The sequence below is a fragment of the Mucilaginibacter rubeus genome, from assembly GCF_014643835.1.
Lineage (GTDB): Bacteria > Bacteroidota > Bacteroidia > Sphingobacteriales > Sphingobacteriaceae > Mucilaginibacter > Mucilaginibacter rubeus.
The window spans coordinates 403700-519042 of record NZ_BMKD01000004.1 but is presented as its reverse complement, the minus strand read 5'-3'; the positions used below and the strand labels follow the sequence as shown (position 1 = coordinate 519042).

Genomic DNA, 115343 nt, shown 5'->3' with positions numbered 1-115343 from the left:
ATTTTTTATAGGTGAGATCAATTCTTGCGCCGTACTCTAAAGCCGGTAAAGTAGTACCTATCCATGTTTGATCGTTGGCATCAATTTTTCCATCGTGATTGATGTCTACATAGCGGATCCTGCCAGGACCGGCGCCGATTTGCGTTGGGGCAGCATCAACTTCGGCCTGTGATTGGAAAAGTCCATTGGTTTTGTAACCAAATATATCAAACTGTGAATGCCCTATGATGGTATTGTCTATATTGCCCGGGTAAGCTGGTCTAACGTTCTCCGGTAAATCGGTGATCTTATCCCTGAAATGAGAGAAGTTTAAAGTCACATTGTAATTAAAATCTCCTGACCGTTGGCCGTGGTACGTTACTAAAAACTCCCAGCCTCTATTGGTTTTTGATGCACCGTTAACGGTTTTAGATTGTCCTTCGCCCAGTGCGGATGCAACCGGAGGAGTAATCAGGATGCCGGTGGTTTTCCGGGTAAAATAATCGAATGAACCCGAGATTTTGCCGTTTAATATAGCAAAGTCCAACCCCGTGTTTAGTTCGTCGGTTGTTTCCCATTTAAGAGCAGGGTTTGCTGCCTGGGTCTGAACGAAGCCTGATGGCAGCGCTCCTGTATTGGCGCCGGATAATGAATATGCGGTACCAACGTTCATATATTGTTCCCAAAAGCCTGGCGTAAGTTGGTTTTGGGTGGTGCCGTATCGTGTGTTATAAAGCAAGTAACGTGACAGGTCGCCAATTTCCTGGTTACCTACCCGGCCTACGCCGGCCCTTAATTTAAGTTCAGAGAATATACTGCTGTTTTTCAGGAAGTTTTCCTGGTCTATTTTCCAGCCGATTGAGGCGGAAGGGAAAATACCATATTGGTTGTTGGTACCGAACCTTGATGAACCGTCGCGCCGAACGGTAGCCGACACTAAATATTTGCCTGCATAATTGTAATCAAAACGACCGAATTGCGAAAATAGGCTATTACCTATTGACCTGCCGGTAACAATGGTATTTCCTGTGCCGGCGTCCAACGTAAAATAATCTTCTGTTTGGATGGTATATCCCTGTTTTAAGGTTGTTTGAAAATCAGTAAAGGTTTTAATATACTCTGTACCAACTAATATTTTAAAATGATGCTTGCTATTCAAATCATAGCTGTACCTCAAGGTGTTAGAAAGCGTGGTGCTCAGGTAATGATTCTGATCAAAGAACAGGCTGTTGGTGGTGCGGTTTAATGCACCTTCCGAAAAAGTTGGCGTAATCACCTTGCTCAGGTAGTCTGCATTATCGGCGCCATAATTTGACCGGAAGTATAAATTCTTAATGGGTTGTACCTCTAAAAATACGTTACCAAAAGTGTTTAACCTGTTGGCGTTATTCCATTTTGCCAGGTCCTGCATGTGCAGTGGGTTGTTTCTGTCAGAGTAGCCAGCCCCTGATTCGCCGGCGTAGGTTACACCATCTTTTTGATACACCGGGATGGTTGGTGCCAACGTAACCGCCAGGAATGGAGTAGTAGCGCCACCCAGGTCCGTTGTGGTAAGGGTTTCGTTTGAGTTGGTGATTTTTATATTGACGCCGAAGGTAACTTTGCCATCAAAAGGCCGCGTTATGGCATTAATGCTACCGGTGGTACGTCCGTATTTGGTAAAGCGCACAAGGCCGGTGTTTTTGATGTTTCCAAAATTTATTTGGATAGAAGAGTTTTTATTACCTACCGAAGCCGTAAAATCATTATTGTAGACAAAAGCTGTTTTATATAATACGCTTTGCCAGTCGGTATCGCCGGCGGGAGTGTTGGGGTCGCCGCCTACAAACGGTTTAGGCGTAACGCTGTTTAAAACAGGGTTACTGAAATTATTATTCCAATCAAAGTTATAGATCTCTCCATAACCCGCGGCGGGGTCCTGCCCGTCGTTAACTGAAGCTTGCCACAAGGCCCTACCTCTGTCTACCGAGTTCAGCATTTTAAACCGTAACGATTTTTCGGACTGGATTGAAGTACTGTTATTGAACTGGAACTGTACCTTACCCTCGGTGTTGCCGCCGTTTTTTGTGGTAACGATGACAACGCCGTTAGACGCGCGTGAACCATAAATTGATTCGGATGAGGCATCTTTTAATACCTGAACTGATGCAATATTTGAAGGCGACAGGTTTTGAAATACCTCTGGCCTGGTGGTAGGGATCCCATCAATAATATACAGCGGGTTATTGTTGCCCAAAGTATTGGCCCCCCTAATCAGGATCCTGCTGGTTGCACCATTGGCAGAGCCATCTTTTTCAATATATAAACCCGCAACCCGGCCCTGTAATGCCTGCATGGTATTTCCCGAACTATTGTTTTTTACCGGCGCTAAATCAACAACCGCAACCGCGCCTGTTAAATCTTTCTTTCTTTCAGAAGTGTAACCGGTTACAACTACTTCATTCAGCTTGTTTTCCGCGTCTTTAAATACTACGTCAAGTGTTTTGGTATCCGCAGTGATAGTAACCAGTATTGGTTTGGCACCTACATAAGAAAACCGCACCGACTGACCGTTTTTTACGGCGATACTGAACTTTCCGTTTGCATCTGATAGTGTTGATTTTTGGGTTTCAACAACCACTATAGTAACTCCGTCTATAGGTTTCGAGGAGTTATCTAACACAGTCCCGGTAATGGTACGGGATTGCGCATATCCTTCACTTATGAGCAGTATAAGGAAAGAACAAATAAGTAATAATTTTCTCATTGATTTTTGTTTAAGAGTAATTGGTTTGATTAAAACATCTTGTTTATAAAGTCTTGGTATTCTTTGATTTTATAATCCGGACAACCTCCTTTCTTTGTTGCAATAAAACCGCCCATCGCTATTGCATTTTTTAATAAAATTTCTGGTGATTCGCCACGGTAATGGTTGGCTATGAATGCCGCTAAAAAGGAATCGCCGCTGCCTATGGTATCCCTTACTTTCACCTCACGCCCGGCAATGTGATAGGCTTTATCTTCTTTATAATAAGAAGCGCCGAATTCGCCTTTGGTAACTATGATCTCAGGGACGTTAAAATGATCCTGGATAAATTTGATCTGTTCCGATTCCTTCCAGAATGAACCTCTGAACAGGCCCTGCACCATCTCAAGCTCGGCCTGGTTAAATTTTACGATGTTGGCTTTGTGCAGCAGATCGGCCAGCAGGTCACGGCTTATAAAGGGCGGCCTCAAATTAATGTCGAATACTTTGATAGCATCGCTTTCCAGCAGCTCAAACAAGGTGTTGCGCGATACGTTGTTCCTTGACGCAAGGCTACCGAAAACGAAATAGGTTGAAGGCCTGATCTGTGTTTTGATGTGCTCGCTGTCATTAATAAAATCCCAGGCTACAGGAAAAATAATCTCGTAGGATACCTCGTTGCCATTATTCATTTTGGCTATCACCTGGCTGGTTGGGTGTTCGGTATCTGTTTGCAGCAGGTGTTTTTTTATGCCCCAGTTATCGAGCAGGTTTTCAAGTTTCTGGCCATCGGCATCATTACCTATTTTGCTTACCAGGCTGGCAGGCATGCCCAGTTTATTAAGATGGTATGATACATTGAGCAATGCTCCGCCGGGTTGAGGGCCATCCGGCAAAACATCCCAAAGTATTTCGCCATAGCAAACGGCCGGTGTCAAGGTATTTGTATGTAAGTTCATCATAGCTGATCCTGATTAATGCATTACCATGTTAGTTTCAATTTGCTCCAGCGATCTGCCTTTGGTTTCGGGCATCAACCTCCACACAAAAATTAACTGGCATATCATCATGGTGCCGAAAAAGGAAAATGTTATTGTGCCGCCAAGTTTTTCGGCGAAATACGGAAAGGAGAAAGCGATGAGTGCTGCCATGATCCAATGGGTTGAACTGCCTAATGTTTGGCCCTTTGCACGTACCTGGTTTGGAAAGATCTCCGAAATAAATACCCAGATAACGGCACCCTGCGAGAACGCAAAGAATGCAATGAATAGCATCATATAAGCGGGAACGGCAAAGCCACTCATGTGCCCCGAGTAAAAGGTATAGGCTACCAGGAACAGGGAAATGATAAGGCCAACCGAGCCAATAAGCATCAGGATCCGGCGGCCTACTTTATCAATAATATTAATAGCAGCAAGGGTGAACACAAAGTTGATTGCCCCAAGGCCCACTGTTGACAATAACGATGAATGGGCTCCAAGGCCTGCCATTTCAAATATGCGGGGTGCATAATAAATAATAGCATTGATACCCGAAACCTGGTTGAAAAAGGCGAACAGCACAGCTAATATTATAGGTGTTTTATATTGACCCGAGAAGAGGTTGCCGCCGGAAGCAGTATCATTTAAAGTTGAGTGTTTGATAGATGCCAGCTCCTGTTCACAGTTAAGCGGATTAATGATCCGTAAGATCCCGAGGGCCTTTTCCATTTCGCCCTTTTTAAGAATAAGCCAGCGCGGACTTTCAGGTATAAAGTAGATCAGAATTAAAAACAGAGCCGAAGGGAAAGCCTGTACGCCAAGCATCCATCGCCATGAAGTTTCGCCAACCTGGCTGATAAGGTAGTTGGACAGATATGATATCAGAATGCCCAGCACCACGTTAAACTGAAACAGGCCCACCAGCCTGCCCCGGCGGTCAGCAGGTGAAACTTCTGAAATATAGATAGGTGCTGTAACTGATGAGATACCAACACCAAGACCGCCCAGTAACCTGAAAACCAGAAATACATACCAGCTATCGGCCAGTGCAGTGCCCAATGATGATAGTAAATACGCCGCAGCTACAAAGTAAAGCGTGTTTTTACGGCCAAACAGATCTGAAGGCCGGGCTCCTAACAATGACCCGATGACTGTTCCTATTAGTGCGATAGAAATCGTGAACCCATGCTCCACTACGGATAGGTGCCAGAATTGCTGGATAGATTTTTCAGCGCCCGATATTACAGCGGTATCAAACCCGAAAAGGAAGCCACCAAGGGCCACGACCATGGACCAGGCCAGGACGGAGTGTTTTCTCATAATAATTATAAAAGGTGTTATACTGGATTTATTGAGGCCAAAGTAGGGTAATGGGCCATGTGAGGGTTATTGATTTTGTATCAATAAAGTATAAAAATCAATCTTGTTTTATCTTGTTGGTTCTCAGTTAGATAAAATAAAAAATGCGAAATTTGAAATTGAAATATTCGTTTATGTTACCTGTTACTTTCAATTTGGTTACATCACTCCGGTTGTGAGGTAGGTTGCCCGGCCCTATAAATTTGTTTTTCAGGAACGTTTATAGATATCTTTACTTTGTTTAATCCTAAAAGGGAAAAAATAAACCAATAATTAACCCTGTTTTATTACCTTTTTCTTCCAAATAATCTGAGCTTATGACCTTGCTTAATAAGTGGCATGCAAAAAACATACGGACCGGTATCCTACTGATCGGTTTTATGATGCTTATTGCTGCCGGTTGTAAGCGGGCTGATAAAACATCACAGTATACGATAGGGTTTTCGCAATGTATTGGTTCTGATCTCTGGCGTCGCACGATGCTTGATGAAATGAGGATGGAACTTTCATTACACCCCGACGCCCAGTTTATTTATGCCGATGCGGACGGTAACAGCAGCAAGCAGGTTGAACAGGTGAAAAAAATGCTGGATGATGGTGTCGATTTGCTGATCATATCACCCAATGAAGCGCAGCCCCTCACCGGGATAGTGGAACAAACGTACAATAAAGGTATCCCGGTAATTGTGATCGACCGTAAAACATCATCAGCTTTATATACAGCTTATGTTGGTGCGGATAATTACCAGATAGGTAAAATGGCGGGTGAATATGCAGGTGCTCTTTTAAAGGGAAGGGGGAATGTTGTAGAAGTTATGGGGCTGCCCGGCTCGTCTCCGGCTATTGAAAGGGACCGCGGTTTTTCTGACGGGTTAAGGAAATACACTGATATTAATATAACCGACAGGATATATGGCGATTGGTTAAAGGATAGCGCTAAAAAGCAATTGACCAGGATTGCACCTGTTATAAAAAATGCAGATGTAATATTTGCACATAACGACGTAATGGCCCTCGGAACGAGAGAGGTGCTTGACAAATTTAAAATTCATAGCATCAAAGTGTTAGGTGTTGACGCCTTGCCCGGGCATGGAGGTGGCCTGCAAATGGTTGCTTCAAAAACTATCAATGCCAGTATGCTATATCCTACCGGGGGTAAAGAAGCAATTATGACCGCTTTCAGGATCCTGAATAAAGAGTCGTTTGCCAGGGAAAACCTGCTACAGTCGGTTGTTATTGACTCTGCCAATGTACAGCTAATGAAAATGCAATGGAGCAAGATCAGCAGTCAGCAGAAAGATATTGAAAGACAACGATCATTATTGACCGAGCAGCGTGAGGTGTACAACAGCCAGCAATTGGTTTTAAACGTAATTGTAATGTCGCTGGTGTTAGCTATCGTTTTTGGCGGTCTTGCGTTTTACTGGCTCATGGAAAACCGGAAGATCAACAAAAGCCTGGAGGTTAAAAATAATGAAATTCTGCAGCAGCGTAACCAGTTGATCGAGATGTCGGCAAAGGCTGAAGTAGCTACGGAGGCTAAATTGCAATTTTTCACTAATATTTCTCACGAATTCCGTACGCCGCTCACGCTTATCCTCTCGCCAGTAGAAGATATGATGAGTAATGAAAAGTTAAACCTGGTTGCAGGGAAAAGTCTGAAACTGATCCATAAAAATGTATACCGTTTGCTGCGCCTGGTTAACCAATTAATCGAGTACCGTAAAATAGAATATGATAAACAACAGATCAATGTATCACCCAATAATATTGTTGAATTTGCCAGGGAGATCATCACCAGCTTTCAGGAAAATGCCCAGAAGCGTAACATCAGTCTGAGCCTGGTAAGCGATGAGCAACAGATAATTGTTTGGTATGATGTTAACCTGTTAGATAAGGTGTTTTTTAACATCATAGCTAACGCGCTGAAATTTACCAACGACAATGGCCGTATCCAGGTTAGTTTCAAAAATAGAGATGACAATTCTGTTGATATTGCCATCCAGGATAACGGGATCGGTATGGAGCCGCAGGACACTACCCATGTATTTGAGCAGTTTTACCAGGCGGAAAACAGCTCTTCAGGAGGATCTGGATTAGGGCTCGCGCTGTCAAAAGAAATTGTGTCCCTGCATCATGGCAGTATAGAAGTTAGGAGTAAAAAATGGGAAGGAACTACTTTTACCATTAACCTGCTGTTGGGAAATAGTCATTTTGACCAAACTGTACAGGAGCACGCTAATGCAAAACAAACAGGTATTGAAGAGCGGGCAAAAATTTATGTTACAGACCTGGCAGCACCTGTTACATTAACGGATGAAGGGCAAATATTCGGCACGCCCAGGGAGCAATCCATATTGATCATCGAAGACAATAAAGACCTGCTGAGCTACCTGAGTGAAAAACTGGGAGTTACTTATGAGATATTTACAGCGGATAATGGCACAAGCGGATTAAATGAAACCTTTGAGCGTGTCCCGGACCTGATCATATCTGATGTGGTATTACCGGGGATGTCTGGCAAAACTTTAACAGTAAAACTGAAAACTGATGTCCGTACTTCGCACATTCCTGTAATTCTTTTAACGGCACAAGGCAGTGTTGAACAACAGATAGATGGGATTACCTGCATGGCCGATGCCTACATTGTTAAGCCGTTTAACTTTGATTATTTACTCGCTACCGTGAAGAATTTGATCAAAAGCCGGGCAACACTCAAAGAACATTTTACCAGTGATGTAAGTAAATCAACTGTGCCTGTCTCAAAAGCCCTCGACAAAAAATTCCTGAATGATTTTGCCGGTATTGTAGAACAGAATTTAGCGAATGAAAACTTTAGCGTTGATGAAATATGTAAACTGATAGGAGTTTCAAGGATCCAGCTTTACCGAAAGGTTAAAGCGTTGCTTGGCTGCAGCATCTCCGATTACATATTAAACCGCCGGCTAAAAAAAGCGAAATATTTGTTAATGAATGAAGGGTATCCGATATCTGAAATAACCTATATGGTGGGTTTCTCTACACCAAATTATTTCTCCACGGTTTTTAAAGCAAAATATGGCTGTACGCCAAGCGAGTACAAACGCAAGCAACAGCATTCATAAGTTTTATTTTCTGATAATTAACGAAGGAATAAACGTTAGCTATTGTATAACAAAGTAACATCGCATGCACGGTGCTTAAAACTTTTTTTGCCAATCCCTGTTATTCCTGCATCGAAACAGCCTGTTGAGTTTTCAATGATTGGATAAGATGTATAAACCACACATCTAAATAAAACCGGATATTCACTGACAGGGCAAAAGAAGATAGCTTTTCATGAAAAACAACTTATTACCTGACCTCTTCACCTTAACTGCCATTTTTGAGGGAATGGAAGATGCGGTATTGAGCCACGATCTTGACTATATTATTTTAAATTGTAATCCGGCTGCTGAAAAAATGTTTGGCTGCCCGGCCCCGGTGTTGTTAGGGCAGAACATCCTTACCCTGATCCCCGAAAGCGTCCGTCAGGAACAACTGGCTATTCTTGAACGTGTATGGTCAGGTGAAAGAATAAATCACTTATATACTGTCCGCAGCAGTAAGCTACAGATTGATTTTCCGGTATCACTTACTATTTCGCCAATAAGGGATGAACAGGGGGAAGTAATTGGAGCATCTCACATTATGCGTGATGTGACCCACGAAAAAGAGACAGAAGAGAAGCGAGGCATGCTGGCTGCAATTGTTGAAAATTCTGATGATGCCATTATTAGCAAAACTCTTAACGGGATTATCACTACCTGGAACGGTGGTGCCGAAAAGATTTTTGGTTACCAGGAAAGAGAGACTATCGGTAAACATATATCTATTCTTATTCCTCGCGACAGGCTGTCCGAAGAAGATGTTATCATTGAAAACATCAGGAACGGTAACAAAGTTGATCATTTCCAAACCGTTAGGCTGCACAAAAATGGAAGCGCCATTGATATATCCCTTACTGTTTCACCGGTAAAGGACCGGCATGGAACCATTATTGGCGCATCAAAGATTGCCAGGGATATTACAGCCGCAAAGAAAGCCGAAACGGCCATCCGACACCAGGCGGCAAAACTGAAGATCCTGAATACTATAGGGAAAGCCATTTCAGAGAAACTTGATACCGAATCTATCCTGCAAAAAGTAACGGATGCCACTACACAGATTACCGGTGCCGCTTTTGGCGCATTTTTTTATAATACCATCAATCAGGACGGCGAAGCCTATATGTTGTACTCTTTGTCGGGCGCGCCAAAAGAGGCATTTGAAAATTTCGGAGTGCCTCGGAATACGGCAGTTTTCCATCGCACATTTAGCGGGGAAGGCGTACTAAGGGTAGATGATATAACGAAAGATCCCAGGTATGGACAAAATGCACCGCATTTTGGAATGCCCGAGGGGCATCTGCCGGTAGTAAGCTACCTGGCCGTGCCGGTTATAAGCAGTTCAGGCAATGTTATTGGTGGCTTATTCTTTGGCCACCCGGAAGCCGGTGTTTTCTTGCAAGAGCATGAAGACTTTGTGGTTAGCCTGGCTTCTCAGGCGGCAGTGGCACTCGATAATTCCAGGCTGTTTACGGAAGTAAAAGAGCTGAGCCAAAAAAAAGATGAATTTATTGCTTTGGCCTCCCATGAATTGAAAACGCCCCTCACTTCTATGAGCGGTTTTTTACAACTGCTGGAACGAAAAGTAATTGATGTAAACAGGCCATTTGTTGCGAAGGCTATAACCCAGTTAAAAAAACTGAATGCCCTGATCAATGATTTGTTTGATATCTCAAAAATACAATCCGGAAAATTGCAGTTTTATTTTGAAGAATTTGATTTTACAGCGCTTATCAAAGAAAACCTTGAAGCTATTCGGGAAGCCTATACATCACATGAAATTTATTTTGACGAAAACGCAGAAATGATTTTAGAAGGGGATAAAATGAGGCTGGAGCAGGTATTGACCAACCTGGTCACCAACGCGATCAAATATTCGCCGGAATCTGATAAAATCGAAGTATCAGTAAAAAAGTCAGAAACGGAAGTCCAGGTATCTGTTAAAGATTACGGTATGGGCATCAATGAGGAAAATATCAGCCACATATTCAGCCAGTTTTATCGTGCAAAAGATGTAAACAGGAGCATTACTGGCCTGGGCCTGGGGTTATACATTACCAAAGAGATCATTGAACGGCATGGGGGCCGCATCTGGGTAGAAAGTGAGCCCCGGATGGGATCGACTTTTTCCTTCGTGTTACCGCTAAAAAAACTAAGCAGTATTAATGCCCGCCTCCATAAAAACGGAGAAGAAAGATACTGAAGTTAAAGTTTTTCCGTTCCGGCATCAGACTTTGCGCACAATATACACCAGCCGGCTACACCAGCGATTTCTTAAGCCATTTGTATATGCCAGTAGATGCCCGAGCTTTATAAGCGTTCTATAATAGATAATTCGAATTTGTATTTTTTCACATCATTACGCTATAGTTAAATTACAGCCGGAGGGCTTGTCTGTTCGCGGAAATTCCGGGTGAGCCTGGTGAGTTGTCTTTTAAGCACGGTGGCCTGTTTCTTTAGTCCTTTGAGTGTCTCTTTGCTGTTCCGGGTATCCGCAGTGGTTGAAAGAAGCGCGATGGCCAGTTCGTTGTCATGCCAGTCGCCGATGGCTGCTTGTACCTGGTCAAGATAAGGTTCATTAAAAGGGAGGTCCAGTTCCGGGCGGGCCAGAGGGTAATTATAAAGCAGTACCTTCAGTTGTTTACGGCAGGTATGCAATTCCTCATTAAAACGGGGAGGGTTTATGGTTGTAGCAATGATTTCCAGTTGTTGCCTGTAATACAAGGAGAGATGATGTTTACTGATCGGCCTGATCCGCTTCAGCAGGCTGCGGCGTGTTTTTCGGAGCCAGGCGCTGTGCTGATCCTTATCGGCGTTAAATCTCCGGGTGGTGATTTTCATAATCTGCTGTTGCTCCCGGATAAAATCGGTGTTTTCACCAACTGCCTTGCCCAGTTCCTGGTTTATATAAGCATTCCTGATTTCGCCGGCCTGTTTAAATATCTTACGAACAGGTTTGAAGCGTTTCTCCAGCGTAACGTCCTCTGCCGCGCTGTCTCCCAAGATCAAAAGCGCCCGTAGTTTTTTTACCCCGGTGCGAAAACGATGCAAATCTTCCTGTTCGTCGTTTTTGACAAAAGAGCGGAGATGGCGTTTCATGGTTCGCCATGTTTTAATTATATACTTCTTTTCCGTTTTCTTTTTCATACCGGTTGGCATATTGTTGTCGAACCTTGCGATATCCTCAAAAAAGGGTGCCGCATATTCAAAAATACGGCTAAAGCGACAAATCTGGTCCAAAAAAAGGATCTAATTACCCCAATATTATTACATACAAATCGCCGGCTACACAACACCCATGGAGAGGCAATGAGAAAATAGCATATCCTTGCTCACCTGCTATGTTTTGCATTGCCCACGCCTGATGTCTGGATAGTTTTACCCGGAGCTTTATCATACTGAGCCAGGCAACTGTCCAGTGGTTTGCCCAGATTGTGTACACAGTCGCAAAAAACTTTACAAGCCTCCGGCTTGGCATTTCCAGCACACCCATTATTGCATTCCATTAATGAATTGCCCGGTCGGATATCATATACGAACTGGTTAATTACTATTACTGCGGCTATTGTTACAAAAACGCCTCCAAAAAACATGAACGGAAACTTGTTACTTCGTATTTCAGGTTGCGTTGTATGGCTGTTTTTTTGCTTGAATGGCAAGATGAATTTTAAACGGTCATAATCCCACCCCAGCAAATATAAGTTGGCAAGTACCATTAAGGTGGTGATGCGGGTGCCTTCAAACCTGACGGCGTAGGCCAGTATGCAGATGTTCAGTATAATCGGGAAATAGATTAGCGCCCCGAGGAGCCGAGTACGGGGAATCAATAACAGGATGGCGGCTGCCACCTGCAAAATACCAATAAAAGTGTAATAATAACCTGTATGGTGCAACGCTTCTAAATAATGGCCCATCGGTTGATTGGCCGACAAGCCGTTGGCGAACCGCTCGCCCATAATTTTAACGTTACCGGCTATAAAAAAACCGGCCGCCAGCACTATCCTGTTAAAAGTAGCAAAAAGCTGCATCCATTTATTTCCTTTTGCCTGGTAATGCAATTGGTCGAGTGTGGTAGAAATCGGCATGTTTACCTGTAATTTATGTTCATAAAAGCACTTTGAAATACAAAGTTATTGAAAATAGATTGATATTTGCAAGAAGCAAAAAATCCTCTTAGCGTTAACTTAGAGGATTTCTTTTTCTGTGGTACCAACAGGGAGTGAGCCAGCGCCACAAGGTTAAATAAAGAATTTTTATTTGACTCGCTTGTAGATTTCTATAGATTGGCCATTTGTGGCACTATTAATCACCTGGGTATATTCGTCATGGCCATTCATCGTAACTTTAACGGTAAATTTATTACCCTGAAGAAGCCGGTAGTTTGATATTTGCTCTTCTTCCCTAAGCGTATCATTACTAAAAGTAAATACCCCGGTGCCAAACCCATTTTTAAAGATGGTTTTTTCCTTATTTTGAGCAAGCCTGTGGACGAAAATAAAATGCCCTTCCCAGAATATTTTATACTGCGTTACGTCAGTTGAGATTGTGTCTTTGCCTTTTATTGTATAGGTTCTTTCCATTTTCCACAAGCCGTCAAGCACTGAGCTATCCGCTGACGGGAATTTTTTATATTCTTCCTTCAATGCATATTTTACACCTTTTACCGTGGCAAAGTCGGGGATGACTTGGGTATAACCATCCGGTTTTTTTGTAACCTCAAGATTATACGTTAGGGATGAGTCGAGCGCTCTGCTGGTGTAAATACTATGTTCCTTAAGTCGGTTAGCAGAGTCGAGTGTATAAGTGCCCACACCAAACCCAACAGATGAATCAGGAACGATACTGGCGTATAAATAGTTATGATCTGTGTAGATTTTAATTTGCGTTCGTTTAATAACAGAGTCTTTGCCTCCTCGATCAAGCACTTGTTTTTCAAGTTCATATACACCCGAAAGGCCTGCCTCGGACGACTTCTCTTTTTTCTTGCATCCAAAGATCAAGAAGCTAAATAAAGCTGCGAAAACTAAAATCTTATTCATAATGCTTAAGGTTTAATATGATATAAGGCTTTATTTCGTCTGGCAGTGGTTTTTATTTGGCGGGCGACAACTTCTTGGTAAAAGAGCCAGGTAAAGACAAAATAATGCCTAAAATTTTATCACCATAAATAATGCAATTGGTTACATAAACTTACAAATAATATATATCATAAACAATTTGTTAGTGAATTATTAAAAGCTTGTTAATGAATTTTTTAAAAAGAAGTATGGCCGTTTAATTAAATACGGAACAATGAGAATGTGAATCAATATTTAGCCGGAGAGAAAAAGATGCCTTTAAACAGAAAAAAGGCCATTTTCTTATCGAAAAATGACCTTCTTATTGCTGTAGTGCAGACTTTAATTATAACCCACTATTTCCTTTACGATTTACATAAATTAGCAAATTTAGACCTAAAATGAAAGCTGTTCAAATTTCTTGCGTCAAGATAGCACAAATGGAGAATATGGAGGCCTTGACCACCTAATTCCGAAACGTCAAACTGGCAATTCCGTTACCCTTGACCATGTTAAGCCAGTGAAAGCTAATTTTTATCTTTACAATTAAGAAAACCTCCATATGTAAGATAGGCGGTTTTCTAATAATATTTACCAATGCTGCCAATCAGAATTGAATTATTCGGTCACATTTAATGAATCGATAAGACCATCCTTAAGTCCTAAATGAAATTTCAGCACGATCGGGCTGCCAGGAAATGTTCCTGAAACCTCCGCGGTTAGTATTCCGTTTGAGCCGGATTCCTCATATCGGAGAGGTTTCATCACCGACTTATATTTCTCATTCGCTTCTTCGATCCATTGCCGGATTTCTGCTTTGCCGGTGTGGGTCTTGCCCTCGTCATGAACGATAGCATTCCCGGTGAAACATTCAGCGTAATCCCCGCTGTTGTAAGTATTCTGCGTCTCTATAAATTTGACTACTAATTGTGGTAATTCCATGATTTTTATTTGTTTGATTTTTAAATTGTTGGCACCGTTCCGCCGTCAATGACGAAATTTGTTCCTGTTAAGTATTTGGCTCTTGGCGAAACCAAAAAACCAACCAGTTCGGCTACTTCTTCCGGTTCAGCGGGCCTGCCATAAGGTATTCCACCCAATGCATCCATCACACCTTGCTGAGCTTCTTCCACAGTACTATTTGCATTTCTCGCGATCTCGCCCAGCCAGGCTATGGATGCCAATGTATTTATCCATCCCGGCGAAACAGTTAGCACACGGATACCTTTTGGCGTAACTTCATTAGATAAGCTTTTGCTATAGTTGATCAATCCTGCTTTTGAAGCTGCGTATGGCAATGTTGAATCATATAGCGGTAATATGCCTTGGATGGAAGCTATGTGAATAATAACACCACTTCTCCGATCTATCATTTGCGGTAAAAATCCCCTGTCGAGCCTCACAGGAGCAAGTAGATTAGCTTGCAGGGTTGATAGCCAATCCTCATCACTCAACGCTGAAAAGCCACCGGCAGGTGTCGATGAAGCACCAAGGTTATTTATTAGAATATCGAGCCTGCCATAAGTTGACAGCACTTCGCTGACCACTTTTTGCGCATCTTCTGCCTTGCTTAGATCGGAAGGGATAAAATGTAGGCTGCTGTTTTCCTTTTCAGGAGCATTCCTTGCAGTTATAATCACCGTTGCGCCAGCTTGTAACAGCCTTTCGGAGATCGCTCTTCCGGTGCCTTTTGTACCTCCTGTTACCAGGGCAATTTTGCCAGATAGTTCATTGCTGTAATTGATTTGTTGTATCATGATTTTTTAATGTTGTTTTTGATTGCACAAATCTCGACAGTACCAGAATACCATACAATTACGGGCTTACGAATCAGATAGGGACAAATTTATCCGTATTGCGCACATCGTGATGCGAACGTATATTTGTGTTGATGTATGTAAAAAAGATCACTCCCTCACTTAATTGCGGCCTTGACCTGGTTGGTGAAGTGCTGTATGGCAAATGGAAGATCCGCATTTTGTGGTTCATAAATGAAGGCCACCTAAGACCGAGTGAACTGCAGCGGAAGATTCCTGACGTGACGAGACGCGTACTGAATGTGCAGTTGAAGGAACTGGAGGATCATGAAATGGTGACTAAAACTATTTATCCGGTGATGCCACCAAAGGTGGAGTATGAATTGACGGAATTCGGAAAAACGCTGATCCCGCTTATTCGTTCTATTGGCCTTTGGGGTGACGAACATCAGGAACGGCTGCGCAGGGTAATTTTAAAGCACAACGAACCATCGTCAGCTAACACCGGAGAACATCGGCCTAACCTGAGGATCTCGGTTTAAAATAAAAGAGGATCGCAATCCTTGCAGCCTTCTTATAACATTTACCACATTAAAAGCCGTACATACCCGCTGCCGGTAGAGTTTCAGTATAAGAAAAAGGGAATGTGCGCTGCCCGAACGTCTCCGACTTCGGACTGTTATGCTTATTAGCGAGATTGGAAAATGCGCATTAAATAATCTACAGCCACTTTAAAGTAAAAAAAGCCTCTTAGAATTAACTAAGAAGCTTTAAGCTGTGGTACCAACTGGGATCGAACCAGTGACACAAGGATTTTCAGTCCTTTGCTCTACCATCTGAGCTATGGTACCAAACCGTTCCCGTGTTTGGGGAGTGCAAATGTAGCCTTTTTTTTATGTTTGAAAACTTTTTTTTGAAAAAAGTTTCTGTTCGCCTGCTGGTTTTAAATAATTGTGCAGGTAATCAGCTAATTAATTTTCAAATATTTTTTCGATCTCAAAACATTTCGCGCTTTAAACAATTCATTTAACTTTGAGAAAAATACTATGCACGCATAATGATTGCTCAGCTTATATTTATTATCATCCTGGCTGTTGCTGTTTACTTCTTCGGCAAGAACGTGTCTAAAATCAGGCGCAATATTTTGCTGGGTAAAGACACGGATCGTAACGACCAGCCGGCTTTGCGCTGGAAAGTGATGGCCAAAATTGCCCTTGGCCAAACCAAAATGGTTAAACGCCCCGTAGCGGCGGTAATGCACTTTTTTATTTATATTGGTTTTATTATCATCAATCTTGAAGTGCTGGAGATCATGATTGATGGGATCTTTGGCTCGCACCGTATCTTTGCGCACCCGCTTGGTGGCTTGTATGGTTTTTTAATAGGCGGTTTCGAGATGCTTGCAGTGTTGGTACTTACGGCATGTATCGTTTTCCTGTGCAGGCGCAATGTTGTGCATCTGAAACGCTTTACGGGTACAGAAATGACTCAATGGCCAAAATCCGATGCGAATTACATCCTCATTACTGAAATATTGCTCATGACCGCTTTCCTGACCATGAATGCGGCCGATTATAAATTACAATTACTGCATTTTGGTCATTACGTCACAGCCGGAAGCTTTCCGGTGAGTTCATTGCTGGCGCCGTTACTGCCTGGTAGCGCTTCGGCATTGGTAATTACCGAGCGTGTTTGCTGGTGGTTTCATATTGTTGGAATCTTGTGTTTCTTAAATTACCTGCCATATTCAAAGCATTTTCATATCCTGTTGGCTTTCCCCAATACGTACTATTCAAACTTGAACCCTAAAGGGAAATTTACCAATATGGCATCGGTTACTAATGAGGTCAAAGCCATGCTCGATCCATCATTCGTTCCCGAAAATAATGGCGATCCCGCCCGTTTTGGTGCAAAGGATGTAACCGACCTTACCTGGAAAAACCTGATGGAGGCATATACCTGCACCGAATGCGGCAGGTGCACCTCGGTTTGCCCGGCTAACATTACCGGCAAACTGCTGTCGCCGCGCAAGATCATGATGGATACCCGCGACCGGATTACGGAAGTCGGCAATAACATTGATAAGCACGGTAAAGACCATCAGGATGATAAATCATTGCTTGACAATTACATTACCCGCGAAGAGCTCTGGGCTTGTACCAGTTGCAATGCCTGTGTGGAAGCTTGCCCGGTGAACATCAATCCGCTGGAGATCATAACAGAAATGCGCCGTTATATTGTAATGGAAGAATCGCAGGCCCCGGCAAGTTTAAATAATATGTTCGGTAACGTAGAAAACAACGGCGCCCCATGGAAGTACAGCCAGGCCGACAGATTTAACTGGGCGGAGGAATAGTTTTACAGATCATAGTTAATGGTTTATAGATCATGGCTGTGAAGGGAAATAAAAATAATTAACAATGGTCCATGGACTATCGACCATAAATAAAACCATGAGCTATGAACAATGAACCATTGGCCATCCCAACCATGGCCGAAATGGCTGCACAGGGTAAGGAGCCTGAAATTTTGTTTTGGGTAGGATGTGCCGGTAGCTTTGATGAGCGTGCCCGGAAAATTACCCGCGATATCTGTAAGATATTGCAGCATGTGGGTATTAGCTATGCAGTGTTAGGTACAGAAGAAAATTGCACCGGCGACCCTGCCAAACGTGCGGGAAATGAATTCCTGTTTCAGATGCAGGCCATAATGAATATCCAGGTGCTTGACGGTTATAATATCAAAAAAATAGTCACCGGTTGCCCGCATTGTTTTAATACCATAAAAAATGAGTATCCCGGCCTGGGCGGCAATTATGAGGTGATCCATCACACGCAACTTATTCAACAGTTGATTGATGCCGGTAAGCTGAAAGCCGAAGGTGGCGAAAGTTTTAAGGGGAAAAGGATCACTTATCATGACCCCTGTTATTTGGGACGGGGAAATGATGTTTACGAGGCTCCGCGCGCGGCGTTAGAGATCCTGGATACCGAATTGGTGGAAATGAAACGCTGCAAATCAAACGGGCTGTGCTGTGGTGCGGGCGGCGCGCAAATGTTTAAGGAACCTGAACCAGGCAAAAAGGATATCAATATAGAGCGGATTGCCGATGTTATAGAAGTCAAAGCACAGGTGGTAGCCGCCGCCTGTCCGTTTTGTATGACCATGCTTACTGATGGCGTAAAAAATCAGGATAAGGAACAGGAGATAAAGGTGCTGGATATTGCCGAGATCACGGTTAGGGCTAATGGTTTATAAACCTTTTGTCCTGAAATAATGCAACGCGCTCTTCAGACTGTCAAATTTGGTGGAGCTCATGTTATGTACCGGTAAATCAAATGTAGTGGCCATTGAGTCGATATTGCCATTGGGATCCTCATAGGTTTGCACAATGATATCATCGGTTTGGGTATTGAATTTTACTGTGCCTGTAGTGTCGCTGCCCACGTAATCAACATTGGTTAAACGGTGCAAGTTGAAAGAAAAATATTCCTGCTTGCCCTGTTGATAAGTTTTCCTTAAACGTAAAAAATAGTCGTTGGTAAGGGCAATCTCCCACTTTTTAAGGTTGATATCAGGCGCGGGGTTAAACGAGGTGCTAAGGCACTTATTACTCCAGTTTAACCATTCCTGTTCGCTCATTCCGGCTTTAAAACCGTAATTTAGCGCACTAAGGGCTAAAATTGATGTAATGAGCGCGGTTTTTCCAATTGATGGCAGAATTGATATTTTCATGACAACAAAATGTAACCCGAAGTTAATAAATTGATATTTTTGGAAATGAAATTTTCTCCACAGTCAAGAGTTTGGATCTATCAGTCGGACAGGAAATTAACCGATCTAGAAGTGCAGCAGATACAGCCCGAGCTGAACAAGTTTACCACCAACTGGACAGCCCACAACAACCAGCTGAAAGCCAAAGGTGAGGTTAGGTACAACCGTTTTTTTATTTTGATAGTTGATGAAAGCCAGGCAGGCGCCAGCGGCTGTTCTATTGATAAATCGGTTCATTTTATGCAGCAGGCGCAGCAACATTTAGGCATCAATCTTTTCGACAGGTTCAATTTGGCTTATCGCGAAGGAGAGGAAGTGCTCTCACTGCCACGCCATGATTTTGAGGCTAAGCTGAAAGATGGTAGCATCAATAAGGAAACGGTTGTTTACAACAACCTGGTGCAAAATTTAACCGAGCTTGAAACTAAATGGGAGGTGCCGTTTAAAGATAGCTGGCATATTCAGCTGTTTCGTGACCTCGTAGCTAATTGATTGCCACGCAATTCAATTTTTTTAAATTTACTGTGCTTAAGCCGTGCAAATGTTTACCTTTGGCACAAAATTTAGATATAAATCATTTTACTGATACTTTATAAATAAGCTAAAAATGAAAGGCTTCATCTCAACAAAAACTTACGGATTTTTAAACTACGTTGTAGCCCTGTTAATGATTTCATCATTATGGACTTTTGATACACTTCATGTTGGCGGCGCTGCTTTGTTCCTGCCTTTGATCATTGGTTGGTTACAGTTGATCATGGCTATCTTTGCTAAAAACGAAATGGGCTTTATCAAGCAATTCCCGATGGTTATGCATAATGTTGGTGATGTAATTATGGGATCATTTTTATTTTGCTCACCATGGGTTTATGCTTTTTCTGATAAATTGGTAGCTCCGCAATTGATTTTTGGTGCTTACCTTTTAATTGTAGGTTGCTTTACCAAAGGTTCACCATTCATTAACCCACAGGTAGAAGAAGATCACGGTGTAAGCTATAATGCTTAATCCTTTTTCCTGAAAAGATATAATACAAAAGAGGTGCTCATTTGAGCACCTCTTTTGTATTATATGCCAAGCTCTTTTGATCGCTGTTCTTCCCGTTGATTACGCATGATTTTAGTGAAACCACGATGATTGTGCTGTTCATCAAACAGCGGGAAAACCAGCCCGCTGCCCCAAAAGCGTGTGCCGTCCTTGCGTACATGATAACGCTCATCGATAGCTCTGCCCCGGCTCAGCGCTTTTTTTAATTCGGCTTCGGGTTTACCTTCGGCAATATCTTCGGGAGTAAAAAAAATCCGGGCGCTTAGGCCTAATACTTCCTGTTCGGTGTAGCCAAGCACTTTTTGGGCACCGGTATTCCAGCTGTTAACGTCACCATTTTTATCTGTAGTGATCACCGCGTAATCTTCCAGGCTGTCCAACACCTGCCTGAAAAATTCCTCGCTCATCCTAAAATAAGTGTCGTCGAAAAGGTCCTGGCTGGTTATAGTGTCACCAAAGGTTTGATATTCGATGAAAATACTGGTATTGTCGACACCACAAACCAGTTGCATGGGCTCGCGGGTGATGCGGTAAAAAGTTTCAAAGCCTGTTGGTAATTTATTTAATTCCGGTTTTTCTTTTATTGGTACAAGTGTTATGTCGACAGCCTCATCTTGCTGTTGGTTCAGGTTGATCTTTACCAATACATATTCGTAGCCTTTTTCAATCAGGTCGCCGAGTAGTTGTGAGGTTAACGGAGTGCGCATTTATGGTAGATTGCTTGTTCAGGCAATTTCAGCACAAAAATGACACCAATTATAACGGTATAACCATCATCGTAGCCTGCTTATAGTTAAAATACCTCGTTAAGTCCCAAAAAGAACCCACTTGAACCATAAGTTCCCCTGGCATAATCAATACATAGATTAGAGCGCGTGTATTTATTAAACAACAGTCGCAAGCCCACTCCGCCACCGGGCTCCCAATACCTGAATAGTTTTATGCGTTGCTGGTTGTTAGCCGTTTCGGCATTGACAAAGGCAACACCGCTGAGCAACTTATTGCTTGTTAGCGGAAAGCGGTATTCGGCCTCATTGTATACAAACGACATGCCTTTAAACCTACCTATAATAAATGCTCTGCCAATGCGGCCATAAGCATCGCTGCCGGTGCCGGGCAGTTCAAGGTAGGGCAGTGCCCCGCTTAATAAATAGTTTGACCAGTGCCACAACGCAAAAACATGTTCGGGGTGAGTTGATGACAGGCTCCAGTACTTCCTGAACTCAAACTTTACCTGCATGGCATTGCGGTTGCTTCCCAGCCAGGTTTGGTTGCTCCGAAAAACTATATCGGCATAAATACCCCTGAACGGGCGGTTAGGCTGGTCGCGGTTATTGAACTGGAAATTGAACAACAAGCCATTAGCCTGGTACGAGTTAACAGGAAAGCCGTTACGGATACTATAGCGGTAGTTATGAGTTTTTGATATGGGGATATCCTTGCGGTCATCATCTATATGGCTGTAATAATTAAAGCTTAGCCCGGCACCTACATATATATGATGTGCCAGTTTACGGTAGATGCGCTCATTGGCTTTGATGTATACATAACGGATAGGGAAGGCATCCGGATTGTTTTCAAAGTGGGTATTGTTCATGAAAAAGCTGCCTTCACCAAAACTGCGCCTGCCGGTGCCGAGGCCGTTGTCCATGGCAACGGTTTTCCCTATTTGTACAGTGCCCTGCAGGTTCCACTTGTTTTGAGCCGAAAAAGCGTTTTGTTTAAACTCAAAAGTAGAGAGCCCGCTTGTTGACAGGTAAAAGCCGGCATTAATTACCGAAAGTGTTGTAGTTGAAGGATCACCAAAGTATTTTCCTCCTGATGAGATAACCCCAACGGCAAAACCCACGCTTGGGTTGTAAGCTGCCGATGGTAATACCGACCAATAGGTACGATTTCGTAGCTGTTCGGTAGCTGCGGCAGGTTTGCTGCTTTTGCCGCTGAATATGGAAGCTAAGATTCCATTGGCGTCTACCTGTGTTTGTAACGAATCAACCGGATCGGCCAGGGTTTGGGCAAACAACTTGCAGGTACTTAAAAGTACAATCAAGGTTAAGGTGAGCCGGTAAGCAGCGGGAGCCAATTATTCAGGAATTAATTAGTGTTCCTGCTAATATATTTATATCATCTGAATGTAAAAAACTTATTACAAAATAAAAATTCCATAAGTGCCGGCCGTCTGACCAATAACTAATTACAAGCAATTAAGAAGCTGCTTGCAACCAATTTGCTATTTTGTGCATCATGTTTGATATGAAGCTGCCTTTACTCTTATTACTAATAATGGTGTTGCCTGTTGTTGGCTTATCTGCAAAAAAACAGGATACTCTTGCTACAGAAAAACACTACTCAAAACATCAGTTAGCCGAAGATGTAAAATACCTGGTTGCCACGGTTGCCGACGTGCATCCTGATATGTATCACAGCATAAGTAAGGCTTCCTATTCGCGGCTCACTGATAGGGTGCTTGCCAGCCTGCACGATGGTATGACAGCGAAAGAGGCGTGGCCAATTATGGCAGGGCTGATAGGCGCATTGAATGAAGGGCATAGTGTGTTTAACTATCCCGAATCGTTAGTTGACGAATTGAAGGCTGGGGGAAATCTTTTATTTCCGGTACTGATAAGAGAGTTTAACGGTACAGGGTTTATTGTGAGACTTGATGCTTCCTTGGAAGATAAACTAAAGCCGGGCGATGCCATCATCAGCATCAATGGAATTACTATAGAGAAATTGATGGGTAAGCTGGGTGGTTATGCGGGCGGTCTGCCGCAATATAAAGCTCTTGATATCTGTCGTAACCTCATCGTGTATTTGCATCTGTATGGAGTAAACGGGCCATGGCATATCCGTTACCTGCGCAACAACCATGTAGATAGTGCAGTAGTAAACCCGGTTTCATGGGCAGATTTCAGAAGTAATATTGCTGCAAGAGCGAAAGACCTGCCTAAGATTAAACCAATTGCAGATCATCAATTTGATTTTTTGAATACGGATAAAGCTTATTTAGCATTGAATACACTTACAGCTGAACCGGCTGTATTTAAACGGTTTTTAGATTCGTGCTTTACTTCCATTAAAAACAAACAAGCCAAGGTGCTGATCATCGATTTGCGAAAAAATGGGGGAGGTAATTCGGCATTAGCCGAAATGTTATTAGGCTATATTACCGATAAGCCTTTCCGGATGGCAGGAGGTGTAAAGTGGAAAGTAAGCCAGGAGTACAAAGATCAGCTTAATGAAAAGTTAAAAGGAGAAGGGCCACAAAAGATGGCTTATTATTTTAATGCCATTAATGGTACTACTATATCAAATAGCGGTGATAGGCCTGACCGGCCAACATTTAATGATTTGTTATTCAAAGGGAACGTTTTGGTGCTGATTGGCCCGCATACTTTTTCAAGTGCCAACATGCTGGCCAATACCATTCAGGATTATAAGCTGGCTACATTGATCGGTGAACCATCAGGCGAGCCGGCCAATGATTATGGTGAGCTGATTTTTTTAAAACTGCCCAATACCGGATTTACGTTTACTACTTCAACCAAGCAATTTATCAGGGCCAGCGGCAATACTAATGATCAACACCCGGTAATGCCAGACTTTATGGTAAAGGATAACCCGCTAACACCTGCTGATGAGGTATTGGACTTTGCTTTAGCTAAATAATTGGAGAACTGATTTAGTAGATTTAAGAAGGTAAAGCATCATACTCATATAGCATTCCGGATGTGTTTTCTGTGTTAGGGATAGAAGTGGATACCGGCCATGCGCGTAATGCCTGCAGGCGTATGAACGTATAGCCCGGGCCGCAGGCAACACCATTATTTTGATTTGAGATTTCGGATGTTGGATGTCGGATTTTTTTATTGGGATTACACCGATTGATTTTTGATTACACAGATTTTTTCTGAACCGGGTTTATCGGATTCTGGTAGTTGTCTGAACTCGAATTAAACGAATTATTGAATTTTTTCGAATTCCTAAAATTTTGACTATTCCGAAAATTCAACAAGTTCGGGTTCAGACAAAATAAAATCCTGACAATCTTCGCCCCCCCCTTAAATTCCGGTTCAGACACTCCATCAGTCCAGTCGCAATCTTTTCCTTAAAATCTATTTGCTAATAAGATAATTAACCCTATCTTTGCAGTCCCGAAAATACGGGGTATAATAAACGTTTAAACAATTTAATTTAAAGCAAGTGAATACGTTAAGTTACAAAACTGTCTCAGCCAACAAAAAAACCGTTAACAAACAATGGGTTGTTGTTGACGCCGAAGGCGAGATTTTGGGGCGCTTGTCTACGAAGATCGCAATGATCATCCGTGGTAAAACCAAGCCTGATTTCACCCCAAACGTAGACTGTGGTGATAATGTGATCGTTATCAACGCAGACAAGGTAAAACTGACCGGCAACAAACTAAGCGACAAAGTTTATGTTCGTTACACTGGATATCCAGGTGGTCAGCGTTTTATTTCTCCTAAGGAGTTATTGGCGAAACATCCAACCCGCATCATCGAGAAAGCGGTACGTGGTATGTTACCTAAAAATCGTTTGGGTAAAGCATTATTCGGCAATTTGCATGTATATGCAGGTGCTGAGCATCCTCATGCAGCGCAAAACCCAACAGCCATTTAATTTTTAATTTTTAAGGAGAAAAAAAATGCCAACAACTAACACTTCAGGCAGAAGAAAAACAGCCGTTGCCCGCATCTACCTTACAGAAGGAAATGGTGCGATCATCGTTAACGGTAAAGATTACAAAGAGTATTTCCCTACTTTGCCATTGCAATATATCGTAACTCAGAGCACTGAGGTTTCTGGTAGCACCGGAAAATACGATGTTAAAGCAAACGTTGCAGGTGGTGGTGTAAAAGGACAGGCAGAAGCCGTTCGTTTAGCTATCGCTAAAGCTATTGTTGAACTTGATGCTGAAAAGAAACCGGCATTACGTGCTAAAGGCTTAATGACCCGCGATGACCGTATGGTTGAGCGTAAAAAACCAGGTCGCAGGAAAGCACGTAAGAGATTCCAATTCAGTAAACGTTAATCAAAGGAGGACAACAAAATGGCAAGAACAACTTATCAGGATTTACTGGACGCTGGTGTACACTTTGGTCACCTTACCCGCAAATGGGATCCGAAAATGTCACAGTACATTTTCATGGAGCGTAACGGTATCCACATTATCGATTTAAATAAAACCTTAACTAAGGTTGAAGAAGCTGCTGCAGCTATAAAACAAATTGTAAAATCAGGCCGTAAGGTATTATTCGTAGCTACAAAGAAACAAGCGAAAGATATCGTTGCTGATTATGCAAAAAGCGTAAACATGCCATACATCACCGAGCGTTGGTTAGGTGGTATGTTAACTAACTTTGCTACTGTACGTAAGTCAATCAAAAAGATGTCAAACATCGATAAATTGACTAAAGACGGTACTTACAGCAACCTTTCTAAAAAAGAGCGTCTGATGATTCAGCGTGAGCGTATCAAATTAGAAACCCTTTTAGGTGGTATCTCTGATCTGAACCGTTTACCGGCTGCTTTATTCCTGATCGACGTTAAGAAAGAGCATATCGCGGTTTCAGAAGCATTAAAGTTGAACATCCCTACATTTGCTATGGTTGATACCAACTCTGACCCTTCAAACATCGACTTCCCGATCCCTGCGAATGACGACGCTACAAAATCAATCTCTTTGATCACCAGCATCATCATCAAAGCTATCGAAGAAGGTTTAGATGAGCGCAAACGCGAGAAAGAAGACGAAGCTGAAAAAGAAGCAGTAGCTGCAAAAGCTAAAGCTGATGCTCCTGAAGTTAACGAAGGCGGTAAAAGAACCCGTAAAGTTGCTGAAGTAGCTGCTGAAGGCGAAGCTGAAGCTCCGGCTGCTGAAACAGAAGAATAAGCCCCCTAACCCCCTGAAGGGGGAACAAGGAACAAATATTTAAAGCCTCCCTGATTCCGTTAAAAGCATCAGGGAGGATTTTTAATATTAAAAATAGTTGCAGGTTACAGTAGCATAATACCATAGCGGTAACTTGTAACCCGATATAAAAAATCTTAAAACTCAAAAAAACATGTCTACAGTACAAATTTCTGCAGCCGACGTAAACAAACTGCGCCAGCAAACCGGTGCCGGTATGATGGATTGCAAAAAAGCATTAACCGAAACTAACGGTGATTTTGAAGCAGCTATCGATTTTTTAAGGAAAAAAGGTGCTAAAGTTGCAGCAAGCCGTCAGGACAGGGAATCAAACGAAGGTGTTGTTATTGCACGTACTTCTGAAGATTTTAAAACCGGTGTTATCATCGAGCTTAACTGCGAAACTGACTTCGTAGCTAAAAACGCTGAGTTCATCGCTTTTGCAAATGAAATTGCTAACAAAGCTGTTGAAGCAAAACCAGCTTCAATCGAAGAGCTTTACGCACTTGAAATTGACGTTGAAACTGCCCGCGTTAAAATCGGTGATGCGATCATCGAAAAAACAGGTAAAATCGGCGAGAAAATCGGCGTATCTAAATATGAAGTTGTTAACGGCGAAAAAGTTGTTGCTTACATCCACGGTAACTTCCGTTTAGGTGTATTGGTAGCTTTAAGCGCTGATGGTGCAGGTGCAGAAGATGCAGGTAAAGACGTAGCTATGCAAATTGCTGCTATGAACCCTATCGCTTTGGATAAAGATGGCGTTGACGCTTCAGTAATTGAGCGTGAGCTTGAAATTGCTAAAGAGCAGATCCGTGCAGAAGGTAAACCAGAAGCAATGGTTGAAAAAATTGCTGCAGGTAAGTTGAATAAATTCTACAAAGACTCAACCCTGTTAAACCAGGAGTTTGTGAAAGATTCGTCTAAGAGCATTTCACAATTCCTTGACTCGGTTGAAAAAGGCCTTACAGTAACCGCCTTCAAGCGGGTAGCTTTAGGAGCTTAATCATATTATCCCCCGATGAAAATCGGGGGATTTTTTTTGCCCTGTTGGGTCGTTATCCCTCCTATACTATGTCATTGCGAGGAGGGACGACGAAGCAATCGCAAGCTATGCAGGGCGACTATGCAAATTCGCGATTGCCACGCTACGCTCGCAATGACATAATGGTTGAATACGTAATTATTAAATCATGCCTGTTCTCGCCCTTTACAACCTCAAACTCATTTCAGCCGGCACCATCACCGAAGGTAAAGCCGTTTTAATTGAAAACGGTACTGTCATTGATGTTATAGACGAAAGCGCTATTCCGGCGGATGCTGAAAAGAAAAGCCTCAACGGTGCCTTCCTTGCTCCGGGATTTATCGATCTGCAAATCTACGGCAGCGGCGGTAAGCTTTTTGCCGGTACACCTACCGTTGAGGCGCTTGAACAATTGGAGAATGACCTGCTGAACCAGGGCACCATTGGCGTGTTTGCTACTATCGGCACCAATACCAATGAAATTGTGGAAACTGGTATTGAAGCGGCTAAGATCTATAGCCAAAAAAGCAGGGGGGCTTTCTGGGGATTGCACTTGGAAGGGCCTTATTTAAACCCTGCAAAAAAGGGCGCTCACCCCGAAAAGTTTATCAAAAAGGCTACTTTGACTGAGGTTAAAGGCTGGCTTGAAAAAGCTGATGGTGTTATCAAGATGATCACCATTGCGCCCGAACTGCAGGATCAGGAGGTGATAGATTATTTATATGAGCAGGGTGTTATCATATCATCCGGCCATAGTAATGCTACTTATGCCGAAGGCAAATCATTTTTAAAGAAACCGGTGCAGGCAGTAACGCATTTGTTTAACGCCATGCCATCTATGCACCATCGCGAACCTGGCTATATCCCTGCAATTTTTGAGGAAAAGCCATATACCAGTATTGTAGTCGATGGTATCCATGTTGATTTTGCAATGGTACGTTTAGCTAAACGCGAACTTGGTGACAAACTTTTCCTGATCACTGATGCCGTTACTTCAACCAAAGAAGGAGCTTATCAACATGAACTAAGGGGCGACAGGTATACCATGCCCGACGGTACTTTATCAGGTTCAAACCTTACCATGCTTAAAGCAGTTGAAAATTGCGTTAAATTGGCCGGTATTGACCTGGCTGAGGCCGTAAATATGGCTTCATTATATCCCGCCGAGTTAGCATCGCAAACAAAAAAGGGTAAAATAGAGAAAGGCTTTGATGCCGACCTTGTTATTTTTAACGCTGATTTTGAAGTGCTTGGGACTATACTAAAAGGTGATTTTTTAACAAAGACAACATAAAATTTTAACACTGAAATTTATTCGCTATTTTTGGCGAACTACTCCCGTATGAACAGAGCTTTATCAATTCTTGATATAAACAAAAGCAGGTTTCATCTTTTTCTATTATTAGCAAATCACACCAAATGAAATACAAAAGAATATTACTGAAACTTTCGGGCGAATCGCTGATGGGCGCAAGGCAATATGGTATTGATAACAACCAGGTTTTGCAGTATGCTCATGACATTAAAAACGTTTATGATGCCGGTATCGAGATTGCGGTAGTTGTTGGAGGCGGTAATATTTTCAGGGGATTAAGTGCTGAAAAATCGGGTATGGAACGTGCGCAGGCCGATTATATGGGTATGCTTGCAACAGTGATTAACTGTATGGCGCTGCAAAATGCTTTAGAAAGCATTGGTGTGGAAACCCGTCTGCAATCGGCCATTAAAATGGAACAGATCTGTGAGCCTTATATCCGTCGCCGCGCTATGCACCACCTGGAAATGGGCAAGATCGTGATCTTTGGTGCCGGTACTGGTAACCCTTACTTTACTACTGATACTGCCGCTTCATTACGCGCCATTGAAATTAAAGCTGATGTGGTATTAAAAGGTACCCGTGTTGACGGCATCTACACTGCCGACCCGGAGAAAGACCCAAGTGCAACCCGTTACGACGAGATTACCTTCCAGGAAGTATATGATAAAGGCCTGAATGTAATGGATATGACCGCCATAACCCTTTGCCAGGAAAACAAGCTACCTATCATTGTATTTGATATGAACAAGGAAGGTAACTTTATGAAAATTGCCAAAGGCGAAGATATTGGTACGCTGGTAAAGTAATTTAAGCTAAAAGCAGAAGGCTTAAAGCCGAACGCAAAAAGCTCAAAGCTAATAACGCTAACACTCAAAACGCTTTTGGCTTTATGCCTTAAGCTCAACCACATCGCTTTACGCTAAATACAAAAGGCCGCCTTTGATAAGAGCGGCCTTTTGTATTTAGGTGAATGAACAAAGCTATAAAGCTTTTAGCTTTAAGCCTTTGATTTTCTGCTTATTTGGCATCATTCACAGCCTTGATAGCATCGTCAGCAGCTTTTGCCGATGCATCGTCTTTCATAGTAGTACGTGAGGTTTTGATACCTTCCAGTTGGGTTACTATAAATGGTGCTGCTCCGTAAACCTTAAATTTAATGCCGGCATTTTTAAGCTCTTCAATACCTTGCTGAGCGTACTCTGGCTTATTTACTTTGGCAGTCATGTCAGCAAAGTTTTTAAGGGAATTGAATTTTTCCTGAATCCCTGCCTCGGTAAACGCATGGTAAACAAACGGCCATTCGGCATCATTACCATTAGTAGTATATAAAGTCATGATAGCGGTAGTTAATGCGCCTTTGTTGTCTTTTTCAAGGCCTTTGGCTAAGCTTAATGCTTTGGCCGGGTCAAGTTGTGCAATGGCGTTTAAGGCCGCGCCCTGTACAGCGTATGATTCGCTCGATATGGATTGGGTAAACAAAGTCATATTACCGCTTGCTTTCAATTTGCCTAATGCAGTAATAGCAGCTGCTTTTACAAGCGTGTTATTATCGGCTTGAGCTAATGCGATCAATATTGGCTGGGCTGCATTACGCACATCATCTTTAGTGAGGTTTAATGCCCTGATGGTTTTAATGCGGAGGCCATAATACTTATCCTTTAAAGCCGCGATCAGGATTTTTTGTGCTTGCGGACGGGTTTGATCTGATGCAGCAGCTTCTATAGCCTCGTAACGGTCGAGGTAATTAGGAGCGTTAAAATACTGGAATGAAAACTCTTCAATAGTTTTGTTATCAGTTTTTTTGGTAAGCAGGATCTTATCAGCATCAACATTCACCAGATCCGGTTTGCCGGCCAGTTGGTAACTAATAGAATCTACCTTGTCATTCATCCACTCTTTATGGCGCACTTTTTTACCGCCCTGGTAAATATCAATAGCCATTGGCAGTTTAAAGGTTTGGCCATCCTGTGTTTGTTTCAGGTAAACGGTTTCGGTTTTAGTTGCCTCGTCCCATTTGTAGCTGATGTTCAGTATCGGGTGACCGGCTCCATAATACCATTGGTTAAAATACCAGTTAAGGTCCTGGCCGCTGGCCTCCTCAAATGCTAAACGTAATTGCTGGGCTTCACCGTTTTTGAAGGCGTTAGTTTTCAGATAGATGTTAAGTCCTTTATAAAATGCAGCATCGCCTAAATAATTGCGGAGCATGTTCAGGATGCGGCCACCTTTTTGGTAGGTTACAGCGTCAAAAACGTCCTCTTTATCGGCATAATAAAAACGCACCAGGTTTTTAGTACTGGCTCCCTGCGAACGGAGATAGCTTTGCATATCTGCATAGTTATGCGCATCAGCTTCGTCCTTGCCATATTTATGTTCGGCCCAGATGGTTTCGCTGAAGTTGGCAAACGATTCGTTTACGGTAAGGTTGCTCCAACTTTCGGCAGTAACATAATCGCCAAACCATTGATGAAACAGCTCGTGCACAATAGTGCTGCGGCCATTGCTAAAGTTGGCGTCTATCAGTTCGCGGTGGGTAGCCTGTACGTAATCGCCGTGTAAGGTAGCCGAGGTATTTTCCATAGCGCCGCTTACGTAGTCGCGTACTACAATTTGTGAGTATTTAACCCATGGAAAATCAACACCTAAAGTTTTTGAATAAAAGTCGATAGCTTCGGGCGTGAAACCAAAGATCTCTTTGGCGTAAGGCGCATATTTAGGCTCCAGGTAGTAGCTTACCTCTTTATCTTTCCACTTATCTTTATAGATCTTGAAATCGCCTACAGCCATCATAAACAAATACGGCGAATGCGGTAATTCCTGCTTCCATGTATCGGTACGGGTGCCATCGGCATTTGTTTTTTGGGCGGTTAGTTTACCGTTTGATAAGGTTACGTACTTTGCCGGCACGGTCATCGTGATCTCTTCAGTAGTTTTCTGGCTTGGCTTATCAATGGTAGGGAACCAGGCCGATGAGCTCTCGGTTTCGCCTTGTGTCCAGATCTGGGTTGGTTTATCTTTTTCGGTACCGTCGGGGTTGATGAAGTATAAACCTTTTGCGTCATTGATAGCTGCACTGCCTTTAGCTTTCAGCTCATTGGGCTTGGCAGTATAATCAATGTAAATGGTATAACTTTCGTTATTGCGGTAAACCTTGTCCAGTTTAATGGCTACCGAAAGGCTGTCCTGGTACGTAAACTTAAGCGGCACATTTTTACCATTTTTTACTACCGAGATATTTTTAAGGTCCATGCCTTTAGCGTCGAGCCTTAAGCTATCAGTTGGATAAAAGTGAGGTTTCAAAGTAACCCATTCCTTACCGTACAGGTAGCGTTTTTTGTAATCGAAGCGCACATCAAGCTTGGTGTGGATAAGATCGTTGATTTTAGTTGGTGCAGCCCGGTAGATTTTTAATGCCGGGTTTTCTGGTGGAGGGGTTTGCTGCCCGTAAGCGGTTGCCATAGCTGTGGTAAGCACACACGACAGCATGAGTTTTGTAATTAGTTTGCGATCAGTCATATGTAGTACAAAAAGTTTGCTTTTTACAAGCTGTTAAGGATAGTTAATTTTCAAATATACACCCTGCCAGCCAAAATGTTTTGTGCGTAAATCACCTATGACGCACGGGATAGGATTATGTTACGGGAGAGTAGAGAAATTGTGAGTTTAAACCGGATGGCTTGGGAGTTGGTTAACAGGGTTAACACAATTCGTATTTTTATTGAATAAATAATTGAAAATAAGCTTTTTAATTAAAGAGGGGGGTAACACCAATGATTGGTTAAAGCTGTTCAGTTGTGGCTGGTGTTATCATGCCTGCTCAGGCTAAGGAATGACCTTGCTTAAAACCGGACACCAGATGTACGCTTTCGTACAGTAATAACGGGTGTTTTTGTGTAAGTATTTGATATGTAGATTTTTGTATAAATGGCACATGTTTTATTCGAAAATAACAGTTGTGCACTGCCTTTGATAAACTAACGCCCGTTTGAGAGATGAACTTGGATGACCACATTTGGAGCCTTGCTTCAAAGAAATTGGCTAATGAAGCTTCGGAAAAGGAGTTGCAGGAGCTAAACGCTTTGCTGGCCGAAAACCCGGAGCTGCATAGCCAGCTAAGGTTAATGTCGAAATGGTGGGATGATGGAGAGGAAAAGCCAAAGAGTGACGGTTCGGTTTTGTTTGGTAAGATCCAGGCAAAGATCAAAGATATGGAGGGTACAGGACAACCAGCGGTTGCAGTTGAAACGCCCTCTCCGGTTAAACCGGAGAAAACCATGCAGGCTAATTATAACAGTACGGAAAAATTAAAACAACATAGCCCCTTTTTAAATAGCACTGCCATGATCAAAAATTATTTAAAAGTCGCTTTAAGGCAATTACGCAAGCAAAAAATGTATGCCGCTATTAAAATTGGCGGCTTTGCGTTTAGTATTGCGGCCTGCCTGCTAATTGCTCTGTACATTCGCGATGAGTTGAGTTTTGATAGAAGCTACCCTAATGCAGCTAATGTTTACCGTTTGCTTGGGCATTACCACGATGGCTCGGTAGATGAAAAAGGTGTTGATTGGCCTTCGGTGATGGCCAAAGTGATTAAACAGGACTATCCGGAAGTAGAGAAATCAGGTCGTTTAATGCCAAATTCACTTTTTTGGGGTGCCGGCGCCAATGAGTTAAAGCGTGCAGACCAGGCTGATAATACCCACGAAGAAGGTTTTGCCTATGCAGATCAGGGCCTGATAGATATTTTGAACCTGCCCATGGTTTACGGCGATTCAAAACATGCCTTGAGCGAGCCATTGAGTATGGTGATTTCAAAAAGCAAGGCAGATAAATACTTCCCCGGTCAAAACCCGGTAGGTAAGGTAATGTACCTAAACAATAACAAAACTAAACCTTTTAAAATAGCCGCGGTAATGCAGGATATCCCCGGTAATTCGCATCTGCACGATTTTAAGTTCTTTATCACCCTTGCCGGTGTTGAGTTCTGGAATGGCGAACAGGCAACCTGGGATGCCAATAATTATCATATATACATGGCGCTGAAACCCGGCACCAACATAGCACAGTTTAATAAAAAGGTAAATGATGGCATCCTGAAAAATTATTACATCCCCAGCATGACACATAATGGCGATAAACGCGCCAGCAGGGTAATGAGCATTTTTAATTTAGTGGTTCAAAATGTACAGGATATCAATTTACGCTCGTACGATATTCATGATGGCATGTCGCACGGGGATATCCGTTTCGTGTGGTTGTTTGGCGCGGTGGCCGGTTTTATTTTGGTGATTGCCTGTATCAATTTTATTAACCTTTCTACAGCCAAATCGGCTAACAGGGCCAAAGAGGTTGGGTTACGTAAAGTAGTTGGCTCGCAGCGAAGTGGTTTGATAAGGCAGTTTTTGGCCGAATCATTATTGTATAGCTTTTTCTCGTTTGTATTAGGCCTGATCCTGGCCTGGGTACTACTGCCATATTTTAATACGCTGGCGTCCAAATCGCTTACTATGCCGTGGGCGGTTTGGTGGTTAGTACCGGTAGTGCTGGCGGCGGCATTCTTAATTGGCATTGTGGCGGGCATTTATCCTGCGTTTTACCTCTCGGGCTTTAAACCAGCCGAAGTGCTTAAAGGCAATTTAAGTACCGGAAGTAAAAGTTCGGTATTGCGTAATGTGCTGGTGGTTTTCCAGTTTGCTACATCTATTATCCTCATCATCAGCACGGTAGTTATTTATAACCAGATGCAATACCTGCTTAACAAAAAAGTAGGTTTTGAGAAAGATCAGGTGGTGATGATACAAGGTACCAATACGCTTGATAACCAGGTGAAACCATTTAAAAGCGAATTGCTGAAACTATCCACAGTTAAAAGTGCATCAATCAGCGATTTTTTACCGGTTTCGGGCACTAAGCGTAATGGCAACCAATTTTTTATTGAGGGAAGAGAAAAAATAGATCCTACTGTAGGTGGTCAGTTTTGGGATGTGGATCATGATTATCTCAAAACACTGGGCATTAAACTGGTGGCTGGCCACGACTTTATTCCCGATATGAAAGCCGACTCGCAGGCGGTGATCATTAACCAAATGATGGCCAACAAACTCGGACTTAAAAATCCGATAGGGAAAAAGATAGTTAACTATGGCCCGGGTAAAACAATTATCGGCGTGGTGCAGGATTTTAATTTTAACTCGATGCGCGACGGTATCGAGCCATTGGTGATGCATTTAAGCTCAAGCGAATCGATAGTATCGGTAAAAATAAAAGCCGGTGATGTAAAAAAAGCGCTCGACCAAATCACTGCAACCTGGAAACAGTTTGCACCAAACCAGCCCATTAGATACACTTTTATGGACGAGCGTTTTGCCAGCATGTATGCCGATGTACAGCGTATGGGGCGTATTTTCACAAGTTTTGCGGTACTGGCTATCATGATTGCTTGTCTCGGTCTGTTTGCCCTGGCTGCTTTCATGGCCGAGCAGCGCAGCAAGGAAATAGGGATCCGCAAGGTATTAGGCGCTACTATTGGCAATATCACTGCAATGTTATCCATGAATTTTGTAAAACTGGTATTTATTGCCATTGTGATAGCAACGCCTATAGCCTATTATGCAATGACCCAATGGCTGCAGGATTTTACCTATCGCGTACAGCTTAGCTGGTGGATGTTTGCGCTGGCGGGGGTGGCCGCAATTATGATAGCCCTTGCTACGGTAAGCTATCAAAGCATTAAAGCCGCGTTAATGAACCCGGTAAAGAGCTTGAAAGCGGAGTAGAGCGGTTAGAGGTTGGAGATTAGAGGTTAGGTTGATTTTGGAATATAAAATATGTCATTGCGAGGAGGGACGACGAAGCAATCGCACGTTATACAGAGCGGCGATGCTTCCGTGCGATTGCCACGCTACGCTCGCAATGACATGTTTGAAAGCACTATAATGAACCATTGAACAAATGAACTAATAAAATGATTAAAAGTTATTTAAAAACGGCATGGCGGTTTTTGTTGAAAAACAAAACCTTTAGTTTAATTAATATAGTGGGATTGGCTACAGGTACACTGTGTTGCCTTTATATTTTGCTTTATGTGCAGGATCAGTACAGTTATGATAAGCAACACAAAGATGTTAAAGACCTGTACCGTATTACCACAACGCTTGAGCTCACGGGTGATAAGCATGATGGCGCGGCAAGCTCGCCGCCAATAGCGCCGGCCATGAAAAATGATTTTGGCGAGGTTTTGCAGTTTACCCGGCTGGTAACAACCGAAGGTTTTGGAGCTAAACAGCATCTGTTACGCTACAAAGAAAAATCATTTTATCAACAGAATGCGGCTTATGTCGATTCTACTTTTTTTGATGTGTTTAACTTTCATTTTGTTAGTGGTAATGCCAATAAAGTACTGGCCGAGCCTTACAGCCTTGTATTAATGAAGCCGGTAGCCGATAAACTTTTCGGCAGCGAGGATCCTATAGGGAAAATGATCTCTATCGATAATTCATTCGGCAAACACGATTTTAAGGTTACGGGGGTGGTTGACGAAAGCGCCGGTCAGTCGCATATCAAAGTGAGTATGTTTATGGCTATGAACAGTGGCGGCTTAGGTCAGTACGTACGGCAAAATACCGCATGGGCCGGTAATAACTTTTTATATGCCTATGTAAAGCTGCGCCCTAATGCCAGCGCAGCAGCCCTTGAAAAAAAGCTTCCTGACTTTTTAAATAAATATGGTGCCGACCAATTGAAGGCCATCGGCATGAAAAAGGCGCTGCACCTGCAGCCTGTAACTACCATTCATACAACGCCAGGGCATGAGCATGAGCTAACCAAAACACTTGATCCTGCATTCCTGTACATTATGATACTGGTGGCTGTACTGATACAGGTAGTGGCTTGTATTAATTTCATGAACCTTTCAACAGCGCGTGCATCAAAACGTGCCAAAGAAGTAGGTGTACGCAAAGTAATAGGCGCGGGCCAGGGCGATTTGATGAAGCAGTTTTTGGGCGAATCGTTTATGCTGACGCTTATGGGCGTAGCCATCGCATTGCCATTACTCGTATTGCTGCTGCCATATTTAAACCAGGTAACCCATACCGATATTCATTTATCGTTTTTTAGCAATTACAGGCTTTTGCTAATGCTGACGGGCATAGTTGTGGTTACCGGTTTTGTAGCCGGAAGCTATCCTGCATTTTACTTGTCGGCGTTTAAGGCTATCAAGGTGATCAAAGGGAATTTTACCAGTCATATTTCGGCAGCAGGAATCCGTAAATCATTGGTAGTGTTTCAGTTTGTGCTGTCGATAGTACTTATAACAGGTATTATCGTGATCTACAGTCAGCTCAATTTCGTAAAAAATAAAGACCTCGGCTTTGACCAAAATCAAAAGCTCATCTTTAATTTTTATACCAATACCACGCAGGGCAAAATGAAGAATTTTGCAAATGATTTAAGGCAGCTGGCCGAAGTTAAAACCGTAAGCAATGCCGATAATTACCTGAGCCAGTTTGTACCGCATGATCACGGAGTTTACACTGCAGGAGGCAATATGACCACTGCAACTGATGCACAAAATATTAATACTGATGAGTTTTTTGCCAAAGCGAACGGCATTAAAATAATTGCCGGCCGGGACTTCCGGATAGGGGATACTACCCGGGTACTCATTAATGAAACCTTATGTAAGCGCCTGGGACTAAACCCGCAGACTGCTCCGGGTACACGATTGTATACCCAATATGATCCGGACCCGGTAACCTTTGTTGAAGTGGCCGGGGTAATGAAGGACTTTAATTACAACTCCCTGCATATGGAAGTAAAGCCGTTTATGCTGGTTTACCGTAATGATCCGCGACAGTTTAATGTGATGGTGGTATCAACAGATAGCAAAAACTATAAATCGCTGCTGGGCAAAATGGAAGCGCTGTGGCGTAAAGACATAGCCGACGCACCTTTTGAATATTCTTTCTTAGATACCGAGGTGCAAAAGCAGTATGAAACTGAAGTTACCTTGTCGCAAATTATTAATGCCTTTACGCTGATGGCGATAGTGATATCCTGCCTTGGCCTGTTTGGCTTGGCAGCTTTCAGTGCCGAACAGCGCAGTAAGGAAATAGGTGTACGTAAGGTGCTTGGCGCCAGCGTAACGGGTATTGTGCAGTTATTATTAAAAGATTTTGTAAAGCTTGTATTGATAGCCCTTGTAATATCCACGCCAATAGCATGGTGGGGCATGAGCAAATGGCTGCAGGCATTTGAATACCGAGTAACGATAAGCTGGTGGATGTTTGCCCTTGCCGGTATGCTGGCTATGATAATAGCCCTGTTAACCGTAAGCACGCAAGCCATAAAAGCTGCACGGATGAACCCGGTGAAGAGCCTGAAGGCGGAGTGACGAAAGTCATTAAGTCATTTGCTTCGCGTCATCAGGTCATTGAGTTAAAAATGACTTAATGACCTGATGACCCAATGATATAAAGTAAATGAACTAAGCATATGATAAAAAACTATTTAAAAGTAGCCTGGCGTAATTTGCTGCGTAATAAAACGCATGCCTTTATTAATGCTGCGGGGCTTTCGGTAGGTTTGGTGTGCAGCCTGCTGATCATGCTTTGGGTGCAGAATGAGCTGGATATGGATTCGTGGTTTAAAAATGGGTCACGGATCTATGCAGTTTATGAGTTACAAAAATACGACCATAAGCTGCATGGTAGTTACAATACTCCGGGCCGTACTACCGAAGAGATAAAAAAAGTATTCCCGGAAGTACAGTACGGTGCAAATATGGGTTTCGACCAATGGAATACCTTCCAGGTAGGCGATACAATATTAAAGATTGGCGGTACCTCCGCCGGCGAAGATTATTTTAACATCTTTAGTTATAAACTGCTTCAGGGTTCGGCCAAAACTGCATTAAATACCCCAAAGAGCTTGTCCATCTCGCGTAAAATGGCTAACCGTTTTTTTGGCAGCGCGGAGGCAGCCATTGGTAAAACAATCCGCTATGAAAACGCTAAAGATTTTACAGTTACTGCTGTATATGAGGACATGCCGAATAACAGCTCGCAAAAGTTTGATTTTGTGATGAACTGGTATAACTTTTTGGATGAAAACACCTGGGCGCGCGACTGGGGCAACCAGGGGCCAGCCGCTGTTATTATGCTTCGCCCGGATGCCGACCCGGTGAAGTTTGCCAAAAAGATCCCTCATTTTTTAGATTCTTATAATGGTACAAACCGTAAAACATCAACTTTTATCATCGACCTGGGGATGATGCGTTATAGCGATACTTACCTGCGGGGCAATTTTGAAGATGGAAAAATTGTAGGAGGGCGTATTGAATATGTACGTATTTTCAGCATAGTGGCGGTGTTTATTTTGTTGATAGCCTGTATCAACTTCATGAACTTAACTACAGCCCGCTCGGTTAAACGGGCTAAAGAGATTGGGGTACGCAAGGTAGTAGGTGCCGTGCGTTCGGCTTTAATAGGCCAGTTCATTGCCGAGTCGATGCTCATTACCGCACTTTCGGTTTTGGTTTCCCTGATATTGCTTGTACTGTTGTTGCCGTTTTTTAACGAGGTAACCCAAAAGCAAATTGAATTGCCCTTTTATGATGCTGCTTTTTGGTTCAAACTTGGGGTAATTACGCTGATAACCGGTTTAGTATCGGGGAGTTATCCGGCTTTATTCCTGTCGTCGTTCAATCCGGTTAAAGTGCTCAAAGGAGCGCTGAAGCTTGATACCGGTACCACTTTGTTCCGTAAAGGGCTGGTGGTGTTTCAGTTTGTACTATCAGTTGTGCTGATTACCGGTACTATAGTCATATCGGGACAGATGAATTTTATCCAATCGAAAAATTTGGGTTATGACCGCGAAAACCTGGTTTATATTCCGCTTGAAGGTGATTTGACAGCCAAATACAGCACTGTTAAGCAAGAGGCTTTGAGAATGCCCGGGGTTCAATCAATTACGCGGATCACCACTACACCTACCAATATCCAGAATGGAACGGGCGGTGTTGACTGGATAGGTAAGGACCCCAATGTTAATATCCAGTTCACCCAGGCATCGGTAGGATACGATTTTGTGAAAACTATGAAGATCAAAGTACTGCAGGGGCGCGATTTTTCGAAAGATTTCCCAACGGATTCTGTCGGCTATATCCTTAACGAAGCCGCGCTGAAAAGGATAGGGTATAAAAACCCAATAGGCCAGCCGCTGACTTTTTGGGGCAAACATGGCAAAATTGTAGGTGTAATCAAAGATTTTCATTTTAACTCCATGCATGAAGAAATTAAGCCATTGGTGTTAAGATGTGCCGAAAACGAAAACTATGGCAGTATCCTGTTACGTACGCAGCCCGGCAAAACCCGCGAAGCACTGGCCAGCATGGAAAAGCTGTGCAAACAGCTAAATCCGGCCTTCCCGTTCAATTATAATTTTTCGGATGAGGAATACCAGAAGTTGTACCAGAACGAGCAGGTAATTGGTAAGCTATCAGATGCATTTGCCTTTTTAGCCATCTTTATATCATGTCTTGGCTTGCTTGGTTTAGCCATGTTCACAGCCGAGCAGCGCGTAAAGGAGATAGGCATCCGCAAGGTACTGGGCGCGAGTGTAGGCTCGTTGTTCAGGCTTTTATCATCGGAGTTTATGTTACTGGTAGTAATCGCCTTACTTATTGCTTCACCAATAGCCTGGTATGCTGCTTCAAAATGGCTGCAGGGTTATGCTTACCGTACACAGGTACAATGGTGGATGTTTGGACTATCGGGTACGTTAATTATTTTGATAGCGCTGGCAACTGTAAGTTTCCAAAGTATTAAAGCAGCGCTGATCAACCCGATAAAAAGTTTGAGGTCGGAATAATTTGATTTCGGATGTTCGATTTCGGAGTTAAGAAATAATATTTTATCTCATTGTGAAGAGCGATGAAGCAACCGCATACTATACAGAGCCTATTTGCTTAGCATGCGGTTATCCTCCGGCAATGACTAAATGATAGGCACCAATGAACTAATGAACAAGTGAACCAATGAACTATAATCATGTTAAAGAATTACATCAAAATCGCGTTCCGTAATATTGTTAAAAACAAGGTGCATGCCTTTATTAACATTGCGGGTTTATCGGTGGGGATGGCAGTGGCCATGCTTATCGGTCTTTGGATCTGGGACGAGCTATCGTTTGATAAGTACCATAGCACCTACAACCGCATGGGGCAGATTATGGTTACACAAACGGCAAATGGCGAAACGCCTACTTTTCGATCGACCGTGGTACCGCTGAGTGCCGAATTGCGCACTAAGTATGCCAGCGATTTTAAACATACTTCGCTTTTTTGGGGTGGGGCACATATTCTTTCGGTAGGTGATAAAAAGATATCACAAATTGGGGCCTGGGCCGAGGGTGATTTGCCGGCCATGCTTGCATTGAAAATGGTAAAAGGCAGTTATACCGAATTCAGGGATCCTTCATCAATAGTTATATCTCAATCAATTGCCAAAGCGCTGTTTGGCAATGCCGATCCGGTCAATAAGACTATCAAAGCTGATAATAAAACAAACTTAAAAGTTATCGGCGTATATGAAGACCTGCCACGCAATACTTCATTTTATGAAACAAAGTTCCTGATGCCTTTTTTTAATAAAGACAATTGGTGGGGCACGCAAACAGGAGCATGGGACAATCATGGCTGCTCATTGTATGTTCAGCTGGCCGATAACGTGGATTTTGATAAAGTATCGGCCAAGATCAGAAACATTACCAAGCCGCATTTTAAGATGAATGATGAAAGTATACAGGTGCATCCCATGAGCAAATGGCACCTGTACAGCGATTTTAAAAACAGCAAACCGGTTGGCGGGCTTATTGAAATGGTTTGGCTGTTTGGTATCATCGGCGTATTTGTATTGTTACTGGCCTGTATCAATTTCATGAACCTGAGCACTGCCCGAAGCGAGAAACGCGCTAAGGAAGTGGGAATCAGAAAGTCGATCGGCTCCATGCGCTCACAACTCATCAACCAGTTTTTAAGCGAATCGGTAATATTTGCCTGTTTGGCGCTGGTGGTTACGGTGGGTATAGTTTTGATTGCGCTGCCATCATTTAATCACATTGCCGATAAGCAAATAAATATGCCATTTGGCAATGTTTGGTTTTGGCTCCTGGCTTTGGGTTTTACCTTATTTACAGGCGTCATAGCAGGCAGTTATCCGGCATTTTACCTCTCATCATTTGAGCCGGTGAAGGTTTTAAAGGGGACTTTCAAGGTAGGTCGTTTTGCGTCTCTGCCGCGTAAGGTTTTGGTTGTTGTGCAGTTTACGGTATCCATAGCGCTGATTATAGGTACTATAGTTGTGTTCAGGCAAATCCAGTATGCTAAAGACAGGCCGGTCGGTTATTCGCGTGCAGGCTTGCTTTCTATCGAAATGAGGACTCCTGAGATTTACGGACATTATGAAACTATGCGTAACGACCTGATCCAAACCGGTGCGGTTGAGGATATGGCCGAATCAAACAGTACTACTACAGAAATTTGGGCAAATAACGGAGGTTTCGATTGGGATGGCAAGCCTGCAGGCTTCGATCCAACTTTTGGTACCGTTGCTACAACTTATGATTTTGGGCATACCGTAGGCTGGAAAATTATCCAGGGCCGCGATTTTTCAAGAAACTTCCCTACGGATACCGGTGCCTTTATCCTGAACGAATCGGCAGTGAAAATGAGCGGTATTAAAAATCCGGTGGGCAAAGTGATCAGGTGGAACAAACAGGATCACATTGTTACGGGCGTTGTGAAGGATATGGTGATGGAATCGCCTTACAAAAAAACTGTAGCTACTGTATTTATGATGTTGCCCGGCTGGGTTAATTTCATAACGCTGAGGGTTAAACCAACTATGCCCATGCAGGAAGCTTTAAAAAAGATAGAACCTGTGTTCAAAAAATATAACCCCGGAAGCCCGTTTGATTTTAAGTTTAACGATGATGAATACGCGAGCAAGTTTTCGGACGAACAACGGATCGGCAACCTCGCTACCATATTTGCGGTGCTGGCTATATTTATATCGTGCCTTGGCTTATTCGGTCTGGCTTCATTTGTTGCCGAACAACGCATCAAGGAGATAGGGGTGCGCAAAGTATTGGGTGCTTCGGTGGCTAATCTTTGGCGGTTGCTTTCCACCGAGTTTGTGGTTTTAGTTACCATATCGCTCTTTATAGCTATTCCGGCAACATACTATTATATGAACAACTGGCTGCATAAGTATGAATACCGGTCGACCATAACCTGGTGGATCTTCGCGGCATCAGGAGTTGGCGCCGTGGTAATCACTTTATTAACGGTTAGCTACCACGCCATAAAAGCGGCGCTGGCCAACCCGGTAAAGAATTTGAGATCAGAATAAGTGGTTAGAGGTTGGAGATTAGAGGTTAGAAGAAGGGGAGACACCAACAAACTAATGAACAAGTGAACCAATGAACTTTAGTTATGTTTAAAAACTATTTAACCGTTGCGTGGCGAAACCTTGTTAAGAACAAGGCGCATACGTTTATCAATATTACAGGCCTGTCGGTAGGTATGGCGGTAGCTATGCTTATTGGCCTGTGGATCTGGGATGAGTTATCGTACAATAAGAGTTTTGACAATTATGACCGTATTGTGCAGGTGTGGCAAAATCAAACCTTTAATGGTGTTACAGATGCACAAACAGCCATGCCTATGCCGCTCGGGTATAAACTCCGGGATGATTTTAAGCATGACTTTAAATATGTAGTGCTTTCAACCTGGACAGATACGCATATTATGGCTTATGGTGATAAAAAGCTTACCAAACAAGGGAACTACATGCAGGCCGAAGCACCTGACCTGCTTAGCCTCAAAATGCTGAAAGGCACACATTCGGGCCTGGCAGATCCTTCATCTATTATGCTTTCTGCGTCACTGGCTAAAGCGCTTTTTGGCGATGCCGACCCGATGCTCAAGACCATTAAAATTGATAATGAGTGGAATGTTAAGGTAACGGGAGTGTATGAGGATATACCGCATAACAGCAATTTTCGGGATCTTGGTTTTGTTGCCCCATGGGATCTGTACATGACCACAATGCCCTGGTTAAAAAATGCCCGTACGCGCTGGGGCAATAATTCCTGGCAAATCTTCGCTCAGCTAAAACCGGGTGCCAATCTGGATAAGGTATCGGCAGAGATCAGGAATATAAAACTTGATGGTCTTAAAGCCCAGGGCGATAATGTGGGCGTGAGTTTTAAGGCTGCGGTTTTCTTACATCCCATGAGCAAATGGCACCTGTCCTCGGAGTTTAAAGGTGGGTTTAATACCGGCGGCGATATCAAATTTGTATGGATGTTTGGCATCATCGGTGTGTTTGTGCTGCTGCTGGCCTGCATCAATTTCATGAACCTGAGTACCGCCCGGAGTGAGAAACGGGCCAAGGAAGTAGGGATCCGCAAAACGGTAGGTTCGTTAAGGAGCCAGCTTATCAGCCAGTTTTTTATTGAATCGCTCATGATCGCCGTGTTTGCTTTTGGAGTTTCTATATTGCTGGTACAGCTTACATTGCCCTGGTTTAATACCGTTGCCGATAAAACAATGCATGTGCTTTGGGGCAATGTTGTATTTTGGTTGATGGGTTTAGGTTTCAGCATCTTTACAGGCTTAATAGCGGGAAGCTACCCTGCTTTTTACCTGTCGTCGTTTCAACCGGTTAAGGTGCTTAAAGGTACTTTTAAGGCCGGACGCTTTGCCGCTATACCACGTAAGGTTCTTGTTGTAGTGCAGTTTACCGTTTCGGTTACACTAATCATCGGTACCACCATTGTTTTCAGGCAGGTGCAGTTTACCAAGAACAGGCCTATTGGGTATGAGCGCACGGGCCTTGTGCAGATGGACATGCGCACGAACGAGATCCACAAGCATTTTGAAGCGGTAAGGACCGATCTGCTTAAATCCGGCGCAATTATTGAAATGGCTGAGTCTGGCAGTCCGCTTACAGGCGTTTATTCAAATAACAGCGGCCTTAACTGACGGGATAAGCCAGCGGGCTTACAGGATGATTTTGGTACAATAACTATTAGCCCCGAGTTTGGAAAAGTAGCCCAGTGGAAAATTGTTGACGGGCGTGATTTTGAAAAGAATAACCTTGCCGATTCGCTGGGTATTATCGTCAATGAGTCGGCCGCCAGGTTCATGAACTTTAAACACCCGGTTGGCGAAACGGTAGATTGGTTTAAAAAGTTTAAGATCATAGGTGTAATCAAAGATATGGTGATGTCGTCGCCATATGAGCCGGTTAAGCCATCGTTATTCTTGTTGGATAAAAATGATTTTAGCCTGCTTGATATCCGCCTGAACCCTAAAATGAGCGCGCACGACGCGTTGGCCGAAATTGAAGCCATGTTTAAAAGATATGCGCCAGGTACTCCTTTTGAATATAAGTTTACCGACGAAGAGTATGCCCGTAAATTCACCAACGAAGAGCGCATAGGCAAACTCGCCGGCTTCTTTACGCTGCTTGCCATTTTTATAAGCTGCATGGGCTTGTTTGGCATGGCATCATTCATGGCCGAACAACGCACTAAGGAGATTGGTGTACGCAAAGTGCTGGGTGCTTCAATATTTAGCCTATGGCAATTAATGTCGAAGGAATTTGTGCTCCTGGTATCGGTATCATTATTGATAGCCATACCAACAGCTTATTACTTTATGCAGGGCTGGCTGCAGGATTATAAATACCGGGCCGATTTATCATGGTGGATATTTGGCCTCACCGCAATAGGAGCCATCGCTATAACGCTGCTCACGGTAAGTTATCAAAGTATAAAAGCAGCTTCAATGAATCCGGTAAAAAGTTTGAAAACAGAATAGGGTGAGTGATTAAGACTAAAGGCCAGTTTTTACCCCGTTGCCGTGCCCTTACGACAACGGGGTGGGGCTTTCTGAACATGAATTAAACGAATTAAGGGGTTTATCGGATTTGCTAAGTATCCTGCTATAAAGTTTTAAGCTTTATGCTTTGTACATTCCGCTTTATAAATCTATAATTTGGTTCAGGCATCATTATGTAAATCCTCTAATTTTGCAAATTCAGATTCAGACAATAACAATAAAACACCGTAATGTCAATCTTGCATCCCCGCATAACGGTTTAAAGCATTATCCTTTCGGCATTCGGCACAAAATCTTACATTTGCCTGTCAATTTGGCTCTAACGGTTGCTATGGCGCAATTGTTGAGCCGGGTTGTATCATAATAAAATAATATGTTAAATTTTATCAGTAAGCTTTTCGGAAGCAAATCAGAACGGGATGTAAAAAGTATACAGCCTATAGTTGAGAAAATTAAGGCTGAATATGCTAAGCTTGGCTCCCTGAGTAATGATGAGCTTAGGGCTAAGACCATATATTTTAAAGAAACCATTGCCGAAGGCCTTTCTGGTATCGACAGTGAAATACAAGCCATTAAAGATCGTACAGAAAACGAGCTTGATATGGATGTAGCCGAAAAAGTTGAGCTTTATACTCAGCTTGATAAGCTTGAAAAAGACCGTAATAAAGAGCTTGAAGACATATTGATGAATATATTGCCCGAGGCATTTGCTGTAGTTAAAGAAACAGCAAGCCGCCTGGCTGCCAATAGTTCATTAGAAGTTACCGCTACCGAGTTTGACCGCACGCTGGCTGCCCGCAAACCAAACGTTACTATTAAAGGCGATAAAGCTTTTCATAGCAGCACATGGATAGCAGCGGGTAACGAGGTTACCTGGAACATGGTTCATTATGATGTGCAGCTTATCGGTGGTACCGTATTGCACCAGGGTAAAATATCGGAGATGGCAACGGGCGAAGGTAAAACGCTGGTAGCCACGCTGCCTGCATATCTTAACGCTTTAGCCGGACAAGGCGTTCACATCGTAACGGTGAACGATTACCTGGCCCGACGAGATAGTGAGTGGATGGGCCCGTTGTATGAATTCCACGGTTTATCTGTTGATTGCATCGACAAACATGAACCAAACTCTGAGCAGCGCCGTGCCGCTTATTTGGCCGATATTACTTTTGGTACCAACAACGAATTTGGTTTCGATTACCTGCGTGACAATATGACACGCAGCCCGGAAGAGCTGGTACAACGCAAATTGCATTATGCCATGGTGGATGAGGTTGACTCCGTTTTAATTGACGATGCCCGTACACCTTTAATTATATCAGGCCCTATCCCACGTGGCGATGAGCATGAATTTTACGAGTTGAAACCACGCATCGAGCGTTTGGTTAATGCGCAAAAAAACTACGTTAACGGCGTATTGAACGAAGCTAAAAAAGCTATTAACGACGGTAATACCGATGTTGATGGTGGTGGTTTAGCTTTGTTACGTGCTTTCCGCGGTTTGCCAAAAAGCAAAGCATTAATTAAATTTTTGAGTGAAGGCGGTAACCGTACCATCCTGCAAAAAGTAGAAAATCACTACATGCAGGATCAGGGCAAGGAAATGCCTAAGGTTGACTCTGAATTATTCTTCGTTATTGACGAGAAAAATAACCAGGTTGAACTTTCTGAAAAAGGTATCGAGCTGATCACCGCATCCGGCGAAGATCCTCACTTTTTTGTGATGCCTGATGTAGGTACCGAAATTGCCGAGATCGAAAAATCAACCTTAAGCGCTGAAGAAAAGATTGCCCGTAAAGACGAATTGATGCGTGACTTCTCCATCAAATCTGAACGTATCCATTCGGTTAACCAGTTACTGAAAGCTTATACCCTTTTTGAAAAAGATACCGAATATATTCTTGACGAAGGAAAGGTAAAGATAGTTGACGAGCAAACCGGTCGTGTATTGGACGGCCGCCGTTACTCTGATGGCTTACACCAGGCTATTGAGGCTAAAGAAAACGTAAAAGTTGAGGATGCTACCCAAACTTTTGCAACCATTACCCTGCAAAACTACTTCAGGATGTACCATAAGCTTTGCGGCATGACTGGTACCGCTGTTACCGAAGCAGGCGAGTTTTGGGAGATCTATAAACTGGATGTGGTTGAAATTCCAACTAACTCCGCCATCACCCGCGAAGACAAACAGGATTTAGTTTACCGCACTGTACGTGAAAAATACAACGCGGTAGCCGAAGAAATTGTTAGCCTTACCCAGGCTGGCCGCCCGGTACTGGTTGGCACAACATCGGTTGAAATTTCTGAATTATTAAGCCGTATGCTTAAGTTGCGCGGTATCAAACATAACGTACTGAATGCCAAAATGCACCAGAAAGAAGCCGATATTGTGGCTGAAGCTGGTAAAGCCGGCACTGTCACCATTGCTACCAACATGGCTGGTCGTGGTACGGATATTAAATTAGGCCCTGGCGTTAAAGAAGCCGGTGGTTTAGCCATTGTGGGTACCGAGCGTCACGAATCACGCCGTGTCGACAGGCAGTTGCGCGGTCGTTCTGGTCGTCAGGGTGACCCAGGTTCTTCACAGTTCTTCGTATCGTTAGAGGATAACCTGATGCGTTTATTCGGATCAGAGCGGATTTCAAGCCTGATGGTACGTATGGGCATTGAAGAAGGCGAGGTGATCCAGCACTCTATGATCTCCAAATCAATTGAGCGCGCACAGAAAAAAGTGGAAGAAAACAACTTCGGCATTCGTAAACGTTTGCTGGAATATGACGATGTGATGAACTCACAGCGTACGGTGATCTACACCAAACGTAAAAACGCCCTGTTTGGTGAGCGTTTGGATGTTGACCTGAGCAACACCATTTTTGATGTGGTTGAGGACATTGTTACCGAATATAAAGAAAGTGCCAACTACGAAGGCTTTACCTTAGAAGTGATCCGCTTGTTCTCGGTTGATATTGAGCTTAGCGCTGACGAATTTACTGCAAAAACAATTCCGGCATTAACTGATCTGACCTTCCAAACGGTAATGGACTTTTATAAACGTAAACAGGAAGCAGTTGCACAACAGGCCTATCCGGTTATTAAAGACGTTTATGAAACCCGCGGTCAGTATGTTGAAAACATTGTTGTTCCGTTCAGCGATGGTATTCACGGTATCCAGGTAGCCGTTCCGCTTAAAAAGGCGGTTGAAAATCACGGTCACGAGGTATTTAAATCTTTCGAGAAAAACGTTACCCTGTACCTGATCGACGATGCATGGAAAGAGCACCTGCGCGAAATGGACGAGTTAAAACAATCAGTACAAAACGCGGTTTACGAACAAAAGGACCCGCTGTTGGTTTACAAGTTTGAGGCGTTTGAACTGTTCAGGGGGATGCTGGCTAACGTGAACAAGGAAATTGTAAGCTTCCTGTTCCGCGGCGGGATCCCGGTTCAGCAACAGGCCGAAGAGGTAAGGGAAGCAAGGCCTGAGCCAAAGCTTGACTTGCGCAAAATGAAAACCACCAAGGCCGAAGTAGTGAGCGAAAGTAACGGTGTGCCTATGGATGATTTTCCGCAGGAGCCGCAAAAGATCACCCCGGTAAGGGTTGAAAACAAAATTGGCCGTAATGACCCTTGCCCTTGCGGTAGCGGTAAAAAATACAAAAACTGCCACGGCGTAGGGCAGAATTAAGCCTTTGAAAATGTCATCCCGAACTTGTTTCGGGATCTCATAGGATAAGTTGCCAGCATGATGCCAACCATGCTCGTGGGGTGCCGAAACAAGTTCGGCATGACAACATTTATTAAAAAATAAAAAGAATGAAAAAAGCAGTATTTGATCATCAAGCTAAATCAGCCGTTATCAGATACTGCTTTTTTGTTTTATTACTACTTGCATCAACCCAAAGCTTTGCACAAACCCGCGGCAAGGTTGAAGTGATCAAAGACCCGCTGGTTGACAGCCTGATAGCTAAAAGATTTACGCTGAACAGTACAGCAGGTACCGATGCCGCCGGTTATTCATCCTACGGTTACCGGGTACAATTCTTCAGTGGATCAAACCGCAAGGATGCCTACAATGCGCAAAACCGGTTGCAGCAGCAATATCCCGAACTGCGTACTTACATCAGCTATCGCGAGCCCAACTTTAAAGTGAAAGCAGGCGATTTCCGTACCCGGCTCGAAGCAGAAAAACTGGTACAAGAGCTGCGCTCATCGTTTTCAAGCATATTCATCATTTCCGAAAAAATAAATCTCCCTAAAACGGATCCTAATAATGATTAAAGAGCAAATACAGGAATTATCCGCAAAAATATTCAATGAGGTTGTGGCTAACCGCCGCCACCTGCATGCCAACCCCGAGCTTTCGTTTCATGAACTGCAAACCTCGGTGTTTGTAGCCAATAAGCTTGAAGAGCTTGGCCTGGAATACCATAAAATGGCTGATACAGGTTTGGTAGCCCTTATTAAAGGCGAAAAGCCGTCTGACGCCGGCAATGTGGTTGCATTGCGTGCCGATATGGATGCGCTTCCAATATTGGAAGCCAATGATGTTCCGTATAAATCGCAAAACCCGGGCGTGATGCATGCCTGCGGCCATGATGCGCATACCTCATCATTATTAGGTACAGCTAAAATATTAACCGAATTGAAAAGCCAGTTTGCTGGCACCGTTAAGTTGATCTTTCAGCCGGCCGAAGAAAAACTTCCCGGCGGTGCAAGCCTCATGATTAAAGAGGGCGTTTTGGAAAACCCCAAACCGGCTGCCGTATTGGGCCAGCATGTAATGCCTTTGATTGATGCCGGTAAAGTTGGTTTCCGTGCAGGTAAATATATGGCCTCAACTGATGAACTTTATGTTACTGTTAAAGGTAAAGGCGGTCACGGTGCTCAGCCGCAGCAAAATATCGATCCGGTTATCATCACCGCACATATATTAACCGCGCTACAACAGGTAGTGAGCCGTTTTGCCGATCCTAAAAGTCCGTCGGTATTATCATTTGGTAAGGTTATAGCCAATGGGGCTACCAACGTGATCCCTAACGAGGTTTATTTGGAAGGTACTTTCCGCACCATGGATGAGAAATGGCGCGAGGAAGCTCACAAACGCATGAAAAAAATGGCCGAAGGCATTGCCGAAAGCATGGGCGGAAGCTGCGATTTCAATATCATGCGCGGTTATCCGTTCCTGATCAACGAAGAAAAATTAACCCATGCCACCCGCGGCCATGCCGAAGCTTACCTGGGGAAAGAAAACGTGCTCGACCTGGACATCTGGATGGCTGCCGAAGATTTTGCTTATTACTCGCAGGCTGCCAGCAGCTGTTTCTATCGCCTCGGCACCCGTAACGAAGCCCGGGGAATAACTTCATCTGTGCATACACCTACTTTTGATGTGGAAGAAGATGCATTTAAAATAAGTACCGGTTTGATGGCTTATTTGGCGGTAAAGCAACTCGGCAACTAATTTCCCCATGCGTCATTGCGAGGCACGAAGCAATCGCACAGAGGCAGATCCGCCCTGTATATTCGCGATTGCTTCGTACCTCGCAATGACGTGTTGTAGAAAACAACGCGATGAAAAAACTTCTCCTTCTCCTTATCTTATGTACCGCCAGTCTGTTAACAAAGGCGCAGCAGATCAATCGCTTTAACCCTGATACTATCCGTACTATTGTTATCGATTCATTGGTTGATATCCGCTCACATAAACTCAATGCGCAGGATTTCATAGATGCCGTATTGGCCGATACAGGCTTTTATAAGGCCTTCCAGAATATGAAAGGCTTTGGCTTTACTGCCGAAAACCGAATTTTTACTTACGACAGCAAGAACCGGGTAAACGGGCGCATCTACCGTAAAATACTCCACAGCAACGCAGCCGGTAAACATAAAATAGAATACGTTGCTAAAAAGGACAGCGGTGATGTTTACAAAAAGAACGGCAAGTACCAGTTGTATACGGTTGAGATGTTCGATTTTATTTTCATGAACGCCTATAACTCTGATTTTACTAAAGGGGATGCCCTGCCGGGATCGGGAGGTAAAAATGAATCATACAAAAGCAAACTCAAAACGCTGATCTTTACGCCGGGCCGTAAGGTAAGCGGGATTCCTTTCATCAGCAGCAAAACGGAAATTTTCTCTAATGATATGCGCCAGTATTATTATTACGAATTTGCGCGTGGTAAGTACCTCGACACCATTCCTGTTTACCGCTTTAAGGTGAGGTGCAAGCCGAGCACATCCGACAGCGATACCATGATCAAGGAAATGACCACCATTTTTGATGAGCGTACCTTTCAGATCCTTGGCCGCTATATCGATATGAAGTTCAGCAACATGTTCTTTGATTTTAATGTGCAGATGGACATCGAGCTTAATAATTTCCAGGGCGAACCGCTACCTACAAAAATTACCTACCAGGGTAATTGGAATATTCCCTTTCATAAGGAAGAGCGTGCGAGTTTCTTGATTGTGCATAAGGATTATAAGAGGGAGTAAGCATCTTTATCTTAGCCCAACACCCGGGCGGGAGCAGGGCATAGCAAGAGGTAAATCATACAGTTTATAGGATGAAAAACTGATCTCTGACTGCCGCCCTGAATCTTGGACTAAACTAAGCCATCAATCGGTGAAATCAAACAGGTTAAAACTTAATGATCTTTTCTATCTGCTCGTTTACAAATTTTATGGTATCGGGCTTAAACAGGTTCCCTTCTTCATCAAACTCTTTGTGTATGGCCGCTATATGTAATTTAAGCGCCATAATGTTGAGGTGCAGGTAATGGCAAACGCCGGTAAAATGGTCGACCCCTCGGATATTACCATATTTGCCCGATGATAAGCCTATCAGCGCCGCTTTTTTATCATAAAAACTTTCGGGGAAGCTACACGCATCAATGAAAACCTTAAGTACACCCGGAAAGCTGCCGTTATATTCGGGGATAAGGAATATGAATTTATCCGTATTGGTAACTATTTGCTGGATAGGCTCAAATGCGGCGCTGCGTTTGTTGTAGAGGTCGGTTTCAATAACGTTTGGAGGCAGCTGAGCAAGTGATAAGATGCCTGCTTCAACACCCTTTTCCTGCAGTTTTTGCTGATAAACGTTAGCAAGTTTGAGCGTTGAGCTTCCCGGTCTGTTGGTTGACGATATTATGGTTATCATTTATTATTAGTAAATTGCTGACTGATCTGATTAGTAATATCGTTGTTGAATAATTTGTAATATTTTGTTAATGAATGGTTTAGTAATAAATATGGTTAAGTAATAATATTTATTAATTGCCGCACTGATAATTTACTAATTTGATCAATATTGTTTGTAAATAGGCAAAAGCTGTGGAATTCTACATTATTTAATTCCGTATCTTTATCACCGGATAAAAACTTTACGAAAGTAGAAATTTCTGTTTCTATTTAACGTTGTTATAAATCACAGAACTATAAATTTTTTTAAACTATAGAATGAGTAAAATTATTGCTTTAGCCAACCAGAAAGGCGGCGTAGGGAAAACTACATCATCTATAAATCTGGCTGCAAGTTTAGCTGTATTAGATTATAAAACCTTGTTGGTTGACGCCGACCCGCAGGCTAATTCAACTTCGGGCATCGGTTTCGATCCCCGCAATATAAAAAACAGTATCTATGAATGTATCATCAATGAGGTTGACCCTCATGAGGCCATTCAGAAAACTGAAACTCCCAATCTTGATTTATTACCCGCACATATTGACCTGGTAGGTGCCGAAATTGAAATGATCAATTTAACCGGCCGTGAGTTTAAAATGAAACAGGTATTTGAAAAAGTGAGGGATGAATATGATTTTATTATTATTGATTGTTCACCGTCATTAGGTTTGATCACCATTAACGCTTTAACCGCTGCCGATTCGGTAATTGTACCGGTACAGTGCGAGTATTTCGCGTTGGAAGGTTTGGGCAAATTGTTAAATACCATTAAAATAGTTCAATCGCGCCTTAACCCGCAACTGGAGATTGAAGGTATTTTGTTAACCATGTACGATGTGCGTTTGCGTTTGAGCAATCAGGTGGTTGATGAAGTTAGGACCCATTTTGAAGACATGGTTTTTGATACCATTATACAGCGTAATACCCGTTTAAGCGAGGCCCCGAGCTTTGGCGTATCGGTAATTATGCATGATGCTACCTGTAAGGGTGCAATAAATTATTTAAACCTTGCCCGCGAAATTCTGGAAAAAAACGGATTGGTTAAGGGTGAACAGGCAACAGCTACAGCAACAGTATAGTAAATGAGTGGTGAAAAGAGAAATGCCCTGGGAAAGGGACTGAGTGCGCTATTAAACGACACGCCTAACGTACAACCATACCAAAACAGAAACAGGGAAACAGCAAACCCGGCCGAGGTAAATGACCTTGGCTCGGTTAATGAAATAAAACTGGCCGAAATTGAGGTTAACCCGTTTCAGCCACGTACCGATTTTGATGAGCAGGCACTGGCCGAGCTTTCAGAGTCGATCAAACTGCAGGGTTTAATTCAGCCGATAACGCTCAGGAAAATAGGGGCACATAAATATCAGCTGATATCAGGCGAGCGTCGTTTTCGTGCGTCAAAGCTGGCTGGCCTAACCCAGATCCCGGCTTATGTGCGTACTGCCAATGATCAGCAAATGCTGGAAATGGCACTTATTGAAAACATTCAGCGCGAAAACCTGAATGCAATTGAGGTTGCCCTGAGTTTTCAGCGCATGATTGAGGAATGTAACCTGAAGCAGGAAGAACTGGGCGATAGAGTAAGCAAAAACCGCTCAACAGTGACCAACTACCTTCGTTTGTTAAGGTTGCCGCCGGTTATCCAGGCCTCCATTCGTGATGGCGAGCTTTCAATGGGGCATGCCAAAGCTATTTTAACGCTAACCGATCCTGCCAAACAATTATTTATACATCAGCATATTATAAAGGAAGGTTTATCCGTTCGTAAGGTTGAAGAACTGGTAAGAGAGATGCAAAAGTCGCCGGTAAAAAAGGAAGGCAAACAGCCGGAGCCGGTATCATATCAGTTGCAAAAGATCCAGGATGACCTGGCTTCAAAATTTAGTACAAGGGTAAAACTAAAAGTTGGCAGCCGCGGAAGCGGTGTTATCGAGATCCCTTTCCTTTCGGAAGATGATCTTGGCCGCATCCTTGAAATGCTTGATTGGTAATTGTTAATTTAAAAAATGTATAAATTCCTGTTTTTTTTAGCCGTATCAGCTTTTTTTATTTCTGCCGCACAAGCTCAGGTAGTTGATAGTACGGGGAGTAAAAAAAGTGATACGCTGAAAGTAAAGCATCCTGTTAAAACCCCGTCGGGTTCATTTGCTCCAAAGATTGATCCTGCCAAAGAAAAGATCTATCATCCCGATAGTACCCACATCCCGCATAAAGCAGTAATGCATTCATTGATGATACCTGGTTGGGGCCAGGTTTACAACCACAGATGGTGGAAAGTGCCGTTAATTTACGGAGGTTTAGGTTTGCTAACCTCGGCCATTATATATAACCAGCATTATTACAAAGAATATTTAACATTATCAAGATACCGCCAGGGTACTCCTCCTAATCCCGGCGACCCTTATTATACAGAATATAACCTTTATAAAGACGTGCCCGATGCCAACTTGAGCGATGCCCGTGAAAATTCAAGGCGTAACCGTGATTTGAGCATACTGGGCTTTTTAGCTGTATGGGGTATCCAGGCTATTGATGCTTATATCGATGCCAAGTTCATCCACTCATACACGGTGGATAATAATTTGTCGTTCAAAGTAGCCCCGGGTATAATTAATCAGCCGGTTTATGCGCAGGGTGCTAATAATGCTTATATTCCGGGTATAAAAGTTACCTTTACGTTTTAATAAGGAAAACCATAATACCTGAAATGAAGATAGCGTTACTTGGCTACGGAAAAATGGGCAAAATCATCGAAAAGATAGCCCTTAGCCGCAAGCATGAAATTGTACTTACCATTGATCATGAAACCCTCCATGACCTTACACCCGAAAACCTGCAAAAAGCAGATGTGGTAATTGAATTTACTACCCCGGCGTCCGTATTATCAAATATTGAGCATTGCTTTAATGCCAATGTACCTGTTGTTATTGGTACTACAGGCTGGTACGAGAAATTACCGGAAGTAAAACAGCAATGTATTGAGGGGAATAAATCATTATTGTGGGCTTCAAACTTCAGCGTTGGCGTTAACGTATTTTTTTACGTGAATAAGCTGCTGGCTAAAGTCATGAACAAGTACCCTTATTACGAAGTACAGGTTGAAGAGATCCACCATACCCAAAAAATGGATTCGCCAAGCGGTACGGCAATAACCATCGCCGAAGGCATCATTAACAACACCGATACCAAAAATGAGTGGATTAATGTATTAACTACCGACGACAGCGATGACGATGCGAATGTTGCACCTAACCAATTGCTTATAGAATCATTAAGGATTGACAGTGTGCCGGGTACACATACTGTTATTTATGATTCGGAAGTGGATAGCATCGAATTTAAGCATACTGCCCATAACCGTAATGGGTTTGCGTTAGGCGCCGTACTGGCTGCCGAGTGGCTGCACGATAAAAAGGGTTTTTACTCTGTTGAAGCCATGTTTGATTTTAACAGCTAATAGCTTTTTAATATAAATGGCAATAGCGGGCTATATAGGGTTTTATATCATTACAGGCCCGCTATTGATTTTAATACTGGCCGGATACTGGAAACTTTTTGAAAAAGCCGGTCGCCCGGGCTGGGAAGCGCTGATCCCGGTGTATCACCTGTATGTTATGCTCAAGCTAAGCCAGCGGCCGCTCTGGTTGCTATTGTTGCTTTTAATACCGGGCATAAACTTTATTATAAGTATCGGTATCCTCATTGACTTCATTAAATCGTTTGGCAAGGTGGGCATCGGGCAAATTACCGTGTCGGTGCTGTTGCCATTTATTTTTATCCCCAAATGGGGCTTTGATAAAAATACCCGGTACGTTGGTCCATCGGCAAGTGACGATTTCAGGGAAAAATACCATGATCTTGATAAATCACCTGTGCTGGAATGGACGGAAGCTATCCTTTTCGCTGTAATAGCGGCGACGGTTATCCGCGGGCTTTTCCTCGAGGCTTTCACCATTCCTTCGTCATCTATGGAGAGCTCACTAATGGTAGGCGACTTTTTATTTGTAAGCAAGATCAATTACGGTGCACGCCTGCCTATGACCCCCATAGCATTTCCATTTGCACACCACACTATGCCGCTCACCGGTACTAAAGCCTATTGGGATGGTATTAAGCTGCCCTACTATCGGCTGCCGGGTTTCAGCGAAGTAAAAAAGGGTGATGCAGTAGTATTTAACTATCCAATGGATGCCGATTCGCCGTTTTACCGTCCTGTAGATAAGCAGGAAAATTATATTAAACGGTGCCAGGGCACGCCCGGCGACATTATAAAGCTGGAGTACGGCCAGGTATACGTAAATAACCGTTTAATAGCCGCCCCGCCTAACGGAGAAATGGAATACCGGGTACGTACCAATGGTTCGGGAGGAGGGTTTGGCCCCCATATGCGATATAACCTTCATCTGTCGGATATTCAACAGTTTACCGGGGTTGATTTTACAGCGAATATGACTGCACAATCAGCCGAGAAGCTAAAAACATATCCCTATATTAAGGCGGTGAAGCCCGATATTAAGTTAAGAGGGGTGTACGATCATGAGGTTTTTCCGCATGATCCACGCTTCAGGTGGAACGAGGATAACCTGGGGCCAATTATTATTCCGCGAAGAGGCTGGACGGTAAAGCTCGACAGCATGACCATGCCTTTTTACCAGCGCGCCATTGAGGTGTATGAAAATAACAGGGTGCAGGTTAAAGGCAATGAGATATCGATAAATGGCATCAAGGCCGATAGTTATACCTTTAAAATGGATTATTATTGGATGATGGGCGATAACCGCCACAACTCCGAAGATTCGCGTTTTTGGGGCTTTGTGCCCGAAGACCATATTGTAGGTAAAGCCGTATTGGTATGGATGAGCTGGGATGCCAATTCGCCTTCATTTTGTAAAATAAGATGGGACAGGGTATTTAGGAGGATTAATTAGAGAGATATGCAGATGTGCAGATTTTAGATGTGCAGATGAATGGGAAGATATGCAGATGAGAGATTAAATAGTTATCAATTTGTGCCTAATAATAGGAATCTATAATTAATATGAGGGAGCGTAACATATAACGTGTAACATATATCTTATACATAAAATATAAACATTAAAAAATCTGCACATTTGCACATTCGATACATCATATGAACTGGAAATTCTGGAAAAAGAAAGATACAACTAAAGTAAAAAAGAAAAAAAGTGCGCTTCGTGAATGGGGCGATGCTATCATATTTGCAGTAATAGCCGCCACGCTTATCCGTACGCTGTTTATCGAAGCCTACGTTATCCCCAGCGGTTCGATGGAAAACTCACTTTTAATTGGCGACTACCTGTTTGTAAGCAAGGTTAACTATGGCGCAAGGATGCCAATAACGCCTGTTTCGTTTCCTTTTATGCACCACACCACTCCCTGGGGCACTCAGGCCTATTGGGGGGGAATAAAATTGCCTTATTACCGCCTGCCAGGACTAAGTGATATAAAGAAGCAGGATATCGTGGTTTTTAACGCGCCGATAGAGGCCGATTCTCCTTATTTCAGGCCGGTGGATAAGCGCGAAAACATTATCAAACGCTGCCAGGGTACCCCCGGAGACACCTTAAGTGTTGTTAATGCACAGGTGTATATTAATGGTAAGGCAGCGCCAAATCCCGAAAGAGGAAAGGAAGGTTATTTTGTTGAAACCAATGGGCAGGAATTTAACCCGGCTATTTTGAACGAACTTAAGATAGATATCAGGGGCAATACCGGCAACCGTTATGAAATGATGATGGGGAAAGAATCGGCAGCTACTTTGAAAACTTATTCAAATGTAAAATCAATTGTGCCTGCGGTAACGCTTAAGGGTACCAGTGACCCGCTGAATCCGGTTTACCCTGCCAAGTACCCGCGTTATAAGATCACACCTAATTTTCCTGACTTTAAATGGAATGTAGATAATTATGGCCCCATCATTATCCCTAAAAAAGGCTGGACAGTTAAATTGGATAGCCTGACTTTCCCGGTTTATGGCCGCGCTATCGAGATTTATGAAAATAATAAAGTAAATGTTGGGGGTAAGGATATCATGATTAACGGAAAAAAAGCCGATACTTATACCTTTAAGCTTAACTACTATTTTATGATGGGTGATAATCGTCATAATTCGGAAGATTCGCGCTTTTGGGGTTTTGTTCCGGAAGATCACGTAGTAGGCAAAGCTTTATTTACCTGGATGAGTATTGACAGTACAGCCAGCTTCTTTAATAAAATAAGGTGGAACCGGTTGTTCAGGGGCATACATTAATTGAAAATATAAAAATACCAAAGTGAACGTTTTAGGATTTGTAATAACATTTATTGTTTTAATCATATTGCCCTATATAGGCTTATGGAAATTATTCGAAAAAGCCGGCCGGCCGGGTTGGGAAGCTATAGTGCCCTTGTACAATTTATACGTCATGATCAAACTGAGCGGCAGGCCGGGCTGGTGGTTTATATTATTGCTGATACCCGGTTTGGGCTTTCTTGTTGCCTTGGGTATAACTATCGATTTTATTAAATCATACGGTAAGTTCACGTTTGCAGAGCATTGCGCCGGCATTGTGCTGCAGTTCATCTATTTCCCAAAATGGGGTTTTGATAAGGATACCAAATATTTGGGCCAATCTGCAAGCCCGGAATTCAGGGAGAAGTACAAGCGGGCACTTAAGAAAACCCAGGCACGTGAGTGGGCTGATGCCATCATTTTTGCGGTAATTGCTGCCACACTGATCCGCACGCTGTTTATCGAGGCTTATGTGATCCCCAGTGCTTCCATGGAGAGTTCATTGCTTATTGGCGATTACCTGTTTGTAAGCAAAGTGAACTATGGAGCGCGTTTACCCATGACGCCTGTTGCATTCCCTTTCGCACACCATACCATGCCGCTTATCAATACCAAAGCCTATTGGGATGGTATCGAACTGCCGTACTATCGTCTGCCGGGTTTAAGTGATATTAAAAAAGGTGATGTGGTAGTGTTCAATTATCCTATGGATGCCGATTCGCCTTATTTCAGGCCGGTTGATAAACGCGAAAACTATATCAAACGCTGCCAGGGTACCCCGGGCGATACGCTGAGTGTAGTTAAGGCCCAGGTATTTATAAATGGGAAAGCTGCTGTTACACCACCAAAAGGCGAAATAACCTATGATGTTAAAACAGATGGGAACGAGCTTAACCCGCAGATAGCAACAGATTTGCATTTGTCGGATATTTCATCAGTAAATAATACTGAGTTTATTACCAATACCACCGAGGAATCGGCAAAGGCACTGAGGGGATATTCAAACATCAAGTCAGTTACTCCGCGGCTAACTCCGCCGGGGGCGTCGGATCCGATGAACCCGGTTTACCCTGCCATTTTCTCCAACTACAAAATAGGAGCTAACACTCCCGACTATAAATGGAATGTAGACAACTTCGGGCCTGTCATTGTACCTAAAAAGGGCTGGACAGTAAAGCTGGATAGTTTAACCTTCCCGATCTACGGTCGTGCGATAGCCGTATATGAAGGCAACAAGGTTGAAGTGAACGGTAAAGACATCCTGATCAATGGAAAAAAAGCTGATAGCTATACCTTTAAACTCAACTACTATTTTATGATGGGCGATAACCGTCATAACTCGGAAGATTCACGTTTCTGGGGCTTTGTTCCTGAAAATCATATTGTGGGTAAAGCACTGTTCATTTGGATGAGTGTTGACGACAATGCATCGTTCATCCACAAGATCCGCTGGAGCAGGCTGTTTAATCTGATCCATTAGCCCCCTAACCCCCTGTAGGGGGAATTAAAGTGAAAAGCCTGTTTTGAGGAGCAAAACAGGCTTTTCACTTTAATAAAATCACTGCCGCGGGCTTTCAACCTGTGGTTTACCATAGTTTCAGTTTTCAGCTGAATTTCCGTAAGCTGGAAGCTTACATTATGCTGACCACGGGTTACGCTGCGCTAAACCCGCGGCAGCGGGCTAATATTGAACCTCTCCGCCAGTTTATTCAAATCTTCTACAACCGCATCAACCAAAGGAATGCCGTTTGCCATCCTGTCGGCTTCTGCTTCAAGTTCCGGCTCACCAGGGATAATGACCTTTTGTGACGGATCAACTGTGCTTGAAGATTTAAACCGCTCCACCCAGTTATCTAAATGATCTTTAAACTCATCAACAGGACGGAAGCCATCCACGCGCATAGCACCTAAAAAATGCCCTATACCCGCGCCAACGGGATCATTCGGCGGATCAAGAAAGGCCACGAACGGCGGTACCCATGGACCGTAATTGGCTCCCGATAGTACCGCGGATAATATATCAACTGTTGCACTTAAACCAAAGCCTTTATGACTGCCATGGTCGCGGTCGCTGCCGAGGGGCAGGAGGGAACCGCCGGTCTTTAGCGCATGCGGATCGGTAGTATAGTTGCCTTCTTTATCCTGGATCCAGCCTTCGGGAACCTGCTTGCCTAAGCGCTGAGCTATTTCCAGTTTTCCATTGGCTGCTGCTGAAGTTGCCATATCAACAATTACCGGGGGATATTTTCCTGCCGGAAAAGCATAACACATTGGGTTGGTACCTAAAAGCCGTTCATTAGAAAAGGTAGGAGCAACCAGTGGACTGGCATTGGTCATGGCAAAGCCGATCATATTTTTCTCCACAGCCATTAACGCATGATAACCAGCAATACCAAAATGGTTGGAGTTACGTACTGATACCCAACCCGATCCGTATAGCTCAGCTTTTTTAATGGCTACCTCCATGGCAAACGGAGCTACTACTAAACCAAGGCCTGCATCGCCATCTACCGTGGCTGTTGTTGGCGTTTCATGCACTATCCGGATGTTGGGCGTAGGATTAATGCGTTTCTTCTCCCACAGGCGTACATAACCGCTCAGGCGGGCTACGCCATGCGAGTCGATACCACGGAGATCTGATTTAAGCAACACGTCGGCTGCTAAAACCGCATGTTCATGGCTGCAGCCAATAGCTTTGAATATATTTTCGGTAAATGCGCGTAGAGTGGATGGCGATATCAGCATACGGCAAAGATAACCGTTGATTTTTAAAATGATTACGTTGATTTCGCTGATAAGGTACCTTGATATACTTGATTTGAGGATTGCCTGATATCGGTTTCCTAATGGTAATATCTGATGTTAAATTTGCGTTAGGGATAGAAGCGGATACCGGCCAAGTGGCTAAGGCCCTGTGTAGTATGAGCGGATAGCCCGGGCCGAAGGTAACGCCATAATTAGTAAAAAAACTTTTGAAGTTAGGCACAAGTGAGCCATATCCCACAGGCAGCCACACAACACTTGCGCCAAAAGAGAGAGATAGACGGACTTCTGCTAATCTCCAATCACCAGCCTCTAATCTCTACCCTCAAGCCATCGCAAACTCGGGCTTTACTTCGCTCAGGTGTTTGTTGTACCAGTTGGTGCTGTTATAGCGGGCGTTTATTTCGTAGATCTCGGGTTTTAGTTTCAGCAGGTTAAGGATATCCTGGCATGAAAAACGGTTACAAACCGGGTACAGCTCTTTAAATACACGCTCGATGAAATAAAAATCCTCGGGGTGATCAAGCGCAAAACGATGCGACATAGAATAATCCAGGCCGGTTTCCCAGGTTACGTTGCCGATGTTAAAAATAAGCGGATTTTCATAGATGTAGGGCGAGGTATGCTCCAGATCATGAGGGCGACCGGCATTTTCCCAGGCTTGTTTGAGGCAGGCCAGGGTCATCACTTCTACGTCGTTGCCATCGGGATAAGTGGCCGGGTACAGGTTGCTTACATAATCAAACTTTTGCCTGTTGCTGAAAAAATATTCAAGCACGTTATCAATGATCCGCGGATCGATCAGCGGGCAGTCGGAAGGGATTTTTACCACTACATCGGCGTTGAAAAATTTGGCCGCCTGGTAATGCCTGTCCAACAAGTTGCCAAGGCTGCCGCGATAGCAGGGAATGTTAAGGTTTTCGGCCTCTCTTGCTATAACATCATCTCCGGCACCTTCCGAGGTGGCAATGACAATGCTGGCCTGGTGCTGGATCATATCCAACCGCTCAACCATGCGGGCCAGTAAACTTTTACCCAATATAGGCAGCATTACTTTGCCATATAAACGACTTGATGCCATGCGGGCCGGCACAATGATCACTACACGCTCATCCATCTTTTCCGGAAATTTGAGGTTTATCAAAAAAACATTAACCGGGTTAAATGTATAATGGTAAGGTTTAAATATGGCGAAGTTTATATTATGAAATTGTTAACCTGTAGGTTGATCTACAAAAAATAAAACCCGGCACAATGGCCGGGCCTTACAACACAGGTATAGGTTATTTAATAATAGTAAACGTTGGTTTGAATATCTGCACTTAGTTTTTTATCGTCGGTTGCTGCTTTAATACCCTGCAGCCACACGGTATATACAGAACCCGCCCGAAGGTTAACGTTAGTAAGGCTGGCTAATACCGTAGTAGTGCCTTTTTGACGAATGTTAAGCGTGTAGGTAACATTGCCTTTAATAGTCACAAAATCAGATACCTGCTTGTATGCTTTGTTTGATGCCAGAACCGAATCTTTTGAAGTAACCAGGTCAACCGTACCGGCATCGGCGCTGAGGTTTGCCAAACGGATACTGGCCATCCCGGCGGCCGGCTGAATAATAGAATCGGCAACAAAAATTACATCGCGTTTACCTGCTGTGTTGGCAAGGTATACCGAGTAAAGTTTTTTAGCTACGAGGGTGATGGTATCGTCTGCAACTTTTTGCTTTGTGCCCGAAACATAAAAGGTTGCTGTTCTTTTACCTGGGTAGGCATTAATATAATCTATACCATGACCGTAACGAATTGGGAAATTATTGGCCCTGTTGGGCTCAAGATAAAAATCAACCGGATCAGAATCGGGTGAGGCATTGATGACCGAAACAAGTGCCACCGGCGGCTGAACGTAGTTGTTGTGATCTTTTAAACACGAGCTGAGTGTTGTTGCCAGCAAACACACCATCCCGATAATGCCTGCCCGCCTTGTTAATTTTTGCTGAACTGTTTTCATAAAATAAAATATTGGTAGTAAACTGATATTTTAACTTTACGTAACCAGCAGGCATTACGCTACTTTGGATTAAAAATTTTAACCCCGGTGTGATTAGCATAAATACGTTTGAGCTTAGGTTTTAGTATGCAAGGGATAGGGGTTTCAATTGTAAAAAAATAGCGGATAAAAATTATCCGCTATTGTAAATAAGTTAATGGATTATACAACAGGGATAGTGCCTCCATCTATAGTAAATTCGCTTCCGTTTAAATAAGCAGCACGGTCTGATACCAGGAAGGCTACCAGTTCGGCAACTTCTTCAGGCTCTGCCGGGCGGCCCATGGGGATGCCCCCTAACGAATCCATAATGGTTTTTAGTGCTGCTTCTTTGTCACCGCCGTTTTGTGAGGCCAGGTTGTCAATCATACCCTGTGCCCCGCCGGTATTGATAAAACCTGGCGCTACCGAATTAACCCGCACACCTCTTGGTGCAAGCTCCTTTGAAATGCCTTTGCTATAATTACTCAGGGCTGCTTTTGCTGCTGCGTATGGTAATGTTGCCTCGAAAAGCGGCATTTTACGTTGTATGGACGAAATGTGCACTATCACCCCTTGTTTTTGATTAAGCATGGTTGGCAGCAATCCTCTGTCTAACCTAACAGCCGCTAATAAATTGGTTTGCAGGGCTGCTTCCCAGTCTTCATCACTTAGCACCATAACTCCGCCTGCCGGCGATTCAGAGCCTCCAAGGTTGTTGATCAGGATGTCGATACCGCCTAAACGCTTAAGGGTTTCGCTGATCACTTTATCAGTACCGGTTTTTGTGCTCAGGTCGGCCTGGATAAAGTGTTGGGAGGTAATATCCGTTGGCTGCACACGGGCCGTAGTTACGATATTGGCGCCACCTTTAAGCAAGCGCTCAAAAATGGCTTTGCCTGCACCTTTTGTTCCGGCTGTAACCAGGATCTTTTTACCATTAAATTCATTTGGATCGATATTGAAATTTACCTTTGCAATCATTTTACTCTCTTTTTTGTTTATTTGACCGCACAAAGTTCAGGATGTATCGTAGCCGGGTCAAGTACGGAAAAATGATTCAATACGGATAAATTTATCCCTGTAGCCGCCGAAATTGGCAGTTTAAATAATACCAAAACGGAATTATTATGTATGAAAGGAAATTACCTATACAGGAAGAATGCGGGCTTGACCTGATACGTGAGGTGGTATTTGGCAAATGGAAGATCCATTTGTTGTATTACATATCGCAGGGAATCAGCAGGCCGGGGCAATTACAAAAAAATATCCCGGAAGCATCCCGCCGGGTGTTGAATATCCAGCTAAATCAATTAGAGGATGACGAACTGGTGGCCAAAACAGTATATAATCAGCAGCCGCCTAAAGTAGAATATTATTTAACAGATTTAGGGAAATCAATAATGCCCATCATTAATGAGCTCGGCCAGTGGGGCGATACTCACAGCGAACACCTGAGGCGGGTGATCAAAAAGCGATTGATATTGCCTGAGGCATAGCAGGTGAGAAGCGGACTCTTATCGTTCATGCCTGCTTTTGAGATTTTGCTATATCGCGGGTTTTGAAGTATAGTTTTTATCTATAGGTTTTACTTTTCCAGTTGTTCATCTATCATGTGTTGCAATTCATCTTTAAATTTGTCATCAAGCTTGATGTTTCCGGCAACAGACTGATGGAACATGTTTTTGATCATGCGATTAATGGCGGTACTTTGTTGCTGAAATATCCTGCAAACGCGGCACCCTGCCAGGTGGATCTTTAATTCCAGTTTTTCGCGCAGGGTGATCTCTCCTATATGCTGCTTCTCGATCAGGTAAGTAGCCTTTTTGCAGTTGTAGGCTATTTTGGTTAATTCGTCCATATTCTATTAGTTTAAATCCAATTTTTTTGAAGGCACTCTCTCAGGCTTAATTTAGCGCGGTGAATAATTACCCAAAAGTTGGAAGGTGATATTCTAAGGTGGTTGCAGATGGTATCGGCGGGCTCATCATCGAGGTGTTTCATCGTAAAAACCGAGAACCAGAGCGATGGCATTTTTTTTAAACATCGTTGCAGTATCAGCTCAAATTCTTTGCTTTCAAGGTGGTCGGTTTGCTCCATACCAAATTCTGCGGGGCGGTGATCTGGTTTCCAGTTATGGGCATCAGGTTCAAAAAAATCGTCTGTTTCATATTCGGCGAATGTTACCGCAGGTTCTTTAACAAAAGAGGATGCTTTTTTGCGGTAAACATCAACAATCTTGTTTTTCAGTATTGCAGTAAGCCATGCATGTTCGGTGCTTTTGCCCTCAAATTTTTGCAAGCGCTCGAGAGCGGTCAAAAAAGTTTCCTGTACAAGATCGCGGACTAATTCTTCGTCGTTGATGCGGGTAAGGGCATATTTATAAAGATAGTCGGCATGCTGCGCTACCCAGGCACGCGGATCGGTAATGTCATCAAGACTGGTGTAGTTGCTGTTTTGGCTTTGCATAAATCAATGTGGCGGTAATGGTTTGAGTAAAAGTTTATCGTTCATGCTATCTTCCTGTTGTTTTTAATTTGAGCGTTAGTCGGCAAGAAGAAGGTAACCTTACAGGATTTTTATTTTTTTTCTGAAACGGAAACAGCATAATACGATCAGAATTCAAGTAATTCTTTAATTCCAGATCAATGCAGACCCGATCAATTTCAGACAATAAAATGACAGAAATGCGTTAGTTCCCCTGTAAGGTTTTCTGTTTTTCTACGACTAAAGGGCATGAAAAAGATAAATCTGTTTATTATCCCATTGATATTATTGGCCCTTAACGCGTGCAGTCAAAGCACTCCGCATGCCGATAAAACTGTTGACACTAAAACATATCCGCAGGCTAAGCCGGCCAGCTATTGGAAACAGGTATTAACGCCCGAGGCGTATGAGATATTGGTAAATAGGGGGACGGAACAGCCCTTTCACAATCCTTATTGGAACAATCATGAAAAAGGAACATATGTGAGCGCGGCTACCGGCAAACCGTTATTTAGTTCGGATGCCAAGTTTGAATCGGGTACAGGCTGGCCGAGTTTCTTTAAACCTATAGATCCAAATGCGATCAAAATTGTTAAGGATACATCATATGGGATGGTGCGCGAAGAGGTAGTTGAAGCCAGCACCGGTTTGCATCTCGGCCATGTTTTTAATGATGGGCCTGCACCTACGGGCAAGCGCTATTGCATGGACTCATATGCTTTTAAGTTTATTCCGGCTAAATAATTAAACTATTTAAATTAAAAATATCATGTTAACAAAAAAGTTAAATATATGCCTGCTTGGCCTGCTGATATTGTTTGGCTGTGCCGATGCGCAGACCGGCGGAAACGGTTTTGCAAGCCTGCCTGCCCCAAAGGCGGGCGAAAAGGTTGCCACTTTTGCCGGTGGTTGTTTCTGGAGCCTTTCGGAAGGTTTGTATGAATTGAAGGGTGTTAATAAAGTAGTAGCCGGGTATGCCGGCGGCACAACTAAAAATCCATCGTACGAGGATGTTTGCGGTAAAAATACCGGTCATGCCGAATCTGTACAGGTTTACTATAACCCGGCCGAAATAAGTTACGCTGCTTTAGCCGAAGCTTTCTTTTATGCACACGACCCAACCACTGTAGACAGGCAGGGCCCTGATGTAGGCGACGATTACCGCTCGGTAGCATTTTACCGGACACCTGAAGAAAAGAAAACTTTGGAAAGCGTAATAGCTAAAGTTAACGCTACACATCATTACAGCAGCCCTATTGTTACACAGGTTGTTCCGTTTAAGGTATTATATCCTGCCGAAAATTATCACCAGGGATATTACAGGCAGCATATGAATAGCCCGTATATCAGCCATGTTTCAGTACCTAAAGTAATAAAGCTGCGTAAGGCCATGAATAGCTTGTTGAAACCCGAGTTTCAGCATAAAGATATGAATTAAGTGTAAATGTTGTATTTGACTGTTCTGTTGTCTCTACACCACGTTATTGCGGGTAACCATTAGGGAAGTCTTTTCATCCGCCTGTTTGTTTAAGAATAAAGCATTGGTCACCAGCAAAAAAAAGGCGAAAAGTGACAAAACCTTTCGCCTTTTCCCTTTAACCTTTCCGCTATCTATTGATTACAGATCGTTTTTAATTTTTGATTATAATCAGGATTTAGCGGTTCATTGGTTTGAGCCAGGCGCTGCGAACCCACATTGGCCGGACAGGCAATGCCATTAGGCCCGTCGTAAACCAAATCGGGTTTTGTGCTGAGGAGTTCTTTCGGCACGTAGATCTGTACAGTGGTTTTTGAATAGCTATGCGGATAAAACCGGATGTAATATCCATCAGGGTGTAATGACCATATGCCTGACGGTACCGCCGGATCAGGCGCCGGAGCCAAACCGGCTAACATGGCATACTTTTCCATCTCTTCGTAAGATGAATTACCAGAGGCAGCTAATCGGCGGATATTGTTTTCGGCCTCAAAAACACTTTGAACCGCAGGCGGCAATTGGCTTTTGGCTTTATCCATTACACTGGCGGGCAATACACCCAGCGCACCGCCTTCCAGCATTAACAGTTCATTAGCTGATAGCAGCCTGGTCGCGGTAAGCTTAATATCGGACCCCATATCAACAAACCTGGTGCGTGCAATAATCGACCATAATAATATCTGGATGCTATGCTGGTCAACCTCGGGATGAGTTTCAGCATGTTTTAATATCAGTATCACCACATCGCGCTTGGGCCCAAGCACCGGGGCAAGCATATACCCATCGCCTGTACTGGGGCCACGAGTACCAGCATGCAGACAATAGCTTTTGCTGGTCATTTCATAAAAACCGGCGCAAAGCTTAAAACCGCCCCCGGGTGCTTTTGGCAAAAGGTATAAAGGCTCGGCTACCTGCCCTTCCATAAACGATGGTGGCTTGGAGCCTGTCTTGTTAACGTCATTAAAGCTGGTGGTAATGGCCTGCGGCTGTTTCAGCAATTTATTAAGGCTGCCGCCCGATACCATATCGGCTCCTTTATCCAATATGGCTTTCCCAAAACCGCCAAACTGAGCTTGTACAGCAGTGCTGCAAAATAGGCAGATACCCAGACAAATGATAAGATGTTTTTTGAAGTTTTTCAAAGATAATATTAGGGTAGGGAGCAGGAGTTTTTTATGTTTCATATAGATATAGTGTTTAAGTTTCAATTGCAAGAAACAAAAAATACTATAAACTGTTTGTTGAATTTATTCACAATTGTTATACAATAGTTAATATATCTATAGTTAATATATCTATTGAGGGAAGTAGTAAACCCGCTAACTGGCTTTTCATTTCAACTCAAGTTCCATCTGAATATTGGCCCGTTCGTATGGTGAAGGTCTGCCTGCAACTTTTACAAAACCCAGCTTATGATACAGGCTGATGGCCGGCTTTAAAATGGTGTTACTCTCCAGGTAAAGTTTATGGCTGCCAAGGGCTTTGGCCTTTTCGATAATAGCCTGTCCGAGCAAAAAGCCTATATTTTTTCCCTGCGCCTTTGGCGAAACGGCCATTTTAGCAAGCTCATAGTCATAATCAGGATCGTCCATTTTCAGTAGGGCACATACACCAACGGGTTCGTTATTATAAAGCGCGACCAGGATATGGCCGCCGTTGTTAATAATGTAACTGTCGGCGTTATCAAGGGCCTTATAATCGGCCTCTTCCATTACGAAGTATTTGGAGATCCATTCTTCATTAAGCGCTTTAAAAGCCCCGGCATATTTAGGTTCATAAGGCACGATGTGTACTTTATTGCTCTCCCTTATTTTTTGATGTGCCTGTACCCGGCGCAACAATGATTTTTGTTCCAGCAGGTATTCCCATTCTTCAATAGCCTTCCATAGGTCATGGTTTGCCTGGGATAAAAGTTCTTCAACGGCATTGGTTACATCTGCATACTGGTCCTGGATTTTTTTTCCAACCTCAAGCCCTTTAGCCGACAGGCTTACCATGTTGCGCCTGCCATCAGCCTTATCCTTTTTCTCAATAACAAAACCGTTCTTCACCATTTCGGCGATGATCTTACTTACAGAAGGGTGCGAGTGGCCGATCTCTTTGGCAATAGCTGTAATGGTAAATTCGGCACCATCCTGCAATACATAAAAAACCGGGAACCATTTAGGCTGAAAATCGATATCATATAATTTGTAGATCCGCGCAGCATCTTCAACCATGGTTTCGGTAAGCATCCTTAACCTGCTGCCAATAGCCATTTTGCCCACTTTATTGAAAAATTCCATATAATTAGTAACTAATTATGTAACTGATTACGCAAATATATAATCATATTTTAAAAATCCCAATAACTAACTGCTGATTAGTGTCATCTGCAATTCATAAAACCTATAAAAAGCAAAAGCCGGACTCAGAAGCCCGGCTTTGAATGATAAAAGTTTTAAATATTATACTAATTCTTTACCCATTAATGGATCGCTGAAGCTTGACCTTCCTGTTTCAACCCGACCTGCAAAGCGTTTACCGAATTTATCAAAGCCGTCAACTTTTGTACTGAAATCATACCAGTTATGGCTTTTGCTTAAGTTTAATGCAATGGTTGCGCCTGAGCCTGCCTTTACAGCAACTTTATGATCGGGAGTTTTGTAGCCATGATCTGTTACCGTAATAGTTTGGGCCTTACTTGTATGATTTGTTATTTTCAGGGAGATGTTACCTGTTAACTTACCGGCAACCTGTTCGTATTCGCAAACAACATCAACCAGCGGATCGGCAGTATTACCCCGGTACTCGCGGAAAAAGCCGTTAGGGCCATAGGTGCGTAAATAATATTCGCCGTTTTCAAATTCATGCAGCGGCCATACATCTGCCAGGGTATAGCCGGCTTTAACGGTATAGGCCCAGGTACGCAGATCTTCCATTTTCTGCGGATCATTCATCGTAGCATATTTGCCGGGAGCATATACGTTAAATGGTGAGCCCAACGCTTTTGCACCAAAGGCTTTGTTACTCGCAGTAAATTTGATCTCAAACGATTTTTTATCAGCGCTTAATTTACCATCGGCATAAAGCTGGTAGGGCAGTGCCGATGAAGGTTTAATGCCTTTTTCCTGTTGGGGCATATATGGGGATGAATGCGGATCTTTATTGATCTGCGCAATTTCATCGGCGGTAAGCAGCTTATAATCTGATGGCAGTTTCTTAAACTGGGCTTTGTGAATGCTCTCCAAAAATGCTTCCCTTGCAACAAACTCAGGGTTCTCGATCTTCTCGCCGTTATATGGGCGGAAAACGCTTGAAAGATCACCGCAAACGGTACGGCGCCATTGGCTGATATTAGGTTCGGTTACTTTTTTACCAGTTTTGTGGCTTAAAAAGTTCTCTAAAAATTGCAGGGTTGAAGTATGGTCAAACACTTCGGAGTTAACCCATCCGCCGCGGCTCCATGGTGAAGCAATTACCAACGGCACACGGAAGCCTAAACCGATCGGGCTTTCGCGATCAAATACTTCCGGGAAGTTGTTGCGTGCTTTTTCCTGTTCTAATGTAACGAATTCAACGCTTGGGTCGATACCTTCTGATACTTTACCGGTGCCCGGTTTATGCGGATTAGGCGCGGTGAAAGGAGGCACATGGTCAAAGTAACCATCATTTTCATCATAAGCTAAAATAAAAACAGTCTTTTTCCAAACTTCGGGATTTTGGGTAAGAATGTCCAGCACTTCAGATACGTACCATGCACCGTACCAGGCCGAGCTTGGATGGTCAGAAAAATGCTCGGGGGCCGATAGCCAGCTTACAGTAGGTAATTGACTTCCTTTTACATCGGCACGGAACTGGTGTAATACATCGCCTTTAGGTACTAAAACTTCACGCTCGGTGCCATCATCATTATATTTCAGCGGACTTAAAGTGCGGTAATGCGGATCATTGATATTGGTTACAAAACCTTTTTGGTGCAGGTTTTTTTCGCGTTGCGAAAGATTGGCAAATTTACCAGGATCAAGGCTCGCCATGTCTTTTTTGATGTTCTCCAGGTCGCGTTGTTTTTGTTTAAGCTGCTTTTGTAAATGATCTATATGTGCATCGCCGGCCGGCAAAGCAGCAATTTGTTTTTTAAGGGCGGTTATCTCATCAGGCAAAACTGTTGACTTTTTTTGCAGATGGGCGATGTGCTTATCGTAAAGTTTAATGTTATACTGGCCAAAAAACTCCAGCGGGTTATCCTGGAAATTTGATAACCACGGATCTTCTTCACCCTGTAAACCAGTATCAATGGCAATTTCGTTCTGGTAATGTTTCCATGATATATTATGATCCTCCAAACGCTCGGGGAAGGTAGCCCAGTTGAGGGTGCCATAATCCATATCGTCATTCCAAACGTGTGCAAGGGAGTTTTCATGCTGTTCGGCACGGATAGTACCACTCCAGAAATACAACCGGTTTGGGTTTGTACCTGTCAGGGATGAGCAAAAGTTTTGATCGCAAACGGTAAAGGCATCGGCCAGGGCATAGTAAAACGGGATATCCTCGCGATTGTGGAAACCCATAGTTAAAGGTATGTTGGAATATTCCTTAATACCGTTACGCTTAACGTTAAGCCATTGGTCAAATTTGCCGTCGTCACGGGCATTAACCTGGTTGCTCCATGAATGCGGCAACGAGCTCATCCAGGTTGCTTTGGTATTCTTGATATCAAGGTGGAAAGGGGCATACGTTTCGCCTTTTTTGTTCGATTGCAGCCAAACCTTGTTTTTGTTGGGCAAATCAATAGCGCGTGGGTCATTATAACCACGTACCCCCTTCAGCATCCCGTAAGTATGATCAAACGAGCGGTTTTCCTGCATCAGGATCACAATGTGCTCGGCATCCAGGTAAGTGCTGCCCGGTGCCGGGTTAATGGCCATTGCTTTTTGAATAGATTGGGGTAAAATGCTGGCGAGGCCGGCTGCACCGGTTAATAGGGCTGCTTTTTTAAGAAAATCTCTCCTTGAATCAGACATAGTTTTATTTTTAGTCCATGGTCGATAGTCCATAGACCATGGTTTTCTTGTTTTTAGTCTATGGTCGAAAGTTCATAGACCTGGTTATTGTTTTTGTCAATAGTTATAGCCAATAAGCTATGGTTGGCTTATTGAAAAACCAAGATATGCAGTTTTTTCAATCCATGGACTATCGACCATGGACTATGGTCTAAAAAACTAACCGTCTTTCCGCCTGGCAATCTCTTGCTCGCATAGGCCAAATGACAGGGTCATGCCGTTACCGCCGAGGCCATTGATGAGGGTTACCCCGGGCTCAATATCAACAATAAGCTCATACGCGCCGTTGGTCATTTTAGGATAGATGCCGTGCCATGACTGCAGCATTTTCCAATCTTTAAAATTGGCGAATGTATGTAAGTATTCAATTATCAAATTATTAATAAATTCCTTATCAAACGGGTCATGAACTAAACCATATTCGTGCGAATCGCCTATGGTAAGCTCGCCGCTGCCGTTTTGTGATACCATAACATGGATGCCCCATTTCAGGTGGGTAGCATACTGTTCTTCGTAGCGTTTGCGCAAAGCAGGCAATGAAGATGCCGCCTGGAAACCTGGGTAATGGATCATAGACAAGCCACCACATAGCGATGGGCCTATGCGCCATTCATCAGGTTGAGTAACCAGACGCATCATTTGGAGTTTGCATTTGGTGATCTGTGTTTGCGCGAATAGTTCAGGATAAAGCGTTTCAAAATCGGCGCCGCTGCAAATATAGATCTCGTCGGCTTCCCAGCTTTGGGTGCCTGAACTTACCTTTGGATGTTCAATGCGGCTGATAGCGGTGTTCCAGTGAAATTCGACACCGAATTTTTCGGCGAGGTAAGCTGCCACCTGCCCGACGGCTACCCGCGATTCAACAATCATTTCCTCGCCGCTCCACAGGGCGCCTTTCAATCCATCGGTATTGATTGCCGGCGATTTTGAAACAGCTTCGCCTGGAGTTAGCACAGCGCAATCACGGTATTGCTTGTTTACATCTACATACTCTTCAATTACCTGCAGTTCATCATCGTGATAAGCAAGGTGTAGCGAACCAACCTCATTATGCCAGATCTTAGCCTCGGTACAAATTGTTTTCCAAATGCTTTTTGATAGCATGGCGCGCTCAAACATTGGCCCTGTAGCCTGGCCTATCGGCCATACCATACCAAAGTTACGGATGGAAGCGCCCACCGCGCGTTCATTGCGCTCAAATACCGTTACCTTATAGCCGCGAATGGCCAAAGCGCGGGCCGTAGCCAAGCCTACAATGCCTGCGCCTATGATTATTGCACTTTTATTGTTGTTCATTAGTTCAATAGTTCATTATAGTTCACTGGTTTGAATTGTTCAAACCTCAATTGATTTAATTGGCTGGATTGAAAGTTAGCGTTTGTTGCTCATCAGTTTCACCCGCAATTATCTTTTTTTTATCACGGGCAGCGCTTTGCAAAAAGTAAATGAGCGATAAAATACCGCAAATTCCGCCAACAATGGCTACCGTCATTGCGCCTTCCCGGAAAAAGGCACCCCAGCTTATTGAGGGGCGACCAAGTTCTTTTACCAGCAAAACACTAACACTGCCAAGGTAGCCCATCGAATCGGCAATGTACATGATAAAGCCCACGTTGCTTTTATAGTGGAACGATGCTATCATCCGCTCGAAAAATATAGCATTGTAGGGAACGTAGCCCATGTATAAGCCGAGGCCTACCAAGGTCATCCATAAGGTTGGGCTTACCATTTTAAGGGTAAACAGGATGGTTGATATACCTACCAGCGCGCAACCGGCAATGATCATTAAATGGATGATACTAAAAGCACGAAGGTTTTTTCGTACAAGGATCAGTAAACTCATGGCGACTAAAACCACCAGCGAAATTTTAATATCGGTAGTAGTAAAGATGCTGTTATCCTTAATGCCCAGGCTGGCCCAGATCTCTACTTCAAAATTGTCGCGCACGTCGCGCATAATGGTGAGTAATACATAAACAATGAGCGTGAGGATAATACCCGGCAAGAAACGGATGACGAATTGTTTACGCTCTGCTGCATTCATCGGTGTACGTTCCGAACGCAGACGTTTATCTTCGGCGGTAGGGGCAGGGATAAGCTCCATACAACCTACAAAAAATAAAAGCGGCAACACAAACACCGCCCCTGTTAAAAATGGCATATAGTATTCGTTTACATGGAAACCGGTTATTAAAGTTCGTCCGGTTGTTTTTACAAAACCCGACGCAAAAATGAGGCTGATGGACAATACCGAGGCCATGAACTCTGTTGAGCGGCGGCCTTCCAAATAACCAAAAACCAGCCCCCAGATAAGGCCAAGCGGAAAACCGTTGATAAAAAGAAACACGATATTCCATGGGGCCGGTACAAAAGCAAAGGCCAGCAGCGCCGCCCAGGCAATCCCGATCAGGATTAAAATATAACGGGCGCGGGTTTTGCTGTTAACTTCGGCTATAAACTTTATGCCGTAAAATTTGCTGCTCATATAGCCTATAACCTGAGCTATAACCAGCCAAACTTTATAATCAACATGAAAATACTCATGACCTGTGAAAGTTGCCGCTGCAAATGCCTTACGAAAGGCATACATGGATGTATACGTTCCGAAGGCTGAAACCGCTGCCAAAACTGAAATCAGTGCATAAGGCCATTGGGCTACTTTTGCACGTAAACTTTCAATCAGCCTCATTATACTATTGGTTTATAATCTCAACTACTTGTGCAATGTCGTCAATAATATGGGTAGGATTGTAGGTTTCCAACTCGGCACGGGTAAAAATACCAGTGGTTACACCTATAGTGTATTTGCAGCCGGTGTTTTGCCCTTCGCGTACATCAACCTCGGTATCCCCCACTTTAGCAACTTCCAAAGCATCAGTTATGCCGGCCTCAAGCATCATTTTTTGGATCATAAAGGGGTGCGGGCGACCAAGTTCAACTTCGTCCGATCCAACAACGTAATCGATCAGCCCTTTTTCCTGCCATTGCAGGCGGTTAACAATGGTATCAGCAATATCGCGCGAAAAGCCGGTATTGATACCAACTTTAACGCCCTGCTCATGCAGTTTAGCAAACGTTTCCTCTACGTTTGGCAGGGGTTCAATGCCAGGCTCAAACTGGTAAAAGTTAATCATTTGCTGCACAAATTCTTTGTGGATAGTGGTTACCAGCTCGTCCGTAATAACTGATTGATCAGTCTCATGTTCAGTAAGCATTTTGCGGATAGCGAGGGTTTTTTCATACCCCATCAGCGGATCTATTTTTTCCAATCCAACTTCATAACCGGACTTTTGCATGGCAGCCCTGAAAGCTTTGCTAACTTCATGATCGTCTTTAACCGTGGTGCCGGCTATGTCAAATACCACTAATTTTATACTCATAACAACATTTATAATGTTTAGCAATACTAAACTTATTTTATTAAAATTAAACTAAGTTAGTGTTAAGGTTTGGTTAAGGTGGTAAATGGTCGATTTTGTTCCCATAGTTTGTGTGCGAGTTTTACAAAGAGTTATCGTAAAAATTTGAGCCACACAGACAAGTAAATTGAGCCGTGCAAGAAATTTACCCATGAACAAGATACCTGATCTTTGTTTTAAATTAAATATCAACTATGGGAAATATAACGAAAATAAATTTGGGCAAAAACGGCCCGCTGGTTTCAAAACTGGGCCTGGGCTGTATGCGCATGTCATCAGTTTGGGGCAGCAAGGCCAATGATGAAAACGAAAGTATCGCTACCATACAGGCAGCTTTAGATAGTGGCATCAACTTTTTAAACACCGGCGATTTTTATGGTGCCGGTCATAATGAGTTGTTGGTGGGCAAAGCCATCAAAGACCGCAGGGACGACGCGTTTATCAGCGTAAAATTTGGCGCTATTTTTTATAATGGTCAATGGCTTGGCTTAGACCTTCGCCCTATAGCCATTAAAAATTTCATTAATTATTCGTTAGTGCGATTAGGTATCGACACTATCGACCTGTATCAGCCTTGCCGGCTGGATAACAGCGTACCGGTAGAGGATGTAATAGGTACCGTTGCAGATCTGATTAAGGAAGGTAAAGTACGCCACCTTGGTGTTTCTGAAATTACAGCCGATCAGTTACGCAAAGCCAACAGCATACACCCGGTAACCGCGTTGGAAATAGGCTACTCATTAGCTGACAGGCAAATTGAAAACGATCTGCTGCCTACTGCTAAAGAACTGGGCATTGGCGTAGTAGCATTTGCCAATACCGCCGAAGGTTTACTTACGGGCGATATGAAAGCGCCGCTTCCGGCAGATAGCTATCATAATCACTTTTCACGTTTCCAGGGAGAAAACCTGGTGAAAAACCTTGAAAAAGTTGAAGTATTAAAACAAATGGCCAGCGACAAAGGCTATACGCCTACCCAACTTGCTATTGCGTGGGTAAACGCCCAGGGTGTTAACATTATGCCACTGGTGAGCATGAGCCGCAGATCGCGCCTGCCGGAAAACATACAGGCTATGCAAATTGAATTTAGTGCCGATGAAATGAATACACTTAACACCACTTTTGCACAAGGCGCAATATTGGGCGGTACATACCTGCAACGATAAACAGAAGGGGCTGCATAAGCCCCTTCTGTTTTATATATTTACATAAAGTGACTAATCCAACCGAAATAATTCCTGGCGTTATCTTTTATTCTTTTTTCTCGAGGATGAGAAAGGAAAAGGTAGGCTTTTTTGAGCATAGCACCCTGGTACTACAGGTTTCAGGGCAATTCAGTATCGAAACCGCTAATCAAAAAATCTCTATGAAAAGCGGCGAAATGATGCTGATCCGTAAAAATCAATTGGGCGAACTCGTCAAAATGCCCGTTGATGGCGGTGACTATCAAACCATCATCATTTGCCTGAAAGAAGATATGCTGCGGCAGCTTGCCCTGGAAGAACAGATAGAGCCGGGACGGAAATACACTGGTCAGCCCAATATCAAAATCCCCGAAAGTGAATTTCTGCGGGGCTTTTTTCAATCTGTGATTCCTTATGTGCACCATCCCAACGAAAAAATAACCAAACAACTGGGCATGCTGAAAGTAAGGGAAGCCGTACACTTATTACTACATACTATGCCCGAGCTTAAAGATTTCCTGTTCGATTTTTCGGAGCCTCATAAAATCGACCTGGAAAAATTTATGCTCAGCAATTTTCATTTTAACGTACCTGTCGAGAAATTCGCGCAACTTACCGGTCGGAGCCTTGCGGGATTTAAACGCGATTTCCAAAAAACGTTTGATACTTCGCCCCGGCACTGGCTGCAAACCAGGCGGCTTGAGGAGGCGCGCCACCTCATCGAAAATAAAAACCGGAAACCATCTGAAATTTACCTTGATTTAGGATTTGAAAGCCTGGCCCATTTTTCCCATTCGTTTAAAAAAGAATTTGGCAAAGCACCTACCGAGTGGACGCACTAACCGGAGTTTTTTCTGTTGATAAAAGTGTATTATTCTATATCCAATTCACCACTCAACTTAATCAACCCAATCAACCATTCACTAAACTACTTCTTCTCTTCAAAAAAGTATACCACCAGCATGCTGGCCGTGGTATCGCCCATGTTTTTTGGAGTGTGGGGGATGCGCCCGTCAAAGAGCATGCTATCGCCCTGGTTAAGGGTTATGGTGTCGTCATCAAACTGGTAGGCTATCTGGCCCGACAGGATATATTTATATTCAAACGCTTCTGTTTCCACAAGCGGACGGGAGGCATCGGGTTCAAGCTCCAATATTACGATATCAACAGTACTTTGGCTTATTGATTGGGTGAAAATGCGCTGATAATGAAAACCATCGGCATGTTCTTTTTCAAAATGATCGTATTCGTGTTTGCGCTTTACCAAAACTGGGAGATGATCGCTTTTTGAACGCATATCTTTAAAAAACTCGTTCAAATCTATCTCCAGTGCTTTAATAATATCTATCAGTACGATAAGCGATGGAATGGTACGGCTGTTTTCAATTTGGGATATCAGGCCTTTGCTTACGTTAGCCCTTATAGCAAGTTCCTGTACGGTTATATTTTTTTCCCGGCGGCGTTCTTTTATCCGGTTACTGATCTGTATCAGTATGTCTTCTTCCATCTATAGCAGGTTATTTGGTGCGCAAAGTAATTAATCAGGCTATTTATCCAAAATGATTTTTTTGTTACGCTTTGAACAGTATAGTGTAAATGTTAACGGATATTTATATAATATTGTTGTATCAGTTAAGTTTCAATAAACAATACGTGCGTTTTGAAATTGTCTGTCTTAACAATATAAGCGGCCCTGTTGTATTAAAATTTAATGTTAAATCGGTTCTGATTGATATATTTCATGAATATTTAATAATTACCTAACCTGCATGCTGTTTATTTGCACCTAAAAATTTTAATTGCATGGCACCATCTCAATATAATCCGAAAGCTGTAGTTGATGAAGTGTTTTCTTTATACGAAAAATTTGGCGATGCCGATTATATAGGAGAGCCTGTTTCCCAACTGGAGCATATGTCGCAGGCAGCTTCACTCGCTGAAGCCGAAGGCTATGACGATGAAGTTGTACTTGCCGCTTTTTTTCATGATATAGGGCATCTTTGTGCCGATGCCGAAGAAGCAGGAAGTATGGATGGCATGGGCAATGTTGACCATGAGCGCCTGGGTGCCGATTACCTGTTAGAGCGTGGGTTTTCTGAAAGGGTTGCTAACCTGGTGCAGGGCCATGTAATTGCCAAAAGATATCTTACCTATAAATACCCCGAATATTATAACCGTTTGTCGGATGCCAGTAAAGCTACCCTTGAGTTTCAAGGAGGCGTGATGACTGCTGATGAAGCAGCCGAATTTGAACTAAACCAGGATGCCGAGCTTATCATCAGACTGCGCTACTGGGACGACATGGCCAAGGAAATGTATGTACCCGTAAATAACCTTGATCATTTAAAAGCTATTGCCCTGGCGCATCTGCAGGTGGTAAACGAATAATATCATATTAAGTTTTTGTGATTAATATATAATCTGCCTGTTACAAAAATCACCTGCTTAACACAGGGTGAACATCAAGTTAAGTATAGCTTAATACTAAATTGGTTTACTAATAATAAACAAAGTTTAGTATTGCTGCATGAAAAATTTGACTGTTTCACCCTTAAACTTTAGCAGATGAACAAGATTTACCAGAGATTAAAAACCGTAATAACGGTTTTGTTATTTTGCGTAGCTCCATCTATTTTATTCGGACAAACCAAAATAAGCGGTACTGTTACCGATGACAAACACTTGCCCCTGCCGGGCGTAAGTGTAAGAATTAAAGAACAAAATAAAGGCACTGTTACCGATATTGATGGCCGTTACAGTATTACGGCAACTGCCGGTCAAACACTCATTTACTCATTTGTAGGTTACGCGCCGGTTTACGTTGTAGTTGATAACAAAACAACCATAAACGTAACTATGATTGGCGATAGCAAGGCTTTAAATGAGGTTGTTGTGACAGCCCTTGGTGTAAAGAAAGAAACCAGGCGTATCGGTTACTCAACCCAATCAGTAAACGGTGCCGATGTTACCATGGCCCGCGACCCTAACCCTATTACAGGTTTAACAGGTAAAGTGGCCGGTTTATCAGTAGGCCCTTCGGCCGAACTTTTGGGTAACCCATCTGTATTGATCAGGGGTAACTCGGTTACATTATATGTTGTTGACGGTTTTCCTATTAATACTGATACCTATAACATCAGCCCTGATGATATCGAGACCTATACAGTGTTAAAAGGCCCGTCTGCAGCCGCACTATATGGTAGCCGTGCACAAAACGGTGCGATTTTAATTACCACTAAGAAAGGCGAGAAAAACAAAAAAGGCTTGACAGTTGATATTAACAGCAGTACGGTAATGAATACGGGCTTCCTTGCTTTCCCTCGTACCCAAAGCTTGTTTGGTCCGGGTGAAAACACTTTTTATACCTTTGTTGATGGTAAAGGTGGTGCACCAGGTGGTGTGGACAGCGATTACGACGTTTGGGGCCCTTACTTTGCTGGTCAGTTAATCCCGCAATATGACAGCCCGGTTGTTAACGGCGTGCGCCAGGGCACTCCATGGGTTGCACGTGGTAAAGACAACCTGAAAAACTTTTTGAAAACCGGTTACCAAACCAACAATAACATATCATTAGGTTCGGTTGGTGATACTTATGTAACCCGTTTTTCAGTTTCACAACAGCACCAGACAAGCTATATCCCTTCTCAATACCTTGATATAGCCAATGCTAACTTTTACGCTCAGTTCACTCCTACAAAACGTTGGAAATTTGAAGCGAACGTTGATTTTAACAGGCAATCAACTGATAACTTTCCAGATGTGCAATACGGCCCTAACAGTATTATCTATAACATTGCTGTATGGACAGGTGCCGACTGGAATATCAACGCGCCGGATATAAAAGCAATATGGCAGCCAGGTAAAGAAGGCGTACAATCGGTATTTGCCGAGTACACCCGTTACCATAACCCTTACCTGTTAACTCAAAAATGGACCCGCGGCCATTACAAAAACGACGTTTACGGTTACTTGTCAGGTAACTTCAAAATCAACGATAACTTAAATGTTACTTTGCGCTCACAAATTGATACGTATAACATCCTTCGTACTGAAGACCTTCCATTTTCGGCCCACCCTTATGGCCGTGAAGGTAACCAGGGCGATTACCGAGAAGACCGCCGTAACCTGTTTGATAACAACACCGAGTTATTTGTTAACTACAACTACACTATCAAAAACTTCGTGAACTTATCAGGTTTAGTTGGTTCAAACCTGCGCAGCTTTAACTACAACTCAAGCTGGACATCAACAGATTATTTGAACGTACCGGAAGTTTACGCTTTCAGCAACTCAAAAAATGCTGTACAGTCAACCAACTTCTCATCGGCCGAACGTGTATTAAGCGGTTACTACTCAATTGACGCTACATTTGGTAAATATGCTACCTTATCAAGCACCGGCCGCATCGATAAATCGTCGGCTTTCCAAAACGTAACTACTTATTACTATCCAAGTGTATCGGCAGCTACTGTGATCTCTGATTACGTTAAACTGCCCGAGGTTATTTCGTTCTTAAAAGCAAGGGCATCTTACTCAACAGTAAAAGCCGATGCTTCAAGCTCAACAATTGGCCCGGCCCCATTTAACGCAATTTCGGTTTACGGCGGTTCAACAACTACCAGCAATCCAAATTCAAATCCATTATTCTTAAACCCGCTTGGTTACGGCAGTACTTATAACTCACCTTATAACGGCCCAAGCTATCAGCTTAACCCATTCTACTTAACCAGTAAACCCTATAACAGCCAACCGGCAGCTTCTGCATCTGACTTTTTGTATCAGCCAAATATCAAAACTTCAACTCGCGTTAACTACGAAGAAGGTTTCGATATCAAATTCTTACAAAATCGTTTAGGTTTATCGGCTACTACTTTCCAATATATTGACGGTCCGCAAATTTTAGCTAACTCAATTTCAACGGCTACTGGTTACACCACTTTATATCTTAACGCTTTAAAAACCAAGAAAACCGGTTATGAGTTTTCATTAGAAGGCACCCCTATCAAAAATCTCGGCGGTTTTAGCTGGAATGTTTTAGTTAACGTAGCTACCTTTAAAGATGTTTATGAAGAGTTGCCTCCGGGTCAGGACACTTACAAAACATTCTTCAAAAAAGGCGACCGTACCGATAAACTATATGGTACCGCTTTTGCAAGAACTCCTCAGGGCCAAATCATCAATGATGCTGCCGGTAAACCATTAGCATTGCCGGTTCCGCAATATTTAGGCAACGAAAATGCCAAATACTCGTGGAGCTTCAGTAACAAACTGCGTTACAAAAACTTCAATATGGGTTTCCAGTTTGACGGTTCGGTTGGTGGTGTGATCATCGATTACATGCACAATAAAACCATGCGTGGTGGTGCAAACATTGAAACCGCTACAGGTGCTTTGGGTGACGCCCGTTATAAAGACTGGCAAAACTTTGGTAAAAAGGGTTATAACGGCAGTTATGTAGGCGAAGGCGTAACCGTGTCAAATGGTGCCGCTATTAACTATGACCCGGCCACAGGTAAAATTATTAACTACGGTGCTTTGCAATACGCTCCTAACGGCAAAACTGTATTTGTGCAGGATTATGTAAGTAAATATTACAATGTCGACGAGTCAAACCTGATGAGCAAAACCTTCTCAAAACTTCGTGAAGTAACCCTTGGTTATGATTTCCCTAAAGCATGGCTTGATAAATCATTCATCAAAAAAGCATCGGTATCGGTTTATGGCCGTAACCTGCTATACTTCTACGGAGACAAACGCTTCAAGGATGTGGATTTAGATCAGTATAACTATGCTACTTCTTCAACTGTATTGCAGTCGCCTACAGTACGTAGCTATGGTTTTAACTTAAATGTATCATTCTAATAAAACATACGATGATTATGAAAAAGATATTTAGAATTTTAATACTGCCGGCGTTTGCTTTGCTAACAGTAACCGGATGTAAGAAAAGTTTTGAGGACCTTACCAAAAATAATAATGTGCCAAGCGTTGTGCCGGCATCATTATTATTCAACGGGATCCTTAATAAGATGGCTGATTTGCCACAATCAAGCAATGAGATCTATTCGCAATATTACCTTTATAACTACGATTATTATGGCAATAACCGTTATGATGCCTTTGCCGACGGTGGCGATAACTATTACAACACGTTAAAAAACGTAGTAGTAATGGAGCAGCGTGCTGCAGCAACCGGTGGCGCTGCCGTTAACCCGTATGAAGCTATGGGTAAATTTTTCAGGGCTTACTTCTTCAGCAAAATGAGCCTCGAAGAAGGTGATATCCCAATGACCGATGCGTTGAAAGGCCTGGATAACCTTACTCCCAAATATGATGCGCAGAAAGATGTAATGGTACAATGTTTAGCATGGCTTGAAGCCGCTAATGCCGACTTAACCAAACTGATTGCCGATCCAAATTCGGGCGGTACAGGGGTTGGTGCCGCTTTGTCAAACGATATCTACTTTGGTAATGATCTTACAAAGTGGCAAAAAACTGTAAACAGTTTCCACATCAGGTTATTGCTTGCATTAAGTAAAAAAACAGCTGATATTGATGTAAAAGCACAATTTGCGGCTATTGTTGGTAATCCAACTAAATACCCGCTGATGACCAGCAATGACGATAACCTGCAATATAAATTTGTAGCGCCGAGTAACTACTATCCTCAAAACCCGGATAACTTTGGTCAAAACGGATCAAGGCAAAACTCATCGGCAACTTATATCGGTTTGCTTACTAAATTTAAAGATCCAAGGGTTTTTGTAACTGCAGAGCCTTCACGTTATTTGGTTGATACGCTGAAACAAAGCCCAACAAGTTTTGATTCATTTGTAGGTGCCGATCCGGGTCTTGACCTTGGTGTGATGTATAACAATGCAACCTTACAGCGCTACTCGTTCATTAACCGTAAACACTTTTATTCAACTTATATAGGCGAGCCAAGTATCCAGATAGGCTACCCTGAATTGATGTTCAATATTGCCGAAGGTATTAACCGCGGCTGGGCAACAGGCAATGCCGAAACCTATTATATTAATGGTATCCAGGCATCGTACCAGTATTATGGTATCCCAACAGTTGCCGGTTCAAGTATATTTTCGGCATACTTTTACAGACCGGGCGCAACCAAAGGTCCAGCCGACCAGTCGAGCTATGATGTGTTCCCGGTTACTGTTAACTGGACAACCTACTATGCGCAACCTGCTGTAAAATATGCCGACGGTGCAACAGGTCTTACACAAATATTACAGCAAAAATATCTCGCGTTGTTCCGTCACTCAGGCCTTGAGTCATATTTCACTTATCGTCGTACAGGTGTACCTGCATTCACTACCGGGCCGGGGACGGGTAATAGCAGCCGTATCCCTACACGTTTTGAATATCCGCAGTCAGAGCGTACTGTTAACGCTACAAATTACAAAGCGGCATTAACAAGCCAGTTTGGCGGCAGTGATGATATCAATGGCATCATGTGGTTGCTTAAATAACAAACCGTAAATAACACTATATAAAGGCCCCTTAGTTTGGGGCCTTTATTGATTAAACACGACCTATGAAAAAGCTGATCTTAGTGATGCTGTTTTCAGCATCTTTTACCCTCCTCTTTGCACAAACGCGCAAAACTCAAAATGTAGTTATTGTCACCATCGATGGTTTACGCTGGCAGGAGGTTTTCCGTGGTGCCGATTCGGCCATCATCAATTCAAATGATACGTATGATAAAAATGAGGTGCGTAAAAATTTCTGGGCCGACGCAATCTCAGATCGTCGAAAACTGCTGATGCCTTTTTTTTGGAACACGGTAGTTGAAAAAGGACAACTGTATGGAAACCGTGATTTGGGCTGCAAGGATGAAGTAGCCAACCCGTATCATTTTTCATACCCGGGATACAATGAAATATTTACCGGTTTCCCCGATAAGCGGATGAACACCAACGATGGGATCTATAACCCCAACATGAACCTGCTTGAATTTCTGAATAAGCAAAAAGGTTTTGAAAACAAGGTAGCCGCATTTGCATCGTGGGAACGTTTTTCGCAGATCTTAAGCCCGAAACGTGCCGGTATTTTAGTTAACGCCGGTTTTATGCCTCTGGATGTTCCTGGTATGAACGACCGCCTGAAATACTTGAATGAACTGCAATTGGAAGCACCGCGTTATATCAGCGATTCAACCCGCATCGACTTCCTGACATTTGAGTTTGCCAAAAACTATATGATGCAATACAAGCCGCGGGCATTATATATATCGTTTGATGAACCGGATGATATGGCCCATGCAGGCAATTATAAGTTTTACCTTGACCGTATTAAACAGGAAGATGGCTTTATAAAACAACTTTGGGATTATATCCAGTCAGAGCCTGCTTATAAAAACAAAACTACCCTGATCATTACCTGCGACCACGGCAGGGGAGATGAGCCGATGAAGAAATGGCATGACCATGGGTCGGACGTGTTGCATTCAGAGCAAACCTGGTTTGCAGTTATCGGTCCGGATACGCCTGCCTCGGGCGAAATGAAACAAGGTGAAACAACTTATCATAAGCAGCTGGCTCAAACCATAGCCAATTTATTGGGCTTTAATTTTAAAGCCGCGGCAGGTCATGAGGTGGGGGATGCGATAAGTAGTGTTACAGGTAAAAAATAAATAACGATGCGTTTTCAACTATTAACAATTTTGGGTTTACTATGGCTGCTACCCGGTGATGGGTGGCAGGCCAACCCGGCTCCTGTTTCAAGGCATAAGTTTATAGTCGCTGCCCACCGCGGCGATCACGTCATTTATCCGGAGAACACGCTTGAAGCGTATAAGGGGGCAATAAAAAATGAGGCGGATTATGTAGAGATAGACCTGCGTACCACCAAAGATGGCGAGCTGGTAAGCATGCATGATGGCAGCATTAACCGCATGACTGATGGCAAAGGCCAACTGAAGGATTTTACACTTGCGGAGCTATTGCAGTTAAAGGTAAAAAGCAAGGACACTGCAAGCAAAGAGGTATTTCGGATCCCAACCTTTAAGCAGATCCTGCAATTGTGTAAAAACCGGATAGGGATCTACCTTGATTTTAAGGCTGCAGACCCCGAACAGGCTTACCAAACGATCAAAGAATATGGCATGGAAAAACAGATATTGGTTTATATCAACAGCGCGGCTCAGTTTACAGGCTGGCGAAAAGCTGCCCCCAAAATGCCGCTGATGCTGAGCCTGCCCGATAGTGTTAAAAATACTGCCGGCATAAAAAGCTTCATTGATCAGTATCACCCCGATATTCTTGACGGATCTTATAACCAATACACTGCTGATATGGTGGCCTTGGCCGGAGAATACCACATCCCGGTTTGGCCTGATATCCAAAGTGTAGGTGAAGGCCCTGCGGATTGGAACAAAGCCCTTGTAGCAGGTTTAAAAGGTTTACAAACAGACCATCCTGCCGCTTTGGTGAAGTTTTTAAAAGAAAAGGGGTTGAGGTAAATTGTCTGAATCAGAATTTTCAGAATTTAAGAATGTCCGGAATGTGATGTGTTTAATTCTGAAAATTCAAGCATTTTGAAAATTCTGATTCAGATAGTTTCTTAACTGTCATTTACCATAACAGAGCAACGTTTGCAAATGAAATAATATCCTATGACCTCGCGCCGCGACCTTTCGGTATGCCCATCTAACCGGTAAAGGTTGCAGGCAATATTAAAGCCCTCGGAATATATATATCAACTAAAACGGTACCCCGATTACGTAAGAATACGTAGGATTAGCGTAACTGAATAATTATAACTACTTTTATATCAATTAGGTAAGATATTAACGGGTTTCTTTTTATAAACCAATGTAAAACCGCTTTGCCATGAAAAGAAATAATTTCATTACTGCCATGTTAGCTTTTGCTGCAATGCCTTTAACGTCCTTTTCTATAGATGTAAAGAGATTTATGCGGGTAAACAAAGGATTTAAAATAGGTGCGGGAGAGGGCCGCATACATGGGCATATTAAATTAAAAGGGGTCAATTCAAATATAATGGATGTGAAAGTATCTGGCAGTGATACCGACGGAGACCTGGCTATTTTTGAACAAACAAGTTTATCGCAAGGCCGGGGTACTCCATTGCATGTGCATCCCTTGCAAGACGAGATATTTTATGTTTTAGATGGCGCCTACTACTTCCAGGTTGGTGAAGATAAGTTCCATTTGAGTACAGGCGATAGTGTTTTTTTACCCCGAAATGTACCACATGCATGGACACAAGTATCTGAAAAAGGAAAAATGACGGTTACGTTTCAACCTGCTGGTAAGCTTGAAGATTTTTTTGTAACAATGCAAGCATTGGATCATGAACCAACAAAACAGGAACTCGCCAAAATTTTTAACGACCATGATATGCAAATAGTGGGTCCGCCGTTAAAACTGGAGTAAGCTTCATACGGTTTATATCAGGACAAGTCAAATTAGGTGTTTTTTTAACTTTCATTTAACACCCCAAGCCTACCTTTGTCATAAAATAATTACCTATGACCTCGCGCCGCGAATTTTTTGGCACTGCCTTAACTGGTGTAGCCGCTTTAAGTCTTTTACCTGCTGTCAATAGTTTTGCCACTGAAAATAACCGGTATAGCCGTGCCACCAAAGCCAAACTAAAATTAAGGTTTGCTTTAGCCTCTGACATTCATTACGGACAGCCGAAAACGGATTTTACGTTGCACACCGGCAACATGGTTAAATGGCTTAACGAAGATCATAGCAAAAACCACCTTGATTTTGTGATTGTTAACGGCGACCTGGTACACAACCGCCCCGACTTGCTCCCTGAGATCAAAACTAAATACCTTGATAAATTAAATGTTCCTTATCATACCATCCCCGGCAATCATGATTTTGCGGATGCCACGGTTTGGAAGAACGCTTTTGGTTATGAGGATAAATACACGGTAGAGTTTGGCGATATAGGTTTTGTACTGGCTCACACCGCTGATACAAAAGGCGTTTATACATGCCCCAATAATGCTTTTCTGAAAGCTTCATTAGACAAACTTGCAGATAAAAAGATAGTTTTTGTGATACTGCACATCCCGCCTACCAAATGGGTTAAGAATGATGTATTTGTCGATTGCCCTGAAACTATCCAATTGCTGCATGCTTATCCCAACGTTAAAGCTGTTTTTCATGGGCATGATCATTTGTTAGATGGCGTACGTTATACCGATAAACTCCCACATTTTTTTGATTCGCATATAGGCGGTGACTGGGGTACTGACTACAAAGGCTATCGCATAGTTGAAGTTGATGAGCAAAATGCTATCTACACCTACCAGGTAAACGCAAGCCAAAACCCGGTGCTAAACTCAGCTAAACTGTAAATAGAATTTCGGATTTATTATGGAGTATTTTTAGCGAAAGTCTTGAGCCCTGGGTATGTGGGTGGCTGACTTGTGCTTTTCCTGCTTTGTCCCTTTGCATGACGTAGAAGGCACAAGTTAGCCGTGCTCCGGCTATCGCACAAAACTTGCGCCAGCAAAGTTTATTATAGATTCTACTTTTCCACCGGATACTTTAACCCTATTTGCTCCCTTGCCTGATCTATCATGGCAATCATCTGCCTGGATAGATCATGAGGCAGTACCAAGCTTTCGGTTTTGCCTTGTTTTATAAGTTCACAAAAATGGATGATCTCATAGTTAAGCCCTCCGGCGGTAAATGGTTCATCCAGTTCTATGGTACGGCCATCAAGATAACTAATAGTGGCCTTTGCCGGGTTCCACCAGTTTTTGTGGATGGTGATGTGTCCTAATGTTCCTACTATCAGTGCATCTCCTTTGCCATGCATATCAAAACCACAATACAATTGCGCGTACCCATTTTGATGCAGGGTCTGGAATATAGCAAACATATCAATCCCGGTTTCACCAAACCTGCCCATGGTTTGGATGTCCTGCATGGGGCCGAGCCAGTCGAGTGCCAAAAAGGCTTCGTAAATGGCAATCCCCATGAGGCTACCACCGACAAGTTCAAGATTGTAATTTGGATGATCGGGCGGACAATCGGCCACGGCCGATCCGGCGCGTATATAGCCAACAGGACCTATAGGGTCATCAGTAATATATTCTTTTAATTTACTGTATAAAGGGTAGAAGGGCGGTTTCATTCCTTCCATAAAAAGCAAGCCGGTATGTTTGGCAACGGCAAGTACATTATCCAACTCGGCAAGGTTTACGGTAACCGGTTTTTCGCAAAGCACATGTTTACCTGCTTTAAGCGCGGCAATGCTATAGGCGGCATGGCTGTCAGGCAGCGTAGCTATATAAACTGCATCGATATCACTGGCGAGTAATTCATCGATACTTCTACAAGCTATACCACCATATTGTGCAACAAAGGCATCAACAGTTTCAGCTCTACGCGAATAGGATGCTGCAAGTTCAACGCCATCAACAACTGCGAAACCCTGCATAAATCTGTGTGCAATACGCCCGCATCCAATAATGCCCCATTTAAACATAGTTCTAAGTCTTAAGTTCGGAGTTCTAAGTCAAAAATTGATTTTTCAAGTATATGGCTTTAAATGCAAAAGCCCTGAGTAAATAATATATTATTACTACTCAGGACTTTTAACTTCCTACTTAGACTCTCGACTTAAGACTTCCAACTTATTGATACTGGATATAAATCGGGTATGGTTTGTATCTTGATAAAACCTCCTCAGGGGTTAACATGTGGTGAGGTGGTTTTTTGATATCGTTTTTGTAAAACAATTTAAAGCCTGTAAACTGTACCGGCTCCTGGTTAATGAAGTAGCGGTAAGTGCCGGTTTTTAGGTCAGGTTCGCCCCAGCCATCCATGTTCATTACCAGTTGAATTTCCGGGTGCAATTTGATACTCTTATAATTGGTCACCATCTTTTTAGTAAAGCGGTGAACTATCAGGATTTTTGGCGGCAGTCCATTTTTCTTAACAATTTTGGCAAGATAGTCTGATACGTAGTTGATGTCATCGGCATCATAAGTGCCAATCTTTTTACCTGGGTGAGTTCCGTCTTTCATTGAAAACTCAGGGTCCATACCAAAATGTACTTGTGGCAATTCCAGGTATTTTTCAAGTAGTGGTAATTCCGCGCGGATGTTGCTTAAAGCTACCTGTACATCTAAAAATACAATAGCATGGGCTTTTTTAGCCAGTACCAATACACTGTCGATCTGTTTAAATGGCATACGATAACGGAATTTGCCGTCTTTACCGCCATCGCCCTGGGCTACAACGGCAATGTAATGCAACGCAGGTTGAACAGGAGTTTTAGGATCTGCCTTTTCCCAGTGTTTTACTTCGCCTTTTAATTTGGCAAGCATTTCTTTTGGCGGCAATTCGCCCAAAATGCCCATTCTTTTTGAGTATAGGTTACCGTAATAAGCAACTACACGTTTGAATGGTAAAATAGCTCCACCAATTGGATAAGGCGTATTTTTTACTGGCCACCTGCCTGTAGTATCACCATGCGCGTTGAATTTCATCAACGAATCGTACAGCTTTTTATCAATAGGAGGGTAGGTGGATTTTTTAACGCTTAAGGTATCTGCTGTTTCAGCCTGGGCCGAATCACCTTTAACTGCAGCTGCGGTTTTTTTACCGTCGGTTTTGGCATTGCTGCCGTTTTGTGAGCAGCTGTTTAAAAGCAAAGCTGCCGATGCCACAAATGTAGCGGATAGTACAAGCGTTTTTAATTTCATTGTTTTAACTTTCAATATAATGCAGGTGTATGTAAGGCGTGTTTAATTAATTTAATTTCCAGCTACTTATAAAGCAGCAATTGTGTTGGTTTGGTCGCCGCCAAAGATAGATATTGGAAATTAATTACTTTTAATTTTATGAAACTTTCCAAAAACCCCTAAAGGTAGTTTTGACCCGGCTGTGGCCTGCAGGTAAAGCTCGCCAATTTCGAGGTTTTGCACCTGCGGGAACGAGCTTTTAATGAGGTTTTCAACTATTACAGATGAAAATCCAAGAGAGTAAGTGTTCAGGATCAGGAAATGCTCTTCAGGGTCGAGCAGTTGGGTTACATCACGCATCATTTCGGTGATATTATCTTCCAGTTTCCATTTTTCGCCGTTTGGCCCATTGCCGTAAGCTGGCGGATCGAGAATGATGCCATTGTATTTTTTACTGCGTTTCAATTCGCGTTTAACAAACTTCAGAGCATCCTCAACAACCCAGCGTATATCTTTAAGTCCTGAAATTTCCTGGTTTTCATTGGCCCAGGTAACTACTTGTTTAATGGAGTCAACGTGAGTGGTATCGGCACCTGCGGCGCGCGCAATTAATGAAGCACCGCCGGTATAGGCAAACAGGTTAAGTACTTTAGGATCTGGCGTTTTGAAGCGTTTAACGTTTTGGCTAATGTAATCCCAGTTTACAGCCTGTTCCGGGAAGATACCAACATGTTTAAACGAGGTAAGGCCCAGCCTGAATTTAATGGCGGCTTCCTTGTTTTTATATTCGATATGCCAGCGGTCGGGAGTTTTAGGATCTTTTTTCAACCACTCGCCTGATGTTGCCGAACGGCCTTTAAACTTGATATGGTGTAGACGCTGCCACTCTGAAGCGGGCAGGGTTTTGTTCCAAACCGCCTGCGGTTCGGGACGGATGAGTATGATATTCCCAAAACGTTCCAGCTTTTCAAAGTCGCCGCAATCAATCAGTTCGTAATCTTTCCAGTGCGTTGGGGTAAGTAATTGGATCATTTTTTTGAAGTCCGAAAGTCCGTAAGTCGGATGTCCGAAAGATAGAGAAGTCTATTGCCGGAAATCTTGCGTTAATTAATTTAATTGCGCAAATCTAAGGTTTTTCCTACGGACTTTCGATCTCTCAATTTTCACACAAAAATGCTTTCTTTCGGACTTTCGGACCTCCCACTTCTGACTCGCTATAGCGTAGCCTTCGCTGCCCGCATAAACGGACTGGCAAATACAAATTCGTTGAGCTCTTTGTTGTCGGTTTTGGCTATCTCCTTATTCGATCCTTCCCACCATTTTTTACCCTGGTGAAGGAAAATGATGTGATCGCCAATACCCATTACCGAGTTCATATCGTGGGTTACCACTACAGTAGTAATGCTGTACTCTGCTGTAAGTTCGGCAATCAGTTCATCTATCAGGATAGATGTTACCGGATCAAGACCCGAGTTAGGTTCGTCAACAAACAAATATTTAGGTTGCATGGAAATGGCGCGGGCGATACCCACACGTTTTTTCATACCTCCTGATAGTTCGGATGGATATAATTTGTTTTTGCCGGCAAGGTTAACCCTTTCGAGACAAAAGTTGGCGCGGTCAAGTTTTTCGCTTTTTGATTGATCGGTGAACAGGTTAAGCGGAAACATAATGTTTTGCTCAACCGTCATGGAGTCAAAAAGGGCCGAGTTCTGAAAAAGCATCCCTATTTGAGTACGGATAGGCACGCGTTGCTCAAAATTCATATTGGTAAAATTCTCGCCATCAAAAATCACATCGCCCTTAGTAGGTTCATGCAGCCCAACAATGCATTTAAGCAAAGTGGTTTTACCAGAACCAGACCCACCGATGATCAGGTTGTTTTTTCCGGGATGGAAAATTGCAGTGATGCCCTTCAGTACTTCGTTTTCGCCGAAGCTTTTATATACGTCTTGTATTTCGATCATAGTAACAGGCGTGAAATGATAAGGTCACAAAACAGGATCATGATACAGCTCCACACCACTCCGCGTGTTGCAGATTGGCCAACCTCAAGTGATCCGCCGTTAACATAAAAGCCCTGGTATGAACATATGGAGGTAATTACGAAGCCGAATGATATCGCTTTAACGGCGCAAACAGTGACAATAACCGGGTTAAATCCGTCGGTCAGGCCTCTCAAATAATCATTGGTTGATACATCATTTGATGCCCAGCAGGCAATATAGCCGCCGGTTAATCCTAAACCTACAGAAACAATAACCAGTAAGGGGATCATGGTAACACCGGAAATGATTTTAGGCGATATCAAATAACCAGGGGCGTTTACACCCATAATTTCCAGGGCATCTATCTGTTCGGTAACGCGCATTGTGCCAATTTGCGATGCCATGGCCGAGCCTACACGGCCGGCCAATACCAGTGCCGATATGGTTGGGCTAAACTCCAGGATAGTTGAATCGCGGGTAATACCTCCTACCACTGTTTTGGGGATAAAATCGCTGATAAGCTGGAAAGCCGTTTGGATGGTAGCTACCGCGCCAATAAAAAGCGAAATAATAGCAACAATGCCTAAAGAGCCAATACCCACCGAAACCATCTCACGCATGATCTCGGCCCAGTATACACTGAATTTTTCGGGTTTCCTGAAACTTAAACGCAGTAAGAGTATATATTTTCCTAAGCTATGAAACATGTAGATGCATAAAAAATCGGTTAAAAATACGCTTTTTACCTTTAAGCCTAAATGGTCAGGTGTTAAAACCAGTCATTTAAATTCAATTTTATAAGCGTTTCAATTACTCTGCTTACGTAAATTGCGGGCATAAAGCTTCACTAACTATAAAAATTAATTTAAACAATATGAAAAACGTACTCATCACCGGTTCAACTAAAGGCATGGGCCGCTCAATTGCAATTGCTTTTGCTAATGAAGGATTAAACGTGGCAATTTGTTCGCGGAACGAGCAGGAATTATTGAATTTTAAAGATGAGCTTGAACAATTTGATGCCGAGGTAAAGGTTTTTGCTATGAAGGCCGATGGCAGTAATAAAGCCGAACTGCTGAAATTTGCAGCTGCAGCAGAAGCAGAATTTGGTTTTATTGATGTTGTAGTAAATAACCTGGGCACGTTCATCCCCGCAAGTATATTGGATGATAACGAGGATACCCTTCAGGTACAGATGAATACCAACCTGATGCCGGCCTATGAGTTGTACCGTTATTTTGGTAAAACCATGGCAAAGGCGCATAAAGGCCACTTTTTTAATATATGTTCGGTAGCCGCTATAAACCCGGTGCCACAAGCGGGTAGTTACAGTGTAACAAAGTATGCGTTGTTAGGTCTAACAAGAGTAATGAGGCTCGAGATGCAGGAGCATGGTGTAAAAGTTACGGCCGTAATTCCGGGATCAACGTTAACGGATTCATGGAAAGGCGCGGTGGTTGACCCAAATACCATGGTGCTGCCCGAAGACATAGCATCGGCAATCATCAATATTTACAGGATGAGCCCCGGCGCCAATGTCGACGAAATCATCATCAAACCTGCGCCGGGCCAGTTATGATAAATCAACTTAAAACATAAACGAACATAAATTATGGAAAAGAAACTTCATCGCGATGAACACCGAAAGGTAATAGGCGGTGTTTGCGCGGGCCTTGCCGAGCACTTTGGCACGGACGTGGCAGTTATCAGGGCGATATTTTTGGTAACCCTTATTTTAAAAGGCTTTAGCTTACCTATATATATAGTACTATGGATAGTATTGCCCAAGAAAGGCTTTGACTTTACCCCCGGCGTTGATTACAGGGTACCTCCGCAGGATAACCCGTTTACAGGTGCTCCACAATCAGGACCATTTTACGACCCGAAATTTGCCGGCCGGCCTTTTAATCCTCCGCCATTTGTAAATCCTCCTAAAAAGCAGGCTTCAACAGTTGGGTTAATATTTGGCGTGGCGATGATCTTTTTGGGGTCGATATTTCTGCTTAACGAGCTTGACCTGATGCCCGACTGGGATTTTGAAAGCCTTTGGCCCGTAATGCTGGTAGGCGCCGGTATTGCCCTGATAATTTCAGGAGTAAAAAAACAGCCATGGGAAAAACAAAACTGGCATGCTAACGAGGTAACAGACGCTCCGGAAGCCGAACCTGCAAAAGAAGAAACTGAAACAAAAGATACACCTCCAACTATATAATATTATGAGAAGCGATAAACTTGTTCCGGGCGCGATCCTGGTATTGTTGGGAGTGGTATTCCTGCTGGATAACTTCCACGTAATAAATTTCGACTGGATGAACCTCCTGTATCTATGGCCTATATTTTTAATAATGGGGGGTATCAGCCTGGTATTTGCAGGCAACCGGTCGCCATTGGCTACTATTCTCAAGCTGGCGGTTGTAGTAGGCTGCTTTGCATTGCTGGTATTTGGCAACTTTGGCAAACGCTACCATTTTTGGCCAAATGCATGGACCTTCCACAGCGATGATTATAACAATGACGATGACGACGACACCGATACTACCAACACCGATCAGGGCGTGGTTAAAATAGGCGGCGATAAAACTTTTAAACAGGAGTATACTGCGGATATTAAACATGCCCGCCTTAACATCAGCGGCGGCGGTACCATATATAATTTAAGCGACAGCACTGCCGATTTGTTCAATGCCCAAACGCAGGAACTTTACGGTAAGTATACCTTTAACCATAGTAAGGATGATTCGGTATATGTGCTTAACCTTAATTTGAAAAATAATAAAGGTTTTCATTTTGACTCCGACGACCGCAAAAACAATAAGGCCGACATCAAATTAAACACCAATCCGGTTTGGGATATTGACGTAACTACAGGTGCAACAGATTTAAATTTTGATCTTTCAAAATTTAAAATAAAAAGCTTATCTTTAAAGGGCGGTGCAGCCTCGTTTGATGTTAAGCTTGGAGCCCCTCTTGCCAATACTAATATAGAGGTTTCAACCGGCGCGTCGGAGGTTACTATAAGGGTACCAAAGGGCGCTGCATGCCGTATCACCTCCAATACCGGCCTCTCATCAAATGAGTTTGAGGGCTTTAGTAAAAAGAGTGATAACGACTACGAAACCGATGGCTTTGATGCCGCAAAAAACAGGATCCTGATCCATATGAGTGGTGGGATCTCTGATTTTAAAGTTAACCGATATTAACCTAAATCCTGAGTAAAACGATACCGGGACATAATACAACAATAATGACTTGCCATCCGCTCCATCAATTTGATGGAGCGTTTTTTTTGCACCATATGGTAATGCTGGTTCAGGGTTTTGTCATTTAAGACAAGGGTGGGGTTAAAAAGTGTTAAATTGAAAACCTTTGGTACAAAAAATAAGTTTAATTTACAGCACAAATAATCTACTATGAAATACCGATACCTTGTATTATTCGCATTACTGTTTTTAGCCTGCACCGTAAATGCCCAAACCGTTGTAAAAGGCACTGTTTTTGAGTTTGGTAAAAACAATAAAATGGGGGATGTTTTTGTGCGCGATAACCAAAACCGGCAGATGACCATTACCGACAGCAAAGGTAATTTCAGTATCCGTACCGAAACAGGGCATACGCTTATTTTCAGTTCTCCGGGTTATGTATCGGATACCTTATATGTTACCGATTTTACCAACAAAAAAATAGAATTGGTTGCTCAAACCATAGCTTTAAAGCAGGTTAACATCAACGCCAAACGCGAAACTTTTGATGCTCATAAAGAATATCCCGAGGTATACACCCGGAGTAAAATTTATCCCCTGTCCCCAACCTCATGGTTTAGCAAGGAAGCAAAAGACGCCCGTCGTTTAAAAAAATATTTTAAGCACGAAGAAGAAGAGCGCCATGTAGACGAAGTGTTTACCATGAACTACGTGCAAAGCATTATTCCGTTGCGTGGCCGGGAGCTTGAAAATTTCATGACGCTTTACAGGCCGTCATACGCGTTCATCAAAAGTAACAGTGGTCCGTCGCTGGCGGTTTATATCAATGATTCGTACAAGAAGTATCTGGCACTACCGGCTGATAAACGTACGCTGCCTGATTTGAAAGAGTAGTTTTTTTAGTAGCAGCGACAGTTGCAGTAGCAGTTTGGGTTAGATATGAGTTGGCGCAGTTAGCATTAATCAATCTGCCCAAACGCTGATATCGTTAGTAATGATCTTTTGATAGAGCAGTTCGATTTGGCTTTTCAGGATCCGGTCTTCCGATAGTGGGGGCAGATTGTTGATGTCAAAATACTGAACATCCAGCACATCAAAGCCTTTATTAATTTCTGTGGTTATGGCTTTACAGTAGAAAACCATTTTATACACATAAAAAGGCTGTGGCGGGTGCGGGTGCATTTTTTTATCAAATACGGCCAGCAGCCTGTCGGCGGTAACCTGGAAACCGGTTTCCTCCCAAAACTCTTTTACTATGGTTTCCTTAGGTGTATAGCCTATATCGCCCCATCCACCGGGTAACGACCATTTTCCATCCCCGCTCTCTTTAGCCAGCAGGATCTTATTATCCGGCGAAAGCAGGATGCCACGCAAGTCAACTTTGGCAGTAGGGTAATCCGTTGCCTGGGGAAATAGCATATTGATGGTCTCTGCACCATAGCCGCTTACCTCATCAAACATTTTAGTGCTCAGGTGTTGCAGTTCCTGGTAACGTTCAATATCGTATTCGTTTTTGGCGTATAGCAGACCTGTATCGGCAACGGAACGTAATTGAGTTATGAGAGAAAGCAGGTTGGTATTGGGCATGATGTTTATAAAATTATGTCATTGCGAGGAGCGGGGCTGCCTGTGTGTATGGCGCGACGCGGCAATCTCGCAGCAAGGCGTATGCGATTGCCACGCTTCGCAATGACATGAAGTATGTGTAATTCTGAAATCAAAAAAATTATCCTCTGCCTAACAGCTCATCAAGCTTATTGCGTTCGGTTTGAAGTTCGCGGGCAAGCTTCTTTTCTTTTTCGTTGGCTTTAGCTTTATAGGCTTTGTATTCTTCGTCAAGCTCTTCGTAAAGCTTGATGCGGTATTTAGCTTCGCGGCTGTGTGCACCCGAGCGGGCTATCACGATAACGGCAACTACCCCAAATACAATAACCAGTCCCCACATTACCAGGTTGTATGTTGCTTTGGTAAACGGAATGCCTAATAGGCTTATCTCATCGCGTTTGGCGTTTGATTCGTTGAGGGCTTGTTCCTTATTGCTTGCGTCAGATTTAAGGCTTTCAACATTTTTACCCTGTTCGGCAAGTTTGGCCCGGGCCTCTTTAAGCTGGCGGCGCTCGGTGTTCAGGGTATCCTTCATGTTTTTCCACAGGGCGGCAACCAGCGGCTGCTGATAGTGGTATAGTTTGCTGAGCAGGTATTTGTACTGGCCATTAAGGCTTTTATCTTTTTGCAGGGCCGAATCGGCAGCAGCACTGATTTTGGGCAGGGTATAAGCAGATTTAGTAGGTTGTTGCGATGTTACAGCCGGATTTTTAAGCGCTGCCGGGCTCGATCTTACAATGGGCGGAATAGCATTAGGCTTTAAGGCAGCGGTTTTCTTCCTGGTGCTGTCCTGTGCAAAAGTTGCCGCAACACTGCCCGTTATCATCGCTATTAAAACCGTTATCGTAAGTAGTAAATGCTTGTTCATCAAATGTAAAATTAGGTATATGCTATTAACAAAACAGGATGTTTACGGTTTTTATTATATACACCCTGCGTTTTTGAGGCTAAAATAAGCTTTCGTACGTAATTAACCTACTCATAGTTATATTAGCGGCATGAATATAGGTATTATTGGGTTAGGCGACATGGGCCGCCTGTACGCAAAGGCTTTCGCAAAGGCCGGTTACACCGTTTCGGGCTGCGACCTGCCTGCCAACCGTGAAAAGCTTGAAGAAGAGCTTAAGCCCCACGGCATCACCGTTATGGATCACGGCAGCGACGTTGCCCGCATCAACGACCTGATCATCTATTCGGTTGAGGCCGATAGCATGGAGCGTGTGGTTGCCGAGTATGGCCCTTCAACCAAGTACGGCGCTATAGTGGCCGGGCAAACTTCGGTTAAGTCCCCGGAGATTGCCACCTTTGAAAAGCACCTGCCTGCCGATGCCCAGATAGTTACTTTTCATGGCATGCACGGCCCGGGGTTTGAACCCGCCGGGCAAACCCTCATCCTGATCCCGCACCGCTCAACGCCCGATGCCTACCAGCGCATGTACGACCTGTTTACGGCCATTGGCAGCAATATAGTTGAAATTGCCGACTACCACGAGCACGACCGCATCGTAGCCGATACCCAGGCCGTTACCCACGTTGGTTTTGAGAGCATGGGCACAGCCTGGAAATCGGCCGGGTTTTTCCCCTGGGAAAACGCTTCATATATTGGGGGGATAGATAATGTGAAGATCCTGACCACCCTCCGCATCTTCAGCTATAAGGCCCACGTTTATGCCGGGCTTGCTATCCTCAACCCGTATGCCCGCCAGCAGGTGAAGCGCTATGCCGAATCGGAGTCGGAGTTGTTTAAGCTGATGATCAAGGAAGAAGCCGATGCGTTTAAGCAGCGCCTTTACCGCGCGCGTGACTTTGTTTTTCACGAAAGCCGCAAGCCTATTATGCTCAATGATACGGTGATGAAGGAGTTCTCGCTGTCACAGCATGCCGATCATCAAAAGCCAAACTCGCACCTCAGTATCCTGAGCATGGTTGATGCCTGGTACCACCTCGGCGTTAATCCCTATGATAACCTCATTTGCCAAACCCCGCCCTTCCGTCTGCGCTTGGGTATTGCCGAATACCTGTTTAAGAACGAAGAGCTGCTGGAAGAATCACTGGAAACAGCCCTGTACGATAAAACCATCCGCGGCGATGACCTGGAGTTTCACTCGGCGGTGAGGGAATGGTCGGCTATTATTGGATATGGGGATATGGAGGGATATAAGAAACACTTTAACGATACGCAGGCATTCTTTAGCCACCGGCTTGAAGAGGGCAAAGCGCAAAGTGCGGAGCTGATCCGCAGGTTGATGATGGAGTAGTTTGGTATTAGTGATTAGAGATTAGGGATTGATTGGCAGGTGTTCAATTTTTTAAGGTGTGAACACTTGTTGTTTTTTGTAATCTGATTGTTGTTGATAATCAGTTGTTTATAAATTCTGTAAAATCATCTATTCGCTGTTTTGAACAGGTTGGTGTTGATAGTCAGTTAGTTGTAATTTTGGCTCGTAAAATGTTGAACACCCTGTTTTTGAAAAATTGAACACTGACATTGGTTGTAAGCTTTCAGAAAAGCTAAGGTCATTTCAAATATTCTGATATTATATCAAATTGTTGTTCAGAGACTGCGAAAACATCTCTTCTATCTTGGTTTTTGTCATGAAATGCATAGAATATCTCGATGCTTTCCTGATTCAAAATTTTTTTAAGATAGAGCATTTCAAATCTTCGTTTTGATTGATAGATCTTATTATCATTAACCGAAAAGTAATTCAAAGTAAAGAAGTTATCTGTTTTCCATTTTGAGGTACGGTGATATTTAACGAAATAAACTCTTTCAAAGGAAGGATGTTCTAAAATATTGTCGATAACACAATGGTCTGAAATTAAATGGTTTTCGAGGTATATAGAGCAAATCCATGGGCCGCCCATGTTAATGATCTGCTCTATATTCTCTATATTAAATTCTAAGCCACAAAGTTTTTTCTTCATTGTATCAGGGAATATATCAGCAAATGGCTAACTATAGGATTCAAGGAACTCAGCTATAGTATCTTCACTATCCATGTTCAGAATAGCATTTGCTAATTTTACTTGCCCTTTAGCTAACGCAATTGCTGTTAATGCTGTTGTTGCTAAATCTAAATCCCAATATTGGCTCATAGCAAGTTTTGCAAGCTCTGCCAAATCTTCAATAGCTTTCTTATAATTTGGCTTTAATTTAGTAGGTAAAAGTGGATTGTCCTTGTGCCTTTGTATTTCAATGACGGAAACAAGGCCAAGGATATTATAATCCACAATCTGTTTTTGTAATGATATTCGAACTAAATGAGGAACTGAATAATATGAGGCTAAACCAACGTCTCCCTGATGGTGTAGCTCGTTCCATAGTTCTTGATAGATTTGGTTAACAGTTTGTTTATTGTCTGCAAGTTCAAGTTTCTTCAAGGCTATTGAAGCATCATATAATGTTCCTCTGTAACCGCCTTCTAAGGTTGACCATCTTGGGTCGTCAAGTTCCAATGCAGGCTCATCTACTGATTTCTTAGGGAAGAAGTCGCCTAACTTTATTGTCATAAGGTTATTTGTTTCTCAAATATATAATAAACTAATGTAGCTTCTCCCATCGGGATCAGTTATTGGTACTCACAATGTTGTCGTATACATAGATCAACAACGCCGGTTAAGTTGAAGGCTTAACTTATTTTAGGACGATTTGTACTATCGCTAAACTTCAACCAGTGATGTGTTTTGATAATCAACGCGTTACTGGTTGGTGCTTTTAAAGTGGAACACTGACAGGATGGTGTCAGTCTTAATAATTTCAATTATGCGCGACACTTATCTGACTGTCCTTATTTCCGGCGATAAATAGCTACATTTGTTTCCTAAACCAATCTAAACTATATATGCGCAATTTTTATCCTGTAAAGGCAATTTCAAACCTCGTTGTTATATCCGCTTTTTCAATTTTGCTCATCTCCTGTTCAAAATCGCAACCCAAGCCACCCATTAATCCCGAATTGCCGGTTACCATAACAGCATTTGCTCCTGCCAAGGGCTTACCCAATACCGTGGTAACTATAACAGGAACAAACTTTAACACTACTATAGCTAACAACACGGTTACGTTTAACGGTGTTACTGCCAAAATTAATTCGGTAACAGCAACTCAAATTGTGGCAACGGTACCCGCAACGGCAGCCACCGGTAAAATAGAATTACTTAGTAACGGAAAAAAGGCGGCGTCGGCTACAGGTTTTACCGTTACAACAGGAGCAATGACTGATTTTACATCTCTTGGAGCTATAAATATTGATCAAATTAAGTTTGATGGCACAGGACGTATGTTTGGTGCCGACGGTACTAATGTGTATGAAATAAAACCGGATGCGCAAGAGGTATATTACACTAATACTTCTGTGAGTAATTTCACGGGTTTCGCTGCCGACGAACAGGGCAATTTATACATACCAGTTGCAGGCACGATATTGAAAGTATCGCCCGGAAAAAATGTATCTGTTTTAGCTGGTAGTGCTACCAGTACCGGATTAGCAGATGGTGCTGGAGCCGTTGCAAAATTAGGTTCTCAGTCAATTGATTTACCTATTAATGCGGCAGGGAATTTGTATTATCTAAGCAGTGGCGGTTGTGTGTTTAAGGTCACTCCCGCAGGAGTTGCTACAATTATTGCAGGTGGTAAAACCGGAGAGCAGGGATATGTTGACGGGAAAGGAAGTGCTGCGAGGTTTGGTGTTATGACCAGAGGAACTGCCGATCCAACAGGTAATGTTTATATAGTTGATGCCGATCATTTCCGAATTCGTAAAATTACTCCCGAGGGCGAAGTTAGTACTGTTATAGGTAATGGAGCATTTGGCCTTACCGATGGCGAGGGAACAAATGCACAAATATTCGGTCCTCAATCATTGGTATCAGACGCAGAAGGTAATATATTTTTTAGCGATGCTGATTTTGAAAACCATCTCTACAGGATAAGGATGCTCAATAAATTAGGCCAGGTGATAACCCTTATTTCTGGTAACACAACAAATGGCATTGTTAACGGCGCTCTTGGAACAGCCACTACCAATCGTCCTTTGGGGCTTGCCTTTGATTCTACCGGAAATCTTTATATAGTGAACTCCGGGGTACACAAAATAAGCAAGGTCACCTTTAATTAGGGTGGGGTGAAACGATTGGTTTTATATAGCCGTAATTGACTCTGCCAGAATGATGGCCGATCAGTAAATATTCAATAAACAAAAGTAATGCTATGGACAAGATACGCATCCTGGTAATTGGCCTGGAAGAAGCCGAAGTAAATGCACTTAAACAAAGTTTAAATTTTAACTACCTGATGGTGCATTATGACCTGGTACCCCAGGTGAAACTTATTGAGGGGCAGCTATATGTTGAAAGTTCATCTATACCAGGAAAGTATTTGCTCGTTAACAAAGTGATATTTCATGGTATTTACAAGGATGATCTCGATTTCATTACGCTATTGGCCATGTGGAACGGGCCATGTCTGCCTAATGCGCTTGGCATGATGGATCTGCGCCAACGCATCCCCGGCTTGGTAAGGGCCTTGTCGGTATCGAAATTTTCGGGCATCAAACGCGGAATGGTTATCGGCGAGCAGGAATACAATTCAGAAACAGAAGTTGTTGCCAAATGGGGCATATGGCATTGTGGTGAAGATAAAAATAAATTTAACGGCGACTGGACAAGTACAGAAACATCCGTTATTGAAGAATTTATTGATGGCGAAGCTGTACGCATCATGATAGTGGGTGATAAAAACTGGCAGATCAGGCTTACAGGCGACACCTGGCTAAAATCAATCCATAACGAAGGTTCATGGGAAATGGAGATAGATCAGGAACTATTGCTTGATAGCACGGCTATAGCCAAACACTTTAATCTCCAAACCGTGGGCGTTGATTACATTATTGGTAAAAACGGCGAAAGGTACCTGCTGGAAGTTAACCATATTCCAAACGTTACAGTTTTTCCTTTTGTAAATAAAGCGTTTATTGAGTATGCTGGTGAGTGGATGGTTTCATAATACAGAAGTAGAAATTTACTCACTGTATAAAAAAATATATCATTGGCTTGCCACATGTGCGAGCCAATGATATGAAAACAGATATACCAAATCACGCATTACTGCGCCGCTGACATTGTTTTGCTTGCCGTAGCTGTATTTATCCAGTTCAGCAACCGCTCCTGGATGTATTGTGTCCATGCCGGTGCGCAGGCGTGATAACATTCAAATTCTGGTACCAGTCCAACGTGGGTAAATACAATTTTTGTCGCATCGCCCTCTGCAAAAATTTCAAAGCAAAGTTTGGTGCCGGTCCACTCGGTTTGGTTTTGTGTAAAAGTTAGCTTGCTATCGGTAATCAGCCAGGCTATTTTCTTGTTGGGGACCAATTCAACAAGTTTTTGTTTGGTGTAGTGCGCCCCGTCGCCGGCAAAGAATGAAAACTCGTCGCCAAGTTTTTCCGACTCGCCTTCAAATATTTCCGAATGCAGGCCTGACCACCATCCCCGGACATTTTTTAACGCATCAAAAACTTCTTCAGGGCTGTGGTTTACCAATAAGGTTGTTGTGAAATCTGTAGTTGTCATTTTTTTGATCTTTAAGTTGAATAATTCGTTATTTAACAGGCCTTGTTAAAATGGGTAACTTCAAAGTTACGTAAATGTATAGGTAACTTTTGAGTTACGCAATTTTTTCTGGAAATTTTTTATTGCTTCATTTTGAGGGCGATGTGTGTCGCGTGTTTTTATTGAGGGTATTGGCACAGACACCCTTGCGGGGCAGCGACAGGCGTGAATGGGGCGTAATAAGCACAAGGTTAAGCTGAAAGCTCAAACCATTTGCCGGAATAAAAGATCGTGAGTTTTGTGATGATGTAGAATAGCATGCGGGCCACACGCGCCAGCGAGGGGGATCGGGAGCTGGCCATCTTAATTGCGCCTCGTATATGGTAAACATAGCGCGATCAGAAAAAAATCGTTTTAAAAAGGTAAAGCCAGCAAATGCCGGCTTTATGTTATAAAGCATGGTCAATGCTTAACTCAATTTTATATCACTTAATTCAATGGAAATGAATAGCGGGGCAGGAACCAAAGCGGTATTATCTTCATTCCGCTTGTAAACATGCCTGCTTGTTGGAAACTTTATACCTTGAACTTCTGTATAATCGGCCACATAATGCACGGAAGCCGCATTGTTAAGGATCTCGACATTGTAATCATGTCTCTTGAGAAGGCCTGTTTCATCAATATATAATACCTGTTCCCTGCCATGAGTAGCAATGTCTTCGGGGAAGGTAACATGCAATCGTCTTAAAACCTCACCATTTTCAGTCCATGGTTCCAGTTCCTTTACCTCATACCCAGGCTCTGCAAGGCAAAATGGCGCATTTAAATAGGTCCACATTGCGTAACCGCTAAAATAAGTTACCTGGAGTTTTGACCAGGGGGTTTCTGTTACATATCCCTTAAAACTGTTTCGCGGAAAATAAAGCTGATCAACCAATAGGTCATTGTCGTCGATGATGGCAACTTTATGTGCTTCAAACGTATTGTGCCAATCTTCTTTTAAGAAAGGATAAAAAGAAACATGTTGCTTTGTTGTGCTTGACAAGACATTGATATCATCCATTATACCCGGTACCTGCTTAAATGCCCAGGTGACACCGCCAATCTTAAGGTGCGCGGATATGTTTTTAAATTTTTTCCAGTTATCTAAGCCGCCATGGGCGTCGATCGTAAATTTCAAGAGGTCGTTCATATAAGAGTTATTTGCTTTGTTTGTCTAAAGAAACTAAACGTGCATTTGTAGTTGCTTTTTGCAAGTGCAAATATAGATATATTTACTTGTTATTTGCAAGTGCAAATTTCTTCGTTGATTTTTTTATCGCCCGTTTTATATTTAAATTTGCGCTTGTGATCAGCAAGCGCAATGGTTGTTGACGATTACGACGATATGATAAAAAAAATAAAGAAACGTTCGGCTTGTCCGATCAGCTTCAGCCTTGACTTTCTCGGTGATAAATGGACGCTGCTCATCATCCGTGACATTCTGCTTAACAATAAAAATACCTTTGGCGAGTTCATTCAGTCGGCTGAGGGTATCGCGACCAATGTGTTAACAGATCGGTTAAAAATGCTGGAAAACGAAGGGTTCATTATGAAATACCCGGTTCCCGGTAAACCGAGGGTGGCCTATTGTCTTACGGAGAGGGGTGTCGGGCTTATCCCGATCATTATGGAAATGGCCCTTTGGGGAGTCTCAGAAAATAACACCGAGATCAAAAAGGAATTGACGGCGGCACTCAAAAACGACAAGGCAGGTGTTATATCGGCATTGGCGACTAAACATTTGGAGATATACGGGCAAAGGAAGGAATCAAGGATAGAACCGGACCTTCCCAGCGCCTAATGATCAAACATCCTGTGCTGAAATTTCAAATTTTCCTTGCTCTGACATTGGCAGTTTAGTTTTCATTAAATTAGATGAACCAGGTGCAGGCAAGCTATTTTTAAGGGGAGGCCAAAGCCCGAACTCAACGGGGATGACCTGTCGGCCTAAATAATGATCCTGCTTAGGCACTGTACCACATCGTCCAGCTTCGCAGAAGCAAAGTAGTCGATCCTTAGGCTGGCGGAAGCGTGTCCTTATCCGACGTATTGTCTTTTTTATAGCTGAACTATTATCGGAAATGAAAGATTGTGAGTTGGTGATGACGTAAATTTAACGTGCGAGGCGCACGCGACACGTGTGCGCCGGCGAGGGTTTGGCTTATGATAATAATTTCTTATCAATCAATAAGGCACTCGTATGTTGCGGCATACATGACGTGCCTTTATTATGTAAGGAAAAAGGAATTTTTTGATTAAATGCAGAAAACGCCAGGCGGAGGTAAGCCTGGCGTTTGAAAACTGTATTACTACTTAACTTTTATTTCGATGTTATATGCGGTTCCTTTGTGTTTGTAAGCAACGCTAAACGTGCTATCTGTAAAGCTTGCTAATTGAAATACATTGTTATTACTTTCACCCTTCAATTGAGCAGTTACTAATACAATTCCGCTATCGAATGTAACATTAGATAGTGTGAAAGGCTTTTCGATATCATCTAATGATACATCTGTATCACTGGCGCCTAATTCATATTTTTTTACAGCAATGAAATCTGTTTTAGATCCGATCAGCTGTTTAAACTTTTCATAATCCGGTAAAACATTAGAGTAGCCTACGCCGGTTAGATTTGTTTCGGCTGTAGAACCGCTTTGAAAATAACCTCCGTATTTATTGCCTTCCGTACGTTGATTTGTAAGATAAACGATGTTCGCTCCAAACATGGCCGCTTGAATCTTCATTTTATGATATGCTCTGTCTTTTACTCTTTCCTGGCTGGAGAATACGGTTGTTCCTTTAGCTTTTGAACTTACATCGGTTAGTTTATAAAGGCCCCGAACTTCGCTTTCAACAGCAGTAATAGCAACTTTATCATAATCCATAACGCCGTTAATGGTTTTATACGACGTAGCTTCTGCAAAAGTCTGGACACGGCCGCTTTTGAAAACTATCTTTTGTATGGTGTTTTTATAAACGGAATTTAGTAAGTCTTCGCCGGGATAGGAATACTTAACTGCATCTGGTGTGATCTCTTTTACGTTGCAGGCTATTTTGGCGTTATTGGAAATAATTGTGTCAACTTGAGCTTTGCTTACCAGTGAAAAAGTACTGAAGAAAATTATTAAAGCTAATGTTTTAAATGAGAGCAGAAGGGACGGATTTCGGCCAGCTCCGAAACTTAAGATTTGGTTCATGATATGTTTAAGTTAATTAAGTCGTCAAATATAACAAAGCCTGCTTAAATAAGCTATCATGCACGCAATTAATTGATTGAAGGGCTTTGGTGGTTTCAACAGATCTGCTAAAGGTAGTTTAAATACCTGCAACTATTCCGTTTCGGGTTTTAAATAGGATTGAGAACCCGTGTAATAATATCCATTTGCTGACGCACGCGTGTGTGTGTTCTTATTGAGTCTCGCCAATCTATTGCAATCAACTTAGTTATCTATACATGGTATTGATATACGCGACACTCATGTATCAACGGGAAGGTGAGTGAGTCCGTGATCAGCAGCCTGGTAAGCTATGAAGCTGTTAAAATTGAATCGAATTATTTATGTATCCTAATAAAATCATTGCCGTTGGTTTTAGTGGCTGTTGCACAACATTAAAGCCAACGGTAATGAATGTTTCGCGTGTTGTAAAACGAATAAATAAATGTTTTTTGTAGAGACGCGTGTGATGCGTCCCCCGCTCCCGCAAGCGTCCTCGCTTGTGGGCACCATGCTAAGTTGTAAGAGGGCTTTTCACATTGTATACCTGAACGCGGGCCACAAGCGAGGACGCTTGCGGGAGCGATGATTTTAAACTTGAAAGCCACTGCTATTGACGGCCTTAGTGAGCAACAGTTTAAAGAAATTGCTGAAGGTGCAAAAGCAAATTGTATCATCTCCAAAGCCTTGAATGTGCCTATTTCACTGGATGTAATTTACGCTTAAGTAAATTTTGCTTTGGTATGCTATTCAGAGGACCGGTGAAGCCGGTCCTTTGTTTTTATGTTGAATGCTGTCATTTTTAATAACCGCCACGGGTTACGATTTAAGAATAATATAAATTTCACCGCTACCGCAAGGCAATGTCATTAAGTTATGGAACATTCCCAGAGGGGGAACCGGTTGTAGCAATATATTATACCGAACACAACCGTGCCAGAGGTACGGAACACCGGAGTTGTGTACCTCTGGCACACTAAAAACACTGTTTATTTGATTTCTACAAACCTTTTGCACCTCTGGTGCAACCTGTCAATCCCTGTCTTTACATTGAACCTAAACGCGGGCTACAAACGAGGACGCTTGCAGCAGCGATGGGACCAAACTTCCTACCACGTTAGGGATTGCAGCGGAAAACCCACAGCTTGGGCAGGCATTAGTGATCGGGGCAAAGCGAGGATTTGCAGCGGAAAGCCCGGGCCGCAGGCAACGCCATTAGCTGCTTCAGGAGGGGGTTGAATATCTCATTAAAACCCTGAGTTCCTAAATAAACGATTCCACCCTTTCTTCTTATTTACATTTATCTGTCTTCAGCTCAACAAAATATACTATCCAGCCCAAATCAATTCCCTCATCCATTCCTGCCTATAATACCTTATATTAGTATAGGTTTTCGTAACCAGCCAATTGTATTCCGGTTTCTCATTTTAAAAAGTCGAACATGAAAAAGGTATCGCTGTTATTTGTGTTCCCTGTGGTGTTGTTCGCTACCTATTTGTTTGCGTTCCAGGGAAAAAAATTAAAAGTATCGGGCAAAACAAAACCGGCAATCCCGGTAATGTGCGGATCGGGTATAGTGCAGGATGCAGATACGGCGGGGAACGGCAAATTTATACAGCGCTTGCCCGGCTGGGGGCATCATAATTATGCCATAACTGCCCATAATGACAGCGCCCGGTTTTATTTTAACCAGGGCTTAACTATGTATTACAGCTATCACATGAAGGAGGCATTCGCGTCGTTCAAAGAAGCGTCGCGCTTTGACCCCTCGGCTGCCATGGCTTACTGGGGGCAGGCTTTAAGCCAGGGCCCTTACTATAACGCAGGCGGGCCGTATGTTGCGCCCGCCGGTTTGCCTGCTGTTTTGAAACAAATGAACGCTGTTGCCGGCAGTGCCCCCGAAAAGGAAAAAGCCTTGATAGCGGCGATGAACCTTCGTTACCCGCAGGGGGGCACCAACGCAAGCGACAATGAAGCTTATGCACAGGATCTGAAGAAACTGATGCAGGCTTACCCAACCGATGCCGACCTTAAGATGCTGTATATCGACGCGGTAATGCTCATTCACCCCTGGGATTTTTGGGCGCCCGACGGTACCGATAAACCCTGGACAGCCGAACTGGTTACCTTGTGTAAAGGCGTTTTAAATACCAATCCGGAGCACCCGGCGGCGCTGCATTATTATATCCATTTAACCGAGGCTTCGCGTAACCCCGGCGCCGCGCTGGCCAATGCAGGGGCTTTAAAAAGGTTGTTCCCCGGTATCGGGCATATGGTGCATATGGCCAGTCATGTTTATCAGCGCAATGGTTTGTATTTTCAGGGTGTTGACGTTAATGAAAAAGCAGCAAAATGTATTGTTACTTATGCCGCCCTGGCGCCCAATTTAAAGCTCACAAAAATAAACTCTCATTTTTACGCTGTCGAAACACTTTGTGCCTTTAACGGGGCTATGTACGAGCGGGGGATGGAAGCGGCCCAACGCTGCCGCAATGCGGTAAAACCTTCGGCAGGCGATACTTATTCGCAATATCTGTACATGATGCCCGTATTTACGATGATGCGCCTTGGCAAATGGCACGAACTGCTGAAAGACAGCGTTGGCCCCAATGGCGACTGGGCTTATGCGCAGGTGTTATACCATTTTGCCCGCGGAATGGCATTTCTGTATACGGGCGGGCAGGATTCGGCCGTGGCCCAGCTTGCTTTATTGCGTGGCAGGCTTGATGATGCCTCTTTAAAACAGCGGCATATTCCTTTTAATATCGCGCTGGATGGCGCCACTGTTGCCGAAAATATATTGGATGGTGCTATTTTACTTGGCCGCAATAAGTTTGATGATGGCATGGCAGCTTTAAAAAAAGCAGTGCAAACAGAAGATAACATGATTTACTCGGAGCCTGCCGAGTGGCCTATCCCGGCAAGGCAGTTTCTCGGGGCCTACCTGCTCAAAACCGATTATAACCCGCAGGCCGAAAAAGTTTTCCGCGAAGACCTGGAACGTAACCCGGGTAACGGCTGGTCGATGCTGGGAATGTACCAAAGTTTAAAGGCGCAAAACCGTACTGAAAAGTTGCCTTATTACAAGGCGGGCTTCACGCGCTCGTTTTCGCATGCCGATGAGGTGCCCGTAAGTTCGGTGGTTATGAATTAAGGTAATGTTCCGGGCGACAGGTGCGGTGCCGGTTTTTGTTGGTTAGCTTTCGGGGAAAAATCTAAATACTTTTGTAGTTTAGACTCAAATCTAAAAAGCCTTAAACGAAATTTAAGTGAACAGATACCTAACCCAAAGATTTGTTTTAAGTGCCCTTTTTATAATCGCAATAATATTAGCGGGGATTCAATTTTTAAGCGACCGGGGCGTATGGCTTGATGAAGCTGTATTAACCCTTAATTTAATACACCGTAATGCTGTTGGTCTGTTCCGGCCTCTTGATTATAATGGGGTTGCGCCTGTGTTGTTCCTGCTTATTCAAAAAGCATTTATATCGCTGGTGCCCAGATCTGATTATGCGCTTAAGGTATTTCCACTTATCTGCTATTTGGCGTTCCTGCCTCTGTTTGCCCGGATACTAAGCAGGCTTTTCAAAAGCATTTACAGCATTATTTTAGGATTGAGCCTGGTTGTTTTTAATCAAACCATAATTTATTACTCGAGCGAGGCCAAGCAGTATATTGTCGATCTTCTGGTAATTACCATATTCTATTATCTGTTGATTGAAGAGAAAGCATTAAAGGGGTTTTACTATAAGCTTTTGGTACTGGGCTTAATCTGCATATATCTCTCCAACATCACACCGATTATCCTGCTTACGGTTGATGTATACCTGTTTTATAAATCGAGATCGGAAAATAGGCCCCTGGGCAGGCATTTTATAATCACCAATTTGTGTTGGGGTGTTTTCTTTGCTTTATATTATTTTGTGTTTATCTACAGCCACCCAACACAACATAAAATGGTTGGTTACTGGTCAAACGCGGGTGCTTTTATGCCCCTTGATTCGTCGTTTTGGGGGTGGATAGCAGGTCGTTTTCACGGCATTTTTTATTTTCTTTTTTACTTCGGGCAACTTATCGGGAGCTGTATTATGGCATTATTCGGCTTGGGGGTCATACTGTTGGTTAGGTACAGAAGATACGATCTCATGATATTAACATTACTGCCGGTTTGCGTCCATCTTGTTTTATCCGGGCTTAAATTATATCCATTTGAAACCCGCTTATATTTGTACTTAACCCCTGGCCTGGTCATTACGTGTGTATTTAGCTGTGAGTTTTTAGTCACCGGGCTATCTCATCTGAGATTTGGAAAAGTTATCGGTTTTATCTTTTTACTGCTTCCGGCATTAATGGCCAGGGTTGTATTTATACATCAGCCACCGTACACGCAGCATGATGATATTAAAAGGGGGATTGAAACCATCAATAAAAAATTTGAAAAAGGCGATGCCCTTTATACCGGCAACTTAACAGGCTTACCGGTAAAATACTATAAAGATTTAGGTATTATAAATGAGGGGCTCGATGTAATCTATAGGGATGGCCTTTTAAATACGCATCCTCCTTATGCCGTTAAGCGTTTGTGGGTACTTACATATTCCGTTGAAGATCAACCCCGGAAACTTTCTGAACTATTGAAAAGCAGGCAATTAATAAAAAAAGACAGTTTTGAAACCCGCGGCGGTGTACGCTTTAGCTTGTTTGCGCAAGACAATGCACTTGTTCAAAAAAAAATAGTTGCCATAGTAAAGAACTGAATATTTAGAAAGGCCTTAATAGAAACAGCAGGAGGATTTCATTTTTCGGAATGCTGGCTTATGGTGTCCGACTGTTAATTGTTTGCATTAGGGTACAAAAAACATTGTTTAGTTAATGTTGGAGGAACTAAAAGTGACAAAAAAACTGATTTTCTGAAATAGGAGTTAAACCGTCCATGGATTAGATACTATTAACCCTTTTATTTTTTTAAAGTCACCGGTATTGCGTGAAATCAGCGTAAATCCAAGCGATTTGGCGGTAGCTGCTATGATGGCGTCGGGAGTTTTTATCTTGTGTGCCTTTTTAAGTTGAATAGTCTGATCTATAATTTCATCCGATAATGGAATCATTATACAAGCACCAATAAATTCATTTAATAATTGGTCAGTTTCAGGAGAATTTTTATAGCCTAATACTTCAATTTTTACAATTACAGAAACAACAGGAGTTTCATTGATTACATCATTCATCCAAAGCATACCTTTTTCAGGCAGATTGCCGCTCAGATAATCAATTATAGCGTTGCTATCAATCAAATATCCCATTCTTTACGGCTTTGTTTAATGTGTTCCTGGAGTTTCTCAGCATCAGCGATTGGTAATTTGCCAGCAAATTTATCTGATAACTTTATTTTAGGAGAGGAAGTGTTTTTGAGAACTTTGATCAAATGCAACTTTTCAAGCTCCCTGAGCAGGTTATATGCGTTTTGATTAGTTACTTCTATAAGTAAAGTATCCATTATTTGAAGTTTAAATTCAAATTTATGAAATTCCAATCATTAAATTTAAGCCCTGATCATTGGGATGGCAATTATTGTAGTTGGCATAGCGGATATGGGCTATAGTAACCTTCCCCTTAATCCCCCCAATCTTTAAAAATTTCCCCGGCCCATCTTCAGTTTTACGCCGTCAACCGGGTGATGTTGTAACATACCTCCCAAAATGGCTATGAAAAGTCAAAAAATCAAACCGGCTAATGCTTAGCCAAATACCTTTCAAACATATGTTAAAACGCGGATGCAAAAATTATAAAAAAATAACTTACTAACTATTTGATAATTAATACAAAGTTTCTATCTTTGCCGTCCCTTTCGGGGGAGAAATATGCCTTGAACGAAGCCCTACTGCTTCGATGGGCACAAAAACAATTAAAAAAATGTCAGGAATTATTGGTAAAAAAGTAGGAATGACCAGCATTTTCGACGAAACAGGGAAAAACATTCCCTGCACAGTAATCGAAGCTGGCCCTTGCGTGGTAACACAAGTTAAGTCTGTGGATACAGACGGATACGCTGCTGTTCAGTTAGCGTATGGCGACAAAAAGGAAAAAAACACTTCTGCCCCTCTAAAAGGACACTTCCAGAAAGCCGGTAGCGCTCCAAAGCGTAAACTGGTTGAATTCAAAACTTTCGAAGATCAAAAAGCATTAGGCGACACCGTTACTGTCGACATTTTTGCTGCGGGAGATTTTGTTGACGTGGTAGGTACCTCAAAAGGTAAGGGTTTTCAGGGTGTGGTAAAACGTCATGGTTTTGGCGGCGTGGGTATGCAAACTCACGGTCAGCACAACCGTTTACGTGCGCCAGGTTCTTTGGGTGCGTCATCATGGCCATCACGTGTATTTAAAGGTATGCGCATGGCAGGTCAAACCGGAAACGCCCGTGTTAAAATACAAAACCTTGAAGTAGTTAAGGTTTTCGCGGAGCAGAATCTGTTAGTAGTTAAAGGTTCCATCCCCGGAGCTAAGGGTTCATTCGTAATAGTGGATAAATAAGATGGAAGTTAACGTATTAAACGTATCAGGTAAAGAAACAGGTGCCAAGGTGCAGCTTCCTGAGTCGGTTTTCGGTATTGAGCCAAATGATCACGCTATCTATCTTGATGTTAAGCAATTTCTTGCTAACCAGCGTCAGGGTACACACAAATCAAAACAGCGTAATGAAATTGCAGGTTCAACCCGCAAATTATACAAACAAAAAGGTACAGGCGGTGCCCGTGCCGGTGGTATTAAATCACCATTATTTAACGGTGGTGGCCGTGTATTCGGTCCGCAGCCACGCGATTATAGCTTCAAATTAAACAAAAAGCTTAAATCACTGGCCCGTAAATCAGCTTTATCATACAAAGCAAAAGATAACAATATTTTAGTGTTAGAGGATTTTAGCTTTGATAGCATCAAAACTAAAAACTACCTTAAGCTTGAGGCCGATCTGAATGTTACTAATGAAAAAACATTATTAGTAGTAGCATCTGCCGAAAATAACAATGTGTATTTATCAAGCAGGAACCTGAAGAAAAGCAAAGTAATTTCAGTTGAGCAGCTTAACACTTATGATGTGTTAAACGCAGGCAAGCTGTTGTTAACTACAGGTGCTGTTAAAACTTTGGAGGAAGCATTAGCTAAGTAATTATGGAAATTTTAAAACAACCCCTACTTACTGAAAAAGTTACTCAGTTAACTGACAAGCTTAACCGTTATGCTTTCAAAGTTGATCACAGGGCTAACAAAATTCAGATCAAGAGTGCCATTGAGGCAATGTACGGTGTAAACGTTACGGCGGTAAACACCATGAAATACGTCGGCAAACTTAAAACTCGCAATACTAAGGCAGGCGCCGTTCAGGGCCGTTCAGCTACTTACAAAAAAGCGATCATTACGTTGAAGGACGGAGAAGTAATTGATTTTTACAGCAATATATAATTATAGAAATGGCAGTAAAGAGATTTAAACCGGTTACCCCGGGTACCCGCTTCAGAGTTGATGTATCTAATTCAGATATCACAACAAACGTTCCTGAAAAATCGTTGGTTGTAGCATCAAACAAAAGATCGGGCGGTCGTAACAACAGCGGTAAAATGACTATGCGCTACTTAGGTGGTGGTCATAAACAAGCATACAGGTTAATTGATTTTAAACGTAATAAGTTTGATATCCCGGCAAAAGTTGCAACTATCGAGTACGATCCTAACCGTTCGGCACGTATAGCCCTGCTACACTTTGCTGATGGCGAGAAAAGGTACATGATTGCTCCGGAAGGCTTAACAGTTGGTACAATTGTAACAGCAGGCGAAACAGCAGCTCCCGAAGTAGGTAATACCTTACCATTAAAGAATATCCCTCTTGGTTCGATCATTCACAACATTGAGTTAAACCCTGGCCAGGGTGGTGTAATTGCCCGCAGCGCCGGTACTTACGCTCAATTATCAGCACGTGATGGCAAATATGCTATCATCAAATTGCCTTCAGGCGAAACCCGCATGATCCTGTCAACTTGTTTGGCAACTATCGGTACCGTTTCAAATGGCGAAAGAGCAAACGCTGTGTTAGGTAAAGCCGGCCGCAAACGCTGGTTAGGCCGCAGGCCAAGGGTACGTGGTGTAGCTATGAACCCGGTAGATCACCCTATGGGTGGTGGTGAAGGCCGT

At 43.0% G+C, this 115343-nt stretch carries 98 protein-coding genes and 1 tRNA gene (2 of these 99 running past the window's edge); 58 read left to right on the top strand and 41 right to left on the bottom strand.

Going from position 1 to position 115343, the window contains the following annotated elements; genetic code table 11:
* The 3 genes in view from IEX80_RS16260 to IEX80_RS16250 are tightly spaced (at most 29 nt apart) and all read right to left on the bottom strand, a layout consistent with a single transcriptional unit that may run on beyond the window.
* Positions 1-2725: the 5' portion of a SusC/RagA family TonB-linked outer membrane protein gene (locus IEX80_RS16260; protein WP_188833461.1), read on the bottom strand. 416 nt of this gene lie to the left of the window's left edge; the window shows 2725 of its 3141 coding nt (coding positions 1-2725); it begins with the start codon at positions 2723-2725; its stop codon lies beyond the left edge, outside the window.
* Positions 2726-2754: 29 nt separating this feature from the next.
* The gene (locus tag IEX80_RS16255) at positions 2755-3666 is read right to left on the bottom strand and encodes a carbohydrate kinase family protein (RefSeq protein WP_090529578.1); all 912 of its coding nucleotides are present in this window, start codon (positions 3664-3666) and stop codon (positions 2755-2757) included.
* A gap of 12 nt (positions 3667-3678) precedes the next feature.
* Entirely contained in the window at positions 3679-5004 is a 1326-nt protein-coding gene (locus IEX80_RS16250) for a sugar porter family MFS transporter (RefSeq protein WP_188833460.1), read from the bottom strand.
* A 419-nt stretch (positions 5005-5423) separates the two neighbouring features.
* On the opposite strand from IEX80_RS16250, the gene IEX80_RS16245 reads away from it, so the two are divergent.
* Entirely contained in the window at positions 5424-8147 is a 2724-nt protein-coding gene (locus IEX80_RS16245) for a hybrid sensor histidine kinase/response regulator transcription factor (RefSeq protein WP_229701654.1), read from the top strand.
* Positions 8148-8361: 214 nt separating this feature from the next.
* A complete protein-coding gene (locus IEX80_RS16240; RefSeq protein ID WP_188833459.1) occupies positions 8362-10371 on the top strand; it encodes a PAS domain S-box protein in 2010 nt (669 codons plus the stop codon).
* A 167-nt stretch (positions 10372-10538) separates the two neighbouring features.
* On the opposite strand, the gene IEX80_RS16235 is transcribed toward IEX80_RS16240, so the two are convergent.
* The 5 genes from IEX80_RS16235 to IEX80_RS16215 all read right to left on the bottom strand — a co-directional run bounded on the left by IEX80_RS16235 (position 10539) and on the right by IEX80_RS16215 (position 14982).
* Positions 10539-11315, bottom strand: a complete 777-nt coding sequence (locus IEX80_RS16235) for a CHAD domain-containing protein (RefSeq protein ID WP_188833458.1) — start codon at positions 11313-11315, stop codon at positions 10539-10541.
* Between the two features lie 185 nt (positions 11316-11500).
* Positions 11501-12253, bottom strand: coding sequence for a DoxX family protein (locus tag IEX80_RS16230; RefSeq protein ID WP_188833457.1), 753 nt, complete (start codon positions 12251-12253; stop codon positions 11501-11503).
* A gap of 168 nt (positions 12254-12421) precedes the next feature.
* Entirely contained in the window at positions 12422-13207 is a 786-nt protein-coding gene (locus IEX80_RS16225; RefSeq protein WP_090529557.1) for a hypothetical protein, read from the bottom strand.
* A 636-nt stretch (positions 13208-13843) separates the two neighbouring features.
* A complete protein-coding gene (locus tag IEX80_RS16220; RefSeq protein WP_188833456.1) occupies positions 13844-14167 on the bottom strand; it encodes a nuclear transport factor 2 family protein in 324 nt (107 codons plus the stop codon).
* A gap of 20 nt (positions 14168-14187) precedes the next feature.
* On the bottom strand, positions 14188-14982 hold the full coding sequence (locus tag IEX80_RS16215; protein ID WP_188833455.1) for an SDR family oxidoreductase: 795 nt from the start codon (positions 14980-14982) through the stop codon (positions 14188-14190).
* Positions 14983-15116: 134 nt separating this feature from the next.
* Here IEX80_RS16215 and IEX80_RS16210 point away from each other — a divergent pair, with 134 nt between their 5' ends.
* On the top strand, positions 15117-15524 hold the full coding sequence (locus tag IEX80_RS16210; protein ID WP_188833454.1) for a winged helix-turn-helix transcriptional regulator: 408 nt from the start codon (positions 15117-15119) through the stop codon (positions 15522-15524).
* A 236-nt stretch (positions 15525-15760) separates the two neighbouring features.
* On the opposite strand, the gene IEX80_RS16205 is transcribed toward IEX80_RS16210, so the two are convergent.
* Positions 15761-15833, bottom strand: a tRNA-Phe gene (locus tag IEX80_RS16205).
* A 206-nt stretch (positions 15834-16039) separates the two neighbouring features.
* On the opposite strand from IEX80_RS16205, the gene IEX80_RS16200 reads away from it, so the two are divergent.
* Positions 16040-17338, top strand: a complete 1299-nt coding sequence (locus IEX80_RS16200; protein ID WP_188833453.1) for a 4Fe-4S dicluster domain-containing protein — start codon at positions 16040-16042, stop codon at positions 17336-17338.
* 104 nt (positions 17339-17442) lie between these two features.
* Positions 17443-18240 carry a (Fe-S)-binding protein gene (locus IEX80_RS16195; protein ID WP_090529509.1) on the top strand — a complete coding sequence of 266 codons (798 nt, stop codon included), beginning with the start codon at positions 17443-17445 and terminating at the stop codon, positions 18238-18240.
* On the opposite strand, the gene IEX80_RS16190 is transcribed toward IEX80_RS16195, so the two are convergent.
* Positions 18235-18717, bottom strand: a complete 483-nt coding sequence (locus IEX80_RS16190; RefSeq protein WP_090529506.1) for a hypothetical protein — start codon at positions 18715-18717, stop codon at positions 18235-18237. The two genes, IEX80_RS16195 and IEX80_RS16190, sit on opposite strands and share 6 nt — an antisense overlap.
* Positions 18718-18762: 45 nt before the next feature.
* Here IEX80_RS16190 and IEX80_RS16185 point away from each other — a divergent pair, with 45 nt between their 5' ends.
* Complete coding sequence (locus IEX80_RS16185; RefSeq protein WP_188833452.1) at positions 18763-19248, top strand: ABC transporter ATPase; 486 nt, start codon at positions 18763-18765, stop codon at positions 19246-19248.
* 115 nt (positions 19249-19363) lie between these two features.
* A complete protein-coding gene (locus IEX80_RS16180; protein WP_090529500.1) occupies positions 19364-19762 on the top strand; it encodes an SPW repeat domain-containing protein in 399 nt (132 codons plus the stop codon).
* A 59-nt stretch (positions 19763-19821) separates the two neighbouring features.
* Here the strand turns inward: IEX80_RS16180 and IEX80_RS16175 are convergent, their stop codons facing one another.
* Both IEX80_RS16175 and IEX80_RS16170 read right to left on the bottom strand, forming a co-directional pair.
* A complete protein-coding gene (locus tag IEX80_RS16175; protein ID WP_090529497.1) occupies positions 19822-20508 on the bottom strand; it encodes a PAS domain-containing protein in 687 nt (228 codons plus the stop codon).
* A gap of 86 nt (positions 20509-20594) precedes the next feature.
* Positions 20595-21851, bottom strand: a complete 1257-nt coding sequence (locus tag IEX80_RS16170; protein WP_139159990.1) for a BamA/TamA family outer membrane protein — start codon at positions 21849-21851, stop codon at positions 20595-20597.
* A gap of 194 nt (positions 21852-22045) precedes the next feature.
* Between IEX80_RS16170 and IEX80_RS16165 the strand changes: the two genes are divergently transcribed.
* From IEX80_RS16165 to pyrH, 7 genes are all read left to right on the top strand, one after another.
* Entirely contained in the window at positions 22046-23470 is a 1425-nt protein-coding gene (locus IEX80_RS16165; protein WP_188833451.1) for a S41 family peptidase, read from the top strand.
* A gap of 534 nt (positions 23471-24004) precedes the next feature.
* Positions 24005-24442, top strand: a complete 438-nt coding sequence (gene rplM / locus IEX80_RS16160) for a 50S ribosomal protein L13 (protein WP_090529488.1) — start codon at positions 24005-24007, stop codon at positions 24440-24442.
* A 25-nt stretch (positions 24443-24467) separates the two neighbouring features.
* Positions 24468-24854, top strand: coding sequence for a 30S ribosomal protein S9 (rpsI, locus tag IEX80_RS16155; protein WP_090529485.1), 387 nt, complete (start codon positions 24468-24470; stop codon positions 24852-24854).
* 18 nt (positions 24855-24872) lie between these two features.
* Positions 24873-25715 carry a 30S ribosomal protein S2 gene (gene rpsB, locus IEX80_RS16150; RefSeq protein ID WP_090529482.1) on the top strand — a complete coding sequence of 281 codons (843 nt, stop codon included), beginning with the start codon at positions 24873-24875 and terminating at the stop codon, positions 25713-25715.
* 172 nt (positions 25716-25887) lie between these two features.
* On the top strand, positions 25888-26739 hold the full coding sequence (tsf, locus tag IEX80_RS16145; RefSeq protein ID WP_090529479.1) for a translation elongation factor Ts: 852 nt from the start codon (positions 25888-25890) through the stop codon (positions 26737-26739).
* Between the two features lie 187 nt (positions 26740-26926).
* Positions 26927-28051 carry an N-acetylglucosamine-6-phosphate deacetylase gene (nagA, locus tag IEX80_RS16140; RefSeq protein WP_188833450.1) on the top strand — a complete coding sequence of 375 codons (1125 nt, stop codon included), beginning with the start codon at positions 26927-26929 and terminating at the stop codon, positions 28049-28051.
* 125 nt (positions 28052-28176) lie between these two features.
* Positions 28177-28881 (top strand): UMP kinase, encoded by a 705-nt coding sequence (pyrH, locus tag IEX80_RS16135; RefSeq protein WP_090529473.1) that lies wholly within the window; start codon positions 28177-28179, stop codon positions 28879-28881.
* Between the two features lie 211 nt (positions 28882-29092).
* On the opposite strand, the gene IEX80_RS16130 is transcribed toward pyrH, so the two are convergent.
* Entirely contained in the window at positions 29093-31591 is a 2499-nt protein-coding gene (locus IEX80_RS16130) for a M1 family metallopeptidase (RefSeq protein ID WP_229701653.1), read from the bottom strand.
* Positions 31592-32067: 476 nt separating this feature from the next.
* Here IEX80_RS16130 and IEX80_RS16125 point away from each other — a divergent pair, with 476 nt between their 5' ends.
* The 10 genes from IEX80_RS16125 (at position 32068) to IEX80_RS16085 (ending at position 51482) form a co-directional block, all read left to right on the top strand.
* Positions 32068-34851: an ABC transporter permease gene (locus tag IEX80_RS16125; RefSeq protein WP_229701652.1), complete on the top strand. Its 2784-nt coding sequence runs from the start codon at positions 32068-32070 to the stop codon at positions 34849-34851.
* Between the two features lie 188 nt (positions 34852-35039).
* Positions 35040-37469, top strand: coding sequence for an ABC transporter permease (locus tag IEX80_RS16120; protein WP_188833449.1), 2430 nt, complete (start codon positions 35040-35042; stop codon positions 37467-37469).
* Positions 37470-37570: 101 nt separating this feature from the next.
* A complete protein-coding gene (locus IEX80_RS16115) occupies positions 37571-39946 on the top strand; it encodes an ABC transporter permease (protein WP_188833448.1) in 2376 nt (791 codons plus the stop codon).
* 179 nt (positions 39947-40125) lie between these two features.
* Complete coding sequence (locus IEX80_RS16110) at positions 40126-42486, top strand: ABC transporter permease (protein ID WP_188833447.1); 2361 nt, start codon at positions 40126-40128, stop codon at positions 42484-42486.
* Positions 42487-42569: 83 nt separating this feature from the next.
* Positions 42570-44123 carry an ABC transporter permease gene (locus tag IEX80_RS27820; RefSeq protein WP_229701651.1) on the top strand — a complete coding sequence of 518 codons (1554 nt, stop codon included), beginning with the start codon at positions 42570-42572 and terminating at the stop codon, positions 44121-44123.
* Positions 44124-44162: 39 nt separating this feature from the next.
* Entirely contained in the window at positions 44163-44963 is an 801-nt protein-coding gene (locus IEX80_RS27815; protein ID WP_308421701.1) for an ABC transporter permease, read from the top strand.
* A 394-nt stretch (positions 44964-45357) separates the two neighbouring features.
* On the top strand, positions 45358-48669 hold the full coding sequence (secA, locus tag IEX80_RS16100) for a preprotein translocase subunit SecA (protein WP_188833446.1): 3312 nt from the start codon (positions 45358-45360) through the stop codon (positions 48667-48669).
* Positions 48670-48797: 128 nt separating this feature from the next.
* Entirely contained in the window at positions 48798-49262 is a 465-nt protein-coding gene (locus IEX80_RS16095; protein WP_188833445.1) for an SPOR domain-containing protein, read from the top strand.
* A complete protein-coding gene (locus IEX80_RS16090) occupies positions 49255-50445 on the top strand; it encodes a M20 metallopeptidase family protein (RefSeq protein WP_090529452.1) in 1191 nt (396 codons plus the stop codon). Before IEX80_RS16095 ends, IEX80_RS16090 begins: the two co-directional genes overlap by 8 nt.
* 110 nt (positions 50446-50555) lie before the next feature.
* The gene (locus IEX80_RS16085) at positions 50556-51482 is read left to right on the top strand and encodes a hypothetical protein (RefSeq protein WP_188833444.1); all 927 of its coding nucleotides are present in this window, start codon (positions 50556-50558) and stop codon (positions 51480-51482) included.
* Between the two features lie 145 nt (positions 51483-51627).
* Here IEX80_RS16085 and IEX80_RS16080 read toward each other — a convergent pair whose 3' ends face one another.
* A complete protein-coding gene (locus tag IEX80_RS16080) occupies positions 51628-52149 on the bottom strand; it encodes an NADPH-dependent FMN reductase (protein ID WP_188833443.1) in 522 nt (173 codons plus the stop codon).
* Positions 52150-52448: 299 nt separating this feature from the next.
* On the opposite strand from IEX80_RS16080, the gene IEX80_RS16075 reads away from it, so the two are divergent.
* The 7 genes from IEX80_RS16075 (at position 52449) to lepB (IEX80_RS16045) (ending at position 59948) form a co-directional block, all read left to right on the top strand.
* Positions 52449-53252: a ParA family protein gene (locus IEX80_RS16075; protein ID WP_090529444.1), complete on the top strand. Its 804-nt coding sequence runs from the start codon at positions 52449-52451 to the stop codon at positions 53250-53252.
* 3 nt (positions 53253-53255) lie between these two features.
* Positions 53256-54167 carry a ParB/RepB/Spo0J family partition protein gene (locus IEX80_RS16070; protein ID WP_188833442.1) on the top strand — a complete coding sequence of 304 codons (912 nt, stop codon included), beginning with the start codon at positions 53256-53258 and terminating at the stop codon, positions 54165-54167.
* 15 nt (positions 54168-54182) lie between these two features.
* On the top strand, positions 54183-54860 hold the full coding sequence (locus tag IEX80_RS16065) for a DUF5683 domain-containing protein (protein ID WP_090529438.1): 678 nt from the start codon (positions 54183-54185) through the stop codon (positions 54858-54860).
* Positions 54861-54883: 23 nt separating this feature from the next.
* Positions 54884-55633: a 4-hydroxy-tetrahydrodipicolinate reductase gene (gene dapB, locus IEX80_RS16060; protein WP_090529435.1), complete on the top strand. Its 750-nt coding sequence runs from the start codon at positions 54884-54886 to the stop codon at positions 55631-55633.
* Positions 55634-55649: 16 nt separating this feature from the next.
* Complete coding sequence (lepB, locus tag IEX80_RS16055) at positions 55650-57104, top strand: signal peptidase I (protein ID WP_188833441.1); 1455 nt, start codon at positions 55650-55652, stop codon at positions 57102-57104.
* Between the two features lie 203 nt (positions 57105-57307).
* Complete coding sequence (gene lepB / locus IEX80_RS16050; protein WP_188833440.1) at positions 57308-58447, top strand: signal peptidase I; 1140 nt, start codon at positions 57308-57310, stop codon at positions 58445-58447.
* 22 nt (positions 58448-58469) lie between these two features.
* Positions 58470-59948, top strand: coding sequence for a signal peptidase I (gene lepB / locus IEX80_RS16045; RefSeq protein ID WP_262892450.1), 1479 nt, complete (start codon positions 58470-58472; stop codon positions 59946-59948).
* Between the two features lie 182 nt (positions 59949-60130).
* Here the strand turns inward: lepB (IEX80_RS16045) and IEX80_RS16040 are convergent, their stop codons facing one another.
* From IEX80_RS16040 to IEX80_RS16025, 4 genes are all read right to left on the bottom strand, one after another.
* Complete coding sequence (locus IEX80_RS16040; RefSeq protein ID WP_188833438.1) at positions 60131-61213, bottom strand: Ldh family oxidoreductase; 1083 nt, start codon at positions 61211-61213, stop codon at positions 60131-60133.
* Between the two features lie 343 nt (positions 61214-61556).
* Complete coding sequence (locus IEX80_RS16035) at positions 61557-62348, bottom strand: cytidylyltransferase domain-containing protein (RefSeq protein ID WP_188833534.1); 792 nt, start codon at positions 62346-62348, stop codon at positions 61557-61559.
* 170 nt (positions 62349-62518) lie between these two features.
* The gene (locus IEX80_RS16030) at positions 62519-63235 is read right to left on the bottom strand and encodes a DUF4397 domain-containing protein (RefSeq protein WP_176627895.1); all 717 of its coding nucleotides are present in this window, start codon (positions 63233-63235) and stop codon (positions 62519-62521) included.
* Positions 63236-63436: 201 nt separating this feature from the next.
* Positions 63437-64237, bottom strand: coding sequence for an SDR family oxidoreductase (locus IEX80_RS16025; protein WP_090529415.1), 801 nt, complete (start codon positions 64235-64237; stop codon positions 63437-63439).
* A gap of 146 nt (positions 64238-64383) precedes the next feature.
* Between IEX80_RS16025 and IEX80_RS16020 the strand changes: the two genes are divergently transcribed.
* Entirely contained in the window at positions 64384-64752 is a 369-nt protein-coding gene (locus IEX80_RS16020) for a winged helix-turn-helix transcriptional regulator (RefSeq protein WP_090529412.1), read from the top strand.
* A gap of 89 nt (positions 64753-64841) precedes the next feature.
* Here the strand turns inward: IEX80_RS16020 and IEX80_RS16015 are convergent, their stop codons facing one another.
* Both IEX80_RS16015 and IEX80_RS16010 read right to left on the bottom strand, forming a co-directional pair.
* A complete protein-coding gene (locus IEX80_RS16015; protein WP_090529409.1) occupies positions 64842-65114 on the bottom strand; it encodes a hypothetical protein in 273 nt (90 codons plus the stop codon).
* A gap of 11 nt (positions 65115-65125) precedes the next feature.
* Positions 65126-65722 carry a sigma-70 family RNA polymerase sigma factor gene (locus tag IEX80_RS16010; protein ID WP_188833437.1) on the bottom strand — a complete coding sequence of 199 codons (597 nt, stop codon included), beginning with the start codon at positions 65720-65722 and terminating at the stop codon, positions 65126-65128.
* A gap of 267 nt (positions 65723-65989) precedes the next feature.
* Between IEX80_RS16010 and msrB the strand changes: the two genes are divergently transcribed.
* Both msrB and msrA read left to right on the top strand, forming a co-directional pair.
* Positions 65990-66484 (top strand): peptide-methionine (R)-S-oxide reductase MsrB, encoded by a 495-nt coding sequence (gene msrB, locus IEX80_RS16005; RefSeq protein ID WP_188833436.1) that lies wholly within the window; start codon positions 65990-65992, stop codon positions 66482-66484.
* Between the two features lie 25 nt (positions 66485-66509).
* Complete coding sequence (gene msrA, locus IEX80_RS16000; protein ID WP_188833435.1) at positions 66510-67178, top strand: peptide-methionine (S)-S-oxide reductase MsrA; 669 nt, start codon at positions 66510-66512, stop codon at positions 67176-67178.
* A 173-nt stretch (positions 67179-67351) separates the two neighbouring features.
* Here the strand turns inward: msrA and IEX80_RS15995 are convergent, their stop codons facing one another.
* From IEX80_RS15995 to IEX80_RS15970, 6 genes are all read right to left on the bottom strand, one after another.
* Positions 67352-68401, bottom strand: coding sequence for a hypothetical protein (locus IEX80_RS15995; RefSeq protein WP_188833434.1), 1050 nt, complete (start codon positions 68399-68401; stop codon positions 67352-67354).
* A 147-nt stretch (positions 68402-68548) separates the two neighbouring features.
* Positions 68549-69502: a bifunctional helix-turn-helix transcriptional regulator/GNAT family N-acetyltransferase gene (locus IEX80_RS15990; RefSeq protein WP_188833433.1), complete on the bottom strand. Its 954-nt coding sequence runs from the start codon at positions 69500-69502 to the stop codon at positions 68549-68551.
* Between the two features lie 162 nt (positions 69503-69664).
* The gene (locus IEX80_RS15985) at positions 69665-72220 is read right to left on the bottom strand and encodes a phosphocholine-specific phospholipase C (RefSeq protein WP_188833432.1); all 2556 of its coding nucleotides are present in this window, start codon (positions 72218-72220) and stop codon (positions 69665-69667) included.
* A 198-nt stretch (positions 72221-72418) separates the two neighbouring features.
* Positions 72419-73555, bottom strand: a complete 1137-nt coding sequence (locus IEX80_RS15980) for a TIGR03364 family FAD-dependent oxidoreductase (RefSeq protein WP_188833431.1) — start codon at positions 73553-73555, stop codon at positions 72419-72421.
* 55 nt (positions 73556-73610) lie between these two features.
* Positions 73611-74948 carry a DUF5690 family protein gene (locus IEX80_RS15975; protein WP_188833430.1) on the bottom strand — a complete coding sequence of 446 codons (1338 nt, stop codon included), beginning with the start codon at positions 74946-74948 and terminating at the stop codon, positions 73611-73613.
* Between the two features lie 4 nt (positions 74949-74952).
* Positions 74953-75639 (bottom strand): HAD hydrolase-like protein, encoded by a 687-nt coding sequence (locus IEX80_RS15970; RefSeq protein WP_188833429.1) that lies wholly within the window; start codon positions 75637-75639, stop codon positions 74953-74955.
* 233 nt (positions 75640-75872) lie between these two features.
* Here IEX80_RS15970 and IEX80_RS15965 point away from each other — a divergent pair, with 233 nt between their 5' ends.
* Together IEX80_RS15965 and IEX80_RS15960 are read left to right on the top strand one after the other, a co-directional pair.
* Positions 75873-76844, top strand: coding sequence for an aldo/keto reductase (locus IEX80_RS15965; protein ID WP_188833428.1), 972 nt, complete (start codon positions 75873-75875; stop codon positions 76842-76844).
* Between the two features lie 104 nt (positions 76845-76948).
* Positions 76949-77704: a helix-turn-helix domain-containing protein gene (locus IEX80_RS15960; RefSeq protein ID WP_229701650.1), complete on the top strand. Its 756-nt coding sequence runs from the start codon at positions 76949-76951 to the stop codon at positions 77702-77704.
* A gap of 86 nt (positions 77705-77790) precedes the next feature.
* On the opposite strand, the gene IEX80_RS15955 is transcribed toward IEX80_RS15960, so the two are convergent.
* Positions 77791-78369: a helix-turn-helix domain-containing protein gene (locus tag IEX80_RS15955; protein WP_188833426.1), complete on the bottom strand. Its 579-nt coding sequence runs from the start codon at positions 78367-78369 to the stop codon at positions 77791-77793.
* 296 nt (positions 78370-78665) lie between these two features.
* On the opposite strand from IEX80_RS15955, the gene IEX80_RS15950 reads away from it, so the two are divergent.
* The 7 genes from IEX80_RS15950 to IEX80_RS15920 all read left to right on the top strand — a co-directional run bounded on the left by IEX80_RS15950 (position 78666) and on the right by IEX80_RS15920 (position 88221).
* Positions 78666-79250 (top strand): phosphonate degradation HD-domain oxygenase, encoded by a 585-nt coding sequence (locus IEX80_RS15950; protein ID WP_188833425.1) that lies wholly within the window; start codon positions 78666-78668, stop codon positions 79248-79250.
* Positions 79251-79427: 177 nt separating this feature from the next.
* Complete coding sequence (locus IEX80_RS15945) at positions 79428-82724, top strand: SusC/RagA family TonB-linked outer membrane protein (protein ID WP_188833424.1); 3297 nt, start codon at positions 79428-79430, stop codon at positions 82722-82724.
* 17 nt (positions 82725-82741) lie between these two features.
* Positions 82742-84352 (top strand): SusD/RagB family nutrient-binding outer membrane lipoprotein, encoded by a 1611-nt coding sequence (locus tag IEX80_RS15940; protein WP_176627910.1) that lies wholly within the window; start codon positions 82742-82744, stop codon positions 84350-84352.
* Between the two features lie 65 nt (positions 84353-84417).
* Entirely contained in the window at positions 84418-85515 is a 1098-nt protein-coding gene (locus IEX80_RS15935; RefSeq protein WP_090529362.1) for an alkaline phosphatase family protein, read from the top strand.
* A gap of 6 nt (positions 85516-85521) precedes the next feature.
* Positions 85522-86343, top strand: a complete 822-nt coding sequence (locus IEX80_RS15930) for a glycerophosphodiester phosphodiesterase family protein (RefSeq protein ID WP_188833423.1) — start codon at positions 85522-85524, stop codon at positions 86341-86343.
* A 370-nt stretch (positions 86344-86713) separates the two neighbouring features.
* Positions 86714-87280, top strand: a complete 567-nt coding sequence (locus tag IEX80_RS15925; protein ID WP_090529357.1) for a cupin domain-containing protein — start codon at positions 86714-86716, stop codon at positions 87278-87280.
* Positions 87281-87375: 95 nt separating this feature from the next.
* Positions 87376-88221 (top strand): metallophosphoesterase family protein, encoded by an 846-nt coding sequence (locus tag IEX80_RS15920; RefSeq protein ID WP_090529354.1) that lies wholly within the window; start codon positions 87376-87378, stop codon positions 88219-88221.
* A gap of 173 nt (positions 88222-88394) precedes the next feature.
* On the opposite strand, the gene IEX80_RS15915 is transcribed toward IEX80_RS15920, so the two are convergent.
* The 5 genes from IEX80_RS15915 to IEX80_RS15895 all read right to left on the bottom strand — a co-directional run bounded on the left by IEX80_RS15915 (position 88395) and on the right by IEX80_RS15895 (position 93256).
* Complete coding sequence (locus IEX80_RS15915; protein ID WP_188833422.1) at positions 88395-89360, bottom strand: Gfo/Idh/MocA family protein; 966 nt, start codon at positions 89358-89360, stop codon at positions 88395-88397.
* Positions 89361-89508: 148 nt separating this feature from the next.
* Entirely contained in the window at positions 89509-90582 is a 1074-nt protein-coding gene (locus IEX80_RS15910) for a DUF4148 domain-containing protein (protein WP_176627916.1), read from the bottom strand.
* 120 nt (positions 90583-90702) lie between these two features.
* Positions 90703-91593, bottom strand: a complete 891-nt coding sequence (locus tag IEX80_RS15905; protein ID WP_188833421.1) for a class I SAM-dependent methyltransferase — start codon at positions 91591-91593, stop codon at positions 90703-90705.
* Between the two features lie 182 nt (positions 91594-91775).
* On the bottom strand, positions 91776-92528 hold the full coding sequence (locus IEX80_RS15900) for an ABC transporter ATP-binding protein (protein ID WP_090529341.1): 753 nt from the start codon (positions 92526-92528) through the stop codon (positions 91776-91778).
* On the bottom strand, positions 92525-93256 hold the full coding sequence (locus tag IEX80_RS15895; protein ID WP_090529338.1) for an MlaE family ABC transporter permease: 732 nt from the start codon (positions 93254-93256) through the stop codon (positions 92525-92527). Before IEX80_RS15895 ends, IEX80_RS15900 begins: the two co-directional genes overlap by 4 nt.
* 167 nt (positions 93257-93423) lie before the next feature.
* On the opposite strand from IEX80_RS15895, the gene IEX80_RS15890 reads away from it, so the two are divergent.
* The 4 genes from IEX80_RS15890 to IEX80_RS15875 all read left to right on the top strand — a co-directional run bounded on the left by IEX80_RS15890 (position 93424) and on the right by IEX80_RS15875 (position 96643).
* The gene (locus tag IEX80_RS15890) at positions 93424-94128 is read left to right on the top strand and encodes an SDR family oxidoreductase (protein WP_188833420.1); all 705 of its coding nucleotides are present in this window, start codon (positions 93424-93426) and stop codon (positions 94126-94128) included.
* Positions 94129-94161: 33 nt separating this feature from the next.
* Positions 94162-94761, top strand: coding sequence for a PspC domain-containing protein (locus IEX80_RS15885; RefSeq protein WP_176627919.1), 600 nt, complete (start codon positions 94162-94164; stop codon positions 94759-94761).
* Positions 94762-94765: 4 nt separating this feature from the next.
* Positions 94766-95749, top strand: coding sequence for a toast rack family protein (locus IEX80_RS15880; RefSeq protein ID WP_188833419.1), 984 nt, complete (start codon positions 94766-94768; stop codon positions 95747-95749).
* A 210-nt stretch (positions 95750-95959) separates the two neighbouring features.
* The gene (locus tag IEX80_RS15875; protein WP_090529327.1) at positions 95960-96643 is read left to right on the top strand and encodes a carboxypeptidase-like regulatory domain-containing protein; all 684 of its coding nucleotides are present in this window, start codon (positions 95960-95962) and stop codon (positions 96641-96643) included.
* 69 nt (positions 96644-96712) lie between these two features.
* On the opposite strand, the gene IEX80_RS15870 is transcribed toward IEX80_RS15875, so the two are convergent.
* The gene (locus IEX80_RS15870; protein WP_090529324.1) at positions 96713-97336 is read right to left on the bottom strand and encodes an NUDIX hydrolase; all 624 of its coding nucleotides are present in this window, start codon (positions 97334-97336) and stop codon (positions 96713-96715) included.
* Positions 97337-97475: 139 nt separating this feature from the next.
* Positions 97476-98222 (bottom strand): hypothetical protein, encoded by a 747-nt coding sequence (locus tag IEX80_RS15865; protein ID WP_139159989.1) that lies wholly within the window; start codon positions 98220-98222, stop codon positions 97476-97478.
* A gap of 130 nt (positions 98223-98352) precedes the next feature.
* Here IEX80_RS15865 and IEX80_RS15860 point away from each other — a divergent pair, with 130 nt between their 5' ends.
* Positions 98353-99612, top strand: a complete 1260-nt coding sequence (locus tag IEX80_RS15860; RefSeq protein WP_090529318.1) for a prephenate dehydrogenase — start codon at positions 98353-98355, stop codon at positions 99610-99612.
* 259 nt (positions 99613-99871) lie between these two features.
* On the opposite strand, the gene IEX80_RS15855 is transcribed toward IEX80_RS15860, so the two are convergent.
* Both IEX80_RS15855 and IEX80_RS15850 read right to left on the bottom strand, forming a co-directional pair.
* Entirely contained in the window at positions 99872-100282 is a 411-nt protein-coding gene (locus tag IEX80_RS15855; RefSeq protein ID WP_090529315.1) for a hypothetical protein, read from the bottom strand.
* A gap of 27 nt (positions 100283-100309) precedes the next feature.
* On the bottom strand, positions 100310-100867 hold the full coding sequence (locus tag IEX80_RS15850; protein WP_090529313.1) for a hypothetical protein: 558 nt from the start codon (positions 100865-100867) through the stop codon (positions 100310-100312).
* Positions 100868-101199: 332 nt separating this feature from the next.
* Here IEX80_RS15850 and IEX80_RS15845 point away from each other — a divergent pair, with 332 nt between their 5' ends.
* Together IEX80_RS15845 and IEX80_RS15840 are read left to right on the top strand one after the other, a co-directional pair.
* Positions 101200-102474: an IPT/TIG domain-containing protein gene (locus IEX80_RS15845; protein ID WP_188833418.1), complete on the top strand. Its 1275-nt coding sequence runs from the start codon at positions 101200-101202 to the stop codon at positions 102472-102474.
* 92 nt (positions 102475-102566) lie between these two features.
* A complete protein-coding gene (locus IEX80_RS15840) occupies positions 102567-103361 on the top strand; it encodes an ATP-grasp domain-containing protein (protein WP_090529307.1) in 795 nt (264 codons plus the stop codon).
* A gap of 98 nt (positions 103362-103459) precedes the next feature.
* Here the strand turns inward: IEX80_RS15840 and IEX80_RS15835 are convergent, their stop codons facing one another.
* Entirely contained in the window at positions 103460-103927 is a 468-nt protein-coding gene (locus IEX80_RS15835; RefSeq protein ID WP_090529304.1) for an SRPBCC family protein, read from the bottom strand.
* Positions 103928-104375: 448 nt separating this feature from the next.
* Complete coding sequence (locus IEX80_RS15830; RefSeq protein ID WP_188833417.1) at positions 104376-105098, bottom strand: hypothetical protein; 723 nt, start codon at positions 105096-105098, stop codon at positions 104376-104378.
* A gap of 195 nt (positions 105099-105293) precedes the next feature.
* Between IEX80_RS15830 and IEX80_RS15825 the strand changes: the two genes are divergently transcribed.
* Entirely contained in the window at positions 105294-105749 is a 456-nt protein-coding gene (locus tag IEX80_RS15825) for a winged helix-turn-helix transcriptional regulator (RefSeq protein ID WP_217633161.1), read from the top strand.
* Between the two features lie 508 nt (positions 105750-106257).
* On the opposite strand, the gene IEX80_RS15820 is transcribed toward IEX80_RS15825, so the two are convergent.
* Positions 106258-107142: a hypothetical protein gene (locus IEX80_RS15820; RefSeq protein ID WP_229701648.1), complete on the bottom strand. Its 885-nt coding sequence runs from the start codon at positions 107140-107142 to the stop codon at positions 106258-106260.
* A 603-nt stretch (positions 107143-107745) separates the two neighbouring features.
* Between IEX80_RS15820 and IEX80_RS15815 the strand changes: the two genes are divergently transcribed.
* The 3 genes from IEX80_RS15815 (at position 107746) to IEX80_RS15805 (ending at position 111917) form a co-directional block, all read left to right on the top strand.
* Positions 107746-107886 (top strand): hypothetical protein, encoded by a 141-nt coding sequence (locus IEX80_RS15815; protein WP_175490012.1) that lies wholly within the window; start codon positions 107746-107748, stop codon positions 107884-107886.
* Positions 107887-108601: 715 nt separating this feature from the next.
* Positions 108602-110314, top strand: a complete 1713-nt coding sequence (locus IEX80_RS15810; RefSeq protein WP_217633160.1) for a hypothetical protein — start codon at positions 108602-108604, stop codon at positions 110312-110314.
* A 115-nt stretch (positions 110315-110429) separates the two neighbouring features.
* Positions 110430-111917 (top strand): hypothetical protein, encoded by a 1488-nt coding sequence (locus tag IEX80_RS15805; protein ID WP_188833416.1) that lies wholly within the window; start codon positions 110430-110432, stop codon positions 111915-111917.
* A 165-nt stretch (positions 111918-112082) separates the two neighbouring features.
* Here IEX80_RS15805 and IEX80_RS15800 read toward each other — a convergent pair whose 3' ends face one another.
* Both IEX80_RS15800 and IEX80_RS15795 read right to left on the bottom strand, forming a co-directional pair.
* Positions 112083-112463: a type II toxin-antitoxin system VapC family toxin gene (locus IEX80_RS15800; RefSeq protein ID WP_090529291.1), complete on the bottom strand. Its 381-nt coding sequence runs from the start codon at positions 112461-112463 to the stop codon at positions 112083-112085.
* Entirely contained in the window at positions 112451-112657 is a 207-nt protein-coding gene (locus IEX80_RS15795; protein WP_090529288.1) for a hypothetical protein, read from the bottom strand. Before IEX80_RS15795 ends, IEX80_RS15800 begins: the two co-directional genes overlap by 13 nt.
* Positions 112658-113073: 416 nt before the next feature.
* Between IEX80_RS15795 and rplC the strand changes: the two genes are divergently transcribed.
* The 4 genes in view from rplC to rplB are tightly spaced (at most 8 nt apart) and all read left to right on the top strand, a layout consistent with a single transcriptional unit that may run on beyond the window.
* Positions 113074-113691, top strand: a complete 618-nt coding sequence (gene rplC / locus IEX80_RS15790; protein ID WP_090529696.1) for a 50S ribosomal protein L3 — start codon at positions 113074-113076, stop codon at positions 113689-113691.
* 1 nt (position 113692) lies between these two features.
* On the top strand, positions 113693-114325 hold the full coding sequence (gene rplD, locus IEX80_RS15785) for a 50S ribosomal protein L4 (protein ID WP_188833415.1): 633 nt from the start codon (positions 113693-113695) through the stop codon (positions 114323-114325).
* A gap of 2 nt (positions 114326-114327) precedes the next feature.
* Positions 114328-114618, top strand: a complete 291-nt coding sequence (gene rplW, locus IEX80_RS15780) for a 50S ribosomal protein L23 (protein ID WP_090529282.1) — start codon at positions 114328-114330, stop codon at positions 114616-114618.
* Between the two features lie 8 nt (positions 114619-114626).
* Positions 114627-115343, top strand: the 5' portion of a protein-coding gene (gene rplB, locus IEX80_RS15775) for a 50S ribosomal protein L2 (protein WP_090529279.1). Its footprint extends 111 nt past the window's final position; 717 of the gene's 828 nt are visible here — the first part of the coding sequence; the start codon lies at positions 114627-114629; the stop codon falls past the right edge of the window.

Coding starts and splice junctions, on each gene's coding strand:
- IEX80_RS16255 (WP_090529578.1), bottom strand. CDS start 3,666: ATGATGAACTTACATACAAATACCTTGACACCGGCCGTTTGCTATGGC.
- IEX80_RS16250 (WP_188833460.1), bottom strand. CDS start 5,004: ATGAGAAAACACTCCGTCCTGGCCTGGTCCATGGTCGTGGCCCTTGGT.
- IEX80_RS16245 (WP_229701654.1), top strand. CDS start 5,424: ATGATGCTTATTGCTGCCGGTTGTAAGCGGGCTGATAAAACATCACAG.
- IEX80_RS16240 (WP_188833459.1), top strand. CDS start 8,362: ATGAAAAACAACTTATTACCTGACCTCTTCACCTTAACTGCCATTTTT.
- IEX80_RS16235 (WP_188833458.1), bottom strand. CDS start 11,315: ATGAAAAAGAAAACGGAAAAGAAGTATATAATTAAAACATGGCGAACC.
- IEX80_RS16230 (WP_188833457.1), bottom strand. CDS start 12,253: ATGCCGATTTCTACCACACTCGACCAATTGCATTACCAGGCAAAAGGA.
- IEX80_RS16225 (WP_090529557.1), bottom strand. CDS start 13,207: ATGAATAAGATTTTAGTTTTCGCAGCTTTATTTAGCTTCTTGATCTTT.
- IEX80_RS16220 (WP_188833456.1), bottom strand. CDS start 14,167: ATGGAATTACCACAATTAGTAGTCAAATTTATAGAGACGCAGAATACT.
- IEX80_RS16215 (WP_188833455.1), bottom strand. CDS start 14,982: ATGATACAACAAATCAATTACAGCAATGAACTATCTGGCAAAATTGCC.
- IEX80_RS16210 (WP_188833454.1), top strand. CDS start 15,117: ATGTATGTAAAAAAGATCACTCCCTCACTTAATTGCGGCCTTGACCTG.
- IEX80_RS16200 (WP_188833453.1), top strand. CDS start 16,040: ATGATTGCTCAGCTTATATTTATTATCATCCTGGCTGTTGCTGTTTAC.
- IEX80_RS16195 (WP_090529509.1), top strand. CDS start 17,443: ATGAACAATGAACCATTGGCCATCCCAACCATGGCCGAAATGGCTGCA.
- IEX80_RS16190 (WP_090529506.1), bottom strand. CDS start 18,717: ATGAAAATATCAATTCTGCCATCAATTGGAAAAACCGCGCTCATTACA.
- IEX80_RS16185 (WP_188833452.1), top strand. CDS start 18,763: ATGAAATTTTCTCCACAGTCAAGAGTTTGGATCTATCAGTCGGACAGG.
- IEX80_RS16180 (WP_090529500.1), top strand. CDS start 19,364: ATGAAAGGCTTCATCTCAACAAAAACTTACGGATTTTTAAACTACGTT.
- IEX80_RS16175 (WP_090529497.1), bottom strand. CDS start 20,508: ATGCGCACTCCGTTAACCTCACAACTACTCGGCGACCTGATTGAAAAA.
- IEX80_RS16165 (WP_188833451.1), top strand. CDS start 22,046: ATGTTTGATATGAAGCTGCCTTTACTCTTATTACTAATAATGGTGTTG.
- rpsI (WP_090529485.1), top strand. CDS start 24,468: ATGCCAACAACTAACACTTCAGGCAGAAGAAAAACAGCCGTTGCCCGC.
- rpsB (WP_090529482.1), top strand. CDS start 24,873: ATGGCAAGAACAACTTATCAGGATTTACTGGACGCTGGTGTACACTTT.
- tsf (WP_090529479.1), top strand. CDS start 25,888: ATGTCTACAGTACAAATTTCTGCAGCCGACGTAAACAAACTGCGCCAG.
- nagA (WP_188833450.1), top strand. CDS start 26,927: ATGCCTGTTCTCGCCCTTTACAACCTCAAACTCATTTCAGCCGGCACC.
- pyrH (WP_090529473.1), top strand. CDS start 28,177: ATGAAATACAAAAGAATATTACTGAAACTTTCGGGCGAATCGCTGATG.
- IEX80_RS16130 (WP_229701653.1), bottom strand. CDS start 31,591: ATGACTGATCGCAAACTAATTACAAAACTCATGCTGTCGTGTGTGCTT.
- IEX80_RS16125 (WP_229701652.1), top strand. CDS start 32,068: ATGAACTTGGATGACCACATTTGGAGCCTTGCTTCAAAGAAATTGGCT.
- IEX80_RS16120 (WP_188833449.1), top strand. CDS start 35,040: ATGATTAAAAGTTATTTAAAAACGGCATGGCGGTTTTTGTTGAAAAAC.
- IEX80_RS16115 (WP_188833448.1), top strand. CDS start 37,571: ATGATAAAAAACTATTTAAAAGTAGCCTGGCGTAATTTGCTGCGTAAT.
- IEX80_RS16110 (WP_188833447.1), top strand. CDS start 40,126: ATGTTAAAGAATTACATCAAAATCGCGTTCCGTAATATTGTTAAAAAC.
- IEX80_RS27820 (WP_229701651.1), top strand. CDS start 42,570: ATGTTTAAAAACTATTTAACCGTTGCGTGGCGAAACCTTGTTAAGAAC.
- secA (WP_188833446.1), top strand. CDS start 45,358: ATGTTAAATTTTATCAGTAAGCTTTTCGGAAGCAAATCAGAACGGGAT.
- IEX80_RS16095 (WP_188833445.1), top strand. CDS start 48,798: ATGAAAAAAGCAGTATTTGATCATCAAGCTAAATCAGCCGTTATCAGA.
- IEX80_RS16090 (WP_090529452.1), top strand. CDS start 49,255: ATGATTAAAGAGCAAATACAGGAATTATCCGCAAAAATATTCAATGAG.
- IEX80_RS16085 (WP_188833444.1), top strand. CDS start 50,556: ATGAAAAAACTTCTCCTTCTCCTTATCTTATGTACCGCCAGTCTGTTA.
- IEX80_RS16080 (WP_188833443.1), bottom strand. CDS start 52,149: ATGATAACCATAATATCGTCAACCAACAGACCGGGAAGCTCAACGCTC.
- IEX80_RS16075 (WP_090529444.1), top strand. CDS start 52,449: ATGAGTAAAATTATTGCTTTAGCCAACCAGAAAGGCGGCGTAGGGAAA.
- IEX80_RS16070 (WP_188833442.1), top strand. CDS start 53,256: ATGAGTGGTGAAAAGAGAAATGCCCTGGGAAAGGGACTGAGTGCGCTA.
- IEX80_RS16065 (WP_090529438.1), top strand. CDS start 54,183: ATGTATAAATTCCTGTTTTTTTTAGCCGTATCAGCTTTTTTTATTTCT.
- dapB (WP_090529435.1), top strand. CDS start 54,884: ATGAAGATAGCGTTACTTGGCTACGGAAAAATGGGCAAAATCATCGAA.
- lepB (WP_188833441.1), top strand. CDS start 55,650: ATGGCAATAGCGGGCTATATAGGGTTTTATATCATTACAGGCCCGCTA.
- lepB (WP_188833440.1), top strand. CDS start 57,308: ATGAACTGGAAATTCTGGAAAAAGAAAGATACAACTAAAGTAAAAAAG.
- IEX80_RS16040 (WP_188833438.1), bottom strand. CDS start 61,213: ATGCTGATATCGCCATCCACTCTACGCGCATTTACCGAAAATATATTC.
- IEX80_RS16035 (WP_188833534.1), bottom strand. CDS start 62,348: ATGGATGAGCGTGTAGTGATCATTGTGCCGGCCCGCATGGCATCAAGT.
- IEX80_RS16030 (WP_176627895.1), bottom strand. CDS start 63,235: ATGAAAACAGTTCAGCAAAAATTAACAAGGCGGGCAGGCATTATCGGG.
- IEX80_RS16025 (WP_090529415.1), bottom strand. CDS start 64,237: ATGATTGCAAAGGTAAATTTCAATATCGATCCAAATGAATTTAATGGT.
- IEX80_RS16020 (WP_090529412.1), top strand. CDS start 64,384: ATGTATGAAAGGAAATTACCTATACAGGAAGAATGCGGGCTTGACCTG.
- IEX80_RS16015 (WP_090529409.1), bottom strand. CDS start 65,114: ATGGACGAATTAACCAAAATAGCCTACAACTGCAAAAAGGCTACTTAC.
- IEX80_RS16010 (WP_188833437.1), bottom strand. CDS start 65,722: ATGCAAAGCCAAAACAGCAACTACACCAGTCTTGATGACATTACCGAT.
- msrB (WP_188833436.1), top strand. CDS start 65,990: ATGAAAAAGATAAATCTGTTTATTATCCCATTGATATTATTGGCCCTT.
- msrA (WP_188833435.1), top strand. CDS start 66,510: ATGTTAACAAAAAAGTTAAATATATGCCTGCTTGGCCTGCTGATATTG.
- IEX80_RS15995 (WP_188833434.1), bottom strand. CDS start 68,401: ATGAAACATAAAAAACTCCTGCTCCCTACCCTAATATTATCTTTGAAA.
- IEX80_RS15990 (WP_188833433.1), bottom strand. CDS start 69,502: ATGGAATTTTTCAATAAAGTGGGCAAAATGGCTATTGGCAGCAGGTTA.
- IEX80_RS15985 (WP_188833432.1), bottom strand. CDS start 72,220: ATGTCTGATTCAAGGAGAGATTTTCTTAAAAAAGCAGCCCTATTAACC.
- IEX80_RS15980 (WP_188833431.1), bottom strand. CDS start 73,555: ATGAACAACAATAAAAGTGCAATAATCATAGGCGCAGGCATTGTAGGC.
- IEX80_RS15975 (WP_188833430.1), bottom strand. CDS start 74,948: ATGAGGCTGATTGAAAGTTTACGTGCAAAAGTAGCCCAATGGCCTTAT.
- IEX80_RS15970 (WP_188833429.1), bottom strand. CDS start 75,639: ATGAGTATAAAATTAGTGGTATTTGACATAGCCGGCACCACGGTTAAA.
- IEX80_RS15965 (WP_188833428.1), top strand. CDS start 75,873: ATGGGAAATATAACGAAAATAAATTTGGGCAAAAACGGCCCGCTGGTT.
- IEX80_RS15960 (WP_229701650.1), top strand. CDS start 76,949: ATGAGAAAGGAAAAGGTAGGCTTTTTTGAGCATAGCACCCTGGTACTA.
- IEX80_RS15955 (WP_188833426.1), bottom strand. CDS start 78,369: ATGGAAGAAGACATACTGATACAGATCAGTAACCGGATAAAAGAACGC.
- IEX80_RS15950 (WP_188833425.1), top strand. CDS start 78,666: ATGGCACCATCTCAATATAATCCGAAAGCTGTAGTTGATGAAGTGTTT.
- IEX80_RS15945 (WP_188833424.1), top strand. CDS start 79,428: ATGAACAAGATTTACCAGAGATTAAAAACCGTAATAACGGTTTTGTTA.
- IEX80_RS15940 (WP_176627910.1), top strand. CDS start 82,742: ATGAAAAAGATATTTAGAATTTTAATACTGCCGGCGTTTGCTTTGCTA.
- IEX80_RS15935 (WP_090529362.1), top strand. CDS start 84,418: ATGAAAAAGCTGATCTTAGTGATGCTGTTTTCAGCATCTTTTACCCTC.
- IEX80_RS15930 (WP_188833423.1), top strand. CDS start 85,522: ATGCGTTTTCAACTATTAACAATTTTGGGTTTACTATGGCTGCTACCC.
- IEX80_RS15925 (WP_090529357.1), top strand. CDS start 86,714: ATGAAAAGAAATAATTTCATTACTGCCATGTTAGCTTTTGCTGCAATG.
- IEX80_RS15920 (WP_090529354.1), top strand. CDS start 87,376: ATGACCTCGCGCCGCGAATTTTTTGGCACTGCCTTAACTGGTGTAGCC.
- IEX80_RS15915 (WP_188833422.1), bottom strand. CDS start 89,360: ATGTTTAAATGGGGCATTATTGGATGCGGGCGTATTGCACACAGATTT.
- IEX80_RS15910 (WP_176627916.1), bottom strand. CDS start 90,582: ATGAAATTAAAAACGCTTGTACTATCCGCTACATTTGTGGCATCGGCA.
- IEX80_RS15905 (WP_188833421.1), bottom strand. CDS start 91,593: ATGATCCAATTACTTACCCCAACGCACTGGAAAGATTACGAACTGATT.
- IEX80_RS15900 (WP_090529341.1), bottom strand. CDS start 92,528: ATGATCGAAATACAAGACGTATATAAAAGCTTCGGCGAAAACGAAGTA.
- IEX80_RS15895 (WP_090529338.1), bottom strand. CDS start 93,256: ATGTTTCATAGCTTAGGAAAATATATACTCTTACTGCGTTTAAGTTTC.
- IEX80_RS15890 (WP_188833420.1), top strand. CDS start 93,424: ATGAAAAACGTACTCATCACCGGTTCAACTAAAGGCATGGGCCGCTCA.
- IEX80_RS15885 (WP_176627919.1), top strand. CDS start 94,162: ATGGAAAAGAAACTTCATCGCGATGAACACCGAAAGGTAATAGGCGGT.
- IEX80_RS15880 (WP_188833419.1), top strand. CDS start 94,766: ATGAGAAGCGATAAACTTGTTCCGGGCGCGATCCTGGTATTGTTGGGA.
- IEX80_RS15875 (WP_090529327.1), top strand. CDS start 95,960: ATGAAATACCGATACCTTGTATTATTCGCATTACTGTTTTTAGCCTGC.
- IEX80_RS15870 (WP_090529324.1), bottom strand. CDS start 97,336: ATGCCCAATACCAACCTGCTTTCTCTCATAACTCAATTACGTTCCGTT.
- IEX80_RS15865 (WP_139159989.1), bottom strand. CDS start 98,222: ATGAACAAGCATTTACTACTTACGATAACGGTTTTAATAGCGATGATA.
- IEX80_RS15860 (WP_090529318.1), top strand. CDS start 98,353: ATGAATATAGGTATTATTGGGTTAGGCGACATGGGCCGCCTGTACGCA.
- IEX80_RS15855 (WP_090529315.1), bottom strand. CDS start 100,282: ATGAAGAAAAAACTTTGTGGCTTAGAATTTAATATAGAGAATATAGAG.
- IEX80_RS15850 (WP_090529313.1), bottom strand. CDS start 100,867: ATGACAATAAAGTTAGGCGACTTCTTCCCTAAGAAATCAGTAGATGAG.
- IEX80_RS15845 (WP_188833418.1), top strand. CDS start 101,200: ATGCGCAATTTTTATCCTGTAAAGGCAATTTCAAACCTCGTTGTTATA.
- IEX80_RS15840 (WP_090529307.1), top strand. CDS start 102,567: ATGGACAAGATACGCATCCTGGTAATTGGCCTGGAAGAAGCCGAAGTA.
- IEX80_RS15835 (WP_090529304.1), bottom strand. CDS start 103,927: ATGACAACTACAGATTTCACAACAACCTTATTGGTAAACCACAGCCCT.
- IEX80_RS15830 (WP_188833417.1), bottom strand. CDS start 105,098: ATGAACGACCTCTTGAAATTTACGATCGACGCCCATGGCGGCTTAGAT.
- IEX80_RS15825 (WP_217633161.1), top strand. CDS start 105,294: ATGATAAAAAAAATAAAGAAACGTTCGGCTTGTCCGATCAGCTTCAGC.
- IEX80_RS15820 (WP_229701648.1), bottom strand. CDS start 107,142: ATGAACCAAATCTTAAGTTTCGGAGCTGGCCGAAATCCGTCCCTTCTG.
- IEX80_RS15815 (WP_175490012.1), top strand. CDS start 107,746: ATGATTTTAAACTTGAAAGCCACTGCTATTGACGGCCTTAGTGAGCAA.
- IEX80_RS15810 (WP_217633160.1), top strand. CDS start 108,602: ATGAAAAAGGTATCGCTGTTATTTGTGTTCCCTGTGGTGTTGTTCGCT.
- IEX80_RS15800 (WP_090529291.1), bottom strand. CDS start 112,463: ATGGGATATTTGATTGATAGCAACGCTATAATTGATTATCTGAGCGGC.
- IEX80_RS15795 (WP_090529288.1), bottom strand. CDS start 112,657: ATGGATACTTTACTTATAGAAGTAACTAATCAAAACGCATATAACCTG.
- rplC (WP_090529696.1), top strand. CDS start 113,074: ATGTCAGGAATTATTGGTAAAAAAGTAGGAATGACCAGCATTTTCGAC.
- rplD (WP_188833415.1), top strand. CDS start 113,693: ATGGAAGTTAACGTATTAAACGTATCAGGTAAAGAAACAGGTGCCAAG.
- rplW (WP_090529282.1), top strand. CDS start 114,328: ATGGAAATTTTAAAACAACCCCTACTTACTGAAAAAGTTACTCAGTTA.